Below are 112,745 nucleotides of genomic sequence, written 5' to 3' on the forward strand. Positions count from 1 at the left end.
CGCAAGGTTGCATGGCAATGACATGCATCTGCACATTTCATGCAGGCCGTCTCCGGCCCCGGTTTGGGGTTGGGCGCCCAATCCGGCAAAATGGCGTCCTCTCTCCTTATCCCCCTTCCCGACCATGAAGATCGTCGAAGTGCGCCACCCGCTGGTGCAGCACAAGATCGGCCTGATGCGCAACGCTGCGCTCAGCACCAAGGATTTCCGCGAACTGGCCAACGAGCTCGGCACGCTGCTGGCCTACGAGGCCACCGCCGACCTGGACACCGAGCCGCACACCCTGCCCGGCTGGGCCGGCCCGGTCACCGTGCAGCGCATCGCCGGTGCCAAGATCACCGTGGTGCCGATCCTGCGCGCCGGCCTGGGCATGCTCAGCGGCGTGCTGTCGCTGATCCCGGCGGCACGCGTCAGCGTGGTCGGCCTGCAGCGCGATGAGGAAACCCTGCAGCCGGTGCCCTACTTCGAGCGCCTGACCGGCCGCCTGGAAGAGCGCGACGCGCTGATCCTGGACCCGATGCTGGCCACCGGCGGCACCCTGATCGCCACCATCGACATGCTCAAGCGTGCCGGCGCCCGCCGCATCAAGGGCATCTTCCTGGTGGCCGCGCCGGAAGGCATCGAAGCAGTCAAGGCCGTGCATCCGGACGTGGAAATCTACACCGCGGCCATCGATGCCCAGCTCAACGACAAGGGCTACATCCTGCCCGGCCTGGGCGATGCCGGTGACCGCATCTTCGGTACCCGCGTCGGCTGATTCGGTGAACCGGGGTCAGATCCCTTTCGCAGAAAGGGCTCTGACCCCACCCCGGATGCCGGCCTACAGGCCGGCCGCGAACGCTTCCAGCTGGCCGATGACGGTGTTCCAGCCGTCGAAGAAGCCCATCTGCTCATGCTGGTCGCGCAGGGCCTTGTCCGGGTGCATCACCTGCGCGGTGTAACGACAGCCCTGGCCCTCATCCTCCATCGAGATGATGGCGGTGAAGCCCAGCCACGGTGACTGCGGCCGCCAGCCCGGGCCCAGCATCGAGGTGAACACCAGACGCTGCTGCGGCACGATCTCCAGAAAGCTGCCCGGGTTGTCACTGCTGCCGCCGTCGGGGCCCTGCATGAAGGTGTGGAAGGCGCCGCCCGGGCGCAGGTCGAAGGCACGCACTTCGGTGGACCACGGCTTCGGGCACCACCACTGGCGCAGCAGCTCCGGGTCGGTCCACGCCCGCCACAGGGCGGCGCGCGGTGCGTTCACTACGCGACTGATGACCAGATCGGTCTCGGGGTTGCTACCTGCGTCTACGGCCATGGGCCTGCTCCTGTCGGTGAAGGGTTTCGACAAACTCGACCATGCGGTCGGCGCGCGCTGCCCACACGACGCGCTGCGCGGCCAGCCATTGCTCGGCCTGGCCCAACCGTTCCGGCACCAGTTCGCAGGTGCGTACACGCCCCTGCTTGCGGCTGCGCACCACGCCACTGCGCTCCAGCACGGCCAGATGCTTCATCAGCGAGGGCAAGGCCATCTCAAAAGGCTCGGCCAAGGTCGACACCGTGCGCGGCCCCTGCCCCAGCGCCGCCACGATCGCGCATCGGGTGGGGTCGGCCAGTGCCTGGAACACGTCTTGAATGGCGGGATCATACTTACCCATATGGCTAAGTAATACGCCGATCTGAATGCCCCTGCAAGCGGTCGCTGCCGAGGCACGATTCTTCACGTGGCCTTGCTGCCTGCAGGCCAATGCTCCGCGCACCCGCCACCGCTTGGAGTGCTCTCGATGAAAGCTTCTTTCCTGCTGGCCGCTGTCCTGCTGGTCGGCCTGCCCCTGGCTGCCAATGCCACCACGCCGCAGCAGCAGCGCATGGCCGACTGCTCGGCCAAGAACAAGGGCTTGAAGGGTGACGCCTACAAGACCGCGCAGAGTTCCTGCCTCAGTGGCCACGCTGCCGAAGCCAAGCCGGCCAACGCGCAACAGGAACGCATGCGCAAGTGCAACGCTGACGCGGGTGCCAGGAAGCTGGCCGGTGACGCGCGCAAGACCTTCATGAGCAGCTGCCTGAAGGCGTCGTAGCATCGCTCGTCCAGTTCAATCGAATGGGGGCAGAGCCCGTTGCGCAGCAACGGGATCCGACCCCGACAAATCGCAGCCATCTGTCAGAGGCGGGGCGGTGTCGGATTGCGGGGTGTCCGCCGCATGGATGCGGCGGCCAAGCCTACAGGGACGTACTTGCGGCGTCCCCGCAATCCGACACCGCCCCGCCACCCCACGGATAGCCCGCTTTTGACGTTGACGTTGCCGTCGTGCAGGTGCAGGGCTGCAAGCCCTGCCGACAACACCCCTCACCCCAGCGCGCGCGCCTTCAGTTCACCCTGCTCGTGCAGGGTCACGAAACGCCCCTTGTCATCGCGACCCAGCTGCGCCAGCGCCACCTGCGGGTCGTGGGTGAAAAACAGATGCACGTTGCGCGCCAGCTTGTCCTCAAGGAACTGCCGCTTCTCGTCGATCAGGAGCTCGGCATTGCGGTCGTAGCCCATGGTGATCGGCACGTGTACCCATGAGCGCCCCGGGATCAGGTCGGCACAGAACACCACCCCGCCGTGCGCATCTTCGCCGGCGTGCGCGTGGCCGACGATCTCGGCCAGCATCAACCCCGGCGTGTGGCCATCGCTGTAGCTGAAGCGAACGCTGCGACCCAGAACCTTCGAATACTCGCCGTCCACTACTTCCAGGCGACCGCTGGCCTGCAGCAGGCCAGGCAGCTCCGGAATGAAGCTGGCACGGTCGCGCGGATGCGGCTGCATGGCGCGCTGCCAGTGCTGCGCACCGACCACATAGGTCGCATTGGGGAACAGCAGTTCCGGCTCACGCCCTTCGCTCCATGCCGCCAGCAGGCCACCGGCATGATCGAAATGCAGGTGGCTGAGCACGACGACATCAATGTCCTCGTGCTCGAAACCTGCTTCGCGCAACGAATCGATCAGTACGTGCTGGCTTTCCTGCACGCCATAGCGCTCACGCATGCGCGGATCGAAGAACGCCCCGATACCGGTTTCAAACAGCACGGTCTTGCCTTCCAGCGGGCTGGCAAGCAGCGCACGGCAGGCCAGCTCGATGCGATTGAGCTCGTCCGGTGCCGCCCATTTTTCCCACAACGCGCGCGGCGCGTTGCCGAACATCGCGCCGCCGTCGAGGCGCTGCGAGTTTCCACGAATAGACCAGAGTTTCATGTGTCGATTATCGGCGCCGGCTCGTTAAATAATCGCTAGAAAGGAAACAGAAAACCCCGCCGTCAAGGGCGGGGTTTCGGTAAACAGCCAGATTGGCGGCCAGCGGCCGGCACGACCGGATCAGCGTGCCGGCACGACCAGGGCGCTGCCCACCGGGTTGCGCGGGTCGCTGCCGCCAAACAGCTTGTTGGCCTTCCGGTCCCATTCCACGGTCTGCAGGTTGCCCCACACGTGGCTGGACCCGCGGCCCCCGGCGGCCACATTGCCCGGCAGGTCGATCTTGTGACCCATCGCCTGCAGCTGCTTCACCGTGGCCGCGTCGAATGCATCGTCCTCGGCTTCGATCAGGTCCGGCAACCACTGGTGGTGGTAGCGCGGCAGCGCGGCAACCTGCTGCGCGTCCAGGCCGGCGTCGTAGCCGAGGATGCCCAGCAGCACCATGGTGATGATGCGGCTGCCACCCGGGGTGCCCAGCACCACCACCTTGTCGGCGTTCTCCATGAAGGTCGGGGTCATCGAGCTGAGCATGCGCTTGCCCGCCTTCGGCGCATTGGCCTCGTAGCCCATCACGCCGAACGCGTTGGGCGTGCCCGGCTTCAGCGCGAAGTCGTCCATCTCGTTGTTCAGCAGCACGCCGGTGCCCTTCGGAATCAGCCCCGAGCCGTACAGCAGGTTGACGGTCTGGGTCGCGCCGACCCGGTTGCCGTCACGGTCGATGATCGAGAAGTGCGTGGTCTCGTCATCTTCCAGCGGCGTCGGGTTGCCCGACAGCAGGTCGCTGGGCGTGGCCTTCTCCGGATGGATGGTCGCCCGCAGGCCCTGTGCGTAGTCCTTGCTGGTCAGCACTTTCTGCGGGATCTGCACGAAGTCCGGATCGCCGAGGAAGAAGGTGCGGTCGCGGTAGGCACGGCGCATCGACTCCACCACCAGGTGGGTGCGGTGCGCCGGGTCCATCTTGTTGATGTCCCAGCCTTCCAGGATCTGCAGCATGCTGGCCAGCGCGATGCCACCGGACGACGGCGGCGGCGCGGTGGTGATCTTCCAGCCGTTGTAGTTGAACACGATCGGTTCGCGCTGCTTCACGCGATAGCCGGCCAGCTCTTCAGCGGTCCACTGGCCGCCGGCCTGCTTCACGCCGGCCAGCAACAGCTTTCCGGTCTGGCCCTTGTAGAAGCCATCGAAGCCACCTGCGGCCAAGCGCTCCAGCGTCTGTGCCAGCTCCGGCTGCTTGAACAGGTCACCGCTGGTGATCGGCTTGCCGTTGCGCAGGTAGACCTCACGGGTGCCGGGATAGCGCTCCATCACCTCACGGCGAGAGGCATAGCCCTTGGCCATGCGGTCGTAGACCGGGAAGCCTTCGCGCGCGATGCGGATCGCCGGCTGCAGCGATGCAGACAGCGGCAGCTTGCCGTGCCTGGCGGACAGCTCGACCAGCGCCGCAGGCAGGCCCGGAATACCGGCCGACCACGCACCGTTGACCGAGCGGTCACGGTCGAGGTTGCCCTGCTTGTCGAGGAAGGCCTGCGGCGTTGCCGCGGCCGGCGCGGTCTCGCGCGCGTCCAGCATCACGTCCTTGCCGGTGGCCGCGTCGTGCAGCAGGAAGAAGCCACCGCCACCCAGCCCGGAACTGATCGGCTCGACCACCGCCAGCGTGGACGATACCGCCACCGCGGCGTCGAAGGCGTTGCCGCCCTGCGCCAGGATGTCGATGCCGGCCTGGGTGGCCAGCGCGTGGCCGCTGGCAATGGCCGCGCCGTCGGGGCGCTCGGCACGGGCCGGGCTGTCGGCCCAGGCGATCGGGCTCAGCAGCAGGCCGAGCAGCAACAGGGGGCGGACGATCAGCGTCTTCATTCGGATGGGGGCTCCGCGTAGAGTTCGGGGTGATCGTGCTGCAGCTCGCGCAGCTTGGCCAGCAGCTGGTCTTCCGTTTCCACGATCTCCGGGTCCGGATCGATGCACTCGACCGGGCAGACGACCACGCACTGTGGCTCGTCGAAATGACCCACGCATTCGGTGCAGCGCGCAGGGTCGATCACGTAGATGGTTTCACCCATCGCAATGGCCTGGTTCGGGCAGGCCGGCTCGCAGACGTCGCAGTTGACGCAGAGCTCGTTGATTTTCAGCGACACGGCGATACTCCTCGCCCGCGCCTTGGGACAAAGGACCGGCCAGCGCGGGCGCGCGGGCCGGTCAGGTCATCAGCGGCGCCATTGCAGGACGCCGCCCGGGCCATGCCGGAGCATGGCCGCCATGGCTCGGTCTTACTTGGCTTCGACGAAAATGTACTCGGCACCGGTCGGCTGGATCGCAGCCTGAACGCGGGCGTTGTCGGCCGACTGGCCGATGAAGACGACGCGCACGCCCTTCATCGAATCCGGCGACACGTCCTTGAACACGGCCTGGATCATGTCAGCCATTTTGCCCGAGGCCGACGAACCGAAGGCCAGCATGTTGCCCGGCTGCACGCCACGGGCCACGGCCTGGGTCGCGCTCTCGGTCTGGCGCTCGTACTTGGCCTGGAAGTCCGGGTCCGATTCCGGGGAGAGGTAGTACAGGAACGGGCTGTTGGTGATGTTGCCCATGTTCTGGATGGCCACTTCCTGCAGGTACTTCTTCCAGCCCGCATCGTCGTCCTTGGCCGGGGCGACCAGGGCCTGCTTGGCCTCGTCGACCGGAGCGGCCTCTTCCTTCTTGCAGGCGGTGAAGGCCAGGGCCAACGAAGCGATCAGCATCGCGCGCATGGTGGTGTTCATGGGTTTCCTCCCGGAATGGTGCGTGGTGTTGTGCGTAATGGGGTGCGGGTACAGCAGGACTTACGACTGTGCCGCCTTCGCTTCGCGGACCTTGCGCAGGGCTTCGAGCACCGCGGCCGGCACGAAACCGGACACGTCGCCGCCCAGGCGCGCGATCTCGCGGACCAGCGAGGACGAAATGAAGCTGTGCTGCTCGGCCGGGGTCAGGAACAGGGTCTCGACCTCGGGGATCAGGTGACGGTTCATGCTGGCCATCTGGAACTCGTACTCGAAATCGGACACCGCGCGCAGGCCACGCAGCAGCACCCCGCCCTGGACCGAACGGACGAAATGGGCCAGCAGGGTGTCGAAGCCGATGACCTCGACGTTGCCATGGTGGCCCAGTGCGCCACGCGCCAGCTGCACGCGCTGCTCCAGCGGTAGCGCCGGGCCCTTGGACGGGCTCTGCGCCACGCCCACCACGACCTTTTCAAACAGCGGCGCGGCCCGGCTGACCAGGTCGATATGACCGTTGGTGATCGGGTCGAACGTGCCGGGATAGACGGCAATGCGGCGGTTGGCCACGGTCATGGGCGGATGCAGATGTTCAGATGAGGTCAAAGTGTAGCAGTGGCGCGGCGGTACAGGGCAAAGCGCACCTCGCGGGTGCCGCCCTCGCGGTGCAGCAGCCAGTCCGGCGGCAGCACCGGCACGTGGCCGGCCGGCGATTCCAGGTACAGCCAGGCATCGGCGGCCAGGTGCCGAGGCAGCTGCGCCAGCACGTCCTGCCACAGGCCATCGGCGAACGGCGGGTCGATGAAGACCAGATCGGCCTGCTGCGCGGGCGCGCCCTGCAGCCAGCGCAGGGCATCGGCCTGCACCACGGTGATCTGATCGGCGGCCTGGAGCTTCGCCACGGCCGCGCTCAGATTGCGTCCCAGCTGCGCGTCGCGCTCGACCAGGGTGGCGTGGGCAGCACCGCGCGAAACCGCCTCCAGGCCCAGCGCGCCACTGCCGGCGAACAGGTCCAGCACCCGCGCGCCGCCCAGTCTGGGCATCAACCAGTTGAAAAGGGTCTCGCGCACGCGGTCACTGCTGGGCCGCAGCCCCGGCAGGGTCGGCACCGGCAGGCGGGTATTGCGCCAGCGACCGCCGATGATGCGGACCTGACCGTCATTGCCCCCACGGCCGCTCACAGGCGCCCCCGGCGGGGTTCATTCGAGAATTTCAGCATGAGCGGGATTGTAGTCGTCCGGGCGGCGCCCGGAACCCGCAGAGGCCGAAGCAACAGCCAGAGCAACGGCAAAAGCTGGTTTCCTGTGGGTAGGCGGGGTGGGCCAGGTTGTGGGGGACGCCGTAAACCCGTCCATGGGGGCTTGGCCGCGGCATCCATGCCGCGGACACCCCCACAACCTGCCCCCCCCCGCCTTCGACAGTTTCCTGCGATCTGCCGGAAGGTCTCTTGGGGTCAGATCCGTTTTCCTGCGGAAAACGGATCTGACCCCATTTGATGTATCGATATCTGACAGATGTGTCGACCAAGGTCGACACCTGCCAACAGCCGCGTGAACCTGTCAGAGGCGGGGCGGTGTGGGTTGGCAGGACCGTTGGCGCCATGGATGGCGCCATCGAGCCCCCATGGATGGGTTCACGGCGTGTCCTGCCAACCCACACCGCCCCGCCATCCCACGGATAGCCCGCTGCTGCTGTTGATGTTGCTGTTGCTTCGGCCTCTGCAGGTGCAGGGCTGCAAGCCCTGCCGACCAACCCCTTGATTTCGGGACAATCAGCCATACCCCTTGGCGAGGCCGCACGCGCTGGCGCGGCATTGCACATGGAGCCCTATCGATGACCGAGACCACCCAGACCGAAACCCTTGGCTTCCAGACCGAAGTCAAGCAGCTGCTGCAGCTGATGATCCACTCGCTGTACTCCAACAAGGAGATCTTCCTGCGCGAGCTGGTCTCCAACGCCGCTGACGCTGCCGACAAGCTGCGCTTCGAGGCCCTGACCCAGCCGGCCCTGCTTGAAGGTGACAGCGAGCTGCGCGTGCGCGTCAGCTTCGACCCCGCCGCCCACACCATCACCATCGAAGACAACGGCATCGGCATGAGCCGCGCCGAAGCCATTGCCCATCTCGGCACGATCGCCAAGTCCGGCACCGGCGATTTCCTCCGCCAGCTGTCCGGCGACCAGAAAAAGGATTCGCAGCTGATCGGCCAGTTCGGCGTCGGCTTCTACAGTGCCTTCATCGTTGCAGACCAAGTGGAAGTGACCTCGCGCCGCGCCGGCCTGGCTGCAGGCGAAGGCGTGCGCTGGACCTCGCGCGGCGAAGGCGATTTCGAAGTGGCCACCATCGACAAGGCCGAGCGCGGCACCCGCATCGTGCTGCACCTGAAGGACGGCGAGCACGATTTCGCCGATGGCTGGCGCCTGCGCGGCATCCTCAAGAAGTATTCGGACCATATCGGCCTGCCGATCCAGATGCCGAAGGAAGGTGGCGAAGAAGGCGCCGCGGTCGAATGGGAAACCGTCAATCGCGCCAGCGCGCTGTGGACCCGCCCGCGCACCGAGATCAGCGACGCCGAGTACACCGAGTTCTACAAGCACGTGGCACACGACCACAGCGATCCGCTGGCATGGAGCCACAACAAGGTCGAAGGCAAGCTGGAATACACCTCGCTGCTGTACGTGCCCGGCCGCGCGCCGTTCGACCTGTATCACCGCGATGCCCCCAAGGGCCTGAAGCTGTACGTGCAGCGCGTGTTCGTGATGGACCAGGCCGAGCAGTTCCTGCCGCTGTACCTGCGCTTCATCAAGGGCGTGGTCGATTCCAACGACCTGTCGCTGAACGTCTCGCGCGAGATCCTGCAGTCCGGCCCGGTCATCGATTCGATGAAGGCCGCGCTGACCAAGCGCTCGCTGGACATGCTGGAAAAGCTGGCCACAGACAAGCCGGAGCAGTACGCCACGTTCTGGAAGGAATTCGGCCAGGTGCTGAAGGAAGGCCCGGCCGAGGACTACAACAACCGCGAGAAGGTGGCCGGCCTGCTGCGCTTCGCCTCCACACGTGGCGACGGCGATGCGCAGAACGTGTCGCTGGCTGACTACCTCGGCCGCATGGCCGAAGGCCAGGACAAGATCTACTACCTGACCGGCGAGAGCTACAGCCAGGTGCGCAACAGCCCGCACCTGGAAGTGTTCCGCAAGAAGGGCGTGGAAGTGCTGCTGCTGACCGACCGCATCGACGAGTGGCTGATGGGCTACCTGACCGATTTCGACGGCAAGGGTTTCGTCGACATCGCCCGCGGCGACCTCGACCTGGGCGCGCTGGAAACCGAAGCGGACAAGCAGGAACAGGAAGCAGCGGCCAAGGACAAGCAGGGCCTGGTCGAGCGCCTGAAGACGGTGCTGGGCGATGACGTGGCCGACGTGCGCGTCTCGCACCGCCTGACCGATTCACCGGCGGTGCTGGCCATCGGCGAACAGGACCTGGGCCTGCAGATGCGCCAGATCCTGGAAGCCAGCGGGCAGAAGGTGCCGGACAGCAAGCCGGTGCTGGAGATCAACCCGGGCCATCCGCTGATCGCCAAGCTGGATGCTGAAGCCGATGGCGCGCGTTTCGACGATCTGGGCCGCGTGCTGTTCGACCAGGCTGCATTGGCCGCCGGCGACAGCCTGAAGGATCCGGGCGCCTATGTGGCGCGCCTGAACAAGCTGCTGCTGGAGCTGTCGGCCTGATCGACAAGGTGGTCGCCGGGCATGGCCCGGCTTACCCGGCGATGCTCTGGTAGAAGCCAACCTTGGTTGGCGCCCAAAAAGCGTGCCAACCAAGGTTGGCACCTACCGGGGCGGGTGGTGAGTGCCAACCAGGATTGGCACCTACCAGGCGGGTCGAGCGTGTCAACCAAGGTTGACACCCACCAAGGCCGGGAGGCTCAGGCCTCGCGATCCAGCAGCGAGCCCAGCATCTGGTCCTGGCGTCGGATCACCGCGGCGTTGGAAGCGAAAGCCACCACCTCGGCTTTCGCTGCCAGCAGATCACCCAGTGGTGCACTGACATCGGCGCCGGTAGGGGTCACCGCAGCCTGCACCCCACCCTGCTCCACCGTACTACGCTGCAGCTGCGGGCGCTGAGCATCGGGAGTCGCCAGGTTGGCCACGTTGTGCGCGGCCACCTGCACGCCCTGCTGGGCCGCACGCATCCCGCCAAGGGCGATTCCCATCACGTTGTTCATGGCGGTCTCCGGACCGCCCTGCGCAGCCCTCCGGACCGGTTAACGGCCGGCCGGCCGCGACCTTGAGTCCACATCGGCCCGACAGGCCCGAGTGGTAGCATATCCCTCTGATTTCAGCGCCTTTTGCCAATGCTCAGTTTTTTCCGCCGCAAGAAGCCCCAGGATGCCCCCGCAACGGAGGCACCCAAGACCCAGCACTACTCGGCTGAAGAGCTGGCGGCGGCGTTTCCGTCGGCCGCGCCGGTCGAGGACAAGGAGCCGGCACCGGTAGCCGTACCGGCCGAGCCTGCACCGGTCGAGCCGCCCCCGGCAACCGCCGTTCCGGTCGCTGTCGAGCCCACCCCGGTGATTCCGGCCCCAGCCGCAGCGGTTCCGGCAGCTCCTGCGCCGACGGCGCAGATTGACGTCGCCCCCATCGCGACCCCGGCCATCGAACCGGCACCCGCACCGCTGCCCGAGCCCACCCCGGCACCGGTCACCGACGACCTGCCTGCTGCCGCCTCGGTCGACGCTGCTCCGGCACCTGCCGGCAAGCCCGGCTGGCGCGAACGCCTGCGCAACAGCGTCATCGCGCGCAGCTTCGGTGGCCTGTTCTCGCGCAACCCAAAACTCGACGACGACCTGCTGGACGAGCTGGAAACCGCCCTGATCACCGCCGACGTCGGCGTGGGTGCCACCACCGACCTGGTCGAGGGCCTGCGCAAGCGCATGAAGTCGCGCGAGTTCGCAGATGCAAATGCGCTGCTGGCCGCGCTGCGCGCCGAGCTGATCGCGATCCTGCAGCCGGTGGCCAAGCCGCTGGTGATCGACCGCAACGCCAAGCCCTTCGTTGTGCTGACCGTCGGCGTCAACGGCGTTGGCAAGACCACCACCATCGGCAAGCTGGCCAAGCGTTTCAAGGATGAAGGCCACAGCCTGATGCTGGCCGCCGGCGACACCTTCCGCGCCGCCGCCGTCGCACAGCTGCAGGCCTGGGGCGAACGCAACGGCGTGGCCGTGGTCGCCCAAGGGCAGAACGCCGATGCCGCTTCGGTGGCATTCGATGCGCTGCAGGCCGGCAAGGCCCGCGGCACCTCGGTGCTGATCGCCGATACCGCCGGCCGCCTGCACACCCAGTCCGGCCTGATGAACGAGCTGGGCAAGATCCGCCGCGTGCTCGGCAAGATCGACGCCACTGCACCGCACGAAGTACTGATGGTGATCGACGGCACCACCGGCCAGAACGCGCTGTCGCAGCTGCGCCAGTTCAACGCTGCGGTGAACGTGACCGGCCTGGTGGTGACCAAGCTGGACGGCACTGCCAAGGGCGGCGTGGTGTTCGCGCTGGCCCGCGAGTTCGGCATTCCGATCCGTTTCGCCGGCATCGGCGAGCGCCCGGAAGACCTGCGCGTATTCGATCCGGAAGCCTTCGTTGACGCCCTGCTGCCCGAAGCGCTGGGTGCCTGATAGACCGTGCAGCCACGCTTGGCGTGGCTCTACTGCAGCCCGGTAGAGCCACCCCATCGGTGGCTGCCCACCTCCGGAATACCGATGCCCCGCCAGCCGCACGCCAGCGCCGGAACCACGCAGACCGACGACTTCGTCGCCCACCTGCTGCATTGGTTCGACGACCACGGTCGCCACGACCTGCCCTGGCAGCATCCGCGCAGCCCCTATCGGGTCTGGTTGTCGGAAATCATGCTGCAGCAGACCCAGGTGAGTACGGTCATCCCGTACTTCCAGCGGTTCCTGCAGCACTTCCCGACCCTGCCCGACCTCGCCGCCGCCAGCAATGACGCGGTGATGGCGCAGTGGGCCGGGCTCGGCTACTACGCCCGCGCACGCAACCTGCACGCGGCAGCCAAGCGCTGCGTGGAACTGCACGACGGCGACCTGCCACGTGACTTCGATGCGCTGCATGCCCTGCCCGGCATCGGCCGCAGCACCGCCGGTGCGATCCTCAGCCAGGCCTGGAACGACCCGTTCGCGATCCTCGATGGCAACGTCAAGCGGGTGCTCAGCCGCTACCACGGCATCGACGGCTTCCCGGGCCTTCCGGCCATCGAGAAGCAGTTGTGGGCGATCGCCGAGGCGCACGTGGCGCAGGTGCCGGCCGGACGCATGGCCGATTACACCCAGGCGCAGATGGACCTGGGCGCGACCGTGTGCAGCCGCGCCAGACCCGCCTGCGTGATCTGCCCGCTGCAGGACGCGTGCGTGGCGCGCCGCGAAGGCCGCACCGCTGAACTACCCACGCCCAAGTCCAGCAAGACCCTGCCCGAGCGCGAAGCAGTGGCCCTGCTGCTGCGCGACCCCCAGCAGCGCGTGCTGCTGCAGAAGCGGCCGGACACCGGCATCTGGGCGCAGCTGTGGACGCTGCCCCAGGCCGAGGCTGGCAGCGACCTGCAGGACTGGTTCGATGCGCATGTTGAAGGTTCGCTGGAAGACGCCGAGGAGCTGCCAGTGCTGCAGCACACCTTCAGTCACTACAGGCTGCACCTGCAGGTACTGTCGCGCCAGGTGAACGGCCTGCGCGTGGAAGAACCCACGTTGCGCTGGGTCGCCTACGATGAACTGCGCGCGCTGGGCCTGCCCGCGCCGATCCGCAAACTGCTCGACGGCGCGACGATCAAGACGCCAAAACGAACTTCCAAGAAACCCCGCAACCACGAGTGAGTGCCATGCCCCGAACCGTCTTCTGCCAGTACGAACAACGCGATGCCGAGGGCCTGGACTTCGTGCCCTACCCCGGCGAGCTGGGCCAGCGCATCTTCAACAACATCGGCAAGCAGGCCTGGGCTGCGTGGCTGGCGCACCAGACCATGCTGATCAACGAGAACCGCCTGTCGCCGCGTACGCCGGAACATCGCGCGTTCCTTGAAGGCGAACTGGTCAAGTTCCTGTTCGAGAAGGACGCGCAAAAGCCGGCCGGCTTCACTCCGGAAGCCTGACGCACAGGTAGTGCCGGGCGCTGGCCGGCAACCTGGCATCTGCGCGATGCCGGCCAGCGGCCGGCACGACCGCGCTATTTCCTGTTTTCCTCGCGCTCCTGCACCTGCGCCTGGCGCAGCTCCTGCTCGGATGCGCGTAGTGCCTTCACATCGAGCTTGCGGATGCTGTCGATGAAGCACGGCAGGCGCGGGCCGCCGGTAGGGTCGCGCACCAGCACCTTGTCGAAACGCACCGAAACACGATTCATCTGGCTGGTCAGGCCGATGGCGGTGGCATATGGCAGGTCCTGGCAGGGCCCCCTCAACTCCAGCAGGTAGGCCTCGCTGGGACGCGTCCATACCGCAAGCGCGCTGTCACCCAGCTCGGTCCAGCCATTGAGGGTGCCGAAGAACTGCATGTCGTTCTGCGGCGCACCGGCATGGGCACGGTACAGGTCAAGCTTATCGGCGCTGCTGAGCCGGCCAGTGGTCGCACACGCGGCCAGCGCCAGGCAGAGTCCGGCCACCAGGAACGGGGTCTTCATGGCGATCTCCTCGGGGAACTGTCGCCATCATGCGCCCGGGCCGGCAACGGCGGCGGGACGACCGACAGCCCCATTCAGGCGCTGGTCGGCGGTCGACCAAGGCCGACCTCTACCAAAGCAGACCCAAGGCCCCGGATTCCGGAAGTCACCAACCTTGGTTGGCGCCTGCCCCGCAGGAGCAGCCGACCAGGGTCGGCTTCCACCAAAGCGGCCCCGGCGCCTCAGACGTCCGCGTGGGCCAGTGCGTGCAAGCGCCCTTCGCGCAGCTCCAGCACCCGGTCGAGGCGGCGCGCCAGGCTGCGGTCGTGGGTGACCAGCACCAGGCTGGTGTGGCGCGCACGATTCAGTTCCAGCATCAGCTCGAACACCGTGGCGGCCGTGCGGTCATCCAGGTTGCCGGTCGGCTCGTCACCCAGCACGCAGGCTGGGTGATTGACCAGTGCCCGCGCCACCGCAGCACGCTGCCGCTCACCACCAGACAGCTCGCCCGGCTTGTGATCCAGGCGGTGGCCGAGGCCGACCGCTTCCAGCAGCGTGGTGGCCCGGCTGCTCGCTTCTGCTACCGCAGTGCCAGCCAACAGTACCGGCATCATCACGTTTTCCAGCGCGGTGAACTCCGGCAGCAGGTGATGGAACTGGTAGACGAAGCCCAGCGCCTGGTTGCGCAGCAGACCGCGCGCGGTATCCGACAGCGCCGACATGCGCTGCCCGGTCACGTAGACCTCGCCGGCGGTTGGAATGTCCAGGCCGCCCAGCAGATGCAGCAGCGTGCTCTTGCCGGCGCCGGAGGCACCGATGATCGCCACCGTCTCGCCGGCGGTCACGGTCAGGTCCAGGCCATCGAACACCGGGGTCTGCATGCGCCCTTCGGCGTAGGTCTTGCCCAGTGCTTCGGCGCGGATCACTTCGTCGCCGCGGTTGAAGACCTTATTCATAACGCAGGGCCTCCGCCGGCTGGGTGCGCGCTGCCCGCCAGGCGGGATACAGGGTGGCCAGGAAGCTCATCAGCAGCGCGACCACGGTGATCGCCACCACGTCGCCGGTCTGCATGTCGGTCGGCAGGCCGGTGATGTAGTACACATCCTCCGGCAGCAGCTTGACGTTGAACACGCTCTCGATGGCACCGAGGATGCGTTCCAGGTTGAGGGTCAGGGTGATGCCGCCGATCAGGCCGGCCAGCGTGCCGAAGATGCCGATCAGCGAACCCTGCACCATGAACACCTGCATCACCCCGCCCGGAGTCAGGCCAAGGGTGCGCAGGATGGCGATGTCGGCCTGCTTGTCGGTGACCAGCATCACCTGCGACGACACCAGGTTGAAAGCGCCCATGGCGATGATCAGCGACAGCAGGATGCCCATCACTACCTTCTCCATGCGCAGCGAGTGGTAGAGGTTGGCGTTCTGCTGGGTCCAGTCACTTACCCGGTACGCGCCGCCGAGGCTCTGCGCCAGGTCCACGCCCACTTCCAGCGAGCGGTCCATGTCGTACAGTTTCAGCCGCACGCCGGTAGCGCCATCGGAACGCAGCACGCGCTCCAGGTCCTGCATGTTGGCGAAGCCGACGCCGCGGTCGACCTCGTTGTAGCCGGCCTCGAAGATGCCGCTGACGGTGAAGCGTTTCATCCGCGGCACTGCGCCAGCAGGCGTGCCCTGCACTTCTGCAAAGGTCACCAGCACCTGGTCGCCAACGTCCACGCCCAGCCAGACCGCCAGCTCTTTGCCCAGCAGCACGTTGAAGCTGCCCGGCTTGAGGCTGTCATAGCTGCCCTTGGTGACCTTCTTGTCGATCACCGACACCTTCGGCTCCAGCGCCGGATCGATGCCCTGGATGATTGCGCCCTGCACGCGCGGGCCGCTGATCATCGACTGGATCTCGATGTACGGCGCGGCACCGGCCACGCGCGGGTCCTTGCGGGCGACGTCCACCACGCGCATCCAGTCCGGCATCGGCTCGCCGTCGCGGCTGATGGTGGTGTGCGCGGTCATCTGCAGCAGGCGGCTGCGGATTTCCTTCTGGAAACCGCTCATCACCGCCAGGGTGGTGATCAGCACCGTAACGCCGAGCGCGATGCCCAGGATCGATGCCATCGAGATGAAGGAGATGAAGCCGTTGCGGCGCTTGGCGCGCAGGTAGCGCAGGCCAATGGCCACGGGAATGGGTTTGAACATGCAGGCACGCCGGTCAATTCAGCTTATGGTGCCATCGACCGGGGCCTACGGGAAACGCCGCGTGCGGCCACGGCCAGTCGCAGTTCACGTCGCTGCCTGGAATCGAGCACATCGGGCCAGAACAGCAGGCGCCGGCGGCGCCGATCCTCACGCCAGAGCAACAACAGCCATGGCCCACGCACGACCAGTTGTGGTGCATCGACGTCCTGCCCGGCCACCTGCAGCAGCTCGGGCGGTACCGGCAGAAGCACCTGCACGCATGGCCTGCGCTGGCGCCAGGCCAGTTCGGCCAACCCGATGCCCCAGGCCAGCAACACCGCCGGCGTCAGCAGCCGGGGCGGCAGATCCGATGCGCGCAGCAGCCAAGGTGCGGCCAGCAGCACCGCCAGCTGGGCGGCGGCCTGCAGCCGCGAGGGGCGCCACTCAAGGCTTGAGGGCGAGGATCTTCTGCATGAGGGGGATCGCGTGCGCATGCGGGCAGGCCTCATAGCCCATGAACCAGCGCCACAACTTATCGTCCTCGCAGTCGAGCAGGAACAGGAAAACCTCGCGCTCCTCGGTCGGCGCGGTGCTCCATTCGTGGTCGAGATAACGGCCGAACAGCTGGTCCAGCTCACGCATGCCGCGGCGGCAGCGCCAGCGCAGCTTCTTCAGCAGAACGTCTTCTTCCATCGTGTTTCTCCAGATACAGCAAAGCCACGCAAGGCGTGGCTCTACTGCGGTGGCACAGCCACGCATGGCGTGGCTCTACCGGGTACGGCCAGAGCCGATCAGGCGCGGCGTTCCATCATCAGCTTCTTGATCTCGGCGATCGCCAGCGCCGGGTTCAGGCCCTTCGGGCAGGTCCGGGCGCAGTTCATGATGGTGTGGCAGCGGTACAGCTTGAACGGATCTTCCAGATCGTCCAGGCGCGCACCGGTGTCCTCATCGCGCGAGTCGATGATCCAGCGGTAGGCCTGCAGCAGGATCGCCGGGCCCAGGTAACGCTCGCCGTTCCACCAGTAGCTCGGGCAGCTGGTCGAGCAGCAGGCGCACAGGATGCACTCGTACAGGCCGTCCAGCTTCTTGCGGTCTTCCGGCGACTGCAGGCGCTCACGGTCCGGCGGTGCCGGGGTCTGGGTGCGGATCCACGGCTTGATCGAGGCGTACTGCGCATAGAAGTGGGTCAGGTCCGGAACCAGATCCTTCACCACGTTCATGTGCGGCAGCGGGTAGATCGGCACTTCCTTCTTGCCGCAGTCCGAGATGGCTCGGGTGCAGGCCAGGGTGTTGGTGCCGTCGATGTTCATCGCGCACGAACCACAGATGCCTTCGCGGCACGAGCGGCGGAAGGTCAGGGTCGGGTCGATCTCGTTCTTGATCTTGATCAGGGCGTCCAGGACCATCGGGCCACAGGCGTCCAGATCGACTTCATAGGTATCGGTGCGCGGGTTGCTGTCGTCGTCCGGACTCCAGCGGTAGATCTTGAAGGTGCGCACGTTCTTGCCGCCGTTCTTGACGGGGAAGTGCTTGCCCTTCGTGATCTTGGAATTCTTGGGGAGTGAAAACTCGGCCATGGCTGCTCTCGTTGGCTCAGGCGGCCCGCGCCCTTGGGCGCGGATTGCATGGTAGGCGGGGTCGGATCAGTACACGCGCGGCTTCGGCGGCACCACGGACACGTCGTCGGTCAACGTGTACATGTGCACCGGACGGTAGTCGAAGCTGCACTTGCCCTTCTCGTCGACGCTGACCAGGGTGTGCTTCTGCCAGTTGACGTCGTCGCGGTCCGGATAGTCCTCGTGCGCATGCGCACCACGGCTTTCCTTGCGCTGTTCGGCCGAGTTGATCGTCGCCACCGCGTTGAGCAGCAGGTTGTTCAGCTCGTAGGTCTCGATCAGGTCCGAGTTCCAGACCAGCGAACGGTCGGAGACCTTCACGTCCTGGAACGAGTCGAAGATCTTGTCCATCTTCTCGCAGCCTTCCTTCAGCGTCTGGCTGGTGCGGAAGACGGCGGCGTCGGCCTGCATGGTGCGCTGCATGCGATCACGGATGACCGAGGTCGGGGTATCGCCGTTGGCGTGGCGCAGCTTGTCCAGCAGGCCCAGCGCCTTGTCGCAGGCATCGGCCGGCAGCGGCTTGTGCGCCGCGCCCGGCTTGATGGTCTCGGCGCAGCGGTTGGCCACCGCACGACCGAACACCACCAGGTCCAGCAGCGAGTTCGAGCCCAGTCGGTTGGCGCCGTGCACGGACACGCAGGCCGCTTCACCGATGGCGTACAGGCCCGGCACCACGGCATTGTCGTTGTCGCCGACCTTCTGCACCACTTCGCCGTGGTAGTTGGTCGGGATGCCGCCCATGTTGTAGTGCACGGTCGGGATGACCGGGATCGGCTGCTTGTGCACGTCGACGCCGGCAAAGATGCGGGCGCTTTCGGCGATGCCCGGCAGCTTGTCGTCGATCACGCCCGGGCCGAGGTGGGTCAGGTCGAGCAGGATGTGGTCCTTGTGCTCGCCGACGCCGCGGCCTTCGCGGATCTCGATGGTCATCGAACGACTGACCACGTCGCGCGAGGCCAGGTCCTTGTAGTGCGGCGCGTAGCGCTCCATGAAGCGCTCGCCGCTGCTGTTGCGCAGGATGCCACCTTCACCGCGGACACCCTCGGTGATCAGGCAGCCGGCGCCGTAGATGCCGGTCGGGTGGAACTGCACGAACTCCATGTCCTGCATGGCGATGCCGGCACGCATGGCCAGGCCGCCACCGTCGCCGGTGCAGGTGTGCGCCGAGGTGGCGCTGAAGTAGGCACGGCCGTAGCCGCCGGTGGCCAGTACCACGCCCTGGGCGCGGAACAGGTGCAGGGTGCCGTCGGACATGTCCAGGGCCAGCACGCCGCGGCAGGCGCCTTCGTCGTCGAAGATCAGGTCGAGCGCGAAGTACTCGATCATGAAGCGCGCATCGTGCTTCAGCGACTGCTGGTACAGGGTGTGCAGCATCGCGTGGCCGGTACGGTCGGCCGCCGCGCAGGTACGCTGCGCCGCCGGGCCTTCGCCGTACTTGGTGGTCATGCCACCGAACGGACGCTGGTAGATCTTGCCTTCGGCGGTGCGCGAGAACGGCACGCCGTAGTGTTCGAGCTCGATGATGGCCGGGATGGCCTCACGGCACATGTACTCGATGGCGTCCTGGTCGCCCAGCCAGTCCGACCCCTTGATGGTGTCAAAGAAGTGGTAGCGCCAGTCGTCTTCGCCCATGTTGGCGAGTGCGGCCGAGATACCGCCCTGGGCGGCAACGGTGTGCGAACGGGTCGGGAAGACCTTGGTCAGGCACACGGTCTGCAGGCCCTTGGCGGCCAGGCCGAACGTGGCGCGCAGGCCGGCGCCGCCGGCGCCGACCACGACCATGTCGTACTTGTGTTCGGTGATCTTGTAAGCGGACATCTAATCTGGATTCCTGTGTTGGTGCCTGGGCTCAGGCAACGCCGAGGGCGATGCGGCCCACCGCAAACACACTGACGATCATGCCGAGCACGGCGACGAACTTCACCGCGGTCTGCAGCACCAGGGCCAGCAGCGATTCGTGGATGTAGTCTTCCAGCACGACCTGCATGCCGAGCTGCGCGTGCCAGAACATGGCGATCAGCAGGCCGATCAGCGGCACTGCGTTCCACGGCTTGGCCACGGCGGCGGCGGCGGTCGCGTAGTCCGAGCCCAGCAGGCCCAGCACGAAGACCAGGAACCAGATACCCAGCACCACCAGCGCGGCGGCGGTCAGGCGCTGATGCACGAAGTGCTCGGTGCCGGTCTTGGCCGAGCCAAGGCCACGCACGTTCTTCAACGGGGTACGGAACTTGCTCACGCGGCACCTCCGAACATCACATAGGCCCACACCAGCAGGGTGATCACCAGGCTGCCGGTGACCGACAGCCAGCTGCTGCGGATGAAGGCGGGGATGCTGAAGCCGATGGCGAAGTCCTGCACCACATGGCGGATGCCATTGCACAGGTGATAGGCGAACGACCATGTCCACGCGAACAGGAACACGCGGCCATACCAGGCCCCGGCATGGCCGGTGAAGCAGTTCCAGGACTCGGGCCCCATCATCAGGGCCAGCAGGCCGGCAGCGATGAGGAGGGCACCAACAGACAGAAAGACGCCAGTGGCTCGATGCAGGATCGAGGTGGCCATCTGAATCTGCCAGCGATACACCTGAAGGTGCGGGGAAAGTGGGCGTTGTCTGGTCGCCATTCGCTGGGCTCGTTGTCTCGGCTGGGCGGCACGCGGCCGCGTTGGCTCAATGCTGATCAGAAATCGATGCAGCGTCCGTTTTTCTCCCAATCGCCATACCGCACCGGATCAAGTCCGCCGCGGCCGCCGAATTCTTCTGCTTTTTCCTGTTCCACGGGCACGGGTGCCGCGGGGACCAGCGGGGCTTCAGATTCGTCGTCGGGAGTGGGGGTTGTTTGGCCTATCATGTTCGGTCTCGCAACGCACAAATTTTAGACCTCGTTCACGTGCCTGACAACCTGCCCCCTGCTTTCGTCGGATATCCGCGCCTGCCCGGCCACCAGCTGCTGAGCCTGCAGGGCCCGGATGCGGCTGTCTTTGCCCACGCCCAGTTCAGCAGCGATGTCACCGCCCTGCCCCTGCTGCACTGGCAGTGGAGTGCCTGGTTGAGCGCCAAGGGCCGCACCCTGGCGGTGTTCCAGCTGCTGCGGTTGGCCGACGACCACCTGATGCTGGTGCTGGCGGATGGCGATGCCGATGCGATTGCGTCGCAACTGCAGCGCTTCGTGTTCCGCCGCAAGGTGAAGGTGCTGGTGCGCGATGATCTGGCGGCGGCCGGGGCGTTCACTGCGCCGGAGGCCGCCAGCGGCGCCGCAATTGCGCAGGCCGCAGGTGATGGCTGGGAACTGGATCTGGGCAGCGATGCCCTGCCGCGCACCCTGCGCATCGGCACCGCCGCTGCCTTTGCGGCCGGCAGCGAAACCGATGAGGCCGCTTTCGCCCTGGCCTGGCGCCAGGCCGACCTGCGCTACGGGCTGCCGCGGCTGGAAGAAGGCCAGCGCGAGGTGTGGACCCCGCAGCAGCTGGGCCTGGACCGTCTGAACGGCTACAGCGTGAAGAAGGGCTGCTATCCCGGCCAGGAAATCGTCGCCCGCACCCACTTCCTCGGCAAGGCCAAGCGCGCGGTGCAGCTGCTGCATACCGCGGCACCGGCGCAGGCCGGCGATGGCGTGCAGCAGGACGGCGCGGCGCTGGGCACGATCGCCTGCGTGGCCGGCGACCTGGCACTGGCGGTGCTGCCACTGGAGGCCGGTGATGCTGACCTGCAGGTGGGTGATGCCATCGCGCAGCGCGTGCCGTTGCTGGATGGGTTGGCGCGCTGAAGCAGGTTGGTGGGGATCTGCACTGGTGGGTGCGGACCGTTGGTCCGCACGCCTTCGGCGGAGGAATGGCAGTGCCGGCCGCTGGCCGGCAACCACGCATGATTGAGATAGCCGACCAGCGGCCGGCCCTACCCCTTACAGGCGCTCGCCGGTTTCCGCGCTGAAGAAATGCAGGCCCTGCGGGTGGATCGCCACGCGGATCTGCTCGCCCACCGCCGGCAGCGCCTGCGGCGCCACGCGCATGGTCAGCGCGTGCTGGCCACTGCTCAGGTTCACGAAGATCTCGTTGCCGACCGGCTCGATGCCTTCGATGCGCGCGGTGAACGCATGCGCATCATCGGCGCTGGCCGGCTGCAGGTGCTCCGGACGCACGCCCACCGCGATCGGCTTCTGCAGCCACGCCGGATCGATCGTGGCCTGGCCCAGCGGTGCACGCCAGTCGCCGTCGACCACGGTCACGCCGCCGGCATCGCCCTGCAGCGTGCCGCGCAGAACGTTCATCGCCGGGCTGCCGAGGAAGCCGGCCACGAACAGATTGGCCGGACGGTCGTACAGCGCCATCGGCGTATCGATCTGCTGGATGATGCCGTCCTTCAGCACCACGATGCGCTGGCCCAGGGTCATCGCCTCGACCTGATCGTGCGTTACGTAGATCATGGTCGTGCCCAGCTTGCGGTGCAGCTGCGCGATTTCGGTACGCACGCTGTGGCGCAGCTTGGCATCCAGATTGGACAGCGGCTCGTCAAGCAGGAACACCGCCGGCTCGCGCACCAGCGCCCGGCCCAGCGCAACACGCTGGCGCTGGCCGCCGGACATCGCCTTGGGCAGCTTGTCCATCATCTCGGTCAGGCCCAGCGTCTGCGCCGCCTCGGCGATGCGCTTGTCGATGGTGGCCTTGTCATGGCCGCGCAGCTTCAGGCCGAAGGCCAGGTTCTCGGCCACGGTCATGTGCGGGTACAGCGCGTAGCTCTGGAACACCATCGCGATGTCGCGATCCTTCGGCGCCACATCGTTGACCACGCGATCACCGATGGTCAGCGTGCCGCCGCTGATCTCTTCCAGGCCAGCCACCATCCGCAGCAGGGTCGACTTGCCACAGCCGGAGGGACCGACCAGCACCATCAGCTCGCCATCGGCGACCTCGAAGGTGGCGTCCTTCACCGCGACCTGGCCGTTGTCATAGACCTTGCGCACACCCTGCAACTGCACTTTTGCCATATCACCTATCCGGTCCGCCCGAAGCCGGGCTGTCTTTTGGGACTGCCTCGGCCCTCCCGATGGCAGTGATGATTGCGCGCTTGCCGCATGACGGCGAGCACTGCAATCGAATACAGTTGCCCATTCTGCCATGTAAACGTTTTCACGTGGCACTATCCGATGATCGGTGCGCACCGATCTGCGTCGGCGGTTGAACGAAGGTTCCGCCGGGGTAGTGGTTTCGAATGGAACGGTCTTCCGGTGCCCCGGAGAACGCCCCCAACGAACCTCGGACAGGCAGTTGCGCGGATGTCCCCCGAACCCAGCCATGAAGCGATTGACAACGATGTCACCCGGATCTGAAACTCGAGCGATGCACGACACCCTCTTCCTGTTCGGTGCCACAGGTGATCTGGCCCAGCGCTACCTGTTCCCTTCGCTGCTTCGCCTGCTTGGCGACGGCCTGCTGCCGGAGGACTTCCGCATCCGCGCACTGGCGTTGTCCGGGCATGACACCGAAGCCTTCCATGACATCCTGCGCCCGCGCCTGCAGCAGGCCATGCCGATGGCCTCGCAGGACGACATCAACGGCCTGCTGCGCCGCATCGACTACCGTTCGGTCGACCTGCGCGACGTCGACTCGGTCGCCGCCGCCGTCTCCGATCTGGTGCATCGCAAGTGCGTCAGCTACCTGGCCATTCCGCCGGGCCTGTACATCTCCACCTGCGAAGGCCTGGCCAAGGGTGGCGCCCTCGCCGCGCCGGCACGCTTGATGCTGGAGAAGCCGATCGGCAGCGACAGCGAGAGCGCCGAGGAAATCATCAGCACCATCGGCCAGTGGATCGACGAGGACCGCGTGTTCCGCCTCGACCACTACCTCGGCAAGGCCGCGGTGCAGAACCTGATCGCGCTGCGCTTCGGTAACACGCTGCTGGAAGCGGTATGGAACCGCAACTACATCGAATCAGTGCACATCCTGGTGGCCGAGAGCGAGGGCGTGGATGGCCGCGACGCCTACTACGCCCGCTCCGGCGCGCTGCGCGACATGGTGCAGAGCCACATCCTGCAGCTGCTGTGCATGGTGGCGATGGAGCCGCCGGCCTCGCTGGAAGCCGATCGCATCCGCGACGAGAAGGTCAAGGTGCTGCGCGCGCTGCGTCCGCTCGATGCCAGGCACGCCGCGCGTGACAGCATCCGCGGCCGCTACACCGCCGGCACCATCAACGGCCAGCCGGCGCAGGCCTACCAGCCGCCGGAAGGCAGCGACGTGGAAACCTTCGCCGGCGTCACCGCGCACATCGACAACTGGCGCTGGAGCGGCGTGCCGTTCCACCTGGTCACCGGCAAGCGCCTGCCCGAGCGCACCACCCGCGTGGTGGTCACGCTGAAGCCGGTCACCCACTGGCTGTTCGAGCGCCCGCAGCGCGCCCAGGCCGCACCGAACCGCCTGGTGTTCCAGCTGCAGCCGCAGGAGAACATCGAACTGGGCCTGATGAGCAGCCTGGCCGGCCCGGAATGGGGTGCGCTGGAACTGCATCCGCTGGAACTGGAACTGTCGGTGCCGACCGGCCTGCATCGCCGCATCGCGTACGAACGCCTGTTCCTGGATGCGTTCAACGGCAACCACACCTTGTTCGTGCGTGACGACGAAGTGCGCGCCGCCTGGGCGTGGATCGACAGCGTGGCCGACGCCTGGAAGGAAGCCAAGCTGCCGCTGGAACCCTATCCCGCCGGCCAATGGGGCCCGAGCAACGCAACGGAGTTCCTGCCGCAGGGCGTGGACGCACCGGACAGCGAGGCGTCGGCATGAGTGCCAACTCGCAGCCGGTGCTGGTCGCCGACATCGGTGGCACCAACGCCCGCTTCGCCCTGGCCGACACCTCGCTGGACGCGCCATTGCTGAAGGAGAGCATCCGCGAGTACGCAGTGGCGGAGTTCCCGTCGCTTGGCGATGCCGCCCGCCATCACCTTGAGCAGATCGGCGCTGCCGCCAGCCGCGGCGTGTTCGCGGTGGCCGGTCGCGTAGACGGTGACGAGGCACGCATCACCAATCATCCGTGGGTGATCTCGCGCAGCCGCACCGCGGCGATGCTCGGTTTCGACGAGCTGCACCTGATCAACGACTTCGCCGCACAGGCAATGGCGATCTCGCTGCTGCAGCCCGAGGACGTGGTCCAGGTCGGTGGCGCCGCCTGGGTGCCGGGCAAGCCGGGGCAGCCACGCAACTATGCGGTGATCGGGCCCGGTACCGGGCTCGGCGTCGGTGGCCTGATCCTGCGCCACGGCCGCTGCTACCCGCTGGAAACCGAAGGCGGCCATGTCAGCTTCCCGCCGGGTACGCCGGAGGAGATCCGCATTCTGGAGATCCTGTCCGAGCAGTTCGGCCGCGTCTCCAATGAGCGCCTGATCTGTGGCCCCGGCCTGGTCAACATCCATCGCGCGGTGTGCGAGATGGCCGGTATCGACCCGGGCCAGCTGCAGCCGGTGGACGTGACCGCCCGCGCCCTGCATGGCGATCCGCAGGCAATGCGCACCGTCGATGTGTTCTGCGCCGTGTTCGGCGCCATTGCCGGCGACCTGGTACTGACCCAGGGCGCCTGGGACGGCGTGTTCCTCACCGGTGGACTGACCCCGAAGATGCTCGATTCGCTGCAGCACTCCGGGTTCCGCCAGCGCTTCGAACACAAGGGGCGGTTCTCTTCGATCATGGCGCGGGTGCCGTCGCTGGCCGTGATGCATCCCCATGCCGGACTGCTGGGCGCCGCCGCCTATGCCGCCGATGCCGAACGTGACGCACCTGGAGTTGCCGCATGAGCCCCACCTTCCACGACGACCGCGTCGAGTTCATCCACCACGGCGATGCCGACGGCTGGATCGAAGCGGTAGCCGCCGAGATGGCGCAGACCCTCAACCACGACATCAATGAAGTGGGCCGCGCCCGCATCCTGTTGTCCGGCGGCACCACGCCAGCACCGGTCTACCAGGCGCTGGCCGAACTGGACGTGCACTGGGACCGGGTTGAAGTGAGCCTGGCCGACGAGCGCTGGCTGTCGCCGCAGGATCGCGACAGCAACGCATGGCTGGTGCGCGAGCACCTGCTCAAGCGCGCCGAGGGTGCGCATTTCGATCCGCTGGTGCGCATTGGCAAACCCCTGCCCGAATGCGTGTACACCGCCAACCTGCAGGCCCAGCACAGCCAGCCGCCGAGCCTGGTGGCACTGGGCATGGGCAACGACGGCCACACCGCCTCGCTGTTCCCCGGCTCGAAGGACCTGGCCCGCGCACTGGAAAGCACCCTGCCCTACGCCGCGCTGGATGCCACCGGCTGCCCGGGCGCGAACCAGTGGCCGCTGCGCATCACGCTGACCCCGCATGGGCTGCGCCAGTGCCGCCAGCGCCTGCTGCTGCTGCGCGGCAAGCAGAAGCTGCGGGTGCTGCGCCAGGCGTTGGACAGCAACGACGCCCAGCAGTACCCGATCCTCAACGCGATCAACCTGGAAGGCGCGCGGCTGCGCGTCCACTGGGCTGATTGATGTCGGCGGCGGCGCCCTGCCGCCGCTTGCCTCTCGCCACCTTGAACGCCGGTAGCCAATGAGCCTCCATCCGCAACTGCAAGCCATCACTGAGCGTGTCATCCGCCGCAGCGCCGCCTCGCGTGCCGCCTACCTGGCCGCGATCGACGCCTCCCTGCGCGAAGGCCCGTTCCGCAGCCGCCTGAGCTGCGGCAACCTCGCCCACGGATTCGCCGCCTGTGGCGGCACCGACAAGAGCCGCCTGCGCGGCGGCGTGACGCCGAACCTGGGCATCATCACCGCCTACAACGACATGCTCTCGGCGCACCAGCCGTTCGAGACCTATCCGGAGCAGATCCGCGAGATCGCCCGCGAGCTCGGTGCTACGGCACAGGTGGCCGGCGGCGTGCCGGCGATGTGCGACGGCGTCACCCAGGGCCGTGGTGGCATGGAACTGTCGCTGTTCTCGCGCGATGTCATCGCCCAGGCCACGGCGATCGGCCTCAGCCATGACATGTTCGATACCACCGTCTACCTCGGCGTGTGCGACAAGATCGTGCCCGGCCTGCTGATCGGTGCGCTGGCCTTCGGCCACCTGCCGGCGGTGTTCGTGCCGGCCGGCCCGATGACCCCGGGCATCCCCAACAAGCAGAAGGCGGAAGTGCGCGAGCGCTATGCCGCCGGCGAAGCCACCCGCGAAGAGCTGCTGGAAGCCGAGTCCGCCTCGTACCACGGCGCCGGCACCTGCACCTTCTACGGCACCGCCAATTCCAACCAGGTGCTGCTGGAAGCGATGGGCGTGCAGTTGCCGGGCGCGTCGTTCGTCAATCCGGGCACGCCGCTGCGCGACGCGCTGACCCGCGAGGCGACCGAGCGTGCACTGGACATCACCGCACTGGGCGACGACTTCCGTCCGCTGGGCCGGATCATCGACGAGCGCGCGATCATCAACGCGGTCATCGCGCTGATGGCCACCGGCGGTTCGACCAACCACACCATCCACTGGATCGCAGTGGCGCGTGCCGCCGGTATCGTGCTGACCTGGGACGATTTCGACGAACTGTCGCAGCTGATTCCGCTGCTGGCCCGCGTCTATCCGAACGGCGAGGCCGACGTGAACCGCTTCGCGGCCGCTGGCGGCCCGGCGTTCGTGTTCGGCGAGCTGATCAAGGCGGGCCTGATGCATGGCGATCTGGTCAGCGTGGCGCGCGGCGGCATGGCCGACTACGCACGCGAACCGCAGCTGCGCGATGGCCAGCTGGTCTATCTGCCGGGCCTGGAACGCAGCGCCGATGACGAGGTGGTGCGTGGCGTCGACAATCCGTTCGAGCACCAGGGCGGCCTGCGCCTGCTGCGCGGCAACCTCGGCAAGTCGCTGATCAAGCTGTCGGCGGTGAAGCCGCAGTACCGTACGATCGAAGCGCCGGCCGTGGTGGTCGATGCACCGCAGGTGCTGAACAAGCTGCACGCCGGTGGCCTGCTGCCGCAGGACTTCGTGGCGGTGGTGCGTTACCAGGGCCCGCGTGCCAACGGCATGCCCGAACTGCATTCGCTGGCGCCGCTGCTGGGCCTGCTGCAGAACCAGGGCCGGCGCGTGGCGCTGGTCACCGACGGTCGCCTGTCCGGTGCCTCGGGCAAGATTCCGGCGGCGATCCACGTGACGCCGGAAGCGGCACGCGGCGGTCCGCTGGCCAAGGTCCGCGAGGGCGACATGATCCGCCTGGATGGCGAGGCTGGCACGCTGGAAGTGCTGGTGGACGCGGCCGAATGGGCGGCACGTCGGCTGGCGCCGAACACAGCACCGGCTGCGCATGACCTGGGCCGCAACCTGTTCGCGATCAACCGTCGCGTGGTGGGTCCGGCTGATCAGGGTGCGATTTCGATTTCGTGCGGGCCGGCGGCGGCTGATGGTGGGCCGTGGGAGTACGACGCGGAATATGAGCTGGGGCACGATGCCGCGGCGGCGGCGGCGCCGCATGAGGCAAAAGACGCCTGAAGCGAAAAGCCGCGGCAGGCTTCCCGGCCTGGGCAGTAGAGCGCCCTGGCCGGGACATGCCGTAAACCCATCCATGGGGGCTCGGTCGCGGCATCCATGCCGCTCACGGTCCCGGCCAGGGCGCTCTACTGCCCTTGGACAATTCCCGGCGCGTCATTTGCGCTGCGGCCACTGAATCAAGAAGAGCAAAAGGCAAGGGCAAAAGCATGGGTATCGAACAACATCAGGTGAAGGCGGCGGAGCTGTTGCGTGCGGCGGGCATCCTGCCGGTGGTGACGATTCATACGCTGGACCAGGCGCGAGCGGTCAGTGCGGCGCTGCTGGAAGGTGGCTTGCCGGCGATCGAGCTGACCCTGCGTACGCCAGTGGCGATGGAAGCATTGGCGATGCTCAAGCGCGAGCTGCCGGACGTGGTGGTGGGTGCCGGTACGGTACTGACCGTGGAGCAGATGCAGCAGTCGATCAATGCGGGTGCGGACTTCCTGGTGACCCCGGGTACGCCGCCGGCACTGGCTGATGCACTGGCCGCCGCACCGCTGCCGGTGGTGCCGGGTGCGGCCACCCCGACCGAGCTGCTGTCGCTCTACGCCCGCGGCTTCCGCGTGTGCAAGCTGTTCCCGGCCACGGCTGTGGGTGGCCTGGCAATGATCAAGGGACTGGCCGGCCCGGTGGCGGACCTGAAGCTGTGCCCGACCGGCGGCATCACCGAGAACACCGCCGCCGAATACCTCGAGCAGAAGAACGTGGTCTGCATCGGTGGTTCGTGGATGGTGCCGGGCAACTGGATCGCCAACGGCGAATGGGACAAGGTGCGCGCCAGCGCCGCAGACGCCGCCAAGATCATCCAGCGCGTACGCGGCCACTGAGCCCGACAAAGGTGCAGAGCCGAGCCCACGCTCGGCTCCGGCATCATCAGGGGTCAGAGCCCTTTCCCACCGGGAAAGGGATCCGGACCCGGGCGACGAGTGCGCAAAGCACGCGACCCGCTCCTGCTCTTCCTTCTTCAATTCCGCGGTGGACGCGCACGGAACCTGTCCGTGGCCCTGCGGAGGGATTGCGCAGGGGTGTAAGCGCCATGGATGGCGCGCCCGAGCCTCCAGGGATGGATTCACGGCGTCCCCTGCGCAATCCCTCCGCAGGGCCAACCCCACGAATCCTGCCGCACACTGCGAGGGGCTCAGCCGTTGGCCGAACCCCTTACAGCGGCCGTGCCGGATCCACCAGCCCGTACTGGCTGGCCATCCGCGCCAGCGCGATGTTGTCGTGGATCCCCATCTTCTCAAACAACCGCGCCTTGTGCGTGTTCACCGTCTTCGCACTCAGGCTCAGGCGGCGCGCGATGTCTTCCTGGCGCAGGCCCTGGGTCAGCAACAGCGCCACCTCAAGCTCGCGCGGCGACAGGTTGTCGAACGGCGAACCATTGCCTTCCACTGTCGACAGCGCCAGATTCTGCGCGATGCTGGTGCCCAGGTAGCGACGACCGGCCGCCACATCACGCACCGCACGCAGCAATTCCTGCGCATCGCAGCCCTTGCCGATGTAACCGGCCGCACCGGCTTCGAGCAGGCGCTTGGGTAGCGGGCCGTCTTCCAGTACCGACACGATCACCACGCGGGTATTGCGGTGGCTGCGGACGATGCGCTCGGTCACTTCCATGCCGCTCACGCCCGGCAGGTGCAGGTCGCACAGCACCACATCCGGCAGCAGCTGGCGGACTTCACGCAGCGCGTCTTCGCCGGTCTCGGCTTCGCCCACCACCTCGATGTCGGTTTCTCCCGACAGAATCATCTTCATACCGGTGCGGACCAGCGCGTGGTCATCCACCAGGTAGACTCGAATCGTCATTCATGTACCTCTTCGAATGCGGCCATTGCAGGTCAAGCTAGGCAGGGTGCCGATACCCTGCAAGCGCGTCCGGAATGCGGCATCGGCGATCTGCCTTGCGCATCACAGTACCGCGCGTTGTGCTTGCCCCCTGTCTTGCAGAACCTGCTGCAACGAAACAACTGATCTATCACGTAGACGTCCCTCAAGGGCCATCCACGTCAAACCCCCTGTGTTGGTGCTTCGCTGGCCTTCGCTGGCGGCGGGCCGTGACGTCGCCAAGGGTGCCGGCGACTGAACATGACCAGATAGCACCCTACCACCCAAACCAGCGCGGCACACCATCCGGCCAGGATGTCGGAGGGGTAATGCACCCCCAGATAGACCCGCGACACGCTTACCAGCAGGCTGAACGCGGGTGCCAGCATCAGTACCGGCCAGCGCCAACGGGTGTTCCAGGCGAGCAGTACCAAGGTCACGGCAAGGGTCATCGAACCCATCGCATGCCCGCTGGGGAAGCTGAACGTCGATTCCGGCGCGATCGATTCCCACAGGCTGGGGCGCTGCCGCTGGAAGAACTGCTTGCTGCCCATGTTCAGCAGCGCGGACCCTACGAAGCTGACCGCGACGAAGGTCGCCTCGCGCCAGCGCCGGTAGCCCAGCAGCACGCCGATGATCAGCACGTCGGCCGGGATCAGGAACCACTCGTAGCCCAGTTTCGAGATGAGCACGAAGAAGCGGTCCAGCCAGGGCGAATGCAGGCCATGCATCTGCCACAGCAGGGGCGCGTCGAAATGGAACGATTCAAACTCGTGCACTTCGTCCGCCAGGGCAACAAAGCCTGCCAACGGCAGCAGCACGCCACCGAACAACAGGACCAGGCGCCAGGCGTTGCGCGCCATCCAGTGGCGGAAGCCGGAGGCTGACTCCGGTGCGGCGAGGATCGCAGGCTTATCCGGCGCTTCGGACATACGTGTGTTCGACGTAATCGTCGATCAGGGCGACGAACTCCTGGGCGATGTTGTCGCCACGCAGGGTCACCTTCTTCTCACCATCGACGAACACCGGCGCCGCAGGCGTCTCACCCGTGCCCGGCAGCGAGATGCCGATGTTGGCGTGACGCGATTCGCCCGGCCCGTTGACGATGCAGCCCATCACCGCCAGGGTCATGTTCTCCGCCCCCGGGTGGTGGACCTTCCACAGCGGCATCTTCTCGCGCACGTGGTTCTGCACCACCTTGGCCAGCTCCTGGAAGAACTCGGAGGTGGTACGGCCGCAGCCCGGGCAGGCCGTGACCAGCGGCGTGAAGGCACGCTGGCCGGTGGTCTGCAGCAGTTCCTGGGCGACGATCACTTCCTGCGTGCGCGACTGGCCCGGCTCCGGGGTCAGCGAGATGCGGATGGTGTCACCGATGCCTTCCTGCAGCAGCACGCCCAGCGCCGCGGACGATGCCACGATGCCCTTGCTGCCGATACCGGCCTCGGTCAGGCCCAGGTGCAGGGCGAAGTCGGAGCGCTGCGCCAGGTCGCGGTACACCGCGATCAGCTCCTGCACGCCACTGACCTTGGCCGACAGCACGATGCGATCGCGCGGCAGGCCCAGCTCCACCGCCTGCTCGGCCGAATCCAGCGCCGAGCGGATCAGCGCCTCGCGCAGCACGCGGCCGGCGTCCCAGGGCTGTTCGCGCAGGTTGTTCTCGTCCATCAGCTTCGCCGCCAGGGCCTGGTCCAGCGAGCCCCAGTTGGCGCCGATGCGCACCGGCTTGTTGTAACGGATGGCGAATTCGATCAGCTGGGCGAACTGCAGATCCTTCTTCTTGCCGAAGCCGACGTTGCCCGGGTTGATGCGGTACTTGGCCAGTGCTTCGGCACATGCCGGTTCGGCGGTCAGCAGCTGGTGGCCGTTGTAGTGGAAATCGCCGATCAGCGGCACGTCGATGCCCATCATCGCCAGCTTGTCGACAATGCGCGGGATCGCCGCAGCGGCTTCCACGGTATTGACGGTCAGCCGCACCATCTCCGAACCGGCACGCCACAACTCGGCCACCTGCTTCACGCTGGAGGCGACGTCGGAGGTGTCGGTGTTGGTCATCGACTGCACCACCACCGGCTTGCCTCCGCCCACGGTGACTCCGCCAATCTGGACGGCATGGGTCTGGCGGCGCGGCCAGGCAGTGGCATCGGAGGGCGGAGTCGGGCGGGTGACGGCGTCGTGCATGGGCGCATTCTACCGCCCGGCCCTGCATTCGGGGTGACTCGCATTCAGCCGGCGGCACGGCTGCGGCCGATTGTCGCAGGCACGGTCACGCGCGAACGCATACGATGAGCGTGAATGACCGGTCCCGACGCCCCGTTTCTCCGAACCCTGTGCAGCCTGCGCTGGCTTGCAGTAGGCGGCCAGGCCGCCACCATCCTGGTCGCCACCTGGGTGCTGGGGCTGCCGTTGCCGCAGCTGCCGCTGTGGGCCGGCGTGGCGGTGCTGGCCCTGTTCAACATCTACACCCAGCTGCGCCCGGAAGCGGCCGACACCGCACCGCTGACTGCATTCGGCCACATCCTGGTGGACGTGATCATCCTGACCTGGATGGTCGGCTGGAGCGGCGGCATGGCCAATCCGTTCAGCTCGCTGTTCCTGATCCTGATCGCACTGGCCGCGTTCGCCCTGCCCCTGCGCTGGGCGCTGGCGGTCGCGCTGGCCTGCCTGCTCGGCTACGCCGCCAGCGGCATCTTCGGCCAGCCCCTGCCGGACGGCTATTTCCGCGCGCAGGACCTCAACCGCTGGGGCGTGGTAGCCAATTTCCTGATTTCCGCGGCGGTCGTACTGGCCTTCTCCACCCGCCTGGCGCTGGCGCTGCGCCAGCGCGAACTGGAACTCTCGGCCCTGCGCGAACGCTTCGCCCGCAACGAGGGCATCGTCGCCCTGGCCACCCATGCCGCCTCGGTGGCGCATGAACTGAACACGCCGCTGGCAACCATGACCCTGCTCGCCGACGACGTGGCCGAACGCAGTGAAGAGCCGGAAGTGCGCGAGGACATGGAAACCCTGCGCGAGCTGCTGGTGCAGTGCCGTGAGCGCGTGCTGGCGCTGGCCGCACCGGCCTCGGCCGATGCGCCCGGACGCAGCCATTCCAGCGCGCAGCAGGTGCTGGAGCAATGGCGCCTGGTGCGACCGACCATCGACCTGCACCGCAACGATGATGCGCCGCTGCGGCTGCCGCTCGACCCGGGCGTGGGCCACCTGCTGATGGTCCTGCTCAACAATGCCGCCGATGCCGGCGAACAGGCCGGCCGGCCGCGCGTGGACCTGGACCTGCGCATCGAAGGCGACGATCTGATCGGCGAAGTACGCGACTACGGCCACGGCTTCAACGCGCGCGCCGCGGTGCTGCCGGGCAAGCTGTTCGGCAGCAGCAAGAGTGAAGGCATGGGGGTCGGCCTGGCCCTGTCCCATGCCACGATCGAACGCCTCGACGGCGAGATGTGGATGCGCCCGGCCCAAGGGGCCGGCAGCCGCGTCGGCTTCCGCCTGCCGCTGGCCCCACGCGAGGAAACCCCATGAGCGCCTCAACCCTCGGCCTGCTGGTCGACGACGACGAACTGTACCTGCGCACCCTGCAGCGCAGCCTGGCCCGCAAGGGGCTTGAAACGCAGACCGCGCAGGATGCCGCCAGCGCGCTGGCACTGGCGCGCCAGCACCCACCCGCGTTCGCCCTGATCGACCTGAAGCTGGGCAGCGATTCCGGCCTGGCGCTGATCCAGCCGCTGCGTGCGCTGCGCGCGGACATGCGCATCCTGCTGGTGACCGGCTACGCCAGCATCGCCACTGCGGTGGAAGCGATCAAGCTCGGTGCGGACGATTACCTGCCCAAGCCAGCCACGGTACCGATGATCCTTCGCGCTTTGGGCGAGGAGGATGACGGCCCGGCCGACGATGGCGAAATGGAAGTGCCCGACGCGATGACACCGATCAGCCGCCTGCAGTGGGAACACATCCAGCAGGCGATGCACGAGACCGGCGGCAATGTGTCGGCAGCCGCGCGCCTGCTCGGCATGCACCGGCGCTCGCTGCAGCGCAAGCTGGCCAAGCGGCCCAGCCCGGAACGCGACCCGAGCCGCTGAGGCACCACGCCCTTCATGGTAGTGCCGGCCGCTGGCCGGCAACCAGGTGATGCTTCAATCGTTCATGGAGGTCGCCGGCCAGCGGCCGGCACTACCAGAGCCTCAGCGCTTCAGCTGCGCAAGGATCTCTCGGGTCATCGGGTCGGCAACGGCCACATCCTCGCCCTGCAGCGCCGGCAGCAGGCCACTGGCCAGCTGCTTGCCCAGTTCGACACCGAACTGGTCGAAGGCGTTGATGTTCCAGATCACCGACTGCACGTACACGGCGTGTTCGTACATGGCGATCAGCGCACCCAGCGCCTGCGGGGTCAGCGCGTCGAGCAGGATCAGCGTGCTCGGGCGGCCGCCCGGGTAATCACGGTGCGGGTCGTCGCTGCCCTGGCCATTGGCCAGTGCTTCGGTCTGCGCCAGCAGGTTGGCCAGCAGGGCCTGATGATTGATCGTGTAGGGATCGTCGTTGTGCACGCAGCCGATGAAATCTGCCGGAACGATGCTGGTGCCCTGGTGCAGTGCCTGGAAGAAGCTGTGCTGCACATCGGTGCCCGCGCCTCCCCACCACACCGGCACGGTATCGGTGGTGACCGGCTGGCCGTCACGCTGCACACGCTTGCCCAGGCTTTCCATCACCAGCTGCTGCAGGTAGGCCGGCAACAGCGCCAGGCGCTGGTCGTAGGTCATCACCGCATGCGTGGCATGGCCCAGCAGGTTGCGGTTCCAGATGTCGGTCAGGCCGTGCAGCACCGGCAGGTTGCGCTCCAGCGGTGCATCCAGCGCATGCGCATCCATCTGCGCAGCACCTTCCAGCAGCTGTTCAAAGCGCTCGAAGCCGATCGCCAGCGCGATCGGGAAACCGACCGCAGACCACAGCGAATAGCGGCCGCCGACCCAATCCCACATCGGCAGCACACGATCGGCGGCGATGGCAAAGGCCTTGGCGGCACGTTCCGGATTGGCACTGACCGCGTACAGGCGGTCGCTGCCCCCCAGCCAGTCGTGCAGGATCTGGCCGTTGAGCAGGGTTTCCTGGGTGCCGAAGGTCTTGGAGATCAGGATGCCGGCGGTCTTGGCAGGATCCAGCGTGGCCAGCGTACGCTGCATGGCCGCGCCGTCCACGTTCGAGACGAAATGCACGCGCAGGCGCGCACCGCTGACCGGACGCAGTGCGTCGGCGACCAGGCGCGGGCCAAGGTCGGAACCACCGATGCCGACACTGACTACATCGGTCACGCCACTGTCTTCCAGCGCGCGCACCAGCAAGCCCATGCGCTGGCGGATCTCGCGCGCGGTGGCATAGGCCTCGGCCGCCACCGGCGCATCGACCACGTCGCCGCGCAGTGCGGTGTGCAGCGCGGCGCGACCTTCGGTCAGGTTGACCTGCTCGCCACGGAACAGGCGGGTGATGGCACCACCGACGTCACGGTCGGCAGCCAGCGCCAGCAATGCCTGCAACGCCGCGGCATCGTATTTCTGCCGGGCGAAGTTGACGTACAACGGACCGACCCGCAGCGCCAGGTCCTGCACGCGGCCGGGTTCGGCGGCGAGCAGGCCGGGGATGCTTGCGCCCTTCAGGCGCTGGGCGTGGGAATGCAGCGAGTCGAATCCGTTGTTCGTTGTCATGCGGCCTGGGTCGGGATCGTGTCGTTGGTGTGGGTGATCTGGTTCTTGCCATCAACGTACACCAGCTTCGGCTTGAAGCTGTCGGCTTCCTGCTCGGTCATGCTGGCGAACGCGGCAATGATGATGATGTCACCGACCTGCACGTGGCGCGCGGCGCCACCGTTGAGCGAGACAACGCCGCTGCCGGCTTCGGCGCGGATGGCATAGGTCGAGAAGCGCGCACCGTTGGTCACGTCCCAGATGTGCACCTGCTCGAACTCGCGGATGCCGGTGGCAGCCAGCAGGTTGTCATCGATGGCGATCGAGCCTTCGTAGTTCAGCTCGGAATGGGTGACGGTGGCGCGGTGGATCTTGGTCTTGAGCAGGGACAGGTGCATGGGGGCGCTGCAACGGCAAAGGAAAGAGCGGATTCTAGCACCCGCTTGGCCGTCGTCAGGGGCCTGCGGCAGGACGCTGAAGGCCGTTCAGGCGCCCTCGCCCGGCGGCGGCGCCGTGGCATGGACGGCACCGCCCTGCAGTGACAGCCTGAACACCGTATGGAAGGCCAGCCCGGAGGCCAGGCCCAGGCCCCCTGCAGCCAACACCGTCAGCCCATAGCTGATCACATCGAATGTATCCACATAGCGCAGGCGCTGCAGCAGCGGCCCATGGATCGCGCCCGGCCATTCATGGATGGCCATGGCCAGCGCGCCCAGAGCAGCCCCTGCAAGCACGAAGCGGGTCCGGCGCAGGAGCCGCCGAGATCGCGGGAGCAGCGCCATCGGCAGGAACACCGCGATGGCGCTGCAGACGCCCAGCCCGAACATCAGTCCACCGCCGGTGAGCGCGGGCATCGGCGTGCGCCTGAATTCGAGCGCGAACAACAGGCCGCCAAACAGCTGCGCCGGCAGCATGCCGGCAGGCAGCACGGCCAGGATCAACGCCTGCGCAAGCCGACCAGCGTCAGTGGAGGGTGTCTTCATTGCCGTTCTCCCGTCCATGGGAAGGTGCGAGGCGCCCATTGTGGGCGCCCCCGGGCCGCATGCGGCTCAGAACTCCAGGTTGTCGATCAGGCGGGTGGAGCCCAGGCGCGCGGCGATCAGCGCTACGCGGCCACCGCCATCGAACGTCGGCTCGGCCAGCTCCGGGGTGCGCAGCACCGCATAGTCGACCTGGAAACCGGCCGCCTGCAATGCCGCCGTGGCGTCGGCCTCGATGCGATCACGCGCTTGCCCGGCCACGTAGCCTTCGCGCATGCCCAGCAGGGTGCGGTGGATGGTGGTCGCGACCGGGCGCTGTTCGGCGCTCAGGTACTGGTTGCGCGAACTCTTGGCCAGGCCATCCTCGTCGCGCACGATGTCCGCGCCGACGATCTGGATCGGGAACGACAGCTCAGCCACCATCTGCCGGATCACCGCCAGCTGCTGGTAGTCCTTGCGGCCGAACACGGCTACGTCCGGCTGCACCTGCAGGAACAGGCGCGCCACCACCGTGCAGACGCCATCGAAGTGGCCCGGGCGGCTGGCACCTTCCAGCACCTCGCTCACGCCGGGCGCGTGCATCTGCGTGGTCTTGTCCACGCCCAGCGGGTACATGGCCTCGACGCTGGGCAGCCACACCGCATCGCAGCCGACCTGCTCAAGCCCGGCCACATCGGCCTCGGGCGTACGCGGATAGCGACTGAAATCCTCGTTCGGCCCGAACTGGGTCGGGTTGACGAAGATGCTTGCCACCACCTTGTCGGCGTACTGGCGGGCCAGGGTCACCAGCGAATGATGGCCACCGTGAAGGTTGCCCATGGTGGGCACCAGCGCCACGCGCAGGCCCTCGCGCTTCCACTGGGCGATCTGCCCGCGCAGTGCGCCGAGCTCGTTGAAGGTCTGGATCATTGGGCGTAGGCGTGCTGTTCGTCGGGGAAGCTGCCGTCGCGCACGGCGTCGGCGTAGGCGCGGGTGGCACCGGCCACCGAACCGCCTTCGGCAAGGAAATCCTTGACGAACTTGGGGCGGCGATGGCCACTGTCCAGGCCGAGGAAATCGTGCAGCACCAGCACCTGGCCGTCGCACTGCGGGCCGGCACCGATGCCGATGGTCGGCACCTCCACCGCAGCGGTCACCTCGGCGGCAACCGGGGTCGGCACGCACTCAAGCACCATGATGCTGGCGCCGGCAGCGGCCACGGCCCTGGCATCTTCCACCAGCTGGCGCGCGGCATCGCCGCGGCCCTGGATCTTGAAGCCGCCCAGGCGCAGCACCGACTGCGGTGTCAGGCCCAGATGCGCACAGACCGGAATCTCACGCTCAACCAGGTAGCGGATGATGTCGACCTTGAAGCCGGCACCTTCGATCTTGACCATCTCGGCACCGGCCTGCAGCAGCTGCAGCGAAGCATCCAGCGCGCGCTCCGGAGTGGCATCGGCACCGAACGGCAGGTCGGCCACCAGCAGCGCGCGCTGCAGCACACGGGCCACGGCGCGGGTGTGGTAGACCATGTCGGCCACGGTCACCGGCAGGGTCGAATCATGGCCCTGCACGACCATGCCCAGCGAATCGCCAATCAGGATCAGGTCAACGCCATTTACGTCGAAAGTGCGGGCGAAGCCAGCGTCGTAGGCGGTCAACATGACCAGCTTCTGGCCATTGCGCTTGGCCTCGGCCAGGGCGGGAACGGTCCAGGGCTTGCTGTCTGCGTGGGTGCTCATGTGCTGATAACCGGGGGAGATAACCCGGGCATTATCACCCTATCGGCGCGATCCCGCAGGCATCCACCCGCATCACTGCATCCCGCACGCGGCCATGCCCGGGGATGGCCAGATCCGGCGCGATTTCGGCCAGCGGCACCAGCACGAAGGCACGCTCGTGCATGTAGGGGTGCGGCACCTGCAGGCCGGGCTGGTCGAGCACCTGCGCGCCATACAGCAGCAGGTCCAGGTCCAGCGCGCGCGGCCCCCAGTGCACCGCCGGATCGCGCACGCGGCCAAAGCGCTGCTCCAGCGCCAGCATCGCCTGCAGCAGTTCATCGGCTGCCAGTGACGTTTCGACCGCGGCCACTGCGTTGACGAACGGTGGCTGGTCTTGATTGCCCCAGGCCGGCGTTGCGTACAGGCGCGAGGCCTGCAGCACGCGGGTCCCGGGCAGGCCGTCCAGCGCAGTGATCGCCGCGCCGACAGTCGTGGCCGCATCGCCGAGGTTGGCGCCGAGGCCGATCCACGCTGGCGTCATTGCTTATTCGCCAGCTGCACCGGCCGAGGCCCCCGGGCGGCGACGACGACGGCGACGCTTGCGCGGTGCTCCGTTCTCGTCATCGCCCTCTTCGCTGTGCATCGCGTCCAGCGACGATTCCAGCTCGCGGCCGGACTGGGCCTGTGCCTCGCGCCAGAATTCAACATCGGCAGCGTGCTCGGCCGAGGCCACCTGGCGCAGGCTGAGGAAGTCGAACGCGGCGCGGAAGCGCGGATGGGTGAGCGTGCGGAACACGCGCTTGCGCTGGCGCGAGCTGAAACGCGACTGCAGCAGCCAGATTTCCTGCATCGGCAGCGAGAAGCGGCGCGGCAGCGCGATGGTGCTCAACTGCTGCACGGTGACGCGGTCGGCGGCACGACGCTGCGCCTCTTCCGGCGCCACGCCCTGCTTGAGCAGGGTCGCCTGGGCGCGGCAGAACGCCGGCCACAGCAGCAGCGCGAACAGGAACGCCGGCGAGACCGGCTCGTCGTTGGCCACGCGGGCATCGGTATTGGCCAGGCCCTCGACCAGCATGCGGCGCAGCGCGCCGGTGCGGTTGGACTTCAACGCCCTGGCGCTTTCCGGGAACAGCACGTCGAGCAGACCGTAGCGCTCCAGGCCTTCGAAGCTGGCCACGCCGTGCCCGGACAGGAACAGCTTCAGCACTTCCTCGAACAGGCGTGCCGGCGCGGCTTCGTTGAGCAGGCCAGCCAGCTGCGGGATCGGCGCGGCGGTGCCCTCTTCGATCTGGAAGCCGAGCTTGGCCGCCAGGCGCACGGCGCGCAGCATGCGCACCGGGTCTTCCTGGTAGCGCTGTACCGGGTCGCCGATGAGCTTCATCAGGCGCGCCTGCACGTCTTCGAAGCCACCGGTGTAGTCACGCACCGAGAAGTCCTCGATGGCGTAGTACAGGGCGTTGCAGGTGAAGTCGCGGCGGACGGCGTCGTCTTCGATGGTGCCGTACACGTTGTCGCGCACAAGCATGCCGTTTTCCATCTCGCGGTCGCCACTACCGTCATCGCTGTTGGCGCGGAAGGTGGCGACTTCGATGATCTCGCGGCCGAACACAACGTGGGCGAGGCGGAAACGGCGGCCGATCAGGCGGCAGTTGCGGAACAGCTGCTTGACCTGTTCGGGCGTGGCGTCGGTGGCCACGTCGAAATCCTTGGGTTGGCCATTGACCAGCAGGTCGCGCACCGCGCCGCCGACAAGGTAGGCGCCGAAGCCGGCATCGCGCAGGCGATAAAGCACGCGCAGGGCGTTCGGGCTGATGTCCTTGCGGGAGATCGTGTGCTGGTCGCGCGGGATGACGCGCAGGCTGAACGGTGATGTAGCAGAGGAAATGATGTTGGCGCTTCCGGTTGAAGTTTCGGGATTGCCCAATGGCATCGAGGTGCATATACTAGCGCTCCTGCCTCGGCAGCGACACAGTTACGCTCCCTTCGTCTAGTGGTTAGGACGTGGCCCTCTCAAGGCTAAAACAGGGGTTCGAGTCCCCTAGGGAGCGCCAGTCGCCGCAGCAGGAACCGAAAAAGCCCGCCTTGTGCGGGCTTTTCTGTTTTCCGGGATTGCAGTGGTTGCGGTCGGGTTGGTCGCTTTGGCGCCCCCCCCCCCCCCTGCAATCGGCTTGAGCCGGTGGGGTCACCCAGGGCAGGACACGCCGTAAACCCATCCATGGGGGCTCGATGGCGCCATCCATGGCGCCATCGAGCCCCCATGGATGGCTCTTGCGTGTCCTGGAGAGGGCGGCCTGCCCCCTCACACTCTGGACAAGCAGGCGCCAACGGAACGCAACCGAAGCCAGTCGCCGTCAGCCTTCCATCTGCTCCAGCTCCTTGCCCTTGGTCTCGCGCACGTAGCGGACCACGAAGAAGATCGAGAGGATGGCCGCCACCGTGTAGATGCCATAGGCGCCGGCCAGGCCGATGCCGGCCAGCAGCATCGGGAAGGTCACGATGATCGCGAAATTCGACGTCCACTGCGCCGCACCGGCAACAGCCAACGCCGGGCCGCGGATCTGGTTGGGGAACATCTCGCCCAGCATCACCCACATCACCGGGCCCCAGGACATGTTGAAGAACACCACGTAGACGTTGGCCGCGACCAGCGCCAGCCGGCCCATGCCGTCGGACAACTGCAGTCGACCGTCGGCCAGGCTTCCACTGGCGAACGCGACCACCATCAGCACCAGCGCCACCGACATGCCGACCGAGCCGATCCACAGCAGCGGCTTGCGCCCGATGCGGTCGATCAACAGCACCGTCAGCAGGCAAGCACCGATGCTCAGCCCACCGGACAGCACGTTGATCAGCAGTGCGTCGCTTTCCGAGAAGCCCACCACCTGCCACAGCACCGCGCCGTAATAGAACACCACATTGATGCCGACCAGCTGCTGGAACATGGCCAGGCCAATACCCACCCACAGGATCGGCCGCAGCTTGCCGCTGACCGTGTCGCGCAGGTCGGCAAAGCGCGGCTTGTGCTGGTCCTGGGCCAGGCTGGCTTCGATCTCGGCCTGCTTGGCCGCCGCTGCGGCCTCGCCGTACAGCCGCGCGAGCACCGCCCTCGCCTGCTGCTGGCACCCCTTCAGGACCAGGAAGCGCGGGCTTTCCGGAATCACCAGCAACAACAGCAGGAACAGCCCCGACGGCAGCGCCTGCATCCAGAACATCCAGCGCCAGGCCTCATGACCCAGCCACAACGGCTCGGTCGACGCCCCGGCGGCGCGGGCCAGCAGGTAGTTGCTGAGGAACGCCGCGAACAGGCCGCAGATGATCGCCATCTGCTGCACGGTGGCCAGGCGCCCGCGATAGCGCGCCGACGCCACCTCGGCGATGTAGGCCGGCGACATCACGCTGGCCGCCCCTACTGCAAAGCCGCCCAGCACGCGGGCCGCGATGAACAGCCACGAGGCGTGGGCTGCGCCGGCGCCCAGCGCCGAGACCAGGAACATCAGCGCCGACACGATCAGGACGCCGCGGCGTCCCAGGCGGTCGCCCAGCCAGCCGGCCAGGAACGCACCGATCGCGCAGCCCAGCAGCATCGAGGCGACTTCGAAACCGAGCGCCGCCTCGCTGGAGTTGAAGGCCTGGCGCAGGCCATCGACGGTGCCATTGATGACACCACTGTCGAAGCCGAACAGGAATCCACCGAGCGTGGCCACGCAGCTGATCAGGACGATGAATGCAGTGTTCTCACCGCCATGGGGTGCGATGCTGGGCTTGGCTGGCGACATTGACGATCCTGCTGGGAAGGGGGCCGGCCACCCGACGCAGCCGGCTGACCCGCAGCGTCGCACAGGCCCCGCCCTGCCGCCAATGACTGCCACGGTCGCGCCTGCCAGACGCCCGATTTCCGCCCCGCGCCGACACCGGGGGCCAACCTGTTCTAGAATTGGCGGGTTCAGGAATCGATCCACCCCCAGCCCATGCCCTTTGTCGTCACCGAAAACTGCATCAAGTGCAAACACACCGATTGCGTGGAAGTGTGCCCCGTGGATTGCTTCCACGAAGGCCCGAACTTCCTGGTGATCGACCCGGATGAGTGCATCGACTGCACCCTCTGCGAGCCGGAGTGCCCGGTCAATGCGATCTTCCCGGAGGACGATGTCCCCGCCGGCCAGGAAGGCTTCGTCGCCCTCAACGCCGAGCTGGCGAAGGAGTGGCCGGTGCTGACCGTGCGCAAGGACCCGCCCGCCGACGCCGGCGAATGGGATGGCAAGCCGGACAAGCTGAAGCTGCTGGAGCGCTGAGAAGCGCCCACGGCGGCAACGAAAAGGGCGCCCACGGGCGCCCTTTTCTGTTTTCCGGTGAACGCCAACCGCAAGATCCGGCATGCCAGCCTTGCGATCCGGCATGCCAACCTCGCGATACGGCATGCCAACCTTGCGATCCGGTAGGTGCCAACCTTGGTTGGCACAGAAGCGCCGACCAAGGTCAGCCTCTACCAGAGGCAGCCCTTACTGGGCCAGCTTCGCCTTCAGCGCAGCGATCAGCTTCACCGGCGCTTCGGCGGTGGCCGGCAGGCCACGCGGGTCGACCGCGGAGATGTAGGCGCCGGCATCGACGGCGACCACGCGGACCAGGAAGTTGCTGCCTTCGTAGGCCACGTCATACGAGCCGAGCAGCTGGGCGCGGCTGGCGATGGTCACGCCCTCCACGCCTTCCAGCGCGGTACCGACCTTGGCGAAGGCTTCATCCTTGCCACCGGCGATGGTGAAACCGGTATTGCCAACGGCCGGAGCCGCAGCCGCCGGCGCTGCCGGCTTGGTGGCCGACACCAGCGCCGGCACCTTGTTGTCACCGGTGGTGGCCGGCAGGTTGAGGTCCGGCGGCACTTCCAGCGGACGCATTTCCGGGGCCAGGGCATAGTCGCCCTTGACGCCACGCTTGAAGCAGCCGGTGGTGCCGGCGGCAACGGCCACCGCAAGCAGGGCGTAGGACAGCACGCGGACAGTGGAAACGGATTGACGCATGTGAATCTCCTGGGTCAGACCAAGACGAAAGGTCAGTGGCTGGAAAGGGCTTCAAGGGCGGCGATGTCGCCGGCAAGATGGTCGGCGGCCGCGTGGTGCGGCGCCGACAGCGGCAGCAGCGGCAGGCGCAGGTCATGGCCGATGCCGATGCGGCGCAGCAGCGCCTTGACCGGAATCGGGTTCGGTTCAACACCGCAGAAATCATGGAACGGCTGCAGGCGCGCATCCCAGGACTCGGTGGCTTCGTGGTCATGGGCGGCGGCCAGCTCGCACATGCGGCGGTAGGCGCCGGGCAGCACGTTGGAGCCGACCGAGATCAGGCCGTCGATACCGGCCCGGATCGAACGCGCGGCCGTACCGTCGTCGCCGCTGAGCACGGCGAACTGCGGGCTGCGCAGTGCGAGCAGCGCCTGCACCCGGCCGGTGTCGCCCACCGCCTCCTTGATGCCGACGATGTTGGGGTGGCTGGCCAGTTCGGCCACGGTCTCCGGCTGCATGTCGCAACCGGTACGGCCGGGCACGTTGTACAGCACGATCGGCAACCCGCCCTGGTCGGCGACCGCACGATAATGGGCAATCAGGCCGGCCTGGGTCGGCCTCACGTAAGGCGGGGTGACCACCAGTGCATGGCTGGCGCCAAGCGCGGCCGCACGACGGGTCTGATCGATGGTTTTGGCGGTACCGGACAGGCCGGTGCCGGCCATGACCGGGATGCGGCCGCCAATGCGTTCGACCGCGCTGGCCAGCAGCAGGTCGTACTCGGCATCGGTGAGGGTTGCCGCTTCGCCGGTCGAGCCGGCAACGACAACGCCATGGACGCCACCTTCCAGTTGCAGGTGCAGCAGGCGCTGCCAACCGTCGGGATCGAGAGCGCCGTCGGCCCGGAACGGGGTCGCCAGCGCGGTGATGAGGCCGGAAAGGGACAAGGACGTGCTGCTCTTGGCTGGAAAGGGAAAACGCCCGCCACGAAAGGCCGGGGGCGACCTGAATGTTACTTGCGGCGCGAAAGCACGGGCAAGTATGCTGGACACCGGTGGATCCCCGCCTCTGGCGGGCATTCAGACTAACGCATGCATTACCCGGAATCGCCTTGACCGACACCACCCCGCGCCCCGCGCCGAGCGAAAACCACCTCCTGATCAACGCCTATACGACGCATCCGGAGTCCCCCCTGCTGTCCGTCACCCGCCGCATCGCCGACAGCGGCTGCAATCTGGTGGACGCACGCCTGGCCACGGTCGGCCGCGATGTCTCGGTCACCGCCCTGGCCACCGGCTCCTGGGACTCGGTGGCCAAGCTGGAGGCGATGCTGACCCGGCTGGAGCGCGAGGAAGGCCTGAAGCTGGTCTGGTACCGCACCGCGGCCAAGCAGGCGCAGTCCAACCTGCTGCCGTACATTGTCGAAGTGATCGCCGCCGACAAGCCGGGCATCCTGTTCCAGCTGGCCGATTTCTTCGACCGCCAGGGCATCACCATCGAGAACCTGCAGAGCACGCGCTACCGCGCCATGCAGACCGGTGCGGAAATGTTCAGTGCACAGGTCACCATCGGCGTGCCGGCCAACATGCACATCGCCGCGCTGCGCGACGATTTCCTTGAGTTCTGCGACCACCTGAACCTGGACGCGATCATGGACCCGATGAAATTCTGATTGGGAGTGCGGATTTTTCGCGCGCCTCTCACGGGCGCGTGGCGTTTCATGCAATTGTCGTAGAAACAACCCAGGCTCGACAGAAGGACCTCATGAACAACGGCGATACCCTGGACAGCACCACCCTCTCCCTGCCGCTGGCGCTGTCCGGTGGCGACCAGGCCACTCTCGGCGACTATGCCGGCCAGTGGCTGGTGCTGTACTTCTACCCCAAGGACAGCACTCCCGGCTGCACCACCGAAGGCATCGACTTCAACGCCCTGCTGCCGAAGTTCAAGAAGGCCGGCGCGGTCGTGCTCGGCGTCTCTCGCGACTCGGTGAAGTCGCACGACAACTTCTGTGCCAGGCAGGGCTTCAACTTCCCGCTGGTCAGCGATGGCGACGAAGCGCTGTGCACCGCCTTCGACGTGATCAGGATGAAGAACATGTACGGCAAGCAGGTACGTGGCATCGAACGCAGCACCTTCCTGATTTCCCCCGACAGCCGCATCGTGCAGTCCTGGCGCAAGGTCAAGGTTGCCGGCCATGCCGATGCCGTTCTCGCCGAACTGAAGGCCTCCCAGTCCAAGTGAGTCCCACTGCCTACTGTGTCTGCCATCACCCTGCCCCGCAGCAGGCCGTGGTGGTTTTTCCCTGTCCGTAACCAGGAATCGACGATGACCCGAGGCAAGCGCATCTACGTGCTGGATACCAACGTGCTGATGCACGATCCGACCGCGCTGTTCAAATTCGAGGAGCACGACATCTACCTGCCCATGCAGGTGATCGAGGAGCTGGACAACGGCAAGAAGGGCACCTCCGAAGCGAGCCGCAACGCCCGCCAGGTGAGCCGCTTCCTCAACGAGCTGGTGCAGGAATCCGGCCTGGACAACCTGGCCGACGGCATTCCGCTGCAGCGCCCCAACGGCCTGCAGCTGCGCGGCAAGCAGAGCGCCGGCAAGCTGCGCTTCCAGACCAGCCACTTCGACGCGGGCAAGAGCTTTGGAAAGGTCATTCCCGACAATGCCATCCTTGGCGCGATCCTGGCGCTGAAGGAAGAAACGCCGGACCTGCCGGTGGTGTTCGTTTCCAAGGACATCAACCTGCGGATCAAGGCCGCCATCGCCGGCATCGTGTCCGAGGACTACGAAAACGACCGCGCGCTGGACGATTTCAGCCTGCTCTACACCGGCGCCACCGAGCTGCCGGAAGACTTCTGGAAGCGCCACGGCGACGACCTGCGCAGCTGGAGCGACAAGGGCCGCAGCCATTACGAAATCCAGGCGCAGGACGGCGAGGAGTGGTACCCGAACCAGTACGTCTACCTGCCCGGCGAAGACGAAGTCGAACTGCGCGTCAGCCGCGTGGTCGGCGACGGCAAGGTAGTGCTGTCGCTGGTCGATGATTTCCGCCACGGCAGCCACGCCGTCTGGGGTATCAGTGCGCGCAACCGCGAGCAGAACTTCGCGCTCAACGCACTGATGGATCCGGAGATCGACTTCGTCACCCTGCTGGGCACCGCCGGTACCGGCAAGACCCTGCTGGCACTGGCCGCCGGCCTGGCGCAGACGATGGACCAGCAGCGCTACCGCGAGATCATCATGACCCGCGCCACGGTCAGCGTCGGCGAGGACATCGGTTTCCTGCCGGGCACCGAGGAGGAGAAGATGACGCCGTGGATGGGCGCGCTGACCGACAACCTGGAAGTGCTCACGCACAACCAGGAAGGCGGCACCTGGGGCCGCCAGGCCACCAACGACCTGCTGGCCAGCCGCATTAAGATCCGCTCGATGAACTTCATGCGCGGCCGTACCTTCCTGTCGCGCTACCTGATCCTGGACGAGGCGCAGAACCTCACCCCGAAGCAGATGAAGACGCTGATCACCCGTGCCGGCCCCGGCACCAAGATCGTCTGCCTGGGCAACGTCGAGCAGATCGACACCCCGTACCTGACCGAGACCACCTCGGGCCTGACCTACGCGGTGGATCGTTTCAAGAACTGGCCGCATAGCGCGCACATCACGCTGCGCCGAGGCGAACGCTCGCGCCTGGCCGATTACGCTTCGGAGGTGTTGTGAACCGCTGCACCCGCCTGCTGCTGCCCACGGCTGCGATCACCCTCGCAGCCGTGCTCGGCGCCTGCACCACCACGCGTGGCCCGGCCAGTGTGCCGACCGCCGAGCGCACCGGCCAGTCCTGGGTGGTCACCCGCCCGATCATCGCCGCGCAGGTGCTCGACACCTGTTCGCGCGCCAGCCCCGGCCGCGAGCCCGGGCGGGTCAGCGGCTACTGGGCCCCCAGCCGGCAGCAGATCGATCAGCTGGAGGCACAGCTGTCGTCGCTGGAGGCACAGGTACCGAAGGTGCTGGACTTCGACCGCCAGTACGTCGGCATCGAAAGCGCCGGCAAGCGGCTGATCTACGTCAACGCCTTCCACCTGCCCGACGACAGTGGCATCAATCCGGCCCGTGAAGCGATCCGCGTCTGCGATGGCGGCGCGCAGTTCTGGGGCGCGGTGTTCGACCCGGCCAGCAACACCTTCAGCGAGCTGCAGTTCAACGGCGGCTTCGGCGGGCCCTGAGGGGCCCCGCCGATGGGAATACGCCTGCCCACCTGGGTCTGGATCGGCGCGGTCGCGCTCTCGTGCGTGGCCGGCATGGTCAACGTGGTCGGCTTCCTCGGTTTCGAGCACCAGGCGGTCAGCCACATGACCGGCAGTACCAGCCAGTTGGGCATGGCGCTGGCGCAGGGGGACTGGCGCGCCGTCGGGCACCTGTGGGGGCTGTTGATCGCGTTCTCGCTGGGCGCGATGCTCAGCGGCCTGCTGATCCAGGACAGCACCCTGCAGCTGGGCCGGCGCTACGGCGTGGCGCTGGCACTGGAATCGGCGCTGCTGCTGGTCGCCATTCCACTGTTCGAACAGCACCAGATCTGGGGCGCGCTGGCCGCCGCCATGGCCTGCGGCCTGCAGAACGCGATGGCCACCACCTTCAGTGGCGCGGTGGTGCGCACCACCCACCTCAGCGGCATGTTCACCGACCTCGGCATCGGCCTGGGCCACCTGCTGCGTGGGCTGCCGTTGCAGCTGCGACGGCTGACCCTCAGCGGCCTGATCATCAGCGGCTTCCTCGCCGGCGGCATCATCGGCGCCTGGTTGTTCATGCGCTGGCAGTACGACGCCCTGCTCGCCCCGGCCCTGCTGACCGGCCTGACCGGGCTGGGTTATGTGCTGTACCAGCAGTGGGCGCGTTGGCGGCATTGAATCAAGGACATCCACGCATGGCGTGGATCTACCTTCCCCTCCGGGACCACGGCACAATCAACTGATGAGCCCGACCACTCCCGTTTCCGCCCTCACCATCGCCGGCTCCGACTCCGGCGGTGGCGCCGGCATCCAGTCCGACCTGAAGGCCTTCGCCGCGCACCGCGTGCATGGCCTCTCGGCGATCGCTGCACTGACCGCGCAGAACACCCGCGGCGTCATCGCCGTGCACGTGCCACCCATCGAGTTCCTGCGCGCGCAGCTGGATGCCTGCTTCGACGACTTCGACATCCACGCGGTGAAGCTGGGGATGCTGGCCAACGCCGAAGTGATCCATGCCGTCGCCGAAGCGTTGGAGCGCCACCGCCCACCACATGTGGTGCTGGACCCGGTGATGGTCGCCACCAGTGGGGCACGCCTGCTGGAAGACAGCGCATTGCAGGCCATGCGTGAGCGCCTGATCCCGCTGGCCACGCTGATCACCCCCAATACGCCGGAAGCGGAACTACTGGTCGGCCGGAAGATCAGCAACGGTGAAGACGCAGAACAGGCCGCCTCCGCCCTGCTCGACCTGGGGGCCGGTGCGGTGCTGCTGAAAGGTGGCCACCTGCATGAAGGCAACCGCGTGATCGACCGCTACTTCGACGGCGTGAGCAGCGAAGAGTTCATCCATGCCCGCCTGCCGCTGGACGCACATGGCACCGGCTGCACGCTGGCCTCGGCCATCGCCGCGCAGTTGTGCAACGGCTTGAGCCTGGCCAATGCCTGCGAAGCCGGTATCGACTACGTTGCACGCGGCCTGCAGCAGGGCTATGCCCCCGGCCGCAGCGAGGTGCTGGTGCTGGATCACTTCGGCGCGGCACCACACGCATGAGCCTCACACCCGGCGTCGTTGCCGTGCAGTGCGCTGATGGCCATCGCTACGAAGTGATCGCCTGCGTGCCCGCACAGCCCATCGCACGCCTGCTGTGGCTGCCGGCACTGGGCGTGGCGGCGCGCCACTACCTGCCACTGGCTTTGGCGCTGGCGGCGAAGGGCGTGGCGGTGTACCTGCACGAGTGGCGCGGCAACGGCAGCAGTTCGCTGCGCCCATCGCGCACGCAGGACTGGGGCTATCGCGAGGTACTCGAACAGGATCTGCCGACCAGCCAGGCCGTCCTGGCCGCAGCGGATGACGAAGGCGACGCCCTGCCCTGGATCATCGGCGGCCATAGCCTGGGCGGGCAGCTGGCCTGCGTGCATGCCGGCCGCAACCCGCAGCACTTCAACCGGCTGTGGCTGGCCGCCAGCGGCTCACCGTTCTGGCGCGGATTCCCACCACCGCGTGGCTGGCTGCTGCCGCTGGTCTACCGCTTCCTGCCGTGGATCGCACAGCACCAGGGCGTGCTGCATGGCCGTCGCCTCGGCTTCGGTGGCACCGAAGCGCGCGGGCTGATCGCCGACTGGGCGCGCGTTGGCCTGAACAACCATTACGCCGCCGTCGGCATGGACGAAGACCTCGATGCGCAGATGGCGCGTGTGCATGGCAGCGCACAGGCGGTGCTGATGGAGCACGACTGGTTGGCCCCCACCGGATCGATGCAGACGCTGCTGGCGAAGCTGCCGAATGTGGACGCGCAGCTGCGCGTGCTGTCCGCGCAGGAACTGGGCACGCGCGCCGATCATTTCGCGTGGCTGAAGGCCCCTGATGCCGTGGCTGACAGCTTTTTCATTCAGTTGGATGAAAATTTTCACAAAACTGTTGACGGTACGCGCCGACATCCGCATAATTCCGCTCCTGTCGCAGGGCGCCCGTAGCTCAGTTGGATAGAGTACCTGGCTACGAACCAGGCGGTCGGGAGTTCGAATCTCTCCGGGCGCACCACTCGACAGGTTTCCAGCATCCGCCGCTGGAAATGCAGTAAAATTTGATTGTGTACCGCGCGCCCGTAGCTCAGTTGGATAGAGTACCTGGCTACGAACCAGGCGGTCGGGAGTTCGAATCTCTCCGGGCGCACCATACACAGTCAGCACAACAAGTTCATGTAATTGGCGCCCGTAGCTCAGTTGGATAGAGTACCTGGCTACGAACCAGGCGGTCGGGAGTTCGAATCTCTCCGGGCGCACCATTACACCGAAACAGCAGGCCTCGGCCTGCTGTTTTTTTATGTGTGTTTTTCGGCAGGGCTGCGCCCTGCCCCCTGGTAGTGCCGGCCGCTGGCGGGCAACCTCAACGGCCACGACAAAAGCTGGCATTCCGTGGGATGGCGGGGCGGTGTCGGAGTGCGGGGACGCCGCAAGTACGTCCATGTAGGCTTGGCAGCCGCATCCATGCGGCTGACACCCCGCACTCCGACACCGCCCCGCCTCTGACAGATTTCCGCGATCTGATGGATCCACGCCATGCGTGGATGAATCTCCATCGAGTTCGAACATTTCGACAATTGATCGAAGAGCATCCACGCATGGCGTGGATCTACCGTGTCGACCAAGATCGACACCTACCAGAGCAGTACGCCGTTCCGACAGATCGCGGAAAACTGTCGAAGGCGGGGTGGGTCCGGTTGCGGGAGTGTCCGCGGCATGGATGCCGCGGCCAAGCCCCCAAGGACGGGTTTACGGCGTCTCCCGCAACCGGACCCACCCCGCCATCCCTCAGGAAACCAGCTTCTGCTGTTGCAGTTGCTGTTGCTGTTGCTGTTGCTCTGGATCGTAGCGGGTGCAGGGCGCAGCCCTGCCGTACACCTACCCCCTGGCCATCGCCTGCCACCACTGCGACAACAGCTCCGGCCTGCGCAGGCGCTCGCGCCACCAGCGCAGTGCGGCGCCATCCTCTCCGGTGCGCCAGGCCAGCCAGAAGGTCTCTTCCGGCTTGTGTTCCTCCACCTCGCGGATCACCAGCTGGCCGCGCGCCACCGCAGCGCGTGCGCACGGCTCGGGCAGGAAGCCGAATCCCACGCCTTCGCACTGCAACTTCAATTTGCTGGCCATGTCCGGCACCGTCAGCATCTCCTGCCCCATCAACAAGCCGACCGTGCGCGGCAGCAGCCTGCGCGCGGAATCAGAAACCGCGATCGCGCAGTGCTCGACCAGCTGCTCGCGACCGAGCACGCCTGGCACTGCGGCCAACGGATGACCGGGCGCGACCGCGAACACGAACTCCACCGTGCCCAGCGGCTCGACCACGTAACCACCGCCACTGGGGCCCTCACCCGGCGCGCCGACCAGCAGGTCGGCACGGCGGTCCAGCAGGGCCTCCCAGGTGCCGGACAGGGCCTCGCCGATCAATCGCAGCCGGGTCGGTGCCTCGGCCTCACGAAACGCGGCGATGTCCGGACCGAGCAGCCAGGTCGGGAACACCGAGTCCACCGCCAGCGTCAGTTCAGTCTCCCAGCCCGACGCCACCCGGCGCACCCGCAGTTCCAACTCGCGGGCGGCGCGCAGCAGGTGCCGGCCCTCGTCCAGCAGCGCGCGGCCGGCCTCGGTCGGTTCGGCGCGCGGGCCGACCCGGTCGAACAGCTGAACACCCAGGTCCTCCTCCAGCTTGGCCACGGTGTAGGAGATGGTCGAGGGCACTTTGTGCAGGGCCTTGCCGGCGCCGGCAAACGAGCCGCGGCGGTCGATGGCATCCAGGATCTGCAGGGCATCGAGGCTGAGCTTGAGCATTCGAATTTTTCGATGATGGACGTCAAAACTATCCGTTTTTCAAACCCCGGGCGCAAGCAGATACTTCTCTCCAACGGGGAAACACAGCGGCTACTGGCCCACCCCACCCCATCGAAACCATCGAACAAGGAGATTCCATCATGCTGCAGATCCGCAAGAGCGCTACCCGTGGCCTGGCCGAGCATGGCTGGCTGTCCTCGCGCCATACCTTCTCCTTCGCCAACTACTACGACCCGCGCTACGTCAGCTTCGGCCCGCTGCGGGTGATCAACGAAGACAAGGTGATCGGCGGCCAGGGCTTCGGCACCCACGGCCACAGCAACATGGAAATCATCTCCTACGTGCTGGGCGGTGCGCTGGAACACAAGGACTCGATGGGCACCGGCTCAGTGCTGCGCTACGGCGACGTGCAGCGCATGAGCGCCGGCAGCGGCGTCACCCACAGCGAGTTCAACCACTCGGCCGACGAGACCGTGCACTTCCTGCAGATCTGGATCTTCCCGGACACCGAGAACATCACGCCGTCCTACGAGGAGACCCACTTCGCACCGGAGACCAAGCGCGGCCAGCTGCGCCTGATCGCTTCGCCGGACGGCGCCGACGGTTCGCTGCGCATCCACCAGGATGCCCGCATCTTCGCCACCATCCTCGACGGCGGCCAGAAGCTGCACCATGCCCTTGGCAACGGTCGTGGCGCCTATGTGCAGGTGGCCCGTGGGCAGCTGCAGGTCAACGGCATCACCCTGGAAGCCGGTGATGCGCTGCAGGTCAGCGACGAAGCCCAGCTGACGCTGGAAAACGGCAACGATGCCGAAGTGCTGGTGTTCGACCTGCCGCTGTAACCACATCGCCCGCGATGCTGCAGAGCATCGCGGGCGCATCTGCGTCAGAACCTGTAATTCAAGCTCAACCGCACGTTGCGCGGCTCGCCCCAGGCGTAGGTGCTGTACCAGTTGAAGATCGTGTAGTAACGCTTGTCGAGCAGGTTGTTGACGTTGACCGTGGCCGACAGGCGATCGTTGAACTGGTAGCGCGCCATCGCATCCAGCAACCAGTACGGCTGCGTGCGATGCACCACCTTGGCCCGCGTGGCCGGGTTGGTAATCTCGCCGAAAGTCGAATCCTGCCAGCGTGCGCCACCACCCAGCGTCAGCCCCTGCCAGGCGCCACGCAGGCGGTAGCGGGTGTGCAGGCTGAACTGGTTCTCCGGTTCCAGCGTGGTCACCTTGGTGCCCGCCTGGCGGGCGATCTTGTGGGAGAACCCACCCTGCACCTGCCAGCCCTCGGCCAGCTGACCCGACATTTCAAGCTCGAAACCCTTGGTGCGCACGCCCATCAAGGTGCGGTAGGCATCCTGGCCATCCGGTGTCTTGCCGCCGGTGGGCTGAGCGAAGTTGTCCTGATCAAGCTGGAACAGCGCCGCACTGGCATTGAGGCGTCCATCGAAGAACTCGGCCTTCAGCCCCATCTCGTAGCTGCGGCCTTCGAGCGGATCCAGCGCCTTGCCCTGCTCGTCACGCTCGCCCTGCGGCTTGAAGATGGTGCTGTAGCTGGCATACACCGAGTAATGCTCGCCGAGGTCGTAGACCACGCCGGCATAGGGCACATGGACGCCGGTCTCGCGCGTGTCCGGCGAGCGGTAGCTGGCCAGGCGGCTGCCGACGATCAGCTTCAACGGATCGGCCACGTCGAAGCGGCCAACCACGTACAGCCCGTTCTCACGGGTCATTTCATTGTTGTCATAGGTGCGCTGCCACTGCGGTTCGGCAATGTCGCCATTCCAGCTGCGGTAGTCCGGCACGGTATCCGGGAACCCCGCCTGAGGGCCGTAGCCGGTATTGGTCCAGCGCTTGCGCGAGGCACTGCCACCAACCACCAGCTCATGCTCGCGGCCGAACAGGCCGAAATGCCCACTCACATAGAAGTCGGCGGCATTGCTGACGGTCTTGCCGACGTACTTGCCGAGCCACAGGCTGACGCCCTCGCCGGTCAACGGATCGGGATTGCCGGCGGCGGCACCGGCCAGTGCGGCGTCATAGCCGTTGACCTGATGATTGAGCTGCAGCTTGGCAATCCAATCGTTGGCGAACGTGTGCTCCAACGTGGCGAAACCGGTACGCACGTACTGGCGCCAGCCGGCCCATTGCGCACCATTGTTGAACGAGCGCGGCATGCGGTTGAAGTTGCCGGCGCTGTCCAGCAGCGGAATGCCGCCCCACGTGGAGCCTTTCGGGTCGCTGTCCATCACGTCGCCACCGATCGACAACAGCGTGCGTTCGCCCAGATCGGCTTCCAGCACGGCATAGCCGACCTTGCTGGTTCGCTGGTAGTTGTCCAGGTTGGAGCGCTTGTCTTCCCAGGCACCCACGGCACGGCCACGCACGCGGCCATCGGCAGTCAGCGGGCCACCCACATCGAGCTCGGCGCGGTAGTCGTCCCAGCGGCCGACACCCAGTGAGGCACTGCCGGCGAAGTCCTTGCCCGGCTTCTTGCGCACCAGGTTGATGGTCGCACCCGGATCGCCCATGCCGGTCAGCAGGCCGGTCGCGCCCTTGAGCACCTCGATGCGGTCGTAGATGGCGGTATCGCTGAGCGTGTTGCCGGCGGAGTACGCCGAGTTGCGCGACATCGGAATGCCGTCGTACTGGAAGTTCTGGATCGCGAAACCGCGCGCGTAGTACTCGGTGCGTTCGCTGTCGTAGGTGACGATGCTGATGCCGGGGGTCACCCGCATCACGTCGTCGATGCCGTGCAGGCCGAAGTCATCCATCTGTGCGCGGGTGATCACGCTGATGGTCTGCGGGGTCTGCCGTGGCGTCAGCACCAGGCGGGTCGCGGTGGCAATGGTGCCGGGCGTATAGGCGTCGCTGCCCTCGGTGATGGTACCGAGCAGGTTGGCGGTGACCTGTACGGTCTGCAGGGTCTGTGATGCAGGCGCCTGCGAATCCTTGGCTGGATCCGTACTGGACTGCGCAACAGCAATACCGCTGCTGCCCAGAGCAGCGATCAGCAACCCCCGGGCCAGCGCCTGCGGCAACGCGCGGCGACGCGGCAAGGGGGACGGCGTATGGACAACAGGCACAGGCAGCACGACGGGACCTCCACGATAGGGTGGGATCCTCTGGCGGCGGCTGGAGGGAAGAGAGGGACGCGGCCGGACAGCCGCGGCGCAGGAGTGTACTCCCCTGCGCCGCGGCTGTCGTGCGGAGTGCTGGCGCGGGATCAGCCGCCAATGGCGGCGCAGGCCTCCAGGATCAGCGCGGTCACTTCCTTCGGCTGCGAAGCCAGCGAGGCATGGCTGGCATCCAGCTCCAGCAGGCGCCTGGGCTGCATCCTTGCGGCCATGGCCTTCTGGTTTTCCGGCGCGATCATGTGGTCGTGGCGGGACAGCTGGTACCAGCTCGGCATGTGCTTCCACGCCGGGTCGCTGACCGCATCACCGAAGGTGCTGGCCAGCGGTGCCTTCTGGGTAACGGCCATCACCCGGCCTTCGTCCTCGCTCAGATCCTGGCAGAAGCTCTCATGAAACTTGTCCGCACGCAGCCACAGGTAGCCATCACTGTCAGGTGCCAGGTTCGGCGCCGCCTCCGGCAGGTGCTGCTGGGTGATCCCACCGGGACTCTCGCCGGCATCAGGCGCGAACGCGGCGATGTAGACCAGGCCCTTCACGTTGGGCTCGTTACCGGCCTGGCTGATCACCGCGCCGCCATAGGAGTGGCCGACCAGCAGCACCGGCCCGTCGATCTGCCGGATCATTTTCCGGGTGCGCCCTGCGTCGTCGGCCAGCGAGGTCAGCGGCAGTTCCACCGCCTGCACACGGTCGTGGCCGTTGCGATGCAGTTCCAGGATCACCTTGGCCCAGTGTGCGGCCCCGCCCCAGAAGCCATGGACGAGGAGGATGGTCGGTGTCGTGCTCATGTAGAGGTCTCCGGCAGCGGCCGGCGGAATGCAGACCGTGCAGCCACTGTCCGTGCGTCGCGTTAATCGCTGGTGACGCAATCGGGTCACTGCAATCGTATGCGTCGCCCGATGTCACGCATGGCACTTGCCGAGTCAGTCTGAAATCGTTTTCATGGCTGTTCCCTGGAGCTTCGCATCGCGCATGACGCCTTCATCCCCCCGTGCCCAGCAGCACGCCACCCGCGCCGCCTTCTTCATTCCCGGATTCGCCACCGCCGCATGGGCGCCGATGGTGCCCTACGCCAAGGCCAAGGCCGGGCTGTCCGACGCCAGCCTCGGCGCCGTGCTGCTGTGCCTTGGACTCGGCTCGCTGCTGGCGATGCCGTTGGCGGGCGCGCTGACCGGGCGGCTGGGCTGCCGCCGGGTGATGGTGATCACCTGCGCGATGATGCTGTGCGCCCTGCCCTTGCTGGTGCTGGCGCCCTCGCCGGTGGCGCTGGGTGCGGCGCTGTTCGTGTTCGGCGCCGGCGTCGGTGCGCTGGATTGTGCGATGAACATGCAGGCGGTCGCGGTCGAGCGCGACGCCGGGCGCGCGATGATGTCCGGCTTCCACGCCTTCTACAGCATCGGTGGCTTCGTCGGCGCCGGCTGCATGACCGGCCTGCTGATCCTGGGTACACCGCTGTGGCTGGCCGCACTGGTTTCGGTGGCGGCACTGCTGCTGGTCGCGGTGCTGTCGGCGCCGCACTGGCGCCCGCAACGGATCCTGCACGAGGGCCCACTGCTGGCGCTGCCGCACGGCGTGGTGCTGTTCATCGGCGTGCTGGCCTTCGTGGTGTTCCTCGCCGAGGGCTCGATGCTGGACTGGAGCGCGGTGTTCCTGGCCGAAGTGCGGCAGGTGCCGCGTGACCAGGCCGGCGCCGGCTTCGCGCTGTTCACCCTGGCGATGACCGCGATGCGCCTGTTCGGCGACGGCATCGTCGAGCGCCTCGGCCGCACCCGCACCCTGGTCTTCGGCGGCATCACCGCCGCAGCAGGCTTCACCCTGGCCACGCTGGTGCCCTCGTTCCCGGTGGCGCTGGCGGGGTATGTACTGGTCGGGCTGGGCTGCGCCAACATCGTGCCGGCACTGTTCTCGATGGCCGGCCAGCAGCGGGTGATGCCGGAGAGCATCGCCATCACCGCAGTCACCACGCTGGGTTACGCCGGCATCCTCGCCGGCCCGGCAGCGATCGGTGCACTGGCACACGGCACCAGCCTCGGCTTCGCCTTCCTGTGCGTGGCCGCGCTGCTGCTGGGCGTCGCGGCGTCTGCCCGCTCGCTGGCACGACGGGTGGCCTGACAGAAAAAGGGGACGGAGGGGATTAAGTCGTTTATGGCCCAGCTGTGCGGGAAACGACTTAATCCCCTCCGTCCCCTTTTTTTCAGCGGTGGGCCAGCCACTCGGCCTGGGCCGGCAGCTGTGGGGCCGGACAGGCGCTCTTCGGGTGGTGCTCATCGCGCGCCATCCAGTCATCGACCACTCCGGCCAGCAGGTCCAGCCGCAGCGGCAGTGTAATGTGGTCCTCGCCGCGCATCTCGATGTAATGCGCGCGCGGGTTGGCCTGGGCCAGTTCGCGGCCCTGGCTGACCGGAATGTGCTGGTCGCCCTGGCCGTGCAGCAGCAGCACGCAGGCGCGGGTATCGGCCAGCGCGCGCGCTACATCCACGCGGTCCAGATCGACGTCGATACGGCGGCTGGCGGCGGCGATCACCTGGTTGATGTCCTGGCCGCCGTAGCGCCAGCGCGCGTACGACGCCATCGCCTGCGCCTTCAGGCCTTCCGGCTGCAGTCCCATCAGGTGCGGAATCATCGTGCGGATCGCCACACCGGCATTGGCGAACGATTCCATCGCCACCACCCCTTCCACCTGGTCGCCGAGTTTGTCGGCGGTGAATACCGCTGTGGCGGCGCCATAGGACACGCCGAACAGGTACAGCGGGCCGGTTACTTCACCACGGGCGCGCAGCTCGCCGATCACATCCACCACATCGTCGGATTCATAGGTGCCATAACCCGACGGCCCGGTACCGGACTGTCCATGATTACGCAGGTCGAGCGTGACCACGCGGTAGCCGGATTCGGCCAACTGCAACGACCACGGCAGCATCGAATCACCGTTCATCATCCAGCCGTGCAGCAGCACCACGGTACCGCGCGGTGCCTGCGCGCGGAACGGCTGCGGTACTGCCAGGCTCAGGCCGGTATCCAGCGGCAGGCCGTTCTCGTGGCGCTGCGGCAGGTAGTGGTAACGCGCGCCGTAATCGCCAGGATCGAACACACGCCAGAAGATCGGCACGCCATCGCGGCCCGGCGCGAAGCCGTGGCGATTGGGCAGTTCGGCGATGGCCGCAGCAATGCGCGGACGATCGAGCAGGGTCGATACGCCACCCGGCGCGATCAGCCGATCGGCGAGCGAGGTGGACGAGGCATTGATCGAGGACGAGCATGCAGCCAGCCACAGGCCGGCGCACGCCAGCAACAACAGCAGCAGGCGCTTCATGGGCAATCGGGGAAAAGGTGCGACAGCGTGGCAGGTTAGCGACGCGCGCGTGGGCCATCTATCGCGCATGGATGACGGCTTGATGACAACGCAGGAACGATTCAGCTTGGTGTACAAGCTGTATCTGTTCAGTCATTGATCCGGATCAATGAACGCGCGCGCGGGATTGCCCACAGTGCCGCCATGCGCACCTCGTTCAAGCTCGCCATTGCCCTGGCCGCCACGCTGGCCGCCGCCTACGGCGTCGCCCGCACCACGCCCTACTGGTTCGCACCGCGACAGGCCGCGCAGGTCGACATCCACGATCCGGCATTGATCGCGCAGGGACAATACCTGTCGCGCGCGGCCGACTGCGCGGCCTGCCACACCGCGCCCGGCGGCAAGCCGTTCGCCGGTGGCCTCGGCATGCAGACGCCGATGGGCACGATCTACTCGACCAACATCACGCCCGATCCGGACACCGGCATTGGCGCCTACGACTACGCCGACTTCGAGCGCGCGGTGCGTCGCGGCATCCGCCATGATGGGCAGCCGTTGTATCCGGCCATGCCGTACGCCTCGTACGTGATCGCCAGCGACGCCGAGATCAAGGCGCTGTACGCCTACTTCATGGGCTCGGTGCAACCGGTGGAGCAGAACAACGCCGACAGCACGATCCCGTGGCCGGCCAACATGCGCTGGCCACTGGCCTGGTGGCAGCTGCTGTTCGCACGCCCGCGCACGTTCAACCCGGATCCGTCGCTGGATGCCAGCCAGCAGCGCGGCGCCGAACTGGTGGAAGGCCTGGCCCACTGCGGCGCCTGCCACACGCCACGCGGGTTGGCGTTCCAGGAAAAGGCGATGGCCGATGATGGCAGCCGCCAGTTCCTGTCCGGCTCGGTGCTGGAAGGCTGGTATGCGAAGAACCTGCGCAATGAATCGACCGGCCTGGCCAGCTGGAGCGAGGGCGAGATCGTCGACTTCCTGCGTACCGGCCGCACCGATCGATCGGCGGCCTTCGGCGGCATGGCCGACGTGGTCGAGCACAGCACGCAGTACCTGTCCGACACCGACCTGCTGGCGATGGCCCGCTACCTGAAGCAGCTGCCCGCCCGCGAAGGACGCAGCGCACAGTGGTCGCCCGGTACCGACACCACCACCGCCGCACTGCGCAGCGGCGACTACCGCGTGGCAGGTTCGCTGGCCTATGCCGAGCACTGCCAGGCCTGCCACCGCGCCGACGGGCGCGGCATGCCGCGCGTCTATCCAGCCCTGGCCGGCAACTCGATCGTGTTCGCCGATGACCCCAGCTCGCTGGTGCAGGTGACCCTGATCGGCGGCCGCACGCCGCATACCCCGCATGACCGCATGGCCTTCACCATGCCCGGCTTCGAGCAGCTGCCAAACGCGCAGCTGGCACAGATCCTGACCTTCATCCGCAGCAGCTGGGGCAACCAGGCCAGTGCCGTGAGCGAGGTCGACGTGGCGCGCATGCGCCGGGTGGTGCGCGACAAGCCGGTGCACTACGTTCCGCAGGAGGCCGCACGATGAAACGTTCGCGCAAACGCTCCCGCCTGCTGATCGGCAGTGCGATCACCCTCGTGATGCTCGCCGGGGCCGGTACCCTCGCTTACCGTCATCTGTATCCGGACCTGGATGCCGCCGTGGCCAGCACGATCGATATCCTCGATGCGCAGGGCAAGGTGGTCGGGCACTACCATGCGCCCAGCGCCGAAGAAATCGCCGGGCTCGGCAATGCCGAATCGGTGATGCTCGGCCGCCGTATCCTCAACGAGACCGCACGGCTGCTGCCGGACAATGTCGGCAACGATCTGAACTGCAACTCGTGCCACATGGCCGAGGGCAAGCGGCCTTTCGGCAATCACTACTTCAATACCGGCGGCGGCGCCTATCCGCGCTACATGCCGCGTCCGGGCAAGGTGATCGGGCTGACCGAGCGCATCAACGGCTGCCTGCAGCGTTCGATGAACGGCAAGCCGCTGCCGGAGGACTCGCCGCAGATGCGCGCGATGCTCGATTACATGGCGTGGCTGAGCAGTCCGGTGCCAGAGGGTGCAAAGGTGGCCGCCCCCAGTGAGGGGCCGATCGACAGCACGCTGACCCCGGACCCGGTCCGCGGCCAGGCGCTGTACGCCGTGCAGTGCGCCGCCTGCCATGGCGACAACGGCGAAGGACGGCGCGACGCCGGCGGTGACATCGCCTTCCCGCCGCTATGGGGCGACCACAGCTTCAACATCGGCGCCGGCATGGCGCGCCTGTACAAGGCCGCCGGCTTCGTCAAGCACAACATGCCACCGGCGGTGACCCGCGAGCCGCCACTGGGCCAGCAGGCGATGCCCGACCAGGATGCGGTGGACATCGCCAGCTACTTCATCAACCAGCCCCGGCCGGACTTCGCCAACAAGGCCAAGGACTGGCCGCGCGACCCGAAACCCAAGGACGCGCGGTACTGACAGGCAGGCGGCCGGGGGCGTCGGCCGTCACAACACGGTTCCTGCATCTCTACGTCATGTCGATGTCATTGGTGCTGTCGACACTCGGGGGCTTCTCTCCCCCCAAGGTCCGGTATCGATGCGAACGATTGCGCGCTTTCCCCGTGTTTCGCTGCTTGCCCTGCTGATCGCCCCCGCGCTGGACGCCCTCGCAGAAGCACCGCAGGGCGATACGGGCGAAGCGCGCAGCAGCGATGCCCGCACCCTCGACCAGGTGCAGGTGATCGGCCAGGCCACCAGCTACGCCAAGACGTCGGTGCGCGCAGAAACACTGAACCGGCAGACGGTGATGAGCAGCGTCAACGACGCGCTGAACGAAGTACCCGGCGTGGTGGTCAGCGAGGCCGACGCCACCGGCTCGTCGGTGTGGGGCACGCAGATCAGCATGCGCGGGTTCGTCACCAATCGTGATACCCAGCAGATCGGCACCACCATCGACGGTCTGCCCAACGGCGGCTCCGGCTACGGCGGCGGCTCGCTGGCCAACCGCTACATCGACACCCTGGACCTGGAAACGGTGGAAGTCAGCCAGGGCACCGCTGACATCTCCTCGCGCTCGAACGAAGCCCTCGGCGGCACGCTCAACTTCCTCACCAGCGACCCGATGCAGGACAGCCGCCTGCGCTTCGTGGTCGGTGCCGGTGACAACGAGGCGCGCAAGTACTACGTGCGCTACGACACCGGCCTGCTCGGCGGCCACACCCGCGCGTGGATCAGCGCCTCCTCGTCGAAGGTGCACGACTGGATCGACGGCACCGGCCACGCCAGCAACGACCACATCGCCGGCAAGTTCATCACCGAACTGGATCGCTGGACGCTGACCGGCTACCTGTCCTACAACGACGCCGACGAGCCCGAATACACCAGCGTTTCGCCGACGGGCTTTGCCACCAATCCGGATCGCGACAACCTGGTCGGCACCCTCACCGGCATTCCGTATCTGGACCAGAACTACCGTTCCGGCTCGCGTGCGCTGCGCGAGAACACCTTCGGCTACCTGCGCGCAGCCTTTGACGGCGGCAATGGTTTCAAAGCGTCGGTGGCCGCCTATGGGCATCGCATGCAGGGCCGCGGTGACTGGCTGCCGCCGTACCTGGCGCAGGTCAGCGACGATGGCGCGGGCCGCCCCGAGTCGGAGTACCTCGGTGGCGAGACCGTGTACGGCGGCAGCAACCGCGGCCAGATCTTCTTCGTCAATCCTGATGGCAGCGCGGCACAGCGGCTGGCCAGCTGCACGCCACGGTTGGGCTTCACCGCCGAGTACGATCCGAACTGCTACGCCGGCAACGTGCTGGGCGCGCAGTCGTATCGCCACACCCACTACGACAACGATCGCATGGGCGTGACCGCCGACGTCGAGTGGCGGCAGACCTTCGGCGCGGTCGACAACACGATCCGCGGCGGCCTGTGGGTGGAGAAGCTGGACCGTTCGGCACGCCGTGACTGGCACCGCCTGCTCAATGTCGGCCAGGACATCGCCTTCGACCACCAGCCGTACTGGGTGCAGTTCGAAGACAAGTACAAGGTCGACGAGCAGATGTACTACGTGGAGGACGTGGCGCGCTTCGGGCCGTTCAGTGCACGCCTGGGCGTGAAGCAGTTCTTCGTCGACCAGTCGCGTCGCCGCGTGATCGGCGCCAGCGAACACGTGACCTCCGATTCCAGGTCCGACCCGTTGCTGTCGACCGGTTTCACCTGGGCGCCGGGCGTGGAAGGCATGGAGCTGTTCGCCGGCTTCTCGCAGAACTTCGCCGCCATTCCCTCCGGCGTGCTCGGCGAGACCGACCCGCAGCGCTTCCGCAACGTCGAACCGGAGACCGCCGACAACATCGAAGTGGGCATGCGCATCAGCCGCTGGCCGCTGACCGCCTCGGTGACCCTGTACAACATCAAGTTCGACAACCGCATCGTCTACCTTCCGGCAGGTTTCGTCAGTGGCATCGACTATCTCGGCGAGACCGACGGTGTCTACGAGAACTTCGGCGGCGTGGAAAGCAACGGCCTGGAAGCGGCGTTCGGCTACGGTTGGGACAACGGCTGGCGCCTCAACGCCGCCTATACCTACAACCGCTCCAAGTACCTGGGCAGCGGCGATGCCGCGCGCGACACCCAGCTGGGCATCGTCGATGGCGCCAAGGTGATCGGCCAGCCCGAACAGACCCTGGTGCTGTCGGCGGACTGGCAGGGCGAGAACTGGAACTTCGGCCTGTCCGGCCGTTACCTGGGCACGCGCTATCTCGACGCCGCCAACGTCAACAAGCTGCCCTCGGCCACCGTGTTCAACGCCAACATCGGTTTCGACCTGCAGGGCCTGTCGCCGCGCCTGAAGGGCATGGGTGCCAACCTGGTGGTGAGCAACCTCACCGATAAGCGGTATCTTGCGGGGGTGGACGGCCGCGACAACGCCTTCATCGGCGCCCCGCGCACCGTCGGCATCTCCTTCCGCGTGGACCTGTGAGTGAGCCCGTGACCGATATCGGCCGACGCCGGTTGTTGCAGGCCGGCGTTGCCGCCGGCCTTTCTCCGCTGCTGCCCAGCATCGCCCGGGCCGCAGCGATCGCCCCCGCCGCGCAGACGCGCAGCCTCGAAGACCTGCAGCACATCGTGGTGTTCATGCAGGAGAACCGTTCGTTCGACCACTACTTCGGCACGCTGCCGGGTGTACGTGGTTTCGGCGACCGCTTCGTGGCCCCGGCCGCCGCGCTGCAGGCCGGTGGCCGCGCGCGCAGCCTGTGGCTGCAGCCCGATGCCAGTGGCACGCGGGCGATCGCACCGTTCCCGCTGGATACCGCCGCGCACTTCGGCTACATGCGGGTGGAAGGCACGCCGCACACCTGGCCCGATGCGCAGCGCGCCTGGGACCACGGCCGCATGGGGCACTGGCCGAAGGCCAAGCAGAACCACTCCATGGGCTACTTCCAGCGCAGCGACATGCCGTTCCAGTTCGCGCTGGCCGATGCGTTCACGATCTGCGACGCCTACCACTGCGCGATGCAGGCCGGTACCAACCCGAACCGGGTGTTCCTGTGGACCGGCCACAACGATGCACAGGCCCGCGCCGGCGGCCCGGTGATCGCCAACTCGCATGACAACTTCCCCGAACACGGCGGGCATCCGGCGTCATACCGCTGGACCAGCTATGTCGAGCGCCTGCAGAAGGCCGGCGTGTCCTGGCAGATCTACCAGGACATGGCGGACAACTTCACCGACAACCCGCTGGCCGGCTTCGAGGCGTTCCGTCGAGCGTACAGTGCTGCACCCGGGCATGACCCGCAACTGCGCGCACGCGGGGTCAGCACCCGTGGCCTGCCACAGCTGCGCCAGGACGTACTCGACGGGCGCCTGCCGCAGGTCAGCTTCATCATCGCCGACGCGGCCGGCAGCGAGCACCCCGGACCCTCCAGTCCGGCGCAGGGCGCGGCCTATACCGCGCGCGTGCTGGATGCGCTGACTGCCGATCCGGAAGTCTGGAGCCGCACCGCCCTGCTGCTGATGTTCGATGAGAACGACGGCTTCTTCGACCACATGCCGCCACCGGCACCGCCTTCGCCGGTGGATGGCGGCTGGGCGGGTGCGTCCTCGGTCAGTACCGAGGGCGAATACCACCGCCATCCCGCACCGGGCGACGAGAAGTACGATGCCGCCGAACTGCGCGGCCGCCCGTATGGACTGGGCCCGCGCGTGCCGCTGTATGTGATCTCGCCGTGGAGTCGGGGTGGCTGGGTCGACTCGCAGGTGTACGACCACACCTCGGTCATTCGACTGATCGAACGCCGCTTCGGTGTGGCGGCACCGGACATCTCGCCGTGGCGCCGCGCGGTCTGCGGCGACCTCAGCAACGCCTTCGACTTCGCCCAGCGCGATACCCGCCCGTTCGTGCGCGGCCTGCCCGACGTGAGCGCGGTGGCCGCACGCGCCGCTGCGTTGCCAGGGCGAACCGTGCCGGCGCTGCCGGAGGGGCTGAAACCAGCGAAGCAGGAAGTCGGCATACGCCCGGCGCGCGCCCTGCCCTATCGGCCGCAGGCATCGATGGCTGCGGTGGACGCCTCGGGCGTGGATCTGGCGCTATCCTGCGAAGGCGCGGCGGCAGTGCTGCATGTCTACGACCGGCTGCGGCTGGATGCGGTGCCGCGCCGCTACACGCTGCTCCCGGGCATGGCGCTGCGCGAGCGCTGGCCGCTTGATGCCCAGGGCCGCTATGACCTGTGGCTGCTGGGCCCGAACGGCTTCCACCGCCACTTCCAGGGGGCGGCCAAGGATCCTGCGCTGCAGGCTTCAATTGATCGCACGGATGGCCAACTGCGGCTGCGGCTGCGCAACCTGGGTGACGGCGCGCAGCAGGTGCGTGTGCAGCCTGGTGCCTATGCCGGGCACATGCCCGATCAGGCGCTGGTACTACCCGCACACGCAGAAACCGCGTTGGCGTGGGACGCAACGCCCACGGCGGGCTGGTATGACCTGCAGATCGGCGCGGGCGAGAGCATGCTGCGCCTGGCCGGTCGCGCCGAGGATGGGCGCCCCGGCACCAGTGACCCGGCGATGGGCAGCGAACCACTGCGGTTCGAGCAGGATTGAAGGATCTCTGTAGAGCGGTAGATTCAGGCCTCCTGCAGCCCCGGCCGGCCGTGCTCCACCGCATAGCGCTTCCAGCTCTGCACCGCGCCATTCGGCTGCATCACGGTATCCAGCGTCTTCATGTCGCCGATCCACGCATCGCGGGTGACATCGCACAGCACGTAGCCACGCTTGTCGGTGGTCGCCTTCAGATAGGGACTGTGCGCAAGCTGGTTCCTGGCATACGCGTCCACACCCTGGCCATCGGCGCCGGAGGTGATCGACGTGGCGAGGAACTCGCTGGAGACCACGCCCGAGTCACGGTGGTCCTGCACCAGATCGCTGGCATAGTGGCGATGCGCGTCGCCGCAGGCGGTCACCACGTTGCCGAAGCCCACCTTCTGGATGTGGTCGAGCAGGCGCCGGCGGCTGTCCAGATAGCCCGACCACTGGTCGTCGGACGACTGCACCACCCCATCCTTCTCGCGCATGTAGTTGCCCAGCGCCACCTGGTGGGCGATGGTGTGCCAGCGCGGTGCGGCATCGGCCAGGCCGTCGAAGAGCCAGCGCTCCTGCTTCGCCCCCACAATGCTGCGCTCCGGCGATTCCACCTCCTCACGCAGCGCCATGTTCACCTGCTTGCTGCGGTACTGGCGGGTGTCGAGCAGGTGCAGGTCCATCAGCGTGCCGTAGCGTGCACGTCGGTACATCTGCATGTGGCCATCGCGCGGGAATGCCGAACGGCGCAGTGGCATGTTCTCGTAGTAGGCCTGGAACGCCTGTGCGCGGCGCAGCAGGAATACTTCGCTGGGCGTGTCATCCTGGTCCTCGGCGCCGGCCCAGTTGTTGTCCACTTCATGGTCGTCAAAGGTGACGAACCACGGTGCCGCCGCATGCGCGGCCTGCAGGTCGGCATCGCTCTTGTACTGGGCGTAGCGGCGGCGGTAATCATCCAGCGTGTAGATCTGCGGGCCGACGTGGTTGCGCAGGTTGGTGAACGGCTGGCCGTTCATCTTCCGCAGACCCGGCTGGCTTTCGCCTTCGTAGATGTAGTCACCATAGTGGAAGACGAAATCAAGCGGTTCCTCGGCAATGCGCCGCCACGCAGTGTAGTGGCCTTCTTCGTAGTGCTGGCAACCGGCCACCGCAAAGCGCACGCGATCCACCGCGGCCGTGGCTGCGGGCAGCGTGCGGGTGCAACCGACCGCACTGGCGTGGCTACCGACGCTGAAGCGGTACCAGTAGGGCCGTCCGGGCGCCAACCCGTCCAGCTCCACGTGCACGGCGTGGCCGAGTTCGGGATGCGCCATCGCCGCCCCCTGGCGTACCACCCTGCGCATGCCTTCGTCTGCGGCCAGTTGCCACTCGACCAGCATCGGCCGGGTCGGCATGCCGCCGCCGAACACCAGCGGTTCGGTCGCCAGGCGCGTCCACAGCACCATGCCATCGGCCGAGGGATCACCCGAGGCCACGCCCAGGGTGAAGGGTGTGCTGGCAAAGCGCGGCTTGGCCAGCAGGTTGCGCGGGTTCAGCGCGGTGGCATCGGCCTGCGCGGCCAGCGCGTGTGCCGTGCCCATCCAGGCACCGGCAGCGGACAGGCCGGCCATGGCCAGGAATCGCCTGCGATTGATCGTCTCCACGGCTGTGCCCTCAGTTGTAGATGATGTGGAAGTAGAAGAAGCGGCCGTAGTCGTCGATCTCGGTACGGAAGCGCCCGTTCGGGCCGGTGCTGTAGGTCGGCTGGGTGTTGAACAGGTTCTTGGCCTCGTACTTCAGCGTCACGTGCTTGCTGACCTTGTGGCTGAAGCCCATGTTGAAGGTCATGTACGGGTCGTAGTACGAATCCAGCCACTGGGTGTCGCCGAAGTCGACCAGCATCCGGCTGCGGTAGGTGCCGGACAGGCGCAGCTGCGCGCTCTTCCACGGCATGCGCCAGATCACCGAACCGTTGAGCGACCAGTCCGGCTGGTACAGCAGCCGGTCCAGGCGGCGTTCGGTACCATCACTGATGCGGTAGTTGGTCTGGCCTTCCAGCCGCGTGGCGTTGAAGTACATGTCGAAGCGCTGGCGGCCCCACTGCAGGTTGCGGTTGGCCACAGCGAACTCGACACCGCGCAGCTTGGACTCATCGGTGTTCATCGGCTGGGTCACCCGGTAGCGGGTATCACCCACGTTCTCGAAGGTGGTCAGGGTGTAGATGTCGTCCTTGATCACCTTGTCGAACAGCGCCACCGAGACCAGGGCGTTGTTGCCGTTGAAATACAGGTCCCACGCCAGGTCGATGTTGGTGGAACGGCGCGGCTGCAGGTCGGCATTGCCCTGCTTTATGCTGCAGAAGCCCCTGCCCTCCTCGTCATCGCCACAGCTGGTGCTGGTGGCCTGGGCGATGTTGCTCGGCGTCGGCCGGCCCAGCGTGCGGCTGGCGGAGAAGCGCAGGCGCTGGTCCTCGGTGAGCTTGAAGGTTGCGTTCAACGAGGGCAGCAGATTGTTGTAGCCACCGCTCGTGTTGCGGAACGCAGAGGTATAGGTAGTGCCGCCATCATCGCTGAACGGACTGTAGGCATCGAAGCGGGTGTGGTCGTAGCGCAGGCCGCCGATCAGCAGCAGCCGGTCCCAGGCGTAGTGCGCGGACACATAGGCATTGGTGATGTCCTCCACGTACTTGTAGTCACTGGTGAAGTTGGCATTCGGATACGCCGCATTGTTGCTGCCCAGTTTCGGCAGCAGTTGCTCGTTCCACTTGCGGTTGTCGATCAGCGGGAAGCCCGGCACGCTGCCCAGCAGCGTCGAACCCGGATACAGGTAGTCGTTGAGCGTGGCACTGCTCTTGAAATAGTCGAAGTCGATGTCCTGCCAGATCTTCAGGTGGCGGTACTCGGCGCCGGCGGCCAGTCCGAAACCTCTCGCATCGGCGTCGATGTTGTAGCTGAAGTCGGCGCGCAGGTTGTCGATGCTCTCCTTGGCATCGCGCGGGGAGACGTAGGCTTGCGCCGGATTGAGCTTGAATGCGGAACTGGTCAGCAGACTGGAATCGGAAACGGCCACCGCGTTGGGGAATCCGTGGCTGTCGTTCTCGTAGTCGACGAACAGGTTGCTCGGGTAGGCGCGTACCCCCCAGTAGACCTGGCTGTTGTGGAAGGTCTCTTCGGTATGGCCACCGCGCAGGGTCAGCCGCGAACGGTCACCCATGTCCCAGTTGAAGCTGGCGATGGCGCCACGATTGCTGCGGTCCCAGCGGTCGTGGCGGTTCTTGATGTAGATGCTGTTGATCTGGGTGGTGCCGCTGTCTTCGGTCTGGTTGCGGACCGGAAACTTGGCGTTGCCGTACAGATCCGTCTTGTTCATCGTCGAGTTCTCGTAGAACCGGTACGAATACACAAGCAGCGATGCGTAGAACGGATCATCCGAGGGCTTCCACTCAAGCTTGGCGGAGCCACCGAAGTTGGTGATGAAGTTGGTATAGGTGCCAGTGCTGAAGTTGCCAGGCGCACGCAGCCCGTTCCAGCCCTTGGCCTGGTCCGGGCCCGTGGTACCGTCGGTGAGGTATTTGCCAGCGTCGTTGTAGTAGTAGTTCGACTCCACCCAGCGCTTGACGCTGTTGCGCGAACGCTGCTCGTAGCGTGCCACCGCAACGATGCCGAACTGCTGGTCGACACCAAACTGGTTGGAGAACACCATCTTGGCGCTCTTGCCGAAGTGGCCCAGGGTCTCGTGGTTGCCACCAGCGCTGCGCTCGACGTTGGTCTCGGCGGTGGAATAGATGCCTGCCACATCGGCAAACACGTACTTGCCGGACCGGTCGAAGGCACTGCGGCTGATGATGTCGATCACGCCGCCGATCGCATCCGGTGCCTGCTCGGCACTGAAGCTCTTGTAGATGTCGGTACGGGTGCCGATGTCGCTGGGAATCAGCTGCAGGTTGTTCATGCGCTCGCCGGAGCCACTGCCCCCCACGCTGGCAATCGCAATGCCATCGATGGTGGTGTAGTTGAGGTTGGCCTGTACGCCGCGCACGGTCACGTAACGTGGCTCGCCGGCATCCTCCACCGCACTCAGCCCTGGAGCGGCCATCAGGCTCTCGGCCAGGGTCTCGTCGCCGTAGCTATCCATCTCGTCATACACCACCGAATCCTTGATCACCGGCGACGACTTCTTCTGGTCGATGACCTCATGTGCGGCAATCACCTTCACCGTGTCCAGGGTGGGCGCCACCATTGCCTCGGCCTCGCGCGGCTTCGGCGCGGCCGGCTTCGGTTGGTTGCGAGCTGGCGCCGGATCGATGGCGATGACATTGCCATCCACCACGGTGTACCCCAGGCCGGTACCGGCCAGCAGCGCGTCCAGCGCCTGCCTGACGGTGGCACCGCGCGGCACCGCACCGGCCATGCGGGCATCACCGCCGGCCGAGTACAGGAACTGCACCCCGGAACCGCGCGACAGCTGCTCCAGCGCACGCGCCAACGGCTGCGCCGCGATCGGCGTGGATACACGCGCCTCCAGGCCATCGGCACCGGCGGCGAAGGCCAGCGGCACGCTGCAGGGAGACAGGGCGAGGATGATCGACAGGTAGAGCGTGTTGCGCATCACGGGTCCTTGGAAGAGAGAAGGCAGCAGGCGCCGCTGCGTGGCTCGGCAGCGGCTTCTCCCAAGTAAGAGCCCGCATCCGCCGAAGTGGAGAACGCGGATTCGATGAATTTTTTCTGACAGTCCACGACCACGTCGGCCTCAGCGACTGCCAACCCGCACGGTGTCGCCTTCGCGCCTCACCACGAAACGCGGGTCGCGTTCGAGGAAGGCCTGCAGCGCACCGATGCGATGCGCATCGAGGCTGCCGGACAACCGTGCCGATGCCGCACCTTCGTCCAGCACGCGAACCTGCACCTGGTTGTGCCGGTTGAAGGAAGCGGCCACCTCGTCCAGCCGCTCGTCGAGGAAGGACACTTTGCGCTGCTGCCAGTCCAGCAGCATCGACAATGGCAGATCCAATGACTCGACCGCATGGCTGCGCACGTCGACCTGCACCACCCGGCCTTCGCGCAGTTGCGCAAGACGCCGGGGGTCCACACCCTGGCTCCATACCTCCACCTCGCCGGAGACCACGCCGATGCGCGTGCTCTGCAGCCGTCGCGATACATCGAACATCGTGCCGATGTCGCGGATCTCCAGGCCGTTCACCGCCACCTCGAACGGACGGCGGTCGCGGGCGATGTCGAATGTGGCCTCACCCTGCAGCAGCTCCACCTTGCGGCTGAACCAGCCCATGCATACCCGCAGGCGGCTGTCCGCGTTGAGCCGCACCTGGGTCTGGTCAGGCAGCACCAGGTCGCGAAGTTCACCCTGTCCGGCACTGTAAAGCTGCTCGGTGGGCATCACCTGCGGAACCAGGCCCACGCCGAGCAGGGTGATACAGGCTGCGGCAGCCGCCACCCCCCAGCGCGCACGACCGCGACGCGGCACAGCGCGCGGCGGCGCGTGCACGCTACCGAACAGCGGCACCACCTTGGCGGCGACCTGCGGCGGTGGAACCGCCGCGTCGTCTGGCAACGGCGATTGCAGCGCCTCGCCCACCTGCCGGTGCAACGCAAGGGCGTGCATGTAGGCGCGCACGTGATCCGGCGAGCGCTTCATCCAGTCCAGGAACGCGAGGCGCCCGGCCTCATCCAGCGCCCCCTCGCGATTGCGCAGGAACCAGTCCATGGCCTCGCAGGCGATCGTGTCGTCGGCCACGGGCGATGAGGTCCGGTTCATGTGAGCTCCCTGGCGCCCAGCGCCTTCCTGCAGGCCTCCAGCCCCTTGCCGATGTGCTTGCGCACCATGTGCACCGACACCTGCAGCTGCTGGCTGATTGCCGGGCAGTCCAGCCCGTCGCGGTAGTGCAGCTCCATCACCCGCCGCGTGGTCGCCGGCAGTCGTGCGATGGTGCTGCGGATATCGTTCCAGCGCTGCGCGCGCTCGAATTCACCTTCGATGTCTTCTTCGCTTTTCAGCACTTCGGCCAGCAGGTCGACGTCTTCCAGCGGCGGCAGCGACGACCGCGCGCGCACATGCTCGCGCGCCAGGTTGGCCGCCACGGTGAACAGGTAGGCTTCCGGGTTCTCGACCGCATCGGCATCCTCGCCGGTGCTGCGCAGCAGGCGCAGGTAGACCTCCTGCGCCAGGTCTTCGGCATCCTCGCTGGCCGAACCGCGACGCAGGAAGAAGCCACGCAGCAGCCGGCGCCGCAGCGCGTAGCTCTTCTCCCAGATCCTCACGCTGTTCACGGCCGGCCAACCACCCCGAGGCTGGAAAGCCCCGCAGGGTGACCGCCATCGATGACAGTGGCGTTTCAACGACCGGCAGGCAGCCGCTAGAATGCGGCCCCTGCAATGTCCCGGCAGCCCGCACAAGGAGTGCTCCCATCAACGCACGCACCGCCATCAACACCCTCAGCAGCCTGCTGTTCCTGCTGCTGGTCGCCCACACCACCGCCTACCAGCAGCAGATGTGGCCGCCCAGCCGGGTCATCCATGTGCATCCGGTGATCGTCGTCCTCGCCTATGCGCTGGCTGTGCTCACGCTGCTGTTGTGGATCGGCGGTCGTCGTGCACCGGAACCCGCCCAACGCCTGGCGCGCTGGTTGCCCATCGTCGCCTGGTGCCTGCTGGGCGTCGGCGTGGCGATCATCCCGGTGTTCCTGCCGGGGCTGTCCCCGGCCTGATCAGCGGCCGCGCCCAGCGCATCGGCCCATGATACGGCGCGCGGCACCAACCCTTGCTTGCCAGAGACCCAAGCCCCGCCCGCCTACCGAAGCGTGGGGGGGCAGGCCTACGCTTGTCTTCTCGGTGGCCGCCACGGTCGCCCTTCGCGTCACGGCGCCCGCCGTTGCGACCCCGCTCCAGTGCTGTGCGCCCTGCCGGTGTTGTCGCCCAGGCAGACGTCCGACCGGCGCCCTCTGGAGACAGCCATGAACCAAGCCCTCATTCCCTTCGATACCGATCCACTGGAAACCCAGGAGTGGCGTGAATCGCTGGAGGCGGTGATGCAGGCCGGCGGCCGGCCGCGCGCGCACTACCTGATCGACCAGCTGAGCGATCTGGACGCCCGGCAGCACGGCGACCTGCATACCCGTGCCTGGACCGCCTACGTCAACACCATCCCACCCGAGCGCCAGCCGGCCTACCCGGGTGACCTGGCCATCGAGCGCCGCCTGAACGCGATGATCCGCTGGAACGCGATGGTGATGGTGCTGCGTGCCGGCAAGCACTCCAACGTCGGCGGCCACATCGCCACCTACCAGTCAGCGGCAGTGCTGTACGACGTGGGCTTCGATCATTTCTTCCGTGGCCGTACCGACACATTCGACGGCGACATGATCTACATCCAGGGCCACTCCGCGCCGGGGATCTACGGCCGCGCGTACGTGGAAGGCCGCATCGATCCGGCACGGATGGACAACTTCCGCCGCGAAGCCGGCCGCGAAGGCCTGTCCTCGTATCCGCACCCGCGCCTGATGCCGGAGTTCTGGCAGTTCCCCACTGTGTCGATGGGACTGGGCCCGCTGACCGCCGCCTACCAGGCGCGCTACATGCGCTACCTGGAATACCGCGGCCTGAAAGAACACCAGGGCCGCAAGGTCTGGGCCTTCCTCGGCGACGGCGAGATGGACCAGCCCGAATCGCTGGCGGCAATTTCCCTGGCCGGCCGCGAGCGGCTGGACAACATCGTGTTCGTGGTCAACTGCAACCTGCAGCGCCTGGACGGTCCGGTACGCGGCAACGCCAAGGTCATCCAGGAACTGGAAGGCACCTTCCGCGCGGCCGGATGGAACGTGATCAAGCTGATCTGGGGCAGTGGCTGGGACGACCTGCTGGCCCGCGACCACAGCGGCCTGCTGCGCCAGCGCATGATGGAATGCGTGGACGGCGACTACCAGACCTTCAAGTCGCAGAGCGGCGCCTACGTGCGCGAGCATTTCTTCGGCCGCTACCCGGAGCTGCTGGAGCTGGTCGCGCACATGAGCGACGACGACATCTGGGCGCTGGCACGTGGTGGCCACGATCCGCAGAAGGTGTACGCCGCCTACCAGCAGGCGGTGAACACCAGCGGCCGGCCGACGGTGATCCTGGCCAAGACGGTCAAGGGTTTCGGCATGGGCGAAGCCGGCGAAGGCCAGAACATCAACCACCAGCTGAAGAAGATGAGCGCCGACGCGGTGCGCGCTTTCCGCGACCGCTTCAACCTGCCGGTCAGCGACGACCAGCTGGAGGAGATGCCCTATCTGCGCCCGGAACCGGGCAGCGCCGAAGCGGCCTACTTCGCCGAGCGCCGCCGCATCCAGGGTGGGCAGCTCCCGGCGCGCCTGGCCAAGGTCGATCCGCTACCGCTGCCGCCGCTGTCGATCTTCAACACCCAGCTGCAGGGCAGCGGCGATCGCGGCCAATCCACCACCATGGGCTTCGTGCGCATCCTCACCAGCCTGCTGAAGGACCCGGTGCTGGGCAAGCTGGTGATTCCGATCGTGCCCGATGAATCGCGCACCTTCGGCATGGAAGGCCTGTTCCGCCAGATCGGCATCCACTCCTACCTGGGCCAGCTGTACACCCCGCAGGACGCCGGCCAGCTGAGCTATTACAAGGAAGCCAAGGACGGCCAGATCCTGCAGGAAGGCATCAATGAATCCGGTGCGATCTGTTCGTGGATCGCCGCCGGTACCGCCTACAGCAACCACGGCCTGGCCACGATCCCCTTCTACATCTTCTATTCGATGTTCGGCCTGCAGCGCGTCGGTGACCTGGCCTGGGCCGCTGCCGATGCGCGTACCCGCGGCTTCCTGCTCGGTGCCACGTCGGGCCGCACCACGCTGATGGGCGAAGGCCTGCAGCACGATGACGGCCACAGCCACGTGCTGTCGTCGGTGATTCCCAGCTGCGTGTCCTACGACCCGACCTACAACTACGAGCTGGCGGTGATCATCCATGACGGCCTGCGCCGCATGTATGTCGACCAGGAAGACATCTACTACTACATCACCGTACTCAACGAGAACTACCCGCAGCCGGCACTGCCCGAAGGCGCCGAGGCCGGCATCCTGAAGGGCCTCCACCTGCTGCGTCCGGCAGCCGCCGATGCCGCCTCGCAGCCACGCGTGCAGCTGATGGGCGCAGGCTCGATCCTGCGCGAGGTGGAAGCTGCGGCAGAACTGCTGCAGCAGGACTTCGGCATCGCCAGCGATGTGTGGAGCGCGACCAGCCTGACCGAACTGCGCCGCGATGGCCTGGCCACCGAACGCTGGAACCTGCTGCACCCGGCTGAGGAACCGCGCGTACCCTACGTGCAGGAGTGCCTGCAGGGCTATGACGGCCCGGTGGTGGTGGCCACCGACTACATGAAGATCGTCGGCGACCAGATCCGTCCCTTCATCAACGACCGCCGCTTCATCGCACTCGGTACCGATGGCTTCGGCCGTTCCGACACGCGTGAGTCGCTGCGCACGTTCTTCGAAGTGGATCGCCACTTCATCGTGCTGGCCGCCCTGAAGTCGCTGGCCGACGAAGGCCGCATCGAGCGCTCGCGGATGCAGGAGGCCATCGACAAGTACGGCATCGACACCGCCAAGCGCGACCCGGCCGCGTTGTGAGGCTGCCGGTGCCATGCCCGCGGATTCCCTCCCCGTGGGCATGGCGCAGGCGGCGCCGCTACGGTATCCGCTTGAACAGGTTGGTCTGCAGGATCGGCGTGCCGTCGTGGCCGTAGAACGCCTTGGTCTCGGTCATCGTCGTACGGTCGGCCGCCACGGTATAGATGCGGGTGGAGGCCGGCGTACCATGGTCCACCAGCTGCATCACCAGGGTATTAGGCGCCGGCAGTTTAAGGTTGGCTTTGTCCGCGCCGTAGGTGCCGGACAAGGGCCCCGGCGTACCGTCGAGCGCCAACGTGCCGTCGGATTTCATGGTCTTGCCGTCGTGCAGGACGATGTCAACGTGTGAACTCCACCGACCCGCACCGGCGTCCTTGAACTCCAGCACCACCTGCTTCGGGCGCTGTGCTTCGGGTAACGCAGACGTGGCGATATCCAGCGACCAGCGCCCCAGCAGCGGTGAGGGCGAAGCTTCCACCGCCAGCGCCGGAACGGCGGAGAGCGAAAGCGCAGACAACAACACAGCGGACAACAGCTTCATACGGGGCTCCGTTTGAATGAGGAAGCTCTGCGTGGGGCGTTGCGGGGCAGTGCCCAGATCGTGCCGGTCGCCAGCAGCACGCGCAAGGCGGTGCGCTGAACGAGGGAGACTCCGTCCCATTCCGAGAGGCCAAAGCACCCTGCCCCATTGAATCGAGGCGGTTTCCGCTCTTGTTGACCCGAAGAGTTACGTTATAACATTTCACGTCAATTTCACGGACCGTGCCATGCGTCGCCATCTCCTTGCTACCGCCCTTCTGTTCGCCGTCCACAGCGCCCAGGCCGCGGACGAACCCACCCTCCCCACCCTCCAGGTCCAGGCCAGCCAGCCCTCCCGTATCGACAGCCGGGTCACCGTCGACAACCCACAGGCGCAGAACCGCACCCTGGGCGGCCTGCTCGAACACGTCTCCGGCGTGCAGAACAGTGCTTTCGGGCCGAACGCGGGTGCCCCGGTCATCCGCAGCCTCAGTGGCAACCGCGTGCAGATCCTGCAGGACGGCCAGTCCATCCTCGGGATGAACGCGATCAGCGGCGACATCAACATCCCGTTCGATCCGCTGTTCGTACGCAGTGTCACCGTCAACAAGTCTTCCGACACCGTGCGCTACGGCGGCAATGCGATCGGTGGCAGCGTGGAGATCGATTCGGGCCTGATCTCGCGCCGCATGGAAGACAAGGACCAGTCGATGGAGCTGGTCCTGCGCAAGGGCTTCAATGCAGCCGACGCGCAGGGCTTCCGGATGAACTTCAACAACCAGCGCAATATCTCAACCAACCTGCAGGTCTCGCGTCAGCGCATCTCGCACTACGACATCCCCGGCAACAGCAAGGCCAGTGTCTGCAACACGCGCCTGTTCCCCCCGACCGGCGGCGTGAACTCTGCGCTGGCCGACAGCTGCCAGAAGGAAGCGCGCGTGCAGCAGATCTACAACAAGGCCTCGCAGCCTTACATCGACCAGTTCATGACCGAGAACCCGGACTGGGCCGACGGTGATTTCTCGTTCTACACCAACAACCCGACTTCGGTCTGGCAGCGTCGCACCTACATCAATCCGGTCAACCCGGCCTACGTACCCGGCACGCCTTCGTACGTGCAGGAGCAGATCAACAACGACGTGACGCCCGATTACCATCACCGGTTGGGCAACAGCTACGCGAGAAATTCGCAGGTGGCGCTCGGGTCGACCCTGTTCTTCGACCGTGGTTACGTGGGTATCAGCATCGATGCCAAGGACAGCGAGTACGGCGTGCCGGGGTTCTCGATGCAGAACCTGTCGTTCGGCTCCAACTATGCCAACGGGCTGCCGGTGGGGGTGGTGATCAAGCAGGAACGCTATGCACTGGAAGCCCTGCTGCGCGATCCGCTGCCGTGGTTCGAGCGCGCCGAACTGCGCGTTTCCAAGCTGGACAACACCTCGGGCGAGCGGCTGGGTGCCACCCGCGCCAACGACTACGATTTCGAGAGCACCCAGGCCGAGGTGCTGCTCAGCCATCAGCGCGTCGGTCCGCTCAGCGGTATGCTGGGTTTCAGCCACCAGTCGCGTGATGTCACCGGCAGTGGCTCGCTGCGCTACCTGCCTGACGTCGACACCCGCAGCAACGCGGTGTTCCTGAAGGAGACGCTGGACTTCGGCTGGGCCAGTTTCGACGCTGGCGTGCGCCACGAGCGGGTTGACCATGACCTGCAACCAAGCCGCTTCAAGACCGCGCGCAATGCCGCCAACGCGAAACTGCAGGACCGCGACTACCGGCTCAACAGCTACAGCCTGGGATCGTATGTCGAGCTCGGTCCGTTGTTCGCCGCCAAGGTGCGCTACTCGTCCTCGCAGCGCGCACCTGAGATCAACGAGTTGTACGCGAGCAATGCTCACTATTCGGTGATGACCCAGGAAGAAGGCAACCAGAACCTCGAGCCGGAACGCGCGAAGAACCTGGAACTGACCGGCCTGTTCCACCTCGGTGGTTTCGAACTGTTGGCCACCGCGTACCGGATGAAGTACGAGAACTACCTGTACCTGGGTTACTCGGGCATGCAGACCGCCAACCGCCTGCCGCTGAAGTACTGGAAGCAGACCGACACCACGGTGAAGGGCTTCGAGATCGATGCCTCGCAGGCATTGGACCTGGGCCGCTACGGCACGTTGAACGTGTCCGCCTTCGCCGACCTGGTGAAGAACAAGGCCGACCGCCCCGATTCGCTGCGTGCCCACAATGACGGCGAGTACCTGCCGAACATGCCGACCAACCGCTACGGCGCCAGCCTGCAGTGGCAGCGCGAGGGCTGGAAGGCGCGGCTGTCCAGCACCTACTACGACACGCAGAAGTACCTCGGCCGCAACGTGAGCGAGGAAGTGCCGCTGGATGCATTCAACCTGGTCGACCTGCAGGTCAGCCGTGAGCTGCCGGTACGCAACAGCTACATCGCCGGCATGGAGGTGTTCGTCAACGGCAGCAACCTGCTCAATCAAGAAGCACGGCCGCACAACTCGCCGCTGAAGTACATCGCGCCGCTGCCCGGGCGCGGTTTCCAGGTGGGCGTGACGGTGAAGCTCTGAGGATCGAACGCATCGGTACGCGCCTGCGGGCAAATGGCCTGCAGGCGTTCTCCCCCGCCCCCCCTGCGTGGTTGCGCCACACGCGCCGGTTGATTCACCATCGGCAAAAGAGGAGAGCGTGATGAACTGGAAGCATGCGGTTTCACTGGCGCTGTTGTTGTCCGTTTCATCAGCCGCAAGTGCTGCGTCTGCGATCACCTACGACAAGGATGGCCGCTACGGCTATTCGATGAACCAGTCTTCCCTCACCACTGCGATGCAGCAGTCGCTGCACTACTGCGCAGCGCGATCGCGCAATTGCGGTCAGTCCGCCAGCACCACCAGCGAAGGCTATTCGGCCATAGCGACCGGCACGATCGCGTTGGGCTTTGCACTGGGTGAGAAGACGGCGGACGCCGCGCAGCGGAAGGCCGAAAGAATGTGCAGGGAACGTGCCAACGACTGCACGCTTGCGTTGCTGTGGCGGGAAATTCCACCTCGCCACATTGAACCGCCACAGCTGCCGGGTACACCCGCTCCGGCACCGGCGACGACACCCGCGCCCATGCCAACGCCTGCCTCCCGCACCAATCAGCCAGGATAGTCAGCTCCACGCTGCGAGTGTCGGATAAAGAAAAACGCCTGCAGATCGAGGATCTGCAGGCGCTTCTTTGTATCTGGCGGAGTGAGAGGGATTCGAACCCTCGATAGAGCTTTTGACCCTATACTCCCTTAGCAGGGGAGCCCCTTCGGCCACTCGGGCATCACTCCGGGGTTTTCTCCGCGTCTGGTGCGTTGCACCTCAGCGGGGCGTGAATCATAACGTTAATCGAGTGCGAAGGTAAAGCGTTATTCGGCAGAATTTTCGCTACCGGTGCCACCGGCTTCGTCACCGCGCTGGATGCGCTGATAGATCTCTTCGCGATGCACAGCAACGTCCTTCGGCGCGGTGATGCCGATACGCACCTGGTTACCCTTGACGCCAAGCACGGTGACGCTCACCGAGTCTCCGATCATCAGGGTTTCGCCGACGCGGCGAGTCAGGATCAACATTTTTGTAAGTCTCCATGGAACCGTGTGGAAGGGTATCCCCCACCGGCTTGACGCTCCGTCAAGAAGCGCTACCACGACAAAGGGAAAAGATTCGCAATGGTACCGTCAGCCGTCCCGCTCCTACAAGGAGGGGGACGGCCAGGTTCATCACAGGCGGGGGCTGACCCATTCGACGACTGCAGCCAGCGCAGTGGCAAGGGCGGGCCCGTCCTCGCCACCACCCTGGGCGAGGTCCGGGCGTCCGCCGCCCTTGCCCCCGATCTGACTGGCGATATGGGACAACAGTTCCCCGGCCTTGACCTTGCCCATTGCACTGCCGTTCACACCCGCGACCAAGGCGGCCTTGCCGTCCTGGGCGCCGGCCAGCACGATCACCGCGTCGCCCAGCTGCTGCTTGAGGCGGTCCATGGCGTCACGCAGGGCCTTGGCGTCGAAGCCCTCCAGGCGGGCAGCCAGTACCTTCACGCCAGCAACCTCGACGGCCTGGCCGGACAGATCGGCCGTGGCACCGGCGGCGACCTTGGCCTTCACGGCCTCCAGTTCGCGCTCCAGCTGCTTCTGGCGCTGGCCGAGGGCACGGATCTTCTCGACCACGTCGGCAGCGCTGCCACCGAGCAGTTCTGCGGCCTCGGCCAGGCGGGCCTCTTCGGCGTCCACGTAATCCAGCGCACCCTGGCCGGTAACAGCCTCGATGCGGCGCACGCCCGCGGAGACGCCGCCCTCGGAGGTGATCTTGAACAGGCCGATGTCGCCGGTACGGTTGACGTGGGTACCACCGCACAGCTCGGTGGAGTAGTCACCCATCTTCAACACGCGCACGTGCTCGCCGTACTTCTCGCCGAACAGGGCCATCGCGCCGAAGTCCAGCGCTTCCTGCATGCCCATGTTGTGTACTTCGGCGGCGTTGTTGGCGCGCACCTGCTGGTTGACCTTGCGCTCGATCACGGCAAGCTCTTCCGCGCTGATCGGCTGGAAGTGCGAGAAGTCGAAACGCAGGCGGTCCGGAGCGACCAGCGAGCCCTTCTGCTGCACGTGGGTGCCCAGCACTTCGCGCAGGGCGGCGTGCAGCAGGTGGGTGGCCGAGTGGTTGAGGATGGTGGCGCCACGGCGCTCGCCATCGACCTGGCCGGAGAGCACGTCGCCGACCTTCAGGCCGCCTTCGGACAGGGTGCCGACATGGCCATGGAACTGGCCGGCGAACTTCTGGGTGTCGTCCACCGCCAGGCGCACGCCGTTGCCGGTCAGTACGCCGGTGTCACCGACCTGGCCGCCGGACTCGGCGTAGAACGGGGTCTGGTTGGTGATGACGATGACTGCGTCACCGGCATCGGCCGACTGCACCGGACGGCCGTCCTTGAGCAGGGCCAGCACGGTCAGGCCGTCAGCCTGCAGGCGGTCGTAGCCCAGGAACAGGGTCGGGCTCAGGGTCGCCACCAGCTCGGCGGGCAGGGTCACGCCACCACCGAACTTGCCGGCCGCGCGCGCGGTCTCGCGCTGCTGCTCCATCGCGGCATCGAAGCCGGCAATGTCGACGGTCAGGTCGCGCTCGCGGGCGATGTCCTGGGTCAGGTCGAGCGGGAAACCATAGGTGTCGTACAGGCGGAAGGCGTCAACGCCCGGGATCACGCCATTGCTGGCCTTGCCCGCCACGTCCTCGAAGATCTTCATGCCGGCGTCGAGGGTTTCGGCGAAACGCTCTTCTTCGGCCTGCAGCGCACGGGTGACGGTGTCCACCGCAGCCGGCAGTTCCGGATAGGCTTCGCCCATCTGCTCGACCAGGGTCGGCACCAGCTTGCTGAAGAACGGCTGGCGCACGCCCAGCATCCAGCCGTGGCGCAGTGCGCGGCGGATGATACGGCGCAGCACGTAACCGCGGCCTTCGTTGGACGGCAGCACGCCATCGACGATCAGGAACGAACAGGCACGGATGTGGTCGGCGATCACGCGCAGCGACTTGTTTTCCAGGTCGGCGGTGCCGGTCAGCTCGGAGGCCTTGCGGATCAGGGCCTGGAACAGGTCGATCTCATAGTTGGTGTGCACGTGCTGCAGGATCGCCGCCAGGCGCTCCAGGCCCATGCCGGTATCCACGCACGGCGCCGGCAGTGGCACCAGGGTGCCGTCGGGCTGGCGGTCGAACTGCATGAACACCAGGTTCCAGATTTCGATGAAGCGGTCGCCGTCTTCATCAGGGGAACCCGGGGGGCCACCGGCGATATGGTCACCGTGGTCGTAGAAGATTTCGGTGCACGGGCCGCACGGGCCGGTGTCGGCCATCTGCCAGAAGTTGTCCGAAGCGAACGGTGCGCCCTTGTTGTCGCCGATGCGCACGATGCGCTCTTCCGGCACGCCGACCATGTCGCGCCACAGCTCGTAGGCTTCGTCATCGGTCTGGTAGACGGTGACCAGCAGGCGTTCGGCCGGCAGCTTCCAGACCTGGGTCAGCAGTTCCCAGGCCCAGGCGATCGCGTCCTTCTTGAAGTAGTCGCCGAACGACCAGTTGCCCAGCATTTCGAAGAAAGTGTGGTGGCGCGCGGTGTAGCCGACCTGGTCGAGGTCGTTGTGCTTACCGCCCGCGCGCAGGCAGCGCTGGACGTCGGCCGCGCGCACGTAGCTGCGCTTTTCCGCGCCAAGGAACACGTCCTTGAACTGCACCATGCCGGAGTTGGTGAACAGCAGGGTCGGATCATTGCCCGGCACCAGCGGCGCCGACGGCACGATGGTGTGGCCTTTGCCCTTGAAGAATTCAAGGAAGTCGCTGCGGATCTGGGAAGTCGTGAATTTGGCGGATGCGTTCATTGGGGGCTGGCAGTCTGCGGGCCGGCGGACCCGGACCACCGGCCGCGTTGGCCAGGGTCGCGAGGGACCGCCGAAAACCTAAAGGGTATCAGGCCCGGCGCCGCCAGTCTCAGTCATCCGGGTCGTAGCGGGTCGCGCGGCGGATGCTGTCGCCGTCGAAGCCCCGTCGGGCCAGCAGATCGGCAGCCTTGCGCCGCTGTGTCAGGTCCTGCGGACCGGCCTCGCCAAAGCGCCGGCGGACCAGATCACGGGCGTTTTCCTGCCAGTCGCCTTCGTAGCTGTCCATCGCTGCGGCAATCGCGGCACTGTCCAGGCCGTGGGTCCCCAGCTCGGCGCGGACATGGATCGGCCCATAACCGGTGTTGGCGCGCATCCTCACCAGGTTCTCGGCAAAACGGGTGTCGTCCTGCCAGCCGGCCTCGGTCAACTTGGCGACAGCGGCCTGCGCGGCTTCGTCTTCGATGCCACGGGCGGTCAGCTTGCGGGTGAGTTCCTTGCGCGAGTGCTCGCGGCGGACCAGCAGGCCCAGTGCCCGTTGCACGGGGGTCTGCTCACGCGGCCGGCGCTTGCGGCCGGTCGGAATGTCTTCGGCGTCGGACATGGGTACTCCAAGGGTGGCGCCATCCGTGGCGCCCAGCCCATCCCTGGGCGATTCGAACCTGCGGGACAGGGCGACGTCACTGACGGCGCCACCCTGCCCCACAGCAAGCCTTATTCGTCTTCGCCTTCGTCGTCGCCTTCCTCGCGGGCCGCTTCGGCCGGCTGGAATTTCTCGCGCAGCTCGGCCTCGAGCTTGGCGGCGACAGTCGGGTTGTCGCGCAGGTAGCCGCGGGCGTTGTCCTTGCCCTGGCCAATGCGTTCTTCACCGTAGCTGTACCAGGCGCCAGCCTTCTCGACCAGCTTGGCATCCACACCCATGTCGATCAGCTCGCCTTCACGGCTGATGCCTTCGCCATACAGGATCTCGGTGATGACCTGCTTGAACGGAGGTGCCAGCTTGTTCTTGACGACCTTGATCTTGGTCTGGTTACCGATGATCTCGTCACCCTTCTTGATCGCGCCGATACGGCGGATGTCCAGGCGGACCGAGGCGTAGAACTTCAGCGCGTTGCCACCCGTGGTGGTTTCCGGGCTCTGGCCCGGCATCATCACGCCGATCTTCATGCGCAGCTGGTTGATGAAGATCACCAGGGTGTTGGAGCGCTTGATGTTGCCGGTCAGCTTGCGCAGCGCCTGGCTCATCAGGCGGGCCTGCAGGCCGGGCAGCTGGTCGCCCATCTCGCCTTCGATTTCGGCCTTCGGGGTCAGCGCGGCAACCGAGTCGATCACCAGGATGTCGACCGAACCCGAACGGACCAGCATGTCGGCGATTTCCAGCGCCTGCTCACCGGTGTCCGGCTGCGACAGCAGCAGGTCGTCCACGTTCACGCCCAGTTTGGCGGCGTAGATCGGGTCCAGCGCGTGCTCGGCGTCGATGAAGGCCGCGGTACCGCCCATCTTCTGGCATTCGGCGATGGCCTGCAGGGTCAAGGTGGTCTTGCCCGAGGATTCCGGCCCGTAGATCTCAACGACACGGCCCTTCGGCAGACCACCAATGCCCAGCGCGATGTCGAGCATCAGCGAACCGGTCGGGATGGCTTCGACGGGTTCGACCACGCGGTCGCCCATGCGCATCACCGAGCCCTTGCCGAACTGCTTTTCGATCTGGCCCAGAGCTGCAGCGAGGGCGCGCTTCTTGTTCTCGTCCATCGGATTGGTCCTTGCAGAGGTCGTGTCGTTGGAGGTGCTGTCTTTGGGGGTCTTCTTTGCCATGGGTTCACTTTAAGTCGGACGTATCGCACAGGCTGAGATTCTGCCCGGCGCTCTGAAAAGAATTATCGGACATCCGTACCAACCTCAGTGGAACCAGAGAATCGCCACAAAAGACCGCGGGGTAATGCGCTATGGAACGGGTCAACGGTTGGGCCGCAGCAGGCCGCAATAGAGGCCCTCGATCGCGAAGTCCTGATCCGGCAGTACCTCGATCGGCTTGTAGTCGGGATTGCGCGGCAGCAGGCGGATACGATCCTTGGCGATCTTCAGCAACTTGACCGTGATCTCGTCATCGATGCGGGCCACCACGATCTGCCCGGAATGGGCGTCGCGGGTGCGATGCACGCCGATCAGGTCACCGTCGAAGATGCCCTCGTCGATCATCGAATCGCCCTGCACCTTCAGCAGGTAGTCCGGCGCTGGCGAGAAAAACACCCGGTCCAGCACCACGAAATCGTCCGAGCCGATGTCGGCGCCGATCGGGAGGCCGGCCGCAACCCGGCCCAGCACCGGCAGGCGCAGCACACTGTCGGGCAGGCCCGGCTCGGCCAGCTTCTCGACCGGCGGCGCCTGCACCAGGCGGATGCCGCGGGCCTGGCCCGGGATGCGACGGATCGCACCGGCCTGCTCCAGGGCTTCCAGGTGGTACTGGGCCGCGCGCACGCCCTTGAAGCCGAACGCACGTGCGATTTCAGTCTGCGAGGGCGGCGCGCCTTCGCTCTCGATACGCTCGGCGATCAACTGCAGGATCGCCTGCTGGGTGTCGGTCAGGTCCATGGTTAGTAGTATTACTACTAATATCCGGGACTGCAAGTGCCGGGGGCGACACGGCAACATCTGTAGTGCGAGCCATACTCGGCAGTCGGGCGAATGGCCGGGCGGCAAAGGCGAATGCAAGGGCGAAAGCAGCCGACCAGCGGTCGGCTCTACAGGAATCGTTGCGCGATTCCGCGGTTCCCGCTGGGAACCGCTGCGGTAAACACACTCACGTGTGTTTACCGCTTCTCCATATCGAGAACAGGATCCACACGCCGCAGAAGCCGGCGCCGATGAAGCCGCAGACGCCCAGCGCCAGCAGCCAGCGGCTGGAGACGCCGCCGACGCTGTGCATCACGATCGAGGAACCGATGATCAGCGCAGCAGTGACGATGCCCATCACCAACCGGTTCGCTGCGCGGTTCACCTGTTCGCCAAAGCCTTGCAGCGCCGTGGTTTCCACCTTCAACTGCAGGCGTCCCCGGCGCGCCGCCTGCACCAGCTTGCGCAGGTCGCGGGGAAGCTCACCGGCGAAGTCGACCAGGCCCAGCAGGCTGCGGCGGCCGCGCTTGAGCAGCGCCTTGGGCGCGTAGCGCTGCAGCACCACCCGCTCCAGGAACGGGCGCGCGGCACTGGCCATGTCGAAATCCGGGTCCAGCTGCCGGCCCATGCCCTCCAGGGTCAGGAACGCCTTGATCATCAGCGCCAGGTCAGCCGGCAGGGTCAGGCTGTAGCTGCGCAGCAGCTGGGTGATGTCGCCCAGCATCAGGCCGATGCGCAGGTCCTTCAGCGGCACGCCACGGTATTGATCTACGAACTGGCTGATGTCGTGCTGCAGCCGGTTCTCGTCCACCTCAACACCGCCGGCCCAGTCCAGCAGCACGTCGGCCACGCCCTGCGGGTCCTGCTCGACCAGCCCGTGCAGCAGCTGAGCCACCTGGAAACGCCGCACTTCCGACAAGGCGCCGACCATGCCGAAATCGATCACGCCGATGCGGCCGTCACGCAGGTAGATGATGTTGCCGGGGTGCGGGTCGGCGTGGAAGCTGCCGTCCTCCAGCACCATCTTCAGCACGATGCCGGCGCCACGCCGTGCCAGCTCGCGCCGGTCCAGGCCCGCCGCATCGACGCCGGCCAGGTCTCGGCCAGGAATGCCGTCGACGAAGTCCTGCACGTTCAGGCTCTCGCAGGTCCACTGCCAGTGCACCTTCGGAATCAGTATGTCGTCACGGCCGCTGAAGTTGCGCGCGATGCGCTCGGCATTGCGGCATTCGGCAGCGAAATCCAGTTCGCGGCGCAGCGACACGGTGAACTGCTGCACGACTTCGGCCGGGCGGTAACGACGCAGGTCCGGCAGTCGCGCTTCAACGATCTCGGCCAGGCGGGCCAGCAGCCGCAGGTCGGCCTCGACCACATCGCGGATGCCGGGGCGCCGCACCTTCAGCACCACCTCGCGACCATCATGCAGGCGCGCGCGATGGGCCTGCGCCAGCGAGGCGGCAGCCATCGGGGTTTCATCGAGGAACGCGAACACCTCTGCAGGCGGTGCGCCAAGGTCGGCCTCAAGCTGCTCACGGATGTCCGCATACGGCAGCGCAGGTACCGCGTTCTGCAGTTCGGACAGCTCAGCGATCCATTCCGGCGGCAGCAGGTCAACGCGCGTCGCCAGCACCTGCCCGAGCTTGACGAAAGTGGGACCGAGATCCTGCATCGCGCTGCGCACGCGCACCGGTGCGGTCATCCGCAGCAGTTCCTGCCGCTCCTCGTTCCAGTGCAGGAGGCGCCCTGCCCGCTCCAATGTGCTGGCCAGGCCGATGCGCCGCACCACGTCGCCGAAGCCATAGCGGATCAGGACGACGGCAATTTCCTGCAGTCGGCCCAGGTCACGGACCGTGCCCAGCGTTTCCCACATCATGCGTGCTCCGGACGATTACCGGAGCAGCATGTCACAGCTGGGCGTCGATACCGCGCAATGCCGCCGCCACGGTTTGCCGGCGGATGGCTTCGCGGTCGCCATCGAACTGGAACAGCTCGGCGCGGGCATAGCCGCCCCGGCGCTTCCAGCCAATCCAGACGCTGCCGACCGGCTTGTCCGGGCTGCCGCCGCCGGGACCGGCGATGCCCGTCACCGCGACGGCGATGCCGGCACCCGAATTGACCAGCGCACCGGACACCATTTCCAGCACGGTTTCGCGGCTGACCGCGCCGAACTGCTCCAGCGTCTGCGCGCGCACACCCAGCAGGCGCTGCTTGGCCTCGTAGCTGTAGACCACCATACCGCAGTCGAAGAACGCCGAGGAACCGGCAATGTCGGTCATGCATTTGGCGATCCAGCCACCACTGCAGCTTTCAGCGGTCACCAGCTGCAGCGAAGCCTGCTGCAGGCGCTGCCCGAGCGCGGCGGACTGGGCGTTGAGGTCGGCGTCGGTGGGAATGGACATCGGCATGACGGTGGGGTGAAGAACCTGCACGTTGTACCGCAGATGACAGGCGGATGTCGCGCCCCTCCAGCACGGTGGTTGCCGGCCAGCGGCCGGCACTACCGGGGATTGGCCGCTACCTCACCACTCCGGCAGCTTCTCCGGCAGCAGCGCCCGGATCGGCGCGCCGTCGGCACTGGCGGCCAGCTTTTCGGCTTCGGCGATCGGCAGGTCGACCTGCAGCAGCCAGCCGTCTTCATCGGCCTGCTCGCTGCGGATCACTTCCAGCTGGTGCAGGCGCGCGCGCAGGCGGCCGGCATCGGGTGGCAGGCGCAGTTCGCCGGTCACGTGCTGCAGGCCCAGGCGCTTGCCCAGCACCGCCTGCAGCAGCTCCAGGCCCTGCCCGTCGCGTGCGGAAATCCACACCCGCTCGCGGCGCGATTCGTCCGGGATGCCATCCTGGCCGTCGTGGCGGACGTCGGCACCGTCGATGCGGTCGATCTTGTTGAACACCAGCAGCTGCGGCAGGTCGCCGGCACCGACCGCGGTCAGCACCTCGTCGACCTGGGCGATGCGCTCCTCGCGATGCGGATCGGCGGCGTCGACCACGTGCAGCAGGAAATCGGCCTCGCGCGCTTCGGACAGGGTCGAACGGAACGCGGCGACCAGGTCATGTGGCAGGTCGCGGACGAAACCGACGGTGTCGGCCAGCACCACGTTGCCCCCCGGCACGGCAATGCGGCGCACGGTTGGGTCCAGCGTCGCGAACAGCTGGTCGGCGGCATAAGCCTCGGCGCCGGTCATGGCGTTGAACAGGGTCGACTTGCCGGCGTTGGTGTAGCCCACCAGGGCCACGCGCGGCAGTTCGCTGCGCACGCGTGCACGGCGCATCTGGGTGCGCTGCACTTCCACCTTTTCCAGGCGTTTCTGCAGCTGTTCGACCCGCTTCTGCAGCAGGCGGCGGTCGGTTTCCAGCTGAGTTTCACCCGGGCCACGCAGGCCGATCGAACCACCGCGCTGGCGCTCCAGATGGGTCCAGCCGCGCACCAGCCGCGTGGCCAGGTGACGCAGCTGCGCCAGTTCGACCTGCAGCTTGCCTTCGTGGCTGTGTGCACGCTGGGCGAAGATGTCCAGGATCAGGCCGGTACGGTCGATCACCCGGCGCTCGAGGAAACGTTCCAGGTTGCGTTCCTGGCCCGGGCTCAACGCATGGTTGACCAGGATCAGGTCGGCACCGCTGGCATCTGCCGCAGCCTTGATCTCGTCCAGCTTGCCGCTGCCGATCAGGGTCGACGGATTCGGTCGGTCCAGGCGCGCAGTGATCGTCGCGGCGATGCTGGCCCCAGCCGAGCGGGCCAGATCACCGAATTCTTCCAGCACATCGTCTTCCAGCTTGCCGAAATGGGGCTGGATCAACAGGGCGTGTTCACCCTTTTTCGAGCGGTCAAACATTCACCGCTCCGGTCTTACTCGTCTGCTTCATCACCTGCCTGACCACCTTCACCCGACTGCACGTAACCACCGCCCGGGCCAACCTTCACGTTGCGTGCCGGAACGACCGTGGAAATGGCATGCTTGTAGACCATCTGACTGACCGTGTTGCGCAGCAGGACCACGAACTGGTCGAACGACTCGATCGTGCCCTGCAGCTTGATGCCGTTGACCAGGTACACCGAAACCGGCACGCGCTCGCGCCGAAGTGCGTTCAAGAAAGGATCCTGCAGCGATTGCCCCTTGGACATTGCACACTCCTGATTATTGTTCTTATTGGGTTGCCGACGGTTGCCACGGCCCCCGAGCCGCCCGCCGACCGATGATGTTACACGGCTGGCGGGGGTTCAGCGTGCGACGAAGGTCGACACCGCGCCGGCGAGGCGCTCCCCATCGACATGGGGGTCGAACCAGCGCGCATCAAGCTCGCCGCGCAGCCAGGTCAGCTGGCGCTTGGCCAGCTGCCGGGTGGCGAAGATCGCCTTGTCACGGAAACGGGCAGCATCACCCTCCCCGTCCAGGTATTCCCAGGCCTGGCGATAGCCAACCGCGCGCACCGCCGGCAGGTCCAGCGGCGCCGTCACGGCGGCCATTTCCGGCATTGCACGCAGTGCCCGCACCTCGTCCAGGAAGCCCTGCGCCAACATGGCGTCGAAGCGCGCCTCGATGCGCTGGTGCAGTACCGCGCGGTCACGCGGGGCGAGGATCAGCTTGAGGGTGCGCACCGGCAATGGCGCGACGCCGGGCCGGCGCTGCCATTCACTGATCGGCGTGCCGGTGAGGCGATAGACCTCCAACGCCCGCTGGATGCGTTGCGGGTCGGTGGCATGGATACGTGCGGCTGCGGCTGGATCGACCATGGCCAGTTCTGCGTGCAGTGCCGCCCAGCCCCGCTCGGCCGCCTCGGTGCTGAGTGCTTCGCGCATCACCGGGTCGGCCTCCGGCATCGGCGACAGGCCCTGCAGCAGGGCCCGGAAGTACAGCCCCGTGCCACCTGCCAGGATCGGCGTTTTGCCGCGTGCCACGATGTCGGCCACGACGCGGCCGGCATCGGCGGCGAACTCGGCCGCCGAATAGGTCTGCCACGGATCGCGCAGGTCCAGCAGATGGTGCGGCGCCTGCGCCCGCTCGGCCGCATCCGGCTTGGCCGAGCCGATATCCAGATGCCGGTAGACCAGCGCCGAATCGACGCTGACGATCTCGCCATCCAGCTGCTTCGCCAGGGCGATCGCGGTGGCGGTCTTGCCACTGGCGGTCGGCCCCATCACGGCGATCGCCAGTGGCCGCCGGTCGATGCCCATCAGTCTACGTCCGGCCAGCGGATCGTCGGCGTGGCGTCGGCGCGCGGCGTTGGCACGGCCTCGACTGCCTGCCAGATCTTCAGCGCATCGATGGTGGCGGCCACGTCATGCACGCGCACGATGCGTGCGCCGCGCTGCACCGCGATCAGGTGCGCGGCCACCGAGGCGGCCACGCGCTCGGACGGCGTGTCGCGACCGGTCAGTTCGCCCAGGCTGCGCTTGCGCGACAGGCCAGCCAGCATCGGCAGGCCCAGCTCCAGGAACCGCTCGGAGCGTGCCAGCAGGGTCATGTTGTGGGCAGTGGTTTTGCCGAAACCGAAACCGAGATCGATCAGCAGGTTCTTCTTCGCAATGCCCGCCATCTCGGCAGCGAACAGGCGCTGGACCAGGAAGCCGTGCACCTCGGCGACCACGTCGTCGTAATGTGGATCGGCCTGCATGTGGCCTGGCTCGCCCTGCATGTGCATCAGCACCACCGGCACGCCGGTTGCAGCGGCGGCGTCCAGCGCCCCTTCCTGACGCAGGCCGTAGATGTCATTGATCATGCCGGCGCCAGCCGCCACCGCCGCGCGCATCACTTCCGGCTTGAAGGTGTCGATGCTGATCGGCACCCGGGTGCGTGCGGCCAGCTGCTCGATCACCGGAATCACCCGGCGCAGTTCCTCCTCCACCGATACCGGCGCAGCGCCCGGCCGGGTCGATTCGCCGCCGATGTCCAGCAGGTCCGCGCCCTCCTCGACCAGCTTCAGGCCATGGGCGACCGCAGCCTCGGTGGTGTCGTGCGCGCCGCCATCGGAGAACGAGTCCGGGGTGACGTTGACGATGCCCATGACCTGGGCACGATCGAGGCGCAGGATGCGGCCGGCGCAATCGAGCTGGGGCGAGGTATCGAACATGGGCAATCCTGCAGGGACAACGGCGGGTAGTTTAGTTCGGCAGGGCGGCGCCCTGCACCCGCAGAGGCAACGGCCAAAGCTAATGCGGCTCTGGATTGCTGATGGTCTGGCGGGACGGTGTGGGGCTGCAGGACACGCCGTAAACCCGTCCTTGGGGGCTCGATGGCGCCATCCATGGCGCCAACGGTCCTGCAGCCCCACACCGCCCCACCTCCGACAGATTCCCGGTGACGGTTGGATGGGGACCGGTAGATCCACGCCATGCGTGGATGCTCTTCGTTCAATTCTCGAGATACTCGAGTTCGATGGAGATTCATCCACGCATGGCGTGGATCTACGTGTCGACCAAGGTCGACACCTACCAACAGCAGCAGGAATCTGTCAGAGGTGGGGCGGTGTCGGAGTGCGGGGTGTCAGCCGCATGGATGCGGCTGCCAAGCTTACAGGGACGTACTTGCAGCGCCCCCGCCCTCCGACACCGCCCCGCCATCCTACGGAAAGCCCGCTGTTGCTGTTGCTGTTGCTGTTGAGGTTGCCGGCCAGCGGCCGGCACTACCACGGGTGCAGGGCGAAGCCCTCCCGACACCCCCTCAACGGCGGCGGCGCTTGCGGTCCACGTACAGGGTCCTGGCAATGCTCAGCACGATGCCGACTCCGATACCCACCACGCAGCCCAGCAGCAGGTTGTCGGCCCCCAGGCCCACACCCACGCCGACCACGGTGGCGATCACCATTTCGGCAGTGTGGGAAATCGGTTCGGGCTTCGGGGCGGACATGCGGGCTCCAGCGTCAGATCGGTTCTTCGGGATGGGCCAGTGGCCCGGAAACGACGAAGCCGGGTTGCCCCGGCCTCGTCTGGTGTCACCTGCAGCGGGCCGTCAGTGCGATTCGGCCGGGCCTGCGATCGGCGGCAGCGGACGGGCGTCGCCGCCCTTGTCGTTGCCGCCATCCTTGTTCGACTTGCTCCAGCCCGCCGGCGGCGGCGGATCGCGGCCTTCCATGATCGCGTCGATCTGCGGCGCGTCGATGGTCTCGTACTGCAGCAGCAGCTGCGACATCGCGTGCAGCTTGTCGATGTTCTCGGTCAGCAGCTGGGTCGTGCGGGCGTAGGCCTTGTCGAGGATGTTGCGCACTTCCTCGTCGATCCGGCGCGCCGTGTCGTTGGACACGCTCTTGTGCTGGGTGACCGAACGGCCCAGGAACACCTCGTCGTCCTCTTCGCCATAGGCGATCGGGCCGAGCTGCTCGGACAGGCCCCACTTGGTGACCATGTTGCGGGCCATCTTTGTGGCACGCTCGATGTCGTTGGAGGCGCCGGTGGTGACCTTGTCCTCGCCGAAGATCAGTTCTTCAGCGACGCGGCCGCCGTACAGCGAGCACAGCTGCGACTGGATCGCCACGCGGTTCATCGAGTACTTGTCGCCTTCCGGCAGGTACATGGTCACACCCAGCGCACGGCCGCGCGGAATGATGGTCACCTTGTAGACCGGGTCGTGCTCGGGCACCAGGCGGCCGACGATGGCGTGGCCGGCCTCGTGGTACGCGGTCAGGGTCTTCTCGTCCTCGCTCATGGCCATCGAGCGGCGCTCGGCACCCATCAGGATCTTGTCGCGGGCACGGTCGAAGTGGTCCATGCGGACTTCCTTCTCGTTGCCACGCGCGGCAAACAGGGCCGCCTCGTTGCAGAGGTTGGCCAGGTCCGCACCGGAGAAGCCCGGGGTACCACGCGCGATCACCATCGGCTCGACGTCGTCAGCCAACGGCAGCTTGCGCATGTGGACCTTGAGGATGTGCTCGCGGCCCTTCACGTCCGGCAGGCCGACCACGACCTGGCGGTCGAAACGGCCCGGGCGCAGCAGCGCCGGGTCCAGCACGTCCGGACGGTTGGTCGCAGCGATCACGATCACGCCTTCGCCGCCTTCAAAACCGTCCATCTCGACCAGCAGCTGGTTCAGGGTCTGCTCGCGCTCGTCGTGACCGCCGCCCAGGCCGGCGCCACGGTGGCGGCCGACGGCGTCGATTTCGTCGATGAAGATGATGCACGGCGCGTGCTTCTTGGCCTGCTCGAACATGTCACGCACGCGGCTGGCGCCGACGCCGACGAACATTTCCACGAAGTCCGAACCGGAGATCGAGAAGAACGGCACCTTGGCTTCGCCGGCGATGGCCTTGGCCAGCAGCGTCTTGCCGGTACCCGGCGGGCCCACCATCAGCACGCCGCGCGGAATCTTGCCACCCAGCTTGGTGAACTTGGACGGGTCGCGCAGGAAGTCGACCAGTTCGCCCACTTCTTCCTTGGCCTCGTCACAGCCGGCGACGTCGGCGAAGGTGACCTTGATCTGGTCTTCGCCCTGCAGCTTGGCGCGCGACTTGCCGAAGGACATCGCGCCCTTGGCACCGCCGCCACCGCCCTGCATCTGGCGCATGATGAACAACCAGAAGCCGATGATCAGGATGACCGGAAGGAAATTCATCAGGATCGCGCCGAGGGAAATGCCGCTGGACGGCTCCTCCTGCACGATCTCCACGTTCTTGGTACGCAGCACGTTGATCAGGTCACGATCGAACGGCGCGGTGATGGTGGACGACTGCCCACCGCGGGTGGTGTAGGTCAGCTGGCTGGTACCGCCGCGCATGTCGCCGCCAAAGGCGACCTTCTGCACGTTGCCGCTGTCCACCTGGTCCAGGAACTGCGAGTAAGACGCGCCCTGCGCGCCGGCGCCGGAGGACTTCGGCGAGAAGCTCTGGAAGACCACCATCAGCACGACGGCGACGACCACCCATAGCAGGAGGTTCTTGGTCAAGTCGTTCATCCTCATTGGCTCCGGTGTTCCTCTCAGTGCTGGCGTTGCGTTGGGGTCGAACTTGCGTACGTTGCGAGCTTACTTCATGTGGGCGCGTTTTCCCTGACCCAAGGCATACACCTCGGGAGAGCGCTTGCGCGAAGCTTCCGGCTTGCGGATGGAGACCTTGTCGTACCGGCGACGCATGTCGCGCACGTAGTCGTCAAAGCCTTCACCCTGGAACAGCTTGATCAGGAACGCCCCACCGGTCTTCAGGTGGTTGTCGGCAAAATCCAGGGCCAGCTCCGCCAGGTGCATCATCCGCGGCTGGTCGACCGCGCCTACACCACTCTTATTGGGGGCCATGTCCGACAGCACAAGGTCTACCGGCTGATCCCCGAGCATGGCTTCAAACTGCGATAGAACGGCTTCTTCCCTGAAGTCACCATGAAGGAACTCCACGCCGGCCAGCGGCGGCATGTCCAGGATGTCCAGCGCCAGCACGCGACCGGTGTCGCCGATCTGTCTCCGCACCTGCTGAGACCAGCCGCCCGGGGCGGCACCGAGGTCGACCACCACCATGTGCGGCTTCAGCAACCGGTCACGTTCCAGCAGCTCTTCGAGCTTGTAGGCGGCGCGCGAGCGCATGCCTTCGGCCTGGGCCTTCTTCACGAAGGGGTCGGAGAAGTGTTCCTTGAGCCAGCGCTGGCTGCTTTTGCTGCGGGTAGCCATTGAAAATAGGGGCTGATGGGGTCCTCATGATACCCTGATCGCCCCATTCAACCGTGTTTTCCTGCATGTCCATCGCCCTGACCGCCTCCCAGACCCGTTTCCTGCGCGGCCAAGCCCACGACCTGAAGGCCCTGCTGCAGACCGGCGGCAAGGGTGTGACCCCGGCCTTCATCGCTGAGCTGAACGAAGTGCTGGAGCGCCACGAGCTGGTCAAGGTGAAGGTCGCTGCTGAAGACCGCGACGCCCGTGACGTGATGATCGGCGAGATCGTCGAAGCCACCGAAAGCGCGCTGGTGCAGCGCATCGGCCACGTCGCCGTGCTGTACCGCCCGAGCAAGGAACAGCGCCAGATCGTGCTGCCGCGCGGCTGATCGCCCTACTGCCATGCAGCTGAACCACGAACCGCCGGATTACGCCTATAGCCTCCGTGCCGCCGATGGCCGCTCGGCCAAGGTGAATGACCAGGCGCTGGGCAGCAGTTTCTTCCTGACCCCGGACCAGCTGGTCACGCAATGGCCGGTGGTGAGCGCCACTGCGCTGCAGGTGGCTGACCTGGAGCCGATCCTGGCGCTGAATCCGGCGCTGATCGTGCTCGGCACGGGTGACCGTCAGGTGTTCCCGCCGGCGGTGGTGATGGCCGCCTGCCTGTCACGCGGCATCGGCCTGGAAGTGATGAACAATCCAGCCGCCGCGCGCACCTTCAACATCCTGGCGGGCGAAGGCCGCAAGGTCGCCGCCGCCTTCATTCTGGAAGGCTGAGGTCGAGTCGCCGGGTGGCTCCCGGCCAGCTGCGCGAAGGTGTGCAGCGGAATGCCGAGAACGCCTTGAGCCGGCCAATCAGGTTGCCGCCCTGCCCCCAGCGGATATCCATGACCTTCCAGTCCCGGTCCTGCCGCTGCAGCAGGACCCGGTCGGTCCAGCGGTAGTCGCCCACGGCCATGTCGACATGGATCCAGGTGGCGTCACCGCTCGATCCGGGCATTCCCACGGATATCGTTTCCGGTCGATCCGGCGCCAGCAGATACGGGCTCTGGTCCAGCATGTGCGGCTTTTCATCGGGCGCCGCCAGTGCGGTGCAGGCCTGTTCATATGCACGCTGCGCAGCGATGGCTGAGCGGAGGGCCGCACCCAGCAGCGGGGAAATGGCCGTTTCGTTCGACGTCGGTGCCTGGATGGCGTCGTAGAGACGGGTGACCACGTCACGTGGATCGCTGCTGGCGGCGGCCGCCAATGGCGCGACGATGAGCAGCACGAAAAGGGCTGTTGGGCGAGACATGCGGCACCGGATTGAGGGGGCCGTTGAAGCATGCCGCTTCCCTGGCTTGCCGGGAAGCTTGAGATGCGCCACTCATGGTCGCAAATGGCCACCCACGGCAGCCAGCGTACAGCGAGTCGAGCATGGCTCGACGCTACAGGTCGGGAACGCCGAGCATTGCCCGGCGCCACCCGATCCCACGGCCTCAACGCGCCGGCAGGTACTGCTGCGGGTCGACCGGATTGCCGTTACAGCGGGTGAGCCGAGGGCGTTTGCGGCCCATGGGCCGCACCGTCGGCGAACGCCCGGCGCGCTGCGCCGGGCCGGGGATCCGCCCAGATGGCGAATCGACGATCAGCGTGCCGGCAGGTACTGCTGCGGGTCCACCGGCTTGCCGTTATAGCGGATCTCGAAGTGGACCATGTCGCGGTTCGCACCGGTGCGGCCCATCTCGGCGATCTGCTCACCGGCCTTCACGCTCTGTCCTTCATTCACCAGGCGCTTGCGGTTGTGGCCATAGGCCGACAGCCACTGGTCGCTGTGCTTGATGATGATCAGCTCGCCGTAGCCAACCAGGCCGGCGCCGGAGTACACCACCACACCGTTGGCGGTGGCCTTGACCGGCTGGCCGCTGGTACCGGCGATGTCCACGCCCTGCTTGGTCGCGTCACCGGCCACGTAGCGGCCGACGATCGCGCCATCGGCCGGCCAGCGCCAAGCGATGTTGCTCTTCACCGGACCCACCGGCGCCGGGGCCGGGACCGATGTGGTGCTGCCGCCGCTGCTGCCACCCGAGCGCGGCGGGGTGACCACCGTGGTCGGCGCGCGGCCGCCGCTGGCACCGGCCGGATACAGTCGGATCACCTGCCCCGGATGGATGGTCGAAGGGTTGTCCAGGCTGTTCCAGGCAATCAGGTCGGCCGGGGTGATGTCATGGATGCGGGCCAGCGCATAGATGGTATCGCCCTTGCGCACCACCACGGTCTGCCCGGGCTTGGGCACCGAGGTCTTCGGCGTGGTCACACCACCGCCGGTGCTGCCACCACCAGGACGAACCACGGTGGCGGTGCCGCAGGCGGCCAAGGTGGAAACCAGCAACGCCAGCGCGCCGATGCGCACTCCCTTGCTCAGACGATCAGGATTCATGCGAACTTCGACCTCCATACAAGCCAGGCGATCAGCACCACCACCAACGCGGTGGCGATCCAGCCCAGCGGTTCAATCCAGCGACGCAGTGCCGCTTCAGCACGCGCACCACCGATACGGATGACCGCAGCCAGCACGAACACGCGCTTGCCGCGACCGATCAGCATGCTCAACAGGTACTGCGGCATCGGCACGCCGACGATACCCGATGCCCACGTGAAGACCTTCATCGGGATGGGCATGAAGCCGCCCAGCACCAGGAAGGTGAACACCGCCCACGGCGACTCGGCCATCTTGGCCTGCACGGTGGTGATGCCCTGCTCGATGGCCGGCAGCATGCCCAGTGCTTCGAACAACGGCTTGATCGCTTCGAAGGCATAATGACCCAATGCATAGCCAATCAGCGCGCCGACCATCGAGCCGGCCAGGCTGAGGGTGGCGAACCACCAGCCGCGTTTCGGCTGGGCCACGCACATCGGCGCCAGCATCACTTCCGGCATCACCGGAAAGATGATCGCCTCGAAGAAGCTCAACACCGTCAGGTAGGTCGGCGCGCGTTCGTGCGCCGCCCACTTCATCGCCCGCTCGTACAGCGGCCCGAAAATCTTCATGCAACCCTGCTCCGTGGATTAGTCGAGCATGCCGGACAGCAGCGGCACGAAGGTGACCGGCGCCAGCACGCGTTGTTCGATGCTGCCGTCAGCCCTGCGGTCCAGCTGCACCAGCGACTGCCCACCCGGCCCGCCGACCGGCGCCACCAGGCGGCCGCCCTCGGCCAGCTGCCCGACCAGTTCATCGACCAGTGCAGGCGCCGCGGCGGTGACGACGATGGCATCGAACGGGCCGTGCTCGGCCCAGCCGGCGCGGCCATCATCATGCTTGGTGCGGATATTCATGCCCAGCGCACGGAAGCGCTTGCGCGCCTGTCGCAGCAGGTCGCCGATGCGTTCGACGGTGTAGATCTCCAGGCCCAGCGCGCCGAGCACGGCGGCCTGGTAGCCGGAGCCGGTACCGACTTCCAGCACTTTCTTTGGCGAGACCTGCAGCACGGCTTCGGTCATGCGCGCCACCACCCACGGCTGCGAGATGGTCTGGCCGTGGCCGATCGGCAGGGCGGTGTCTTCATATGCGCGTGACGCCAGCGCTTCGTCGATGAACAGATGACGTGGCACCACCCGGATCGCATTCAAGGTCGACTCGTCGACGATGCCAGCCTCGCGCAGGCGATCGACCAGACGGTCGCGCACGCGCTGCGAGGTCATGCCGATGCCGACGGCTTCCGGTTGCAGGCGCAGGCGTGGGCTCATGCCGGCTGGTCCAGCGCGGCGCTGAGGCCGCCGACCCAGCTGGCCACTTTCTCCAGTGCCTGGTAGCGGGTCAGGTCGACCTGGATCGGGGTGATCGAGATATGCCCGGTGCGCACCGCGTGGAAGTCGGTGCCGGGGCCGGAGTCCTGCTCACGACCGGCCGGGCCGATCCAGTACACCTCGTTGCCGCGTGGGTCCTTCTGCGCGATGCAGCCTTCTGCACGATGGCGGTTGCCCAGGCGGGTGACCTCGAAGCCCTTGACCTCGCTCCACGGCAGGTCCGGCACGTTGACGTTGAGGATGGTGTCAGCCGGCAACGGATCGGCCTTGAGCCGGGCGACGATCTCCACCGCAGCGCGCGCGGCGGTCTCGAAGTGTTTCGGATCGTGGTTGCGGGTGACCAGCGAGACCGCCACCGCCGGCAGGCCGAGGAAGCGACCTTCCATCGCCGCCGAGACGGTGCCGGAATAGATCACGTCATCGCCGAGGTTGGCGGCGTTGTTGATGCCGGACACGACAATGTCGGGTTCGAACTCGAGCAGCCCGGTCAGCGCCAGGTGCACGCAGTCGGTCGGGGTACCGGCCACCGAGACGGTGTAATGGTCGATGCGCTTGAGGCGGATCGGCAGGTCCAGGGTCAGCGAATTGCTGGCGCCGGAGCGATCGCGGTCGGGCGCGACCACCGTGACTTCGTGACCGGCCTCACGCAGCACCGAAGCAAGCATCCGGATGCCTGCGGCGTCGACGCCATCGTCGTTACTGACCAGGATTCGCATCTTCGATTTAACCGCTTGATTTTCCAAGAATTCGATTCCATCACCGTGCAGTGTGGGCGGGACCGTCGTACTCCCCTGCGGAAGCCGTCGACCCTGCAAGGGCATCGTCTATTGTGCCGCATGCGAGCCGCCGGTCCTACCCTGCCGGCGGTCATGACCGACATCGAACCGTCATAGGCAGACCTGCGCCAGCGGTTTACCCTGTGCGCATGTCGCACCCTGAAGACGAAGATCCGGCCGCGTTGTTCCGCGCGGCCATCGGCGAAGTGACGCCGCTGCGCAAGGATGCCGAGCCGGCACCGGCTGCGCCCCGGCCGAAGCCGCGCGCGCGCATGGCCGAACGTGACGAGGCCGAAGCCGCCGGCGAGTTCGCCCGGCTGCTGCGCGACAGCACGCCACTGGAAGCCGGCGACGTGGCCAGCTATCGCCGCGACAACCTGCCACCTCGCCTGTTCCAGCGCCTCAAGCGTGGCCAGTATTCGGTGCAGGACGAACTGGACCTGCATGGCGCCACCGCCGCGCAGGCCGAGACGCTGCTGCGCCAGTTCCTGCTGGAAGCGCATGCACACGAGTATGGCTGCGTGCGCATCATCCACGGCAAGGGATTGCAGTCCGACGGCGGTGCACCGGTACTGAAGAACCTGGTCGACCGCCTGCTGCGGCTGCGCAACGACGTACTGGCATTCCATTCGGCGCCGACCGGGCAAGGCGGCACCGGCGCGGTGCTGGTGCTGCTGGCGCGGCGCTGAAAAAAGGGGACGCCATGAGTCCAGGTAGAGTCGACTGTCAGTCGACTGCTCTTCCAGCGGCAAGCGAATACCCCGCGCTGCGCGCGCAAGTCGACTGACAGTCGACTCTACCGCGCGCCCTGCTCAGGCCTGCGAGGCGTCTTCGACCGGGCCGAGCTCGTGCAGTACGGCGGTGGCGTAGCAGCCCGGCGGCAGCGCGAACCATAGCTCCAGCACGTCGTCGGCCAGCCACTGGTGCTGCAGCAGCGCCGGACGCAGGCGCAGCGCGCGGCGCTCCTGCTTCAGGCGCGCGTCTTCCAGCCCGGCCCGCAGTGCCTTCGATTCCTCGTCGTCGAGTGCGGCCAGCTCCAGCTCGCGTGCCACTTCGGTGCTGCGCAGCTCCCCTTCGCCCCACAGCGGTGCGCTGGGATGGATGTCGAACCGCGCGAGGCGCTCGGCCAGCACGTCGGTGTACGGCTCCGGGCCGAACACGCTGCGGCTGCCGTCCAGCATCCACACCTCGCCGTCCAGTGGCTGATCCCAGTTGCCCTGCTCCACGCGCGCCGCCAGCACGCGGTTGAACAGCGCCGATCGGGCGGCAGACAGCAGCAGTGAACGCTGGTCCTTGCGCATGCGGCGGCCACCGAACATCGCCAGTGCCGCCGGCACGTTGCCGCCGTCACGGCCAAAGCGCTGCTCGCCAAACCAGTTCGGCAGGCCGCGCCCGGCAATCTGCTGCAGGCGTTCGCTGATCGCTGCGGCATCGCCCCGCACCTCGCGCAGCACCAGCTTGAAGCGGTTGCCGGCCAGTGCGCCACGCTGCAGCTTGCGGTTGTGCCAGGTCGCTTCGAGCACTTCGATCTCGTCACTGGCCAGCTCGGCCAGGTCCGGCGCAATGCGCTTGGGCAGGTGCACGCTGAAACGCTGGGTGGTGACCGCGTGGCGGTCTTTCATGCCGGCGTAACTCACCGCCATTTCCGGCAGGCCCGCCCACTTGGCCAGCACCTTGGCCACATGCACGGTGTTGGCACCGCGCTTTCGGATGTGCAGCAACAGGTGCTCGCCTTCGCCGGTGGCCTCGAAGGCCGGCAGCTCGTCAACCTGGAAATCGTCTGGCGTGGTGCGGATGCGCGCCGTCAACAACGGCGCACCAAATGCCAACGGCAGCGGAATCATGCCGCCACCAGCAACACGACCGCCTGTGCGGCAATGCCTTCACCACGGCCGGTGAAGCCCAGTTTTTCCGAGGTGGTGGCCTTGACGCTGACTGCATCCAGCGGCAACTGCAGCAGGCCGCCGATGCGCTCACGCATCGCCAGCGCATGCGGGCCAACCTTCGGCCGCTCGCAGATCACGGTGATGTCGGTGTTGCCGACGCGCCAGCCGCGCTCGCGCAGCAGGCTGTCGCAATGACGCACGAAGTCGCTGCTGTCGGCGCCCTTCCAGCGGTCGTCACTGGGTGGGAAATGCTGGCCGATGTCGCCCAGCGCCAGCGCACCGAGCATCGCATCGCACAAGGCGTGCAGGATCACGTCGCCATCGCTGTGCGCAAGCACGCCACAGCTGTGTGGAACGTTCACGCCGCCAAGCATGATGTGATCGCCTTCGCCGAAGGCATGGACGTCGTAGCCCTGGCCGATGCGGACGGGCGGGAACGGTGCGGTGCTCATGGATGCAACCCTTGCAGCAGGGCCACGCGGACGGTCAGCCGGCGCGGCGGGAAAGTACGAATTCGAACCGGTCCAGATCGGCCGGGGTGGTGACCTTGAAGTTGTCCTCGCTACCTTCCACCAGCAGCGGGCGCTGGCCCTGGCGCTCCATGGCCATCGCCTCGTCGGTGACTTCAACACCGGCGGCAGCGGCGTCGGACAGCGCGCGGCTGAGCTGGTGGCGGCGGAACAGCTGCGGGGTCAGTGCACGCCAGAGGCGCTCACGCGGCTCGGTGCCATCAATGCCACCGTCGTCGCCTGCACGCTTGAGCGTGTCACGTACCGGTGCGGCCAGGATCGCCCCCACCGGGTCGGTACGACCGACTTCAAGCAGGCGGCCGAGATCGGCCGGCGACAGGTTCGGCCGCGCGGCATCGTGGACCAGTACGAACTCATCAGCGCGCACCGTCTCCGGCAGCGCCTGCAGGCCAGCCAGCACCGAAGCGGCACGGGTCGCGCCACCGATGCAGGTCAGCACCGGCTTGCCCGCCCACTCGTTCCAGCCGGGCCAGTCGGCGTCGTCCTGGCCGATCACCACCATCGCCCCGGCCACGGCCGGGTGCGCCAGCAGGGCGTCCAGGGTATGGGCAAGCAGGATCTGTCCCCCTGCCTGCAGGTATTGCTTCGGCAACGGCGCGCCGAAGCGGGTGCCACGGCCCGCAGCCGGAACCACGACCCAGATGGCCGCACTCATGGCACGTCCGCCGGGTGGTCGCCAACCTGCGCACTGACACCTGCCGCAGGCTGCGCCGGATGGACCGGCGCATCCTCGACCACACGATAGAACTTCTCGCCGGGCTTGATCATGCCCAGCTCGCTGCGTGCGCGCTCCTCGATGGCGGACTGACCTTCCTTGAGGTCCTTCACTTCGGCAGCGAGCGCGTCGTTGCGCTGCTGCAGACCCTCATTGTCCCGCTCCTGGTTGGCGACCTGGGCTTCGAGCATCATCACTTCGCCCGAATTGCCCGGACCGAACCAGAAGCGGTACTGCAGCCAGCCCAGCAGCAGGGCCAGCACCAGCAGCATCCAGCGCCAGTCGCGCATCGGCTCAGCGCTTCAGCGAAACGAACGCGTCACGACCGGCGTAACGCGCGCCGGCGCCGAGGGCTTCCTCGATGCGCAGCAGCTGGTTGTACTTGGCCACGCGATCGCTGCGGCACAGCGAACCGGTCTTGATCTGGGTGGCGGTGGTAGCCACTGCGATGTCGGCGATGGTGGTGTCTTCGGTTTCGCCCGAACGGTGCGAGACCACAGCGGCATAACCGGCGCGGTCGGCCATGGCGATCGCTTCCAGGGTTTCGCTCAGGGTGCCGATCTGGTTGACCTTGATCAGGATCGCGTTGGCGGTGCCCGAGTCGATGCCTTCCTGGAAGATCTTCGGGTTGGTCACGAACAGGTCGTCACCGACCAGCTGCACCTTCTTGCCGATGCGATCGGTCAGCAGCTTCCAGCCGGCCCAGTCGTTCTCGGCCAGGCCGTCTTCGATCGTGATGATCGGGTACTGCGCGGCCCAGTCGGCGAGGAAGTCGACGAACTGCTCGGAGGTCAGGCGCTTGTTCTCGCCGACCAGGTTGTACTTGCCGTTCTCGAAGAATTCGCTGGAGGCGACGTCCAGGCCCAGCAGCACGTCTTCACCGGCGGTGTAGCCGGCCTTGCCGATCGCTTCAAGGATGGTGTCCAGCGCTTCGACGTTGCTGCGGAAGTCCGGAGCAAAGCCGCCTTCGTCGCCGACCGCCGTGCTCAGGCCGTGGCCCTTCAGCACCGACTTCAGCGAATGGAAGATTTCGGTACCGGCACGCAGCGCTTCGGAGAACGAGGTGAAGCCGACCGGCAGCACCATGAATTCCTGGAAGTCGACGTTGTTGTCGGCGTGCGCGCCGCCGTTGATGATGTTCATCATCGGCACCGGCAGCGACGGGGTCACGCCGGTCCTGGCGGCCAGGTACTGCCACAGCGCCTGCTTGTTCGATGCGGCGGCGGCGTGCGCAGCGGCCATCGAAACACCCAGCAGTGCGTTGGCGCCCAGGCGGCCCTTGTTCTCGGTGCCGTCGAGGTCGATCAGGCGACGGTCGAGGCCGGCCTGGTCGGTGGCTTCAAAACCCTTCAGCGCGGCGGCAATCGTGGTGTTGACGTTGTCGACGGCCTTGCGCACGCCCTTGCCCAGGTAACGGGTCTTGTCGCCGTCACGCAGCTCGACCGCTTCCTTGGTGCCGGTCGAGGCGCCGGAGGGAACCGCGGCACGACCGAACGAACCGTCCTCCAGGATGACTTCGGCTTCCAGCGTGGGGTTGCCACGACTGTCGAGGATTTCACGGGCGTGGATGCTGCGGATCGTGCTCATGGTCGGACCGGTTACCTGTCTGGAGAGGGGGAGACAAAACGAATGCCGCGTGATTATCCCCGGCTGCCCGCCACTTGCCAAATGGCGTGGGCGGCTTCAGCCCCAGCTGGACCCGATCACGATCAGGACCATCGACACCAGCATCACCAGCAATGCACCAGCAAGCGCCGCCAGGTTGGGGCCACGCCGCCGTCGCCAGGCCAGCACCATCGCCACCAGGCTGCCCAGGAAGGACAGCACCATCGTGACCAGTGCGCCCAGCAACCACCATTGCGTGGCCTGCACGCCGTTGTTCCCGTCCCCCGGCGGCCGGAAACCGGCGGTGAAGGCCAGTACGCCCACCACCAGGGCGATCCAGGTCAACACGGACAGCCCCAGGGCGATCAGGCCCCAGGGCCAGCCTCGCGCCGATGTGGTCGCATTCATCAAAGCACTCCGTAGAACAGGGCGCCGAGCCACAGCGAGAGCAGGATGATCGCCAGGCCAGCGGCCACCTTGCCGCGATTCAGCCTCCAGGCCTGCACAGCAGCAGCGACGCATCCCACTGCACCGAGCAGCTCTGCCACCAGCAGCGCAATGAAGTACGCGCGCAGATCGAGTGCGCTGCTGCCATCACCCGGCGGCCGCACGGACGCGGCACCGATCAGCACCAGACCGAACATGCCCACAGTGAACAGCACGGCCAGGCCCAGTGCGATCAGGCCCCACGGCCACTGTTTCCAATGCCGGCGGCGGCGCTGGGTTTCCAGCGCCAGCCACGGGTCACGACTCACGCGAAGCGCGAGAAGCCGTGCTTCTTGGTCACTGCGTCGAGTTCCATCAAGGTCTCAAGCAGTGCTTCCATCTGGTCCAGCGGCCACGCATTGGGGCCATCGGACAGCGCCTTGGACGGATCCGGATGGGTCTCGGCGAACAAGCCGGAGATGCCCACCGCCACGGCGGCACGCGCCAGCACCGGCACGTGCTCGCGCTGGCCACCGGAACTGGTGCCCTGCCCGCCCGGCAGCTGCACCGAATGGGTGGCGTCGAACACCACCGGGCAACCGGTGTCGCGCATCACCGCCAGCGAACGCATGTCGCTGACCAGGTTGTTGTAGCCGAAGCTGGCACCACGTTCGCAGACCATGATCTGCTCGTTGCCGGTGGCCTTGGCCTTCTCCACGACCGGCTTCATGTCCCACGGCGCCAGGAACTGGCCCTTCTTGATGTTGACCGGCTTGCCGGCCGAGCACACCTTGCGGATGAAGTCGGTCTGGCGGACCAGGAACGCCGGGGTCTGCAGCACGTCCACCACCGAGGCCACTTCGTCCATCGGGGTGTATTCGTGGACGTCGGTCAGCACCGGCACGCCGATCTGCTTCCTGACCTCGGCCAGGACCTTCAGGCCCTCTTCCATGCCCGGGCCACGGAACGCGGTGCCCGAAGTACGGTTGGCCTTGTCGAAGCTGGACTTGAAGATGAAGTTGACGCCGAGCTTGTCGGTGACTTCCTTCAACTTGCCGGCGGTATCGAGCTGCAGCTGCATCGACTCGATCACGCAGGGGCCGGCGATCAGGAACAGGGGCTGGTCCAGCCCGACCTCGAATCCACACAGTTTCATGGCGTTTCCTTGTTGTCCGCAGCACCGGTCGGGCCGGTGCGCTGGGGGTTGAAGCATGCAGGATGGGGGCCGAAGCCCCCATTCACAAGTCAGGCGCGCGCTTCGGAAAGCAGCTTGCCGCCGGCCTTGCGCTCGCGTGCGGCGCGGATGAAACCGATGAACAGCGGATGGCCGTCACGCGGCGTGGACAGGAATTCCGGGTGCGCCTGGCAGGCCAGGAACCACGGGTGCGCGTCGCGCGGCAGTTCGACCACTTCCACCAGGGTGTCGTCCATCGACTTGCCGGCGATCACCAGGCCGGCATCTTCCAGCTGGGTGCGGTAACGGTTGTTGAACTCGTAACGGTGGCGGTGACGCTCGGCGACGACGTCCTTGCCATACAGCTCGCGGGCCAGCGTGCCCGGCTTCAGGCGCTGTTCCTGCAGGCCCAGGCGCATGGTGCCGCCGAGGTCGCTCTTGTCGTCGCGCTTTTCCACGTCACCGGTCGCGGTGCGCCATTCGGTGATCAGGCCGATCACCGGGTTCGGCGACTGGCGGTCGTTCTCGGTGCTGTTGGCACCTTCCAGGCCGACCACGTTGCGCGCGTAGTCGACCACGGCCGCCTGCATGCCGTAGCAGATGCCGAAGTACGGCACCTGCTGCTCGCGGGCGAACTTCGAGGACAACACCTTGCCTTCGAAACCACGGTCACCGAAACCACCCGGCACCAGGATGCCGTCGACATCGGCCAGTGCGGCCATGTCGGTGCCTTCCAGGTCCTGTGCTTCCAGCCACTTCAGGTTGACCTTGGTGCGCTGGCGCAGGCCACCGTGTTTGAGGGCTTCGCCAACCGACTTGTAGGCATCCTGGTGATCGACGTACTTGCCAACCACGGCGATGGTCACTTCGTCCAGCGGATGCAGGGTCGCGTCGACCGCGTCTTCCCACATCGACAGGTCGACCGGGCCGGCCTTGTCGGCCAGCTTCAGCTGGTTGACCACGATCTCGTCCAGGCCCTGCGCGTGCAGGCCCGACGGAATGCGGTACAGCACGTCCACGTCCGGCACGCTGATCACCGCGCGTTCGGAGACATTGGTGAACTGGGCGATCTTGCGGCGCTCCGAATCCGGCACCGCCTGCTCGGAGCGGCACAGCAGCACGTCCGGCTGGATGCCGATCGAGCGCAGCTCCTTCACCGAATGCTGGGTCGGCTTGGTCTTCAGCTCGCCGGCGGCGCCGATGTACGGCACCAGGGTAAGGTGCATGAACAGCGCCTTCTCCGGGCCACGCTCGGTGCGCACCTGGCGGATCGCTTCCAGGAACGGCAGCGACTCGATGTCGCCGACAGTACCGCCGATCTCGACCAGCGCCACGTCGTAGCCTTCGGTGGCTTCATCGATGCAGCGGCGGATCTCGTCGGTGATGTGCGGAATGACCTGCACCGTCGCGCCCAGGTAGTCGCCACGGCGCTCCTTGCGGATCACGTTCTCGTAGATGCGGCCGGTGGTGACCGAGTTCTTGCGGCTCAGGCGGGTGCGCACGAAGCGCTCGTAGTGGCCCAGGTCGAGGTCGGTCTCGGCGCCGTCGTCGGTGACGTAGACCTCACCGTGCTGGAACGGGCTCATGGTGCCCGGGTCGACGTTGATGTACGGGTCGAGCTTCATCATCGTGACCTTCAGGCCACGGGCTTCGAGAATGGCGGCCAGTGACGCAGCGGCAATGCCTTTGCCGAGCGAGGACACCACGCCGCCGGTTACGAAAATCAAGGGAGTCATGGCTGCAAGCATCCTGTCTGGAAATGGAAAACGGCAGCACCACGCGCACCCGGAGGGCGGGCATGGAGCTTGAAGGGGGTTTTCCGGTTCGCTGGGGCAGCGAGGGAGGTGCTGGGCCGTGCGGCGGCAGGCGCCGGACGGGGACCACCCTGCGAGGTCGGGGCGGCCGTGCCGGTCAAATCGACCGTCACCTGCGACCCGCATTGCTGGCGACCACGCATGGCCGTGCCAGCCCATTCGCAAAGGGTGGACACGCACTTACTCCCGGAAAGCCATAGTTTACAGATTGATGGCCGCCAACCCAAGGGGCAGTTGCGGCCATCACCCAAAAGAAACGCCCCGCTGGGCGGGGCGTCGGGGGGCGAATCCCTTGCGGCAAGGGCTTCGGAGGGCGGAAGAACTACTTCTTCTTCCGCGCCTCTTCTTCCTCTTCCTGCTGCGGGGCCGGCTGGCCCTGCGCCTTCATTTCGGCATTGGCCTGGGCGCGGCGCTTGGCCTTGGCATCGGCTTCGGCCTGCGCCTTGTCGGCCTGGCCACCCTGCTGCGGGGCCGGCTGGCCGGCGTTCTGCGCCACCACCAGCGGCACTGCAACGGCGGCAGCGGCCAGGATCGCAATGGTCAGCAACTTCTTCATGAGGTCCTCCTCGCGGTATGGCTTGGATGTTTCGACCCAACGGGGGTCGCCGGCATTCAGATTCCAGCGGCTGCCATTTTACCCCCTCTGCGTCGCCGAGACTGAACCGCAGGCGTGCAAAATCCCGTGCCAGACCCCACACTTGCCCGTCGCTCCAAGCTTTCGAAGACAGATGAACGCCCGCTATAACGCCGCCGATATTGAAGTCCTGTCCGGCCTTGACCCGGTCAAGCGCCGTCCCGGCATGTATACCGACACCGCGCGCCCGAACCACCTGGCGCAGGAAGTGATCGACAACTCGGTGGACGAGGCCCTCGCCGGCCACGCCCGCTCGATCGAGATCACCCTGTACAAGGACGGCAGCGTGGAGGTCAGCGATGACGGCCGCGGCATGCCGGTGGACATCCACCCGGAAGAGAAGATCCCGGGTGTCGAGCTGATCCTCACCCGCCTGCATGCGGGCGGCAAGTTCAGCAACAACAACTACACCTTCTCCGGCGGTCTGCATGGCGTCGGCGTCAGCGTGGTCAATGCGCTGTCGACCCTGGTGGAAGTGCACATCAAGCGCGAAGGTGCCGAGCACCGCATCACCTTCCGCAACGGCGACCGCGCCACGCCGCTGGAAGTGGTCGGTAGTGTCGGCAAGAAGAACACCGGCACCCGCGTGCGCTTCTGGCCTGACCCGAAATACTTCGACACGCCCAAGTTCGCGGTGCGCGCGCTGAAGCACCTGCTGCGTGCCAAGGCCGTGCTGTGCCCGGGGCTGACGGTCAAGCTGACCGATGAGGCCACCGGTGAAGTCGACACCTGGTACTACGAAGACGGCCTGCGCGATTACCTGAAGCTGGAACTGGGCGAACGCGAATCGCTGCCGGCCGACCTGTTCGTCGGCAACCTGAAGAAGGACACCGAGGTGGTGGACTGGGCCGTGGCCTGGCTGCCGGAAGGCGAGCTGGTGCAGGAAAGCTACGTCAACCTGATTCCCACCGCCCAGCACGGCACCCACGTCAACGGCCTGCGTACCGGCCTGACCGAGGCGCTGCGCGAGTTCTGCGACTTCCGCAACCTGCTGCCGCGCGGCGTCAAGCTGGCCCCCGAAGACGTGTGGGACCGCGTGTCGTTCGTGCTGTCGCTGAAGATGACCGACCCGCAGTTCAGTGGCCAGACCAAGGAACGCCTGTCCTCGCGCCAGGCCGCCGGCTTCGTTGAAGGCGCCGCCCACGATGCCTTCAGCCTGCTGTTGAACCAGAACGTCGAGCTGGGCGAGAAAATCGCGCAGATCGCCATCGAGCGCGCCAGCGCACGCCTGAAGACCGAGAAGCTGGTCGTCCGCAAGAAGGTCACCCAGGGCCCGGCCCTGCCCGGCAAGCTGGCCGACTGCATCAGCCAGGACCTGTCGCGCACCGAGCTGTTCCTGGTGGAAGGTGACTCGGCAGGGGGCAGCGCCAAGCAGGCCCGCGACAAGGACTTCCAGGCCATCATGCCGTTGCGCGGCAAGATCCTGAACACCTGGGAAGTCTCGTCCAACAGCGTGCTGGCCTCGGAGGAAGTACACAACCTGGCCATCGCCATCGGCTGCGACCCCGGCAAGGACGACATCAGCGGCCTGCGTTACGGCAAGGTCATCATCCTGGCCGACGCGGACTCCGACGGCCTGCACATCGCAACGCTGCTGACCGCACTGTTCCTGAAGCACTTCCCGGCGCTGGTCGATGCCGGCCACGTGTTCGTGGCGATGCCGCCGCTGTTCCGCATCGACGTGGGCAAGCAGGTGTTCTACGCCCTGGACGAGGAAGAAAAGCGCTCGATGCTGGACAAGATCGAACGCGAGAAGATCAAGGGCGCGATCAACGTGACCCGCTTCAAGGGCCTGGGCGAGATGAATCCGCCGCAGCTGCGCGAATCGACCATCCACCCGGATACGCGCCGCCTGGTGCAGCTGACCGTGGACGATCGCGAGCAGACGAGCTCGCTGATGGACATGCTGCTGGCCAAGAAGCGCGCCTCCGACCGCAAGGGCTGGCTGGAGAGCAAGGGCGACCTGGCGTCGCTGGAAGTCTGATCCCGGCACGGGGTCGGATCCCTTTGTGGCAAAGGGCTCTGACCCGGTTGCCCGGTAGTGCCGGCTGCTGGCCGGCAACCTCGACTGCCGTCCAGCGGCCGGCATTACCGGCTCATGCGCCCTTGGCATTACGCCGCCATCGGCAAACCCGGCGGCGGCATAATGCGCGTCCACCCGTGTGGACCATCGTATTGGCCAGCCACTCGCTGCTGTTCCCCGCCCTGCCGCTGCACAGCGCGCGGTTGGTGCTGAGCCCGATCCGCCGTGACGACGCGGCCGCGCTTTTCGCGCTGCAATCCAATCCGGACGTGATGCGCTGGTGGAACCATCCGGCCTGGACACGACCGGCCGAAGCCCGCGAACAGATCGACGACGATCTTGCCGCGCACGCGATCGGCACCCAGTTGAAGCTGGCCCTGCGCGAATCACCCAACGGCCCACTGCTGGGCGTCTGCGTCGCATTCGCCATTGATCGTGAGGCCATGCGGGCCGAGATCGGCTATCTGCTGGCGCCCGACCGCCAGGGCCAGGGCTACATGCATGAGGCCCTGCAGCAGATGCTGGGCTATCTGTTCCACACCCTGCACCTGCACCGCATCGAAGCCGAGATCGATCCACGCAACGTACCCTCGGCACATGTGCTTGACCGCCTCGGCTTCCACCGCGAGGGGGTGCTACGCCAGCGCTGGCGCATTCAGGGCGAGCTTTCGGACTCGGCCGTCTATGGCCTGCTGGCCAACGACGAAGCGGCAGCCGCCCTGCCCGTTTGATCCAATCTGGCCGCAAGCCGCTGCAGAACGTGGCCATGCCTTTGGACACATACGGCGTGGTGCTCCACCGGCCTAGCATCGGAACCCCCTTCCGCTGCCGATCCGGTGCCATGAAGTCCCTGCTGCACACTGCCGCGCTCTGCGTCGGCCTGCTCATCGCCCCCACCAGCGTGCTGGCCGCGCCCGCCGCTGACACCAAGCCCGATTCGAAAGACGACAGGACCGACGCGCCTGCGCTGCCCGCCGATGCGTCGGCGCGCCAGAGCATGCGCCTGGCCGGCCGCACCCTGGACTACACCGCCACCGTCGGCACCCTGCCGGTGCGCGATGAGAAGGGCAAGGTCATCGCCGATGTGGTGTTCACTGCGTACACGATGCCGGGCAAGGACCGGCCGGTGACGTTCGCGCTCAATGGCGGGCCCGGTGCCTCGTCGGTGTACCTCAACATGGGCGCGATCGGGCCCAAGGTGGTCACCTTCGGTTCGGAAGGCGACAGCGCCTCGGCGCCCGCCACCCTGCATGACAACCCGGGCACCTGGCTGGATTTCACCGACCTGGTATTCATCGACCCGGTCGGCACTGGTTTCAGCCGCGCGCGCATCGGCGATGACGAGGCGAAGAAGCAGCTGTACAACCCCGGCGCCGACATCGAGTACCTGTCGCGCTCGATCTACGACTGGCTGCTGCGCAACCAGCGCATGGCGTCACGCAAGTACCTGACCGGCGAGAGCTACGGCGGCTATCGCGGCCCGCGCATCACCCATTTCCTGCAGACCCGGCTGGGCGTGGCGATGAACGGCCTGGTACTGGTCTCGCCGTACCTGAGCCCGACGCTGGAAGACAACGCCGACGTCTCGCCGATGGCATGGATGCAGACGCTGCCGTCAATCGCCGCGGCGCACCTGGAGCGCCAGGGCAGGCTCACCGACGCGGCAATGCGCGAGGTGGTGGAGTACACCCGTGGCGATTACGCCACCGCGTTGATGAAGGGCCGCAGCGATCCGCAGGCGACCGAGGCGATGCTGCGCCGGGTGACCGAGCTGACCGGGCTTGACCCGCAGTTCGTGCGCCGTGCCGGTGGCCGTCTTGAAACCCAGGCCTACCTGCGCGAAGTATTCCGCGACAAGGGCACGCTGGGCAGCCGCTACGACTCCAATGTGACCGCGTTCGATCCATTCCCGAATGACCCGGAGCAGCGCGCCAATGATCCGCTGCTGGACAGCATCATTGCGCCGACCACCACGGCGATGGTCGACTTCGTGACGCGCGTGGTCGGCTGGAAGGTGGATGCACGCTACCAGGCGCTGAACTACGACGTGAATCGTTTGTGGGACCGCAACGGCGAGCTGCGCCAGGGTGCGGTGACCCAGCTGCGCCAGGCGGTGGCGATCGATCCGCATCTGCAGGTGCTGATCGTGCATGGCTGGAACGACCTGTCGTGCCCGTTCATGGGTTCGATCCTGACGGTGGACCAGATGCCGGCGATGGGCAGCAACCCGGACCGGGTGCAGGTGCGGAGCTATCCGGGCGGGCACATGTTCTACAGCCGGGCGGACAGCCAGGCGGCGTTCCGGAAGGATGTGCAGGCGCTGTTCCAGCGTAATTGAGGGGTTCGGCCGGGCCTGCGGCCCGGCACCCGCCGGATCAACGGCAACGGCAACGTCGAAAGCCGGATTTCCGTGGGCTGGCGAGGTGGGGTGGATATGCAGGACACGCCGTAAACCCGTCCATGGGGGCTCGATGGCGCCATCCATGGCGCCAACGGTCCTGCATATCCACCCCACCCCGCCGCTGACAGGTTCCCGCTGCTGTTGGTGGGTGCCGACCGTTGGTCGGCACGGGACCGGATCCCTGTTTCTGCTCTGGTAGGTGTCGACCTTGGTCGACACGATGTGTGCGGAAGAATTCTCTGCCCATGAAAAAGCCCGCCGGATACCGGCGGGCTTTTTCGTTTGCAACCCTGGCGTGGCGATCAGGTCCAGCCGAACAGCTCGAACAGCTTCAGGATCAGGTACGCACAGCCGCCGGCTGCCGGGATGGTCAGGATCCAGGCCCAGACGATGCGTTCGATCACGCCGAACTTCAGCGAGCGCGGGTTCTTGGCGAAGCCGACGCCCATGATCGCAGTGGAGATGCTGTGCGTGGTCGAGACCGGCATGCCGAAGTGGGCGGCCAGGGTCAGGATGGTGGCCGAGCTGGTCTCCGCGGCGAAGCCGTGGATCGGGTGCAGCTTGACCATCTTGTGGCCCAGGGTCTTGATGATCTTCCAGCCACCCGAGGCGGTACCGGCAGCCATCACCACCGCACAGGTCAGCACGATCCACATCGCGATGCCGTCACCGGCATGCGCATCCGGGTGCATGAAGGCCAGCCAGGACGGCAGGTCATCCAGTGCGCCGGCGGCTTCTGCACCGATCAGTGTCATGGCGATGATGCCCATGGTCTTCTGCGCATCGTTGTGGCCGTGGGCAAAGCCCATGTAGGCCGCCGAGGCGATCTGCGCCTTGCCGAAGAACGCGTTGACGATGCGCGGGCGGGCCAAGCGGCCGATGGCGCCACCGATCCTGGCCAGGCCGGCAATCAGGCCCCACAGCAGCACCATCACCACGATGCCGAGCAGGAAGCCGGCGATCGGCGAGGTGATCATCGGCACGAACACCTTCCACAGCAGGCCCTTGTTCTGCGCCCAGCTGCCCAGGCGCTCGGACCAGATCAGCGCGTCCCAGTTGTTGTGGGCGGCCGCCAGGCCGGCGCCGCAGAGGCCACCGATCAGCGCATGCGAGGACGAGGACGG

The 112,745-nt window shown here is 66.6% G+C and carries 110 protein-coding genes and 5 tRNA genes (1 of these 115 only partly in view); 42 read left to right on the forward strand and 73 right to left on the reverse strand.

Annotated features, from left to right (window positions below; genetic code table 11):
• Positions 1-124: 124 nt before the first annotated feature.
• Positions 125-757: a uracil phosphoribosyltransferase gene (gene upp, locus AC5P60_RS00350; RefSeq protein WP_005409099.1), complete on the forward strand. Its 633-nt coding sequence runs from the start codon at positions 125-127 to the stop codon at positions 755-757.
• 63 nt (positions 758-820) lie between these two features.
• Here upp and AC5P60_RS00355 read toward each other — a convergent pair whose 3' ends face one another.
• A complete protein-coding gene (locus tag AC5P60_RS00355; protein WP_483692814.1) occupies positions 821-1,300 on the reverse strand; it encodes an SRPBCC family protein in 480 nt (159 codons plus the stop codon).
• Entirely contained in the window at positions 1,281-1,706 is a 426-nt protein-coding gene (locus tag AC5P60_RS00360) for an ArsR/SmtB family transcription factor (RefSeq protein WP_229295627.1), read from the reverse strand. The genes AC5P60_RS00355 and AC5P60_RS00360 overlap by 20 nt, the downstream gene beginning before the upstream one ends.
• Positions 1,707-1,766: 60 nt before the next feature.
• On the opposite strand from AC5P60_RS00360, the gene AC5P60_RS00365 reads away from it, so the two are divergent.
• Complete coding sequence (locus tag AC5P60_RS00365) at positions 1,767-2,060, forward strand: PsiF family protein (protein ID WP_033833083.1); 294 nt, start codon at positions 1,767-1,769, stop codon at positions 2,058-2,060.
• Positions 2,061-2,329: 269 nt separating this feature from the next.
• On the opposite strand, the gene AC5P60_RS00370 is transcribed toward AC5P60_RS00365, so the two are convergent.
• The 6 genes from AC5P60_RS00370 to rsmD form a co-directional block, all read right to left on the reverse strand.
• Complete coding sequence (locus AC5P60_RS00370) at positions 2,330-3,217, reverse strand: MBL fold metallo-hydrolase (protein ID WP_005412984.1); 888 nt, start codon at positions 3,215-3,217, stop codon at positions 2,330-2,332.
• Positions 3,218-3,337: 120 nt separating this feature from the next.
• Complete coding sequence (ggt, locus tag AC5P60_RS00375) at positions 3,338-5,068, reverse strand: gamma-glutamyltransferase (RefSeq protein ID WP_049395944.1); 1,731 nt, start codon at positions 5,066-5,068, stop codon at positions 3,338-3,340.
• On the reverse strand, positions 5,065-5,346 hold the full coding sequence (locus AC5P60_RS00380) for a YfhL family 4Fe-4S dicluster ferredoxin (RefSeq protein ID WP_483692815.1): 282 nt from the start codon (positions 5,344-5,346) through the stop codon (positions 5,065-5,067). Before AC5P60_RS00380 ends, ggt begins: the two co-directional genes overlap by 4 nt.
• Before the next feature lie 132 nt (positions 5,347-5,478).
• On the reverse strand, positions 5,479-5,970 hold the full coding sequence (locus AC5P60_RS00385) for a hypothetical protein (protein WP_005409092.1): 492 nt from the start codon (positions 5,968-5,970) through the stop codon (positions 5,479-5,481).
• A gap of 60 nt (positions 5,971-6,030) precedes the next feature.
• Entirely contained in the window at positions 6,031-6,540 is a 510-nt protein-coding gene (coaD, locus tag AC5P60_RS00390) for a pantetheine-phosphate adenylyltransferase (protein ID WP_005409091.1), read from the reverse strand.
• Positions 6,541-6,566: 26 nt separating this feature from the next.
• Positions 6,567-7,145 carry a 16S rRNA (guanine(966)-N(2))-methyltransferase RsmD gene (rsmD, locus tag AC5P60_RS00395; RefSeq protein WP_005412982.1) on the reverse strand — a complete coding sequence of 193 codons (579 nt, stop codon included), beginning with the start codon at positions 7,143-7,145 and terminating at the stop codon, positions 6,567-6,569.
• 652 nt (positions 7,146-7,797) lie between these two features.
• Here rsmD and htpG point away from each other — a divergent pair.
• The gene (htpG, locus tag AC5P60_RS00400; protein WP_099484527.1) at positions 7,798-9,690 is read left to right on the forward strand and encodes a molecular chaperone HtpG; all 1,893 of its coding nucleotides are present in this window, start codon (positions 7,798-7,800) and stop codon (positions 9,688-9,690) included.
• 197 nt (positions 9,691-9,887) lie between these two features.
• Here the strand turns inward: htpG and AC5P60_RS00405 are convergent, their stop codons facing one another.
• Complete coding sequence (locus tag AC5P60_RS00405; protein ID WP_483692816.1) at positions 9,888-10,187, reverse strand: hypothetical protein; 300 nt, start codon at positions 10,185-10,187, stop codon at positions 9,888-9,890.
• Between the two features lie 129 nt (positions 10,188-10,316).
• On the opposite strand from AC5P60_RS00405, the gene ftsY reads away from it, so the two are divergent.
• The 3 genes from ftsY (at position 10,317) to AC5P60_RS00420 (ending at position 13,117) form a co-directional block, all read left to right on the forward strand.
• Entirely contained in the window at positions 10,317-11,633 is a 1,317-nt protein-coding gene (gene ftsY, locus AC5P60_RS00410) for a signal recognition particle-docking protein FtsY (protein ID WP_033833077.1), read from the forward strand.
• A gap of 84 nt (positions 11,634-11,717) precedes the next feature.
• A complete protein-coding gene (gene mutY / locus AC5P60_RS00415; protein WP_483692817.1) occupies positions 11,718-12,842 on the forward strand; it encodes an A/G-specific adenine glycosylase in 1,125 nt (374 codons plus the stop codon).
• Between the two features lie 5 nt (positions 12,843-12,847).
• A complete protein-coding gene (locus AC5P60_RS00420; protein WP_005409085.1) occupies positions 12,848-13,117 on the forward strand; it encodes an oxidative damage protection protein in 270 nt (89 codons plus the stop codon).
• Positions 13,118-13,191: 74 nt separating this feature from the next.
• On the opposite strand, the gene AC5P60_RS00425 is transcribed toward AC5P60_RS00420, so the two are convergent.
• From AC5P60_RS00425 to AC5P60_RS00470, 10 genes are all read right to left on the reverse strand, one after another.
• The gene (locus AC5P60_RS00425; RefSeq protein ID WP_483692818.1) at positions 13,192-13,641 is read right to left on the reverse strand and encodes a DUF6491 family protein; all 450 of its coding nucleotides are present in this window, start codon (positions 13,639-13,641) and stop codon (positions 13,192-13,194) included.
• A 221-nt stretch (positions 13,642-13,862) separates the two neighbouring features.
• Positions 13,863-14,576 carry a lipoprotein-releasing ABC transporter ATP-binding protein LolD gene (lolD, locus tag AC5P60_RS00430; protein ID WP_005409083.1) on the reverse strand — a complete coding sequence of 238 codons (714 nt, stop codon included), beginning with the start codon at positions 14,574-14,576 and terminating at the stop codon, positions 13,863-13,865.
• A complete protein-coding gene (locus AC5P60_RS00435; protein WP_033833074.1) occupies positions 14,569-15,810 on the reverse strand; it encodes a lipoprotein-releasing ABC transporter permease subunit in 1,242 nt (413 codons plus the stop codon). The genes lolD and AC5P60_RS00435 overlap by 8 nt, the downstream gene beginning before the upstream one ends.
• Before the next feature lie 23 nt (positions 15,811-15,833).
• Positions 15,834-16,283 carry a hypothetical protein gene (locus AC5P60_RS00440; protein WP_033833073.1) on the reverse strand — a complete coding sequence of 150 codons (450 nt, stop codon included), beginning with the start codon at positions 16,281-16,283 and terminating at the stop codon, positions 15,834-15,836.
• Positions 16,234-16,482, reverse strand: coding sequence for an FAD assembly factor SdhE (locus AC5P60_RS00445; protein WP_005409080.1), 249 nt, complete (start codon positions 16,480-16,482; stop codon positions 16,234-16,236). The genes AC5P60_RS00440 and AC5P60_RS00445 overlap by 50 nt, the downstream gene beginning before the upstream one ends.
• Positions 16,483-16,580: 98 nt before the next feature.
• Positions 16,581-17,366, reverse strand: a complete 786-nt coding sequence (locus AC5P60_RS00450; protein WP_005409079.1) for a succinate dehydrogenase iron-sulfur subunit — start codon at positions 17,364-17,366, stop codon at positions 16,581-16,583.
• Positions 17,367-17,432: 66 nt separating this feature from the next.
• The gene (gene sdhA / locus AC5P60_RS00455) at positions 17,433-19,223 is read right to left on the reverse strand and encodes a succinate dehydrogenase flavoprotein subunit (protein ID WP_033833072.1); all 1,791 of its coding nucleotides are present in this window, start codon (positions 19,221-19,223) and stop codon (positions 17,433-17,435) included.
• A 31-nt stretch (positions 19,224-19,254) separates the two neighbouring features.
• On the reverse strand, positions 19,255-19,641 hold the full coding sequence (sdhD, locus tag AC5P60_RS00460) for a succinate dehydrogenase, hydrophobic membrane anchor protein (protein WP_005409077.1): 387 nt from the start codon (positions 19,639-19,641) through the stop codon (positions 19,255-19,257).
• Positions 19,638-20,030, reverse strand: coding sequence for a succinate dehydrogenase, cytochrome b556 subunit (sdhC, locus tag AC5P60_RS00465; protein WP_049402620.1), 393 nt, complete (start codon positions 20,028-20,030; stop codon positions 19,638-19,640). The genes sdhD and sdhC overlap by 4 nt, the downstream gene beginning before the upstream one ends.
• Before the next feature lie 56 nt (positions 20,031-20,086).
• Positions 20,087-20,257, reverse strand: a complete 171-nt coding sequence (locus AC5P60_RS00470; protein ID WP_005409075.1) for a DUF1674 domain-containing protein — start codon at positions 20,255-20,257, stop codon at positions 20,087-20,089.
• A 39-nt stretch (positions 20,258-20,296) separates the two neighbouring features.
• On the opposite strand from AC5P60_RS00470, the gene ygfZ reads away from it, so the two are divergent.
• Complete coding sequence (gene ygfZ, locus AC5P60_RS00475; RefSeq protein ID WP_483692819.1) at positions 20,297-21,172, forward strand: CAF17-like 4Fe-4S cluster assembly/insertion protein YgfZ; 876 nt, start codon at positions 20,297-20,299, stop codon at positions 21,170-21,172.
• Positions 21,173-21,307: 135 nt separating this feature from the next.
• On the opposite strand, the gene AC5P60_RS00480 is transcribed toward ygfZ, so the two are convergent.
• Positions 21,308-22,390, reverse strand: coding sequence for an ABC transporter ATP-binding protein (locus AC5P60_RS00480; protein WP_005409073.1), 1,083 nt, complete (start codon positions 22,388-22,390; stop codon positions 21,308-21,310).
• A gap of 352 nt (positions 22,391-22,742) precedes the next feature.
• On the opposite strand from AC5P60_RS00480, the gene zwf reads away from it, so the two are divergent.
• The 5 genes from zwf to eda all read left to right on the forward strand — a co-directional run bounded on the left by zwf (position 22,743) and on the right by eda (position 28,743).
• A complete protein-coding gene (gene zwf / locus AC5P60_RS00485) occupies positions 22,743-24,179 on the forward strand; it encodes a glucose-6-phosphate dehydrogenase (RefSeq protein ID WP_005409072.1) in 1,437 nt (478 codons plus the stop codon).
• Positions 24,176-25,183, forward strand: a complete 1,008-nt coding sequence (gene glk, locus AC5P60_RS00490; RefSeq protein WP_005412971.1) for a glucokinase — start codon at positions 24,176-24,178, stop codon at positions 25,181-25,183. Before zwf ends, glk begins: the two co-directional genes overlap by 4 nt.
• Positions 25,180-25,902, forward strand: coding sequence for a 6-phosphogluconolactonase (gene pgl, locus AC5P60_RS00495; protein ID WP_483692820.1), 723 nt, complete (start codon positions 25,180-25,182; stop codon positions 25,900-25,902). The genes glk and pgl overlap by 4 nt, the downstream gene beginning before the upstream one ends.
• Positions 25,903-25,960: 58 nt before the next feature.
• Entirely contained in the window at positions 25,961-27,877 is a 1,917-nt protein-coding gene (edd, locus tag AC5P60_RS00500) for a phosphogluconate dehydratase (RefSeq protein ID WP_483692821.1), read from the forward strand.
• A gap of 206 nt (positions 27,878-28,083) precedes the next feature.
• Entirely contained in the window at positions 28,084-28,743 is a 660-nt protein-coding gene (gene eda, locus AC5P60_RS00505) for a bifunctional 4-hydroxy-2-oxoglutarate aldolase/2-dehydro-3-deoxy-phosphogluconate aldolase (RefSeq protein ID WP_483692822.1), read from the forward strand.
• Between the two features lie 331 nt (positions 28,744-29,074).
• Here the strand turns inward: eda and AC5P60_RS00510 are convergent, their stop codons facing one another.
• The 3 genes from AC5P60_RS00510 to ispG all read right to left on the reverse strand — a co-directional run bounded on the left by AC5P60_RS00510 (position 29,075) and on the right by ispG (position 31,918).
• The gene (locus AC5P60_RS00510; protein WP_005409067.1) at positions 29,075-29,722 is read right to left on the reverse strand and encodes a response regulator; all 648 of its coding nucleotides are present in this window, start codon (positions 29,720-29,722) and stop codon (positions 29,075-29,077) included.
• A 200-nt stretch (positions 29,723-29,922) separates the two neighbouring features.
• Positions 29,923-30,672, reverse strand: a complete 750-nt coding sequence (locus tag AC5P60_RS00515; RefSeq protein WP_005409066.1) for a phosphatase PAP2 family protein — start codon at positions 30,670-30,672, stop codon at positions 29,923-29,925.
• Positions 30,653-31,918, reverse strand: coding sequence for a flavodoxin-dependent (E)-4-hydroxy-3-methylbut-2-enyl-diphosphate synthase (ispG, locus tag AC5P60_RS00520; protein WP_049402624.1), 1,266 nt, complete (start codon positions 31,916-31,918; stop codon positions 30,653-30,655). Before ispG ends, AC5P60_RS00515 begins: the two co-directional genes overlap by 20 nt.
• A 114-nt stretch (positions 31,919-32,032) precedes the next feature.
• On the opposite strand from ispG, the gene AC5P60_RS00525 reads away from it, so the two are divergent.
• Together AC5P60_RS00525 and AC5P60_RS00530 are read left to right on the forward strand one after the other, a co-directional pair.
• On the forward strand, positions 32,033-33,259 hold the full coding sequence (locus tag AC5P60_RS00525; RefSeq protein WP_005412965.1) for an ATP-binding protein: 1,227 nt from the start codon (positions 32,033-32,035) through the stop codon (positions 33,257-33,259).
• Positions 33,256-33,819, forward strand: coding sequence for a response regulator transcription factor (locus tag AC5P60_RS00530; RefSeq protein ID WP_005409063.1), 564 nt, complete (start codon positions 33,256-33,258; stop codon positions 33,817-33,819). The genes AC5P60_RS00525 and AC5P60_RS00530 overlap by 4 nt, the downstream gene beginning before the upstream one ends.
• A 102-nt stretch (positions 33,820-33,921) precedes the next feature.
• On the opposite strand, the gene pgi is transcribed toward AC5P60_RS00530, so the two are convergent.
• The 7 genes from pgi to pcnB form a co-directional block, all read right to left on the reverse strand.
• Positions 33,922-35,436 carry a glucose-6-phosphate isomerase gene (gene pgi / locus AC5P60_RS00535; RefSeq protein WP_483692823.1) on the reverse strand — a complete coding sequence of 505 codons (1,515 nt, stop codon included), beginning with the start codon at positions 35,434-35,436 and terminating at the stop codon, positions 33,922-33,924.
• Positions 35,433-35,813: an aspartate 1-decarboxylase gene (panD, locus tag AC5P60_RS00540; protein WP_005409061.1), complete on the reverse strand. Its 381-nt coding sequence runs from the start codon at positions 35,811-35,813 to the stop codon at positions 35,433-35,435. Before panD ends, pgi begins: the two co-directional genes overlap by 4 nt.
• Positions 35,814-35,900: 87 nt before the next feature.
• Complete coding sequence (locus AC5P60_RS00545; RefSeq protein WP_285309353.1) at positions 35,901-36,398, reverse strand: hypothetical protein; 498 nt, start codon at positions 36,396-36,398, stop codon at positions 35,901-35,903.
• A gap of 66 nt (positions 36,399-36,464) precedes the next feature.
• On the reverse strand, positions 36,465-37,304 hold the full coding sequence (gene panC, locus AC5P60_RS00550; protein WP_005409059.1) for a pantoate--beta-alanine ligase: 840 nt from the start codon (positions 37,302-37,304) through the stop codon (positions 36,465-36,467).
• Positions 37,301-38,116, reverse strand: a complete 816-nt coding sequence (gene panB / locus AC5P60_RS00555; protein ID WP_483692824.1) for a 3-methyl-2-oxobutanoate hydroxymethyltransferase — start codon at positions 38,114-38,116, stop codon at positions 37,301-37,303. The genes panC and panB overlap by 4 nt, the downstream gene beginning before the upstream one ends.
• 34 nt (positions 38,117-38,150) lie before the next feature.
• A complete protein-coding gene (gene folK, locus AC5P60_RS00560) occupies positions 38,151-38,636 on the reverse strand; it encodes a 2-amino-4-hydroxy-6-hydroxymethyldihydropteridine diphosphokinase (protein WP_088437119.1) in 486 nt (161 codons plus the stop codon).
• A 3-nt stretch (positions 38,637-38,639) separates the two neighbouring features.
• The gene (gene pcnB / locus AC5P60_RS00565) at positions 38,640-40,019 is read right to left on the reverse strand and encodes a polynucleotide adenylyltransferase PcnB (protein ID WP_032965757.1); all 1,380 of its coding nucleotides are present in this window, start codon (positions 40,017-40,019) and stop codon (positions 38,640-38,642) included.
• Positions 40,020-40,071: 52 nt separating this feature from the next.
• Between pcnB and AC5P60_RS00570 the strand changes: the two genes are divergently transcribed.
• Positions 40,072-40,146 (forward strand) — tRNA-Glu (locus tag AC5P60_RS00570).
• A 300-nt stretch (positions 40,147-40,446) separates the two neighbouring features.
• Here AC5P60_RS00570 and AC5P60_RS00575 read toward each other — a convergent pair.
• Complete coding sequence (locus tag AC5P60_RS00575; RefSeq protein ID WP_483692825.1) at positions 40,447-41,871, reverse strand: sugar porter family MFS transporter; 1,425 nt, start codon at positions 41,869-41,871, stop codon at positions 40,447-40,449.
• Positions 41,872-42,063: 192 nt separating this feature from the next.
• Between AC5P60_RS00575 and fdxA the strand changes: the two genes are divergently transcribed.
• Positions 42,064-42,387 carry a ferredoxin FdxA gene (fdxA, locus tag AC5P60_RS00580; protein ID WP_005409054.1) on the forward strand — a complete coding sequence of 108 codons (324 nt, stop codon included), beginning with the start codon at positions 42,064-42,066 and terminating at the stop codon, positions 42,385-42,387.
• Between the two features lie 207 nt (positions 42,388-42,594).
• On the opposite strand, the gene AC5P60_RS00585 is transcribed toward fdxA, so the two are convergent.
• Positions 42,595-43,110, reverse strand: coding sequence for a hypothetical protein (locus AC5P60_RS00585; RefSeq protein ID WP_005409053.1), 516 nt, complete (start codon positions 43,108-43,110; stop codon positions 42,595-42,597).
• 32 nt (positions 43,111-43,142) lie between these two features.
• The gene (dapA, locus tag AC5P60_RS00590; protein ID WP_049451027.1) at positions 43,143-44,036 is read right to left on the reverse strand and encodes a 4-hydroxy-tetrahydrodipicolinate synthase; all 894 of its coding nucleotides are present in this window, start codon (positions 44,034-44,036) and stop codon (positions 43,143-43,145) included.
• A 164-nt stretch (positions 44,037-44,200) separates the two neighbouring features.
• Here dapA and AC5P60_RS00595 point away from each other — a divergent pair, with 164 nt between their 5' ends.
• The 10 genes from AC5P60_RS00595 to AC5P60_RS00640 all read left to right on the forward strand — a co-directional run bounded on the left by AC5P60_RS00595 (position 44,201) and on the right by AC5P60_RS00640 (position 50,110).
• A complete protein-coding gene (locus AC5P60_RS00595; RefSeq protein ID WP_005409051.1) occupies positions 44,201-44,761 on the forward strand; it encodes a glycine cleavage system transcriptional repressor in 561 nt (186 codons plus the stop codon).
• Positions 44,762-44,853: 92 nt separating this feature from the next.
• Positions 44,854-45,333, forward strand: a complete 480-nt coding sequence (locus AC5P60_RS00600; protein WP_049451024.1) for a peroxiredoxin — start codon at positions 44,854-44,856, stop codon at positions 45,331-45,333.
• A gap of 84 nt (positions 45,334-45,417) precedes the next feature.
• Positions 45,418-46,818, forward strand: a complete 1,401-nt coding sequence (locus AC5P60_RS00605) for a PhoH family protein (protein WP_005409049.1) — start codon at positions 45,418-45,420, stop codon at positions 46,816-46,818.
• Positions 46,815-47,321, forward strand: a complete 507-nt coding sequence (locus AC5P60_RS00610) for a hypothetical protein (RefSeq protein WP_164222907.1) — start codon at positions 46,815-46,817, stop codon at positions 47,319-47,321. Before AC5P60_RS00605 ends, AC5P60_RS00610 begins: the two co-directional genes overlap by 4 nt.
• Positions 47,322-47,333: 12 nt before the next feature.
• Complete coding sequence (locus AC5P60_RS00615; RefSeq protein ID WP_123958414.1) at positions 47,334-48,002, forward strand: YoaK family protein; 669 nt, start codon at positions 47,334-47,336, stop codon at positions 48,000-48,002.
• 64 nt (positions 48,003-48,066) lie between these two features.
• Entirely contained in the window at positions 48,067-48,876 is an 810-nt protein-coding gene (gene thiD / locus AC5P60_RS00620; RefSeq protein ID WP_483692826.1) for a bifunctional hydroxymethylpyrimidine kinase/phosphomethylpyrimidine kinase, read from the forward strand.
• A complete protein-coding gene (locus tag AC5P60_RS00625; RefSeq protein WP_483692827.1) occupies positions 48,873-49,799 on the forward strand; it encodes an alpha/beta hydrolase family protein in 927 nt (308 codons plus the stop codon). The genes thiD and AC5P60_RS00625 overlap by 4 nt, the downstream gene beginning before the upstream one ends.
• Positions 49,790-49,866 (forward strand) — tRNA-Arg (locus AC5P60_RS00630). The genes AC5P60_RS00625 and AC5P60_RS00630 overlap by 10 nt, the downstream gene beginning before the upstream one ends.
• Before the next feature lie 58 nt (positions 49,867-49,924).
• A tRNA-Arg gene (locus tag AC5P60_RS00635) sits at positions 49,925-50,001 on the forward strand.
• A gap of 32 nt (positions 50,002-50,033) precedes the next feature.
• Positions 50,034-50,110, forward strand: a tRNA-Arg gene (locus AC5P60_RS00640).
• A 616-nt stretch (positions 50,111-50,726) separates the two neighbouring features.
• Here the strand turns inward: AC5P60_RS00640 and AC5P60_RS00645 are convergent.
• Entirely contained in the window at positions 50,727-51,647 is a 921-nt protein-coding gene (locus AC5P60_RS00645) for a LysR family transcriptional regulator (protein WP_005409044.1), read from the reverse strand.
• A gap of 140 nt (positions 51,648-51,787) precedes the next feature.
• Between AC5P60_RS00645 and AC5P60_RS00650 the strand changes: the two genes are divergently transcribed.
• Positions 51,788-52,489 carry a pirin family protein gene (locus tag AC5P60_RS00650; protein ID WP_005409043.1) on the forward strand — a complete coding sequence of 234 codons (702 nt, stop codon included), beginning with the start codon at positions 51,788-51,790 and terminating at the stop codon, positions 52,487-52,489.
• 44 nt (positions 52,490-52,533) lie between these two features.
• Here the strand turns inward: AC5P60_RS00650 and AC5P60_RS00655 are convergent, their stop codons facing one another.
• Both AC5P60_RS00655 and AC5P60_RS00660 read right to left on the reverse strand, forming a co-directional pair.
• Entirely contained in the window at positions 52,534-54,738 is a 2,205-nt protein-coding gene (locus tag AC5P60_RS00655; protein ID WP_111109145.1) for a TonB-dependent siderophore receptor, read from the reverse strand.
• 131 nt (positions 54,739-54,869) lie between these two features.
• Complete coding sequence (locus tag AC5P60_RS00660) at positions 54,870-55,565, reverse strand: alpha/beta hydrolase (protein WP_024957582.1); 696 nt, start codon at positions 55,563-55,565, stop codon at positions 54,870-54,872.
• A 184-nt stretch (positions 55,566-55,749) separates the two neighbouring features.
• On the opposite strand from AC5P60_RS00660, the gene AC5P60_RS00665 reads away from it, so the two are divergent.
• Positions 55,750-56,889: an MFS transporter gene (locus AC5P60_RS00665; protein WP_099485100.1), complete on the forward strand. Its 1,140-nt coding sequence runs from the start codon at positions 55,750-55,752 to the stop codon at positions 56,887-56,889.
• 82 nt (positions 56,890-56,971) lie between these two features.
• Here the strand turns inward: AC5P60_RS00665 and AC5P60_RS00670 are convergent, their stop codons facing one another.
• Positions 56,972-58,090, reverse strand: a complete 1,119-nt coding sequence (locus AC5P60_RS00670; protein WP_005409039.1) for an alpha/beta fold hydrolase — start codon at positions 58,088-58,090, stop codon at positions 56,972-56,974.
• A 183-nt stretch (positions 58,091-58,273) separates the two neighbouring features.
• Between AC5P60_RS00670 and AC5P60_RS00675 the strand changes: the two genes are divergently transcribed.
• From AC5P60_RS00675 to AC5P60_RS00690, 4 genes are all read left to right on the forward strand, one after another.
• Positions 58,274-59,620: a c-type cytochrome gene (locus AC5P60_RS00675; protein ID WP_049402568.1), complete on the forward strand. Its 1,347-nt coding sequence runs from the start codon at positions 58,274-58,276 to the stop codon at positions 59,618-59,620.
• Positions 59,617-60,543, forward strand: a complete 927-nt coding sequence (locus AC5P60_RS00680) for a c-type cytochrome (RefSeq protein ID WP_033834150.1) — start codon at positions 59,617-59,619, stop codon at positions 60,541-60,543. The genes AC5P60_RS00675 and AC5P60_RS00680 overlap by 4 nt, the downstream gene beginning before the upstream one ends.
• Before the next feature lie 118 nt (positions 60,544-60,661).
• Complete coding sequence (locus tag AC5P60_RS00685; protein ID WP_483692828.1) at positions 60,662-63,040, forward strand: TonB-dependent receptor domain-containing protein; 2,379 nt, start codon at positions 60,662-60,664, stop codon at positions 63,038-63,040.
• Between the two features lie 8 nt (positions 63,041-63,048).
• On the forward strand, positions 63,049-65,157 hold the full coding sequence (locus tag AC5P60_RS00690) for a phosphocholine-specific phospholipase C (RefSeq protein ID WP_483692829.1): 2,109 nt from the start codon (positions 63,049-63,051) through the stop codon (positions 65,155-65,157).
• A 23-nt stretch (positions 65,158-65,180) separates the two neighbouring features.
• Here the strand turns inward: AC5P60_RS00690 and AC5P60_RS00695 are convergent, their stop codons facing one another.
• The 4 genes from AC5P60_RS00695 to AC5P60_RS00710 all read right to left on the reverse strand — a co-directional run bounded on the left by AC5P60_RS00695 (position 65,181) and on the right by AC5P60_RS00710 (position 71,396).
• Positions 65,181-66,776, reverse strand: a complete 1,596-nt coding sequence (locus AC5P60_RS00695) for an alkaline phosphatase D family protein (RefSeq protein ID WP_049456915.1) — start codon at positions 66,774-66,776, stop codon at positions 65,181-65,183.
• A 10-nt stretch (positions 66,777-66,786) separates the two neighbouring features.
• On the reverse strand, positions 66,787-69,720 hold the full coding sequence (locus AC5P60_RS00700) for a TonB-dependent receptor (protein ID WP_483692830.1): 2,934 nt from the start codon (positions 69,718-69,720) through the stop codon (positions 66,787-66,789).
• 141 nt (positions 69,721-69,861) lie between these two features.
• Positions 69,862-70,884 carry a FecR family protein gene (locus AC5P60_RS00705; protein WP_483692831.1) on the reverse strand — a complete coding sequence of 341 codons (1,023 nt, stop codon included), beginning with the start codon at positions 70,882-70,884 and terminating at the stop codon, positions 69,862-69,864.
• Positions 70,881-71,396, reverse strand: coding sequence for an RNA polymerase sigma factor (locus AC5P60_RS00710; RefSeq protein WP_231522140.1), 516 nt, complete (start codon positions 71,394-71,396; stop codon positions 70,881-70,883). Before AC5P60_RS00710 ends, AC5P60_RS00705 begins: the two co-directional genes overlap by 4 nt.
• Before the next feature lie 38 nt (positions 71,397-71,434).
• Here AC5P60_RS00710 and AC5P60_RS00715 point away from each other — a divergent pair, with 38 nt between their 5' ends.
• Together AC5P60_RS00715 and aceE are read left to right on the forward strand one after the other, a co-directional pair.
• On the forward strand, positions 71,435-71,833 hold the full coding sequence (locus AC5P60_RS00715) for a hypothetical protein (protein ID WP_033834141.1): 399 nt from the start codon (positions 71,435-71,437) through the stop codon (positions 71,831-71,833).
• A 246-nt stretch (positions 71,834-72,079) separates the two neighbouring features.
• Entirely contained in the window at positions 72,080-74,752 is a 2,673-nt protein-coding gene (gene aceE, locus AC5P60_RS00720) for a pyruvate dehydrogenase (acetyl-transferring), homodimeric type (RefSeq protein WP_483692832.1), read from the forward strand.
• Between the two features lie 58 nt (positions 74,753-74,810).
• Here aceE and AC5P60_RS00725 read toward each other — a convergent pair whose 3' ends face one another.
• Entirely contained in the window at positions 74,811-75,293 is a 483-nt protein-coding gene (locus AC5P60_RS00725; RefSeq protein WP_033834139.1) for a hypothetical protein, read from the reverse strand.
• Between the two features lie 226 nt (positions 75,294-75,519).
• On the opposite strand from AC5P60_RS00725, the gene AC5P60_RS00730 reads away from it, so the two are divergent.
• Both AC5P60_RS00730 and AC5P60_RS00735 read left to right on the forward strand, forming a co-directional pair.
• Complete coding sequence (locus AC5P60_RS00730) at positions 75,520-77,850, forward strand: TonB-dependent receptor domain-containing protein (protein WP_483692833.1); 2,331 nt, start codon at positions 75,520-75,522, stop codon at positions 77,848-77,850.
• A 121-nt stretch (positions 77,851-77,971) separates the two neighbouring features.
• Positions 77,972-78,433, forward strand: coding sequence for a DUF4189 domain-containing protein (locus AC5P60_RS00735; protein WP_088436846.1), 462 nt, complete (start codon positions 77,972-77,974; stop codon positions 78,431-78,433).
• Between the two features lie 74 nt (positions 78,434-78,507).
• Here AC5P60_RS00735 and AC5P60_RS00740 read toward each other — a convergent pair.
• From AC5P60_RS00740 to rlmE, 15 genes are all read right to left on the reverse strand, one after another.
• Positions 78,508-78,600, reverse strand: a tRNA-Ser gene (locus tag AC5P60_RS00740).
• Positions 78,601-78,678: 78 nt separating this feature from the next.
• The gene (gene csrA, locus AC5P60_RS00745; protein ID WP_004152909.1) at positions 78,679-78,882 is read right to left on the reverse strand and encodes a carbon storage regulator CsrA; all 204 of its coding nucleotides are present in this window, start codon (positions 78,880-78,882) and stop codon (positions 78,679-78,681) included.
• 147 nt (positions 78,883-79,029) lie between these two features.
• Positions 79,030-81,678 (reverse strand): alanine--tRNA ligase, encoded by a 2,649-nt coding sequence (alaS, locus tag AC5P60_RS00750; protein WP_049454888.1) that lies wholly within the window; start codon positions 81,676-81,678, stop codon positions 79,030-79,032.
• 109 nt (positions 81,679-81,787) lie between these two features.
• Complete coding sequence (gene recX, locus AC5P60_RS00755; protein ID WP_005409024.1) at positions 81,788-82,279, reverse strand: recombination regulator RecX; 492 nt, start codon at positions 82,277-82,279, stop codon at positions 81,788-81,790.
• Between the two features lie 110 nt (positions 82,280-82,389).
• The gene (gene recA, locus AC5P60_RS00760; protein ID WP_005412937.1) at positions 82,390-83,427 is read right to left on the reverse strand and encodes a recombinase RecA; all 1,038 of its coding nucleotides are present in this window, start codon (positions 83,425-83,427) and stop codon (positions 82,390-82,392) included.
• Between the two features lie 204 nt (positions 83,428-83,631).
• Positions 83,632-84,267, reverse strand: a complete 636-nt coding sequence (gene lexA, locus AC5P60_RS00765) for a transcriptional repressor LexA (protein WP_005412936.1) — start codon at positions 84,265-84,267, stop codon at positions 83,632-83,634.
• Positions 84,268-84,475: 208 nt separating this feature from the next.
• Complete coding sequence (gene ubiB / locus AC5P60_RS00770; RefSeq protein ID WP_012479735.1) at positions 84,476-86,158, reverse strand: 2-polyprenylphenol 6-hydroxylase; 1,683 nt, start codon at positions 86,156-86,158, stop codon at positions 84,476-84,478.
• A gap of 34 nt (positions 86,159-86,192) precedes the next feature.
• Positions 86,193-86,687, reverse strand: a complete 495-nt coding sequence (locus AC5P60_RS00775) for a CinA family protein (protein WP_005409020.1) — start codon at positions 86,685-86,687, stop codon at positions 86,193-86,195.
• 120 nt (positions 86,688-86,807) lie between these two features.
• Positions 86,808-88,118, reverse strand: coding sequence for a ribosome rescue GTPase HflX (hflX, locus tag AC5P60_RS00780; protein ID WP_005412934.1), 1,311 nt, complete (start codon positions 88,116-88,118; stop codon positions 86,808-86,810).
• Between the two features lie 14 nt (positions 88,119-88,132).
• The gene (gene hfq, locus AC5P60_RS00785; RefSeq protein WP_004152891.1) at positions 88,133-88,408 is read right to left on the reverse strand and encodes an RNA chaperone Hfq; all 276 of its coding nucleotides are present in this window, start codon (positions 88,406-88,408) and stop codon (positions 88,133-88,135) included.
• A 96-nt stretch (positions 88,409-88,504) separates the two neighbouring features.
• The gene (gene miaA, locus AC5P60_RS00790) at positions 88,505-89,458 is read right to left on the reverse strand and encodes a tRNA (adenosine(37)-N6)-dimethylallyltransferase MiaA (RefSeq protein ID WP_005412933.1); all 954 of its coding nucleotides are present in this window, start codon (positions 89,456-89,458) and stop codon (positions 88,505-88,507) included.
• The gene (folP, locus tag AC5P60_RS00795) at positions 89,458-90,354 is read right to left on the reverse strand and encodes a dihydropteroate synthase (protein ID WP_033834133.1); all 897 of its coding nucleotides are present in this window, start codon (positions 90,352-90,354) and stop codon (positions 89,458-89,460) included. Before folP ends, miaA begins: the two co-directional genes overlap by 1 nt.
• A gap of 590 nt (positions 90,355-90,944) precedes the next feature.
• Positions 90,945-91,130: a hypothetical protein gene (locus AC5P60_RS00800; protein WP_021202558.1), complete on the reverse strand. Its 186-nt coding sequence runs from the start codon at positions 91,128-91,130 to the stop codon at positions 90,945-90,947.
• 102 nt (positions 91,131-91,232) lie between these two features.
• Positions 91,233-93,167, reverse strand: a complete 1,935-nt coding sequence (gene ftsH / locus AC5P60_RS00805; RefSeq protein ID WP_005409015.1) for an ATP-dependent zinc metalloprotease FtsH — start codon at positions 93,165-93,167, stop codon at positions 91,233-91,235.
• A 69-nt stretch (positions 93,168-93,236) separates the two neighbouring features.
• Positions 93,237-93,869 (reverse strand): 23S rRNA (uridine(2552)-2'-O)-methyltransferase RlmE, encoded by a 633-nt coding sequence (rlmE, locus tag AC5P60_RS00810; RefSeq protein ID WP_005409014.1) that lies wholly within the window; start codon positions 93,867-93,869, stop codon positions 93,237-93,239.
• A 65-nt stretch (positions 93,870-93,934) separates the two neighbouring features.
• Between rlmE and yhbY the strand changes: the two genes are divergently transcribed.
• Both yhbY and AC5P60_RS00820 read left to right on the forward strand, forming a co-directional pair.
• Positions 93,935-94,240, forward strand: coding sequence for a ribosome assembly RNA-binding protein YhbY (yhbY, locus tag AC5P60_RS00815; RefSeq protein ID WP_004152868.1), 306 nt, complete (start codon positions 93,935-93,937; stop codon positions 94,238-94,240).
• 13 nt (positions 94,241-94,253) lie between these two features.
• A complete protein-coding gene (locus AC5P60_RS00820) occupies positions 94,254-94,628 on the forward strand; it encodes an Mth938-like domain-containing protein (RefSeq protein WP_005409013.1) in 375 nt (124 codons plus the stop codon).
• Here AC5P60_RS00820 and AC5P60_RS00825 read toward each other — a convergent pair.
• The 5 genes from AC5P60_RS00825 to surE all read right to left on the reverse strand — a co-directional run bounded on the left by AC5P60_RS00825 (position 94,612) and on the right by surE (position 98,353).
• The gene (locus AC5P60_RS00825) at positions 94,612-95,145 is read right to left on the reverse strand and encodes a hypothetical protein (RefSeq protein ID WP_049454833.1); all 534 of its coding nucleotides are present in this window, start codon (positions 95,143-95,145) and stop codon (positions 94,612-94,614) included. The two genes, AC5P60_RS00820 and AC5P60_RS00825, sit on opposite strands and share 17 nt — an antisense overlap.
• A 333-nt stretch (positions 95,146-95,478) precedes the next feature.
• Positions 95,479-96,270, reverse strand: a complete 792-nt coding sequence (locus AC5P60_RS00830; RefSeq protein WP_005412928.1) for a peptidoglycan DD-metalloendopeptidase family protein — start codon at positions 96,268-96,270, stop codon at positions 95,479-95,481.
• On the reverse strand, positions 96,267-96,881 hold the full coding sequence (locus tag AC5P60_RS00835; RefSeq protein ID WP_005409010.1) for a YqaA family protein: 615 nt from the start codon (positions 96,879-96,881) through the stop codon (positions 96,267-96,269). Before AC5P60_RS00835 ends, AC5P60_RS00830 begins: the two co-directional genes overlap by 4 nt.
• Before the next feature lie 18 nt (positions 96,882-96,899).
• Entirely contained in the window at positions 96,900-97,577 is a 678-nt protein-coding gene (locus tag AC5P60_RS00840) for a protein-L-isoaspartate(D-aspartate) O-methyltransferase (protein ID WP_005409009.1), read from the reverse strand.
• Positions 97,574-98,353, reverse strand: coding sequence for a 5'/3'-nucleotidase SurE (gene surE, locus AC5P60_RS00845; RefSeq protein WP_010485979.1), 780 nt, complete (start codon positions 98,351-98,353; stop codon positions 97,574-97,576). The genes AC5P60_RS00840 and surE overlap by 4 nt, the downstream gene beginning before the upstream one ends.
• 209 nt (positions 98,354-98,562) lie before the next feature.
• Between surE and AC5P60_RS00850 the strand changes: the two genes are divergently transcribed.
• Positions 98,563-99,102 (forward strand): Smr/MutS family protein, encoded by a 540-nt coding sequence (locus tag AC5P60_RS00850; RefSeq protein ID WP_005409007.1) that lies wholly within the window; start codon positions 98,563-98,565, stop codon positions 99,100-99,102.
• 123 nt (positions 99,103-99,225) lie between these two features.
• On the opposite strand, the gene truD is transcribed toward AC5P60_RS00850, so the two are convergent.
• The 10 genes from truD to AC5P60_RS00900 form a co-directional block, all read right to left on the reverse strand.
• Positions 99,226-100,257 (reverse strand): tRNA pseudouridine(13) synthase TruD, encoded by a 1,032-nt coding sequence (truD, locus tag AC5P60_RS00855; protein ID WP_495201661.1) that lies wholly within the window; start codon positions 100,255-100,257, stop codon positions 99,226-99,228.
• Complete coding sequence (gene ispF / locus AC5P60_RS00860; protein WP_005409005.1) at positions 100,254-100,751, reverse strand: 2-C-methyl-D-erythritol 2,4-cyclodiphosphate synthase; 498 nt, start codon at positions 100,749-100,751, stop codon at positions 100,254-100,256. Before ispF ends, truD begins: the two co-directional genes overlap by 4 nt.
• Positions 100,752-100,785: 34 nt before the next feature.
• Positions 100,786-101,484, reverse strand: coding sequence for a 2-C-methyl-D-erythritol 4-phosphate cytidylyltransferase (gene ispD, locus AC5P60_RS00865; RefSeq protein ID WP_005409004.1), 699 nt, complete (start codon positions 101,482-101,484; stop codon positions 100,786-100,788).
• A complete protein-coding gene (gene ftsB / locus AC5P60_RS00870) occupies positions 101,481-101,834 on the reverse strand; it encodes a cell division protein FtsB (RefSeq protein ID WP_005412924.1) in 354 nt (117 codons plus the stop codon). The genes ispD and ftsB overlap by 4 nt, the downstream gene beginning before the upstream one ends.
• Positions 101,835-101,838: 4 nt before the next feature.
• Positions 101,839-103,131: a phosphopyruvate hydratase gene (eno, locus tag AC5P60_RS00875; RefSeq protein WP_005409002.1), complete on the reverse strand. Its 1,293-nt coding sequence runs from the start codon at positions 103,129-103,131 to the stop codon at positions 101,839-101,841.
• Positions 103,132-103,227: 96 nt separating this feature from the next.
• The gene (locus AC5P60_RS00880) at positions 103,228-103,557 is read right to left on the reverse strand and encodes a hypothetical protein (protein ID WP_483692835.1); all 330 of its coding nucleotides are present in this window, start codon (positions 103,555-103,557) and stop codon (positions 103,228-103,230) included.
• Entirely contained in the window at positions 103,557-103,904 is a 348-nt protein-coding gene (locus AC5P60_RS00885) for a hypothetical protein (RefSeq protein ID WP_005412922.1), read from the reverse strand. The genes AC5P60_RS00880 and AC5P60_RS00885 overlap by 1 nt, the downstream gene beginning before the upstream one ends.
• On the reverse strand, positions 103,901-104,731 hold the full coding sequence (kdsA, locus tag AC5P60_RS00890; RefSeq protein WP_005408999.1) for a 3-deoxy-8-phosphooctulonate synthase: 831 nt from the start codon (positions 104,729-104,731) through the stop codon (positions 103,901-103,903). Before kdsA ends, AC5P60_RS00885 begins: the two co-directional genes overlap by 4 nt.
• An 89-nt stretch (positions 104,732-104,820) precedes the next feature.
• Positions 104,821-106,485: a CTP synthase gene (gene pyrG / locus AC5P60_RS00895; protein WP_033834124.1), complete on the reverse strand. Its 1,665-nt coding sequence runs from the start codon at positions 106,483-106,485 to the stop codon at positions 104,821-104,823.
• Between the two features lie 400 nt (positions 106,486-106,885).
• The gene (locus AC5P60_RS00900; protein WP_005408997.1) at positions 106,886-107,119 is read right to left on the reverse strand and encodes a hypothetical protein; all 234 of its coding nucleotides are present in this window, start codon (positions 107,117-107,119) and stop codon (positions 106,886-106,888) included.
• A 172-nt stretch (positions 107,120-107,291) separates the two neighbouring features.
• Here AC5P60_RS00900 and parE point away from each other — a divergent pair, with 172 nt between their 5' ends.
• The 3 genes from parE to AC5P60_RS00915 all read left to right on the forward strand — a co-directional run bounded on the left by parE (position 107,292) and on the right by AC5P60_RS00915 (position 111,558).
• Positions 107,292-109,181 carry a DNA topoisomerase IV subunit B gene (parE, locus tag AC5P60_RS00905; RefSeq protein WP_005408996.1) on the forward strand — a complete coding sequence of 630 codons (1,890 nt, stop codon included), beginning with the start codon at positions 107,292-107,294 and terminating at the stop codon, positions 109,179-109,181.
• A 191-nt stretch (positions 109,182-109,372) separates the two neighbouring features.
• Positions 109,373-109,951 carry a GNAT family N-acetyltransferase gene (locus AC5P60_RS00910; protein ID WP_024956351.1) on the forward strand — a complete coding sequence of 193 codons (579 nt, stop codon included), beginning with the start codon at positions 109,373-109,375 and terminating at the stop codon, positions 109,949-109,951.
• A 110-nt stretch (positions 109,952-110,061) separates the two neighbouring features.
• A complete protein-coding gene (locus AC5P60_RS00915; RefSeq protein WP_005408994.1) occupies positions 110,062-111,558 on the forward strand; it encodes a S10 family peptidase in 1,497 nt (498 codons plus the stop codon).
• A 365-nt stretch (positions 111,559-111,923) separates the two neighbouring features.
• Here AC5P60_RS00915 and AC5P60_RS00920 read toward each other — a convergent pair whose 3' ends face one another.
• Positions 111,924-112,745, reverse strand: partial view of an inorganic phosphate transporter gene (locus AC5P60_RS00920; RefSeq protein ID WP_495201662.1) — the 3' portion only. 300 nt of this gene lie beyond the right edge of the window; 822 of the gene's 1,122 nt are visible here — the last part of the coding sequence; the start codon falls outside the window, past its right edge; it ends in the stop codon at positions 111,924-111,926.

The sequence above is a fragment of the Stenotrophomonas sp. YJH_SMC_120 genome (assembly GCF_059368675.1).

Coding starts and splice junctions, on each gene's coding strand:
- upp (WP_005409099.1), top strand. CDS start 125: ATGAAGATCGTCGAAGTGCGCCACCCGCTGGTGCAGCACAAGATCGGC.
- AC5P60_RS00355 (WP_483692814.1), bottom strand. CDS start 1,300: ATGGCCGTAGACGCAGGTAGCAACCCCGAGACCGATCTGGTCATCAGT.
- AC5P60_RS00365 (WP_033833083.1), top strand. CDS start 1,767: ATGAAAGCTTCTTTCCTGCTGGCCGCTGTCCTGCTGGTCGGCCTGCCC.
- AC5P60_RS00370 (WP_005412984.1), bottom strand. CDS start 3,217: ATGAAACTCTGGTCTATTCGTGGAAACTCGCAGCGCCTCGACGGCGGC.
- ggt (WP_049395944.1), bottom strand. CDS start 5,068: ATGAAGACGCTGATCGTCCGCCCCCTGTTGCTGCTCGGCCTGCTGCTG.
- AC5P60_RS00385 (WP_005409092.1), bottom strand. CDS start 5,970: ATGAACACCACCATGCGCGCGATGCTGATCGCTTCGTTGGCCCTGGCC.
- coaD (WP_005409091.1), bottom strand. CDS start 6,540: ATGACCGTGGCCAACCGCCGCATTGCCGTCTATCCCGGCACGTTCGAC.
- htpG (WP_099484527.1), top strand. CDS start 7,798: ATGACCGAGACCACCCAGACCGAAACCCTTGGCTTCCAGACCGAAGTC.
- AC5P60_RS00405 (WP_483692816.1), bottom strand. CDS start 10,187: ATGAACAACGTGATGGGAATCGCCCTTGGCGGGATGCGTGCGGCCCAG.
- ftsY (WP_033833077.1), top strand. CDS start 10,317: ATGCTCAGTTTTTTCCGCCGCAAGAAGCCCCAGGATGCCCCCGCAACG.
- mutY (WP_483692817.1), top strand. CDS start 11,718: ATGCCCCGCCAGCCGCACGCCAGCGCCGGAACCACGCAGACCGACGAC.
- AC5P60_RS00420 (WP_005409085.1), top strand. CDS start 12,848: ATGCCCCGAACCGTCTTCTGCCAGTACGAACAACGCGATGCCGAGGGC.
- AC5P60_RS00425 (WP_483692818.1), bottom strand. CDS start 13,641: ATGAAGACCCCGTTCCTGGTGGCCGGACTCTGCCTGGCGCTGGCCGCG.
- lolD (WP_005409083.1), bottom strand. CDS start 14,576: ATGAATAAGGTCTTCAACCGCGGCGACGAAGTGATCCGCGCCGAAGCA.
- AC5P60_RS00435 (WP_033833074.1), bottom strand. CDS start 15,810: ATGTTCAAACCCATTCCCGTGGCCATTGGCCTGCGCTACCTGCGCGCC.
- AC5P60_RS00440 (WP_033833073.1), bottom strand. CDS start 16,283: ATGCGCACGCGATCCCCCTCATGCAGAAGATCCTCGCCCTCAAGCCTT.
- AC5P60_RS00445 (WP_005409080.1), bottom strand. CDS start 16,482: ATGGAAGAAGACGTTCTGCTGAAGAAGCTGCGCTGGCGCTGCCGCCGC.
- AC5P60_RS00450 (WP_005409079.1), bottom strand. CDS start 17,366: ATGGCCGAGTTTTCACTCCCCAAGAATTCCAAGATCACGAAGGGCAAG.
- sdhA (WP_033833072.1), bottom strand. CDS start 19,223: ATGTCCGCTTACAAGATCACCGAACACAAGTACGACATGGTCGTGGTC.
- sdhC (WP_049402620.1), bottom strand. CDS start 20,030: ATGGCGACCAGACAACGCCCACTTTCCCCGCACCTTCAGGTGTATCGC.
- AC5P60_RS00470 (WP_005409075.1), bottom strand. CDS start 20,257: ATGATAGGCCAAACAACCCCCACTCCCGACGACGAATCTGAAGCCCCG.
- AC5P60_RS00480 (WP_005409073.1), bottom strand. CDS start 22,390: ATGGCAAAAGTGCAGTTGCAGGGTGTGCGCAAGGTCTATGACAACGGC.
- zwf (WP_005409072.1), top strand. CDS start 22,743: ATGCACGACACCCTCTTCCTGTTCGGTGCCACAGGTGATCTGGCCCAG.
- glk (WP_005412971.1), top strand. CDS start 24,176: ATGAGTGCCAACTCGCAGCCGGTGCTGGTCGCCGACATCGGTGGCACC.
- pgl (WP_483692820.1), top strand. CDS start 25,180: ATGAGCCCCACCTTCCACGACGACCGCGTCGAGTTCATCCACCACGGC.
- edd (WP_483692821.1), top strand. CDS start 25,961: ATGAGCCTCCATCCGCAACTGCAAGCCATCACTGAGCGTGTCATCCGC.
- eda (WP_483692822.1), top strand. CDS start 28,084: ATGGGTATCGAACAACATCAGGTGAAGGCGGCGGAGCTGTTGCGTGCG.
- AC5P60_RS00510 (WP_005409067.1), bottom strand. CDS start 29,722: ATGACGATTCGAGTCTACCTGGTGGATGACCACGCGCTGGTCCGCACC.
- AC5P60_RS00515 (WP_005409066.1), bottom strand. CDS start 30,672: ATGTCCGAAGCGCCGGATAAGCCTGCGATCCTCGCCGCACCGGAGTCA.
- ispG (WP_049402624.1), bottom strand. CDS start 31,918: ATGCACGACGCCGTCACCCGCCCGACTCCGCCCTCCGATGCCACTGCC.
- AC5P60_RS00525 (WP_005412965.1), top strand. CDS start 32,033: ATGACCGGTCCCGACGCCCCGTTTCTCCGAACCCTGTGCAGCCTGCGC.
- AC5P60_RS00530 (WP_005409063.1), top strand. CDS start 33,256: ATGAGCGCCTCAACCCTCGGCCTGCTGGTCGACGACGACGAACTGTAC.
- pgi (WP_483692823.1), bottom strand. CDS start 35,436: ATGACAACGAACAACGGATTCGACTCGCTGCATTCCCACGCCCAGCGC.
- panD (WP_005409061.1), bottom strand. CDS start 35,813: ATGCACCTGTCCCTGCTCAAGACCAAGATCCACCGCGCCACCGTCACC.
- AC5P60_RS00545 (WP_285309353.1), bottom strand. CDS start 36,398: ATGAAGACACCCTCCACTGACGCTGGTCGGCTTGCGCAGGCGTTGATC.
- panC (WP_005409059.1), bottom strand. CDS start 37,304: ATGATCCAGACCTTCAACGAGCTCGGCGCACTGCGCGGGCAGATCGCC.
- panB (WP_483692824.1), bottom strand. CDS start 38,116: ATGAGCACCCACGCAGACAGCAAGCCCTGGACCGTTCCCGCCCTGGCC.
- folK (WP_088437119.1), bottom strand. CDS start 38,636: ATGACGCCAGCGTGGATCGGCCTCGGCGCCAACCTCGGCGATGCGGCC.
- AC5P60_RS00575 (WP_483692825.1), bottom strand. CDS start 41,871: ATGTCGCCAGCCAAGCCCAGCATCGCACCCCATGGCGGTGAGAACACT.
- fdxA (WP_005409054.1), top strand. CDS start 42,064: ATGCCCTTTGTCGTCACCGAAAACTGCATCAAGTGCAAACACACCGAT.
- AC5P60_RS00585 (WP_005409053.1), bottom strand. CDS start 43,110: ATGCGTCAATCCGTTTCCACTGTCCGCGTGCTGTCCTACGCCCTGCTT.
- AC5P60_RS00600 (WP_049451024.1), top strand. CDS start 44,854: ATGAACAACGGCGATACCCTGGACAGCACCACCCTCTCCCTGCCGCTG.
- AC5P60_RS00605 (WP_005409049.1), top strand. CDS start 45,418: ATGACCCGAGGCAAGCGCATCTACGTGCTGGATACCAACGTGCTGATG.
- AC5P60_RS00615 (WP_123958414.1), top strand. CDS start 47,334: ATGGGAATACGCCTGCCCACCTGGGTCTGGATCGGCGCGGTCGCGCTC.
- thiD (WP_483692826.1), top strand. CDS start 48,067: ATGAGCCCGACCACTCCCGTTTCCGCCCTCACCATCGCCGGCTCCGAC.
- AC5P60_RS00625 (WP_483692827.1), top strand. CDS start 48,873: ATGAGCCTCACACCCGGCGTCGTTGCCGTGCAGTGCGCTGATGGCCAT.
- AC5P60_RS00645 (WP_005409044.1), bottom strand. CDS start 51,647: ATGCTCAAGCTCAGCCTCGATGCCCTGCAGATCCTGGATGCCATCGAC.
- AC5P60_RS00650 (WP_005409043.1), top strand. CDS start 51,788: ATGCTGCAGATCCGCAAGAGCGCTACCCGTGGCCTGGCCGAGCATGGC.
- AC5P60_RS00660 (WP_024957582.1), bottom strand. CDS start 55,565: ATGAGCACGACACCGACCATCCTCCTCGTCCATGGCTTCTGGGGCGGG.
- AC5P60_RS00665 (WP_099485100.1), top strand. CDS start 55,750: ATGACGCCTTCATCCCCCCGTGCCCAGCAGCACGCCACCCGCGCCGCC.
- AC5P60_RS00670 (WP_005409039.1), bottom strand. CDS start 58,090: ATGAAGCGCCTGCTGCTGTTGTTGCTGGCGTGCGCCGGCCTGTGGCTG.
- AC5P60_RS00675 (WP_049402568.1), top strand. CDS start 58,274: ATGCGCACCTCGTTCAAGCTCGCCATTGCCCTGGCCGCCACGCTGGCC.
- AC5P60_RS00680 (WP_033834150.1), top strand. CDS start 59,617: ATGAAACGTTCGCGCAAACGCTCCCGCCTGCTGATCGGCAGTGCGATC.
- AC5P60_RS00685 (WP_483692828.1), top strand. CDS start 60,662: ATGCGAACGATTGCGCGCTTTCCCCGTGTTTCGCTGCTTGCCCTGCTG.
- AC5P60_RS00700 (WP_483692830.1), bottom strand. CDS start 69,720: ATGCGCAACACGCTCTACCTGTCGATCATCCTCGCCCTGTCTCCCTGC.
- AC5P60_RS00705 (WP_483692831.1), bottom strand. CDS start 70,884: ATGAACCGGACCTCATCGCCCGTGGCCGACGACACGATCGCCTGCGAG.
- aceE (WP_483692832.1), top strand. CDS start 72,080: ATGAACCAAGCCCTCATTCCCTTCGATACCGATCCACTGGAAACCCAG.
- AC5P60_RS00725 (WP_033834139.1), bottom strand. CDS start 75,293: ATGAAGCTGTTGTCCGCTGTGTTGTTGTCTGCGCTTTCGCTCTCCGCC.
- AC5P60_RS00730 (WP_483692833.1), top strand. CDS start 75,520: ATGCGTCGCCATCTCCTTGCTACCGCCCTTCTGTTCGCCGTCCACAGC.
- AC5P60_RS00735 (WP_088436846.1), top strand. CDS start 77,972: ATGAACTGGAAGCATGCGGTTTCACTGGCGCTGTTGTTGTCCGTTTCA.
- csrA (WP_004152909.1), bottom strand. CDS start 78,882: ATGTTGATCCTGACTCGCCGCGTCGGCGAAACCCTGATGATCGGAGAC.
- alaS (WP_049454888.1), bottom strand. CDS start 81,678: ATGAACGCATCCGCCAAATTCACGACTTCCCAGATCCGCAGCGACTTC.
- recX (WP_005409024.1), bottom strand. CDS start 82,279: ATGTCCGACGCCGAAGACATTCCGACCGGCCGCAAGCGCCGGCCGCGT.
- recA (WP_005412937.1), bottom strand. CDS start 83,427: ATGGACGAGAACAAGAAGCGCGCCCTCGCTGCAGCTCTGGGCCAGATC.
- lexA (WP_005412936.1), bottom strand. CDS start 84,267: ATGGACCTGACCGACACCCAGCAGGCGATCCTGCAGTTGATCGCCGAG.
- ubiB (WP_012479735.1), bottom strand. CDS start 86,158: ATGTGGGAAACGCTGGGCACGGTCCGTGACCTGGGCCGACTGCAGGAA.
- AC5P60_RS00775 (WP_005409020.1), bottom strand. CDS start 86,687: ATGTCCATTCCCACCGACGCCGACCTCAACGCCCAGTCCGCCGCGCTC.
- hflX (WP_005412934.1), bottom strand. CDS start 88,118: ATGTTTGACCGCTCGAAAAAGGGTGAACACGCCCTGTTGATCCAGCCC.
- hfq (WP_004152891.1), bottom strand. CDS start 88,408: ATGTCCAAGGGGCAATCGCTGCAGGATCCTTTCTTGAACGCACTTCGG.
- miaA (WP_005412933.1), bottom strand. CDS start 89,458: ATGGGCATCGACCGGCGGCCACTGGCGATCGCCGTGATGGGGCCGACC.
- folP (WP_033834133.1), bottom strand. CDS start 90,354: ATGTTCGATACCTCGCCCCAGCTCGATTGCGCCGGCCGCATCCTGCGC.
- AC5P60_RS00800 (WP_021202558.1), bottom strand. CDS start 91,130: ATGTCCGCCCCGAAGCCCGAACCGATTTCCCACACTGCCGAAATGGTG.
- ftsH (WP_005409015.1), bottom strand. CDS start 93,167: ATGAACGACTTGACCAAGAACCTCCTGCTATGGGTGGTCGTCGCCGTC.
- rlmE (WP_005409014.1), bottom strand. CDS start 93,869: ATGGCTACCCGCAGCAAAAGCAGCCAGCGCTGGCTCAAGGAACACTTC.
- yhbY (WP_004152868.1), top strand. CDS start 93,935: ATGTCCATCGCCCTGACCGCCTCCCAGACCCGTTTCCTGCGCGGCCAA.
- AC5P60_RS00820 (WP_005409013.1), top strand. CDS start 94,254: ATGCAGCTGAACCACGAACCGCCGGATTACGCCTATAGCCTCCGTGCC.
- AC5P60_RS00825 (WP_049454833.1), bottom strand. CDS start 95,145: ATGTCTCGCCCAACAGCCCTTTTCGTGCTGCTCATCGTCGCGCCATTG.
- AC5P60_RS00830 (WP_005412928.1), bottom strand. CDS start 96,270: ATGAATCCTGATCGTCTGAGCAAGGGAGTGCGCATCGGCGCGCTGGCG.
- AC5P60_RS00835 (WP_005409010.1), bottom strand. CDS start 96,881: ATGAAGATTTTCGGGCCGCTGTACGAGCGGGCGATGAAGTGGGCGGCG.
- AC5P60_RS00840 (WP_005409009.1), bottom strand. CDS start 97,577: ATGAGCCCACGCCTGCGCCTGCAACCGGAAGCCGTCGGCATCGGCATG.
- surE (WP_010485979.1), bottom strand. CDS start 98,353: ATGCGAATCCTGGTCAGTAACGACGATGGCGTCGACGCCGCAGGCATC.
- AC5P60_RS00850 (WP_005409007.1), top strand. CDS start 98,563: ATGTCGCACCCTGAAGACGAAGATCCGGCCGCGTTGTTCCGCGCGGCC.
- truD (WP_495201661.1), bottom strand. CDS start 100,257: ATGATTCCGCTGCCGTTGGCATTTGGTGCGCCGTTGTTGACGGCGCGC.
- ispF (WP_005409005.1), bottom strand. CDS start 100,751: ATGAGCACCGCACCGTTCCCGCCCGTCCGCATCGGCCAGGGCTACGAC.
- ispD (WP_005409004.1), bottom strand. CDS start 101,484: ATGAGTGCGGCCATCTGGGTCGTGGTTCCGGCTGCGGGCCGTGGCACC.
- ftsB (WP_005412924.1), bottom strand. CDS start 101,834: ATGCGCGACTGGCGCTGGATGCTGCTGGTGCTGGCCCTGCTGCTGGGC.
- eno (WP_005409002.1), bottom strand. CDS start 103,131: ATGAGCACGATCCGCAGCATCCACGCCCGTGAAATCCTCGACAGTCGT.
- AC5P60_RS00880 (WP_483692835.1), bottom strand. CDS start 103,557: ATGAATGCGACCACATCGGCGCGAGGCTGGCCCTGGGGCCTGATCGCC.
- kdsA (WP_005408999.1), bottom strand. CDS start 104,731: ATGAAACTGTGTGGATTCGAGGTCGGGCTGGACCAGCCCCTGTTCCTG.
- pyrG (WP_033834124.1), bottom strand. CDS start 106,485: ATGACTCCCTTGATTTTCGTAACCGGCGGCGTGGTGTCCTCGCTCGGC.
- AC5P60_RS00900 (WP_005408997.1), bottom strand. CDS start 107,119: ATGAAGAAGTTGCTGACCATTGCGATCCTGGCCGCTGCCGCCGTTGCA.
- parE (WP_005408996.1), top strand. CDS start 107,292: ATGAACGCCCGCTATAACGCCGCCGATATTGAAGTCCTGTCCGGCCTT.
- AC5P60_RS00915 (WP_005408994.1), top strand. CDS start 110,062: ATGAAGTCCCTGCTGCACACTGCCGCGCTCTGCGTCGGCCTGCTCATC.